The organism is Stutzerimonas stutzeri, from assembly GCF_002909485.1.
GTDB lineage: Bacteria > Pseudomonadota > Gammaproteobacteria > Pseudomonadales > Pseudomonadaceae > Stutzerimonas > Stutzerimonas stutzeri_AH.
Genome location: NZ_PPXG01000006.1, coordinates 230687 through 343880, shown reverse-complemented (window position 1 = coordinate 343880; position 113194 = coordinate 230687). Strand labels below are relative to the sequence as shown.

At 62.3% G+C, this 113194-nt stretch carries 103 protein-coding genes, 1 tRNA gene and 1 other RNA gene (2 of these 105 cut by a window edge); 50 read left to right on the top strand and 55 right to left on the bottom strand.

The window, feature by feature from the left end; all coding sequences use genetic code 11:
• The 19 genes from CXK91_RS16420 to CXK91_RS16325 all read right to left on the bottom strand — a co-directional run.
• Positions 1–514 carry the 5' portion of a DUF2931 family protein gene (locus tag CXK91_RS16420; protein ID WP_103457187.1) on the bottom strand. Its footprint begins 125 nt before the window's first position, so 514 of the gene's 639 nt are visible here — the first part of the coding sequence; it begins with the start codon at positions 512–514; the stop codon falls past the left edge of the window.
• A 56-nt stretch (positions 515–570) separates the two neighbouring features.
• Entirely contained in the window at positions 571–957 is a 387-nt protein-coding gene (locus CXK91_RS16415; protein ID WP_103457167.1) for a hypothetical protein, read from the bottom strand.
• Positions 950–2395: a PAAR domain-containing protein gene (locus tag CXK91_RS16410; protein WP_103457166.1), complete on the bottom strand. Its 1446-nt coding sequence runs from the start codon at positions 2393–2395 to the stop codon at positions 950–952. Before CXK91_RS16410 ends, CXK91_RS16415 begins: the two co-directional genes overlap by 8 nt.
• An 11-nt stretch (positions 2396–2406) precedes the next feature.
• Positions 2407–2814 (bottom strand): type VI secretion system baseplate subunit TssE, encoded by a 408-nt coding sequence (gene tssE / locus CXK91_RS16405; protein WP_103457165.1) that lies wholly within the window; start codon positions 2812–2814, stop codon positions 2407–2409.
• A 4-nt stretch (positions 2815–2818) separates the two neighbouring features.
• Entirely contained in the window at positions 2819–4297 is a 1479-nt protein-coding gene (gene tssC, locus CXK91_RS16400; protein WP_103457164.1) for a type VI secretion system contractile sheath large subunit, read from the bottom strand.
• 26 nt (positions 4298–4323) lie between these two features.
• Complete coding sequence (gene tssB / locus CXK91_RS16395; protein WP_008567243.1) at positions 4324–4830, bottom strand: type VI secretion system contractile sheath small subunit; 507 nt, start codon at positions 4828–4830, stop codon at positions 4324–4326.
• Positions 4831–4847: 17 nt separating this feature from the next.
• Positions 4848–6410 carry a type VI secretion system protein TssA gene (gene tssA, locus CXK91_RS16390; RefSeq protein ID WP_103457163.1) on the bottom strand — a complete coding sequence of 521 codons (1563 nt, stop codon included), beginning with the start codon at positions 6408–6410 and terminating at the stop codon, positions 4848–4850.
• 360 nt (positions 6411–6770) lie between these two features.
• Positions 6771–7673 (bottom strand): D-hexose-6-phosphate mutarotase, encoded by a 903-nt coding sequence (locus tag CXK91_RS16385; protein ID WP_103457162.1) that lies wholly within the window; start codon positions 7671–7673, stop codon positions 6771–6773.
• Between the two features lie 137 nt (positions 7674–7810).
• On the bottom strand, positions 7811–8500 hold the full coding sequence (locus tag CXK91_RS16380) for an ABC transporter permease (protein WP_058065372.1): 690 nt from the start codon (positions 8498–8500) through the stop codon (positions 7811–7813).
• Positions 8497–9192: an ABC transporter permease gene (locus tag CXK91_RS16375; protein WP_103457161.1), complete on the bottom strand. Its 696-nt coding sequence runs from the start codon at positions 9190–9192 to the stop codon at positions 8497–8499. The genes CXK91_RS16380 and CXK91_RS16375 overlap by 4 nt, the downstream gene beginning before the upstream one ends.
• Positions 9193–9256: 64 nt before the next feature.
• Positions 9257–10012, bottom strand: coding sequence for an ABC transporter substrate-binding protein (locus CXK91_RS16370; RefSeq protein WP_103457160.1), 756 nt, complete (start codon positions 10010–10012; stop codon positions 9257–9259).
• Positions 10013–10026: 14 nt separating this feature from the next.
• Complete coding sequence (locus CXK91_RS16365; protein WP_103457159.1) at positions 10027–10800, bottom strand: ABC transporter ATP-binding protein; 774 nt, start codon at positions 10798–10800, stop codon at positions 10027–10029.
• Positions 10801–11087: 287 nt separating this feature from the next.
• Positions 11088–13145: a BCCT family transporter gene (locus CXK91_RS16360; RefSeq protein WP_103457158.1), complete on the bottom strand. Its 2058-nt coding sequence runs from the start codon at positions 13143–13145 to the stop codon at positions 11088–11090.
• A 153-nt stretch (positions 13146–13298) separates the two neighbouring features.
• The gene (locus CXK91_RS16355) at positions 13299–14069 is read right to left on the bottom strand and encodes a substrate-binding periplasmic protein (protein ID WP_256055768.1); all 771 of its coding nucleotides are present in this window, start codon (positions 14067–14069) and stop codon (positions 13299–13301) included.
• Between the two features lie 208 nt (positions 14070–14277).
• Positions 14278–16413, bottom strand: a complete 2136-nt coding sequence (locus CXK91_RS16350) for a TonB-dependent receptor (protein WP_103457157.1) — start codon at positions 16411–16413, stop codon at positions 14278–14280.
• Between the two features lie 166 nt (positions 16414–16579).
• Complete coding sequence (locus CXK91_RS16345; protein WP_103457156.1) at positions 16580–17059, bottom strand: thermonuclease family protein; 480 nt, start codon at positions 17057–17059, stop codon at positions 16580–16582.
• 260 nt (positions 17060–17319) lie between these two features.
• Positions 17320–18099 (bottom strand): substrate-binding periplasmic protein, encoded by a 780-nt coding sequence (locus tag CXK91_RS16340; protein ID WP_103457155.1) that lies wholly within the window; start codon positions 18097–18099, stop codon positions 17320–17322.
• A 999-nt stretch (positions 18100–19098) separates the two neighbouring features.
• On the bottom strand, positions 19099–20136 hold the full coding sequence (locus CXK91_RS16330; protein WP_103457153.1) for a DUF262 domain-containing protein: 1038 nt from the start codon (positions 20134–20136) through the stop codon (positions 19099–19101).
• A complete protein-coding gene (locus tag CXK91_RS16325; RefSeq protein WP_103457152.1) occupies positions 20136–20711 on the bottom strand; it encodes a hypothetical protein in 576 nt (191 codons plus the stop codon). Before CXK91_RS16325 ends, CXK91_RS16330 begins: the two co-directional genes overlap by 1 nt.
• Positions 20712–21033: 322 nt before the next feature.
• Between CXK91_RS16325 and CXK91_RS16320 the strand changes: the two genes are divergently transcribed.
• The 6 genes from CXK91_RS16320 (at position 21034) to CXK91_RS16295 (ending at position 25278) form a co-directional block, all read left to right on the top strand.
• The gene (locus CXK91_RS16320; protein ID WP_146048133.1) at positions 21034–21570 is read left to right on the top strand and encodes a hypothetical protein; all 537 of its coding nucleotides are present in this window, start codon (positions 21034–21036) and stop codon (positions 21568–21570) included.
• A 142-nt stretch (positions 21571–21712) separates the two neighbouring features.
• Positions 21713–22291: a recombinase family protein gene (locus CXK91_RS16315; protein ID WP_103457150.1), complete on the top strand. Its 579-nt coding sequence runs from the start codon at positions 21713–21715 to the stop codon at positions 22289–22291.
• Positions 22292–22628: 337 nt separating this feature from the next.
• Positions 22629–23384: a Rha family transcriptional regulator gene (locus tag CXK91_RS16310; protein WP_181003964.1), complete on the top strand. Its 756-nt coding sequence runs from the start codon at positions 22629–22631 to the stop codon at positions 23382–23384.
• A gap of 250 nt (positions 23385–23634) precedes the next feature.
• Positions 23635–23922 (top strand): hypothetical protein, encoded by a 288-nt coding sequence (locus CXK91_RS16305; protein ID WP_103457148.1) that lies wholly within the window; start codon positions 23635–23637, stop codon positions 23920–23922.
• Between the two features lie 10 nt (positions 23923–23932).
• On the top strand, positions 23933–24640 hold the full coding sequence (locus tag CXK91_RS16300) for a ParB N-terminal domain-containing protein (protein ID WP_103457147.1): 708 nt from the start codon (positions 23933–23935) through the stop codon (positions 24638–24640).
• A 146-nt stretch (positions 24641–24786) separates the two neighbouring features.
• A complete protein-coding gene (locus tag CXK91_RS16295; protein WP_103457146.1) occupies positions 24787–25278 on the top strand; it encodes a ribonuclease H family protein in 492 nt (163 codons plus the stop codon).
• Here the strand turns inward: CXK91_RS16295 and CXK91_RS16290 are convergent.
• From CXK91_RS16290 to CXK91_RS16245, 10 genes are all read right to left on the bottom strand, one after another.
• The gene (locus CXK91_RS16290; RefSeq protein ID WP_103457145.1) at positions 25275–27059 is read right to left on the bottom strand and encodes a site-specific integrase; all 1785 of its coding nucleotides are present in this window, start codon (positions 27057–27059) and stop codon (positions 25275–25277) included. The genes CXK91_RS16295 and CXK91_RS16290 overlap by 4 nt on opposite strands.
• Positions 27060–27106: 47 nt before the next feature.
• Positions 27107–27182: transfer RNA gene (locus tag CXK91_RS16285), tRNA-Phe, on the bottom strand.
• Between the two features lie 92 nt (positions 27183–27274).
• A complete protein-coding gene (locus tag CXK91_RS16280) occupies positions 27275–27547 on the bottom strand; it encodes an oxidative damage protection protein (RefSeq protein WP_102823924.1) in 273 nt (90 codons plus the stop codon).
• Positions 27544–28611, bottom strand: coding sequence for an A/G-specific adenine glycosylase (gene mutY, locus CXK91_RS16275; protein ID WP_103457144.1), 1068 nt, complete (start codon positions 28609–28611; stop codon positions 27544–27546). Before mutY ends, CXK91_RS16280 begins: the two co-directional genes overlap by 4 nt.
• Positions 28608–30830, bottom strand: a complete 2223-nt coding sequence (locus CXK91_RS16270) for an AsmA family protein (protein ID WP_103457143.1) — start codon at positions 30828–30830, stop codon at positions 28608–28610. The genes mutY and CXK91_RS16270 overlap by 4 nt, the downstream gene beginning before the upstream one ends.
• A 192-nt stretch (positions 30831–31022) precedes the next feature.
• Positions 31023–31421 carry an aspartate 1-decarboxylase autocleavage activator PanM gene (gene panM / locus CXK91_RS16265; RefSeq protein WP_103457185.1) on the bottom strand — a complete coding sequence of 133 codons (399 nt, stop codon included), beginning with the start codon at positions 31419–31421 and terminating at the stop codon, positions 31023–31025.
• An 89-nt stretch (positions 31422–31510) separates the two neighbouring features.
• The gene (locus CXK91_RS16260; protein ID WP_103457142.1) at positions 31511–32293 is read right to left on the bottom strand and encodes an ABC transporter ATP-binding protein; all 783 of its coding nucleotides are present in this window, start codon (positions 32291–32293) and stop codon (positions 31511–31513) included.
• Between the two features lie 11 nt (positions 32294–32304).
• Positions 32305–33174: a nitrate ABC transporter permease gene (ntrB, locus tag CXK91_RS16255; RefSeq protein ID WP_103457141.1), complete on the bottom strand. Its 870-nt coding sequence runs from the start codon at positions 33172–33174 to the stop codon at positions 32305–32307.
• A gap of 26 nt (positions 33175–33200) precedes the next feature.
• Entirely contained in the window at positions 33201–34532 is a 1332-nt protein-coding gene (locus CXK91_RS16250) for a CmpA/NrtA family ABC transporter substrate-binding protein (protein WP_103457140.1), read from the bottom strand.
• Between the two features lie 358 nt (positions 34533–34890).
• Positions 34891–36204, bottom strand: a complete 1314-nt coding sequence (locus tag CXK91_RS16245) for a nitrate regulatory protein (RefSeq protein ID WP_103457139.1) — start codon at positions 36202–36204, stop codon at positions 34891–34893.
• Between the two features lie 129 nt (positions 36205–36333).
• Here CXK91_RS16245 and hisB point away from each other — a divergent pair, with 129 nt between their 5' ends.
• From hisB to CXK91_RS16210, 7 genes are all read left to right on the top strand, one after another.
• Positions 36334–36927, top strand: a complete 594-nt coding sequence (hisB, locus tag CXK91_RS16240; protein WP_003282885.1) for an imidazoleglycerol-phosphate dehydratase HisB — start codon at positions 36334–36336, stop codon at positions 36925–36927.
• A complete protein-coding gene (hisH, locus tag CXK91_RS16235; protein WP_003282884.1) occupies positions 36927–37565 on the top strand; it encodes an imidazole glycerol phosphate synthase subunit HisH in 639 nt (212 codons plus the stop codon). Before hisB ends, hisH begins: the two co-directional genes overlap by 1 nt.
• Entirely contained in the window at positions 37565–37825 is a 261-nt protein-coding gene (locus CXK91_RS16230; RefSeq protein WP_103457138.1) for a DUF2164 domain-containing protein, read from the top strand. The genes hisH and CXK91_RS16230 overlap by 1 nt, the downstream gene beginning before the upstream one ends.
• 36 nt (positions 37826–37861) lie before the next feature.
• Entirely contained in the window at positions 37862–38605 is a 744-nt protein-coding gene (hisA, locus tag CXK91_RS16225) for a 1-(5-phosphoribosyl)-5-[(5-phosphoribosylamino)methylideneamino]imidazole-4-carboxamide isomerase (RefSeq protein WP_103457137.1), read from the top strand.
• Positions 38606–38703: 98 nt separating this feature from the next.
• Positions 38704–39474 (top strand): imidazole glycerol phosphate synthase subunit HisF, encoded by a 771-nt coding sequence (gene hisF, locus CXK91_RS16220; RefSeq protein ID WP_103457184.1) that lies wholly within the window; start codon positions 38704–38706, stop codon positions 39472–39474.
• Positions 39475–39560: 86 nt separating this feature from the next.
• Positions 39561–40310: a substrate-binding periplasmic protein gene (locus CXK91_RS16215; protein WP_103457136.1), complete on the top strand. Its 750-nt coding sequence runs from the start codon at positions 39561–39563 to the stop codon at positions 40308–40310.
• A gap of 227 nt (positions 40311–40537) precedes the next feature.
• On the top strand, positions 40538–41284 hold the full coding sequence (locus CXK91_RS16210) for a substrate-binding periplasmic protein (RefSeq protein WP_103457135.1): 747 nt from the start codon (positions 40538–40540) through the stop codon (positions 41282–41284).
• 1 nt (position 41285) lies between these two features.
• Here the strand turns inward: CXK91_RS16210 and CXK91_RS16205 are convergent, their stop codons facing one another.
• The 4 genes from CXK91_RS16205 to gpmI form a co-directional block, all read right to left on the bottom strand.
• A complete protein-coding gene (locus CXK91_RS16205) occupies positions 41286–42077 on the bottom strand; it encodes a divergent polysaccharide deacetylase family protein (protein WP_103457134.1) in 792 nt (263 codons plus the stop codon).
• A 2-nt stretch (positions 42078–42079) separates the two neighbouring features.
• The gene (locus CXK91_RS16200; RefSeq protein WP_103457133.1) at positions 42080–43399 is read right to left on the bottom strand and encodes a S41 family peptidase; all 1320 of its coding nucleotides are present in this window, start codon (positions 43397–43399) and stop codon (positions 42080–42082) included.
• 71 nt (positions 43400–43470) lie between these two features.
• Positions 43471–44727 carry a murein hydrolase activator EnvC family protein gene (locus CXK91_RS16195; RefSeq protein ID WP_103457132.1) on the bottom strand — a complete coding sequence of 419 codons (1257 nt, stop codon included), beginning with the start codon at positions 44725–44727 and terminating at the stop codon, positions 43471–43473.
• 117 nt (positions 44728–44844) lie between these two features.
• Positions 44845–46392 (bottom strand): 2,3-bisphosphoglycerate-independent phosphoglycerate mutase, encoded by a 1548-nt coding sequence (gene gpmI / locus CXK91_RS16190; protein ID WP_103457131.1) that lies wholly within the window; start codon positions 46390–46392, stop codon positions 44845–44847.
• 139 nt (positions 46393–46531) lie between these two features.
• Between gpmI and CXK91_RS16185 the strand changes: the two genes are divergently transcribed.
• Genes CXK91_RS16185 through secB form a run of 3 tightly spaced genes read left to right on the top strand, consistent with a single transcriptional unit; the run spans position 46532 to position 47753 of the window.
• Positions 46532–46945 (top strand): rhodanese-like domain-containing protein, encoded by a 414-nt coding sequence (locus CXK91_RS16185; protein ID WP_003282873.1) that lies wholly within the window; start codon positions 46532–46534, stop codon positions 46943–46945.
• A 2-nt stretch (positions 46946–46947) separates the two neighbouring features.
• Positions 46948–47202, top strand: coding sequence for a glutaredoxin 3 (gene grxC / locus CXK91_RS16180; RefSeq protein WP_103457130.1), 255 nt, complete (start codon positions 46948–46950; stop codon positions 47200–47202).
• A 56-nt stretch (positions 47203–47258) separates the two neighbouring features.
• Positions 47259–47753 (top strand): protein-export chaperone SecB, encoded by a 495-nt coding sequence (gene secB / locus CXK91_RS16175; RefSeq protein ID WP_103457129.1) that lies wholly within the window; start codon positions 47259–47261, stop codon positions 47751–47753.
• Positions 47754–47810: 57 nt separating this feature from the next.
• Here the strand turns inward: secB and CXK91_RS16170 are convergent, their stop codons facing one another.
• On the bottom strand, positions 47811–48791 hold the full coding sequence (locus tag CXK91_RS16170) for an NADPH:quinone oxidoreductase family protein (RefSeq protein WP_103457128.1): 981 nt from the start codon (positions 48789–48791) through the stop codon (positions 47811–47813).
• A 212-nt stretch (positions 48792–49003) separates the two neighbouring features.
• Here CXK91_RS16170 and CXK91_RS16165 point away from each other — a divergent pair, with 212 nt between their 5' ends.
• Positions 49004–49405: a flagellar basal body-associated protein FliL gene (locus CXK91_RS16165; protein WP_256055769.1), complete on the top strand. Its 402-nt coding sequence runs from the start codon at positions 49004–49006 to the stop codon at positions 49403–49405.
• A 1-nt stretch (position 49406) separates the two neighbouring features.
• Here CXK91_RS16165 and CXK91_RS16160 read toward each other — a convergent pair whose 3' ends face one another.
• Entirely contained in the window at positions 49407–49856 is a 450-nt protein-coding gene (locus tag CXK91_RS16160) for an EVE domain-containing protein (RefSeq protein WP_103457182.1), read from the bottom strand.
• Between the two features lie 196 nt (positions 49857–50052).
• Between CXK91_RS16160 and CXK91_RS22755 the strand changes: the two genes are divergently transcribed.
• Positions 50053–50205: a hypothetical protein gene (locus CXK91_RS22755; RefSeq protein WP_181003962.1), complete on the top strand. Its 153-nt coding sequence runs from the start codon at positions 50053–50055 to the stop codon at positions 50203–50205.
• A 28-nt stretch (positions 50206–50233) separates the two neighbouring features.
• Here CXK91_RS22755 and CXK91_RS16155 read toward each other — a convergent pair whose 3' ends face one another.
• From CXK91_RS16155 to CXK91_RS16140, 4 genes are all read right to left on the bottom strand, one after another.
• Positions 50234–50836, bottom strand: coding sequence for a 5-formyltetrahydrofolate cyclo-ligase (locus CXK91_RS16155; protein ID WP_103457127.1), 603 nt, complete (start codon positions 50834–50836; stop codon positions 50234–50236).
• 6 nt (positions 50837–50842) lie between these two features.
• A non-coding RNA gene (gene ssrS / locus CXK91_RS16150) (6S RNA) lies at positions 50843–51021 on the bottom strand.
• 33 nt (positions 51022–51054) lie between these two features.
• The gene (locus tag CXK91_RS16145; RefSeq protein WP_103457126.1) at positions 51055–51369 is read right to left on the bottom strand and encodes a cell division protein ZapA; all 315 of its coding nucleotides are present in this window, start codon (positions 51367–51369) and stop codon (positions 51055–51057) included.
• Positions 51366–51575 (bottom strand): TIGR02449 family protein, encoded by a 210-nt coding sequence (locus CXK91_RS16140; RefSeq protein ID WP_003282863.1) that lies wholly within the window; start codon positions 51573–51575, stop codon positions 51366–51368. Before CXK91_RS16140 ends, CXK91_RS16145 begins: the two co-directional genes overlap by 4 nt.
• Before the next feature lie 128 nt (positions 51576–51703).
• On the opposite strand from CXK91_RS16140, the gene CXK91_RS16135 reads away from it, so the two are divergent.
• From CXK91_RS16135 to gcvP, 10 genes are all read left to right on the top strand, one after another.
• Complete coding sequence (locus CXK91_RS16135; protein ID WP_103457181.1) at positions 51704–52258, top strand: YecA family protein; 555 nt, start codon at positions 51704–51706, stop codon at positions 52256–52258.
• A 16-nt stretch (positions 52259–52274) separates the two neighbouring features.
• Entirely contained in the window at positions 52275–53609 is a 1335-nt protein-coding gene (pepP, locus tag CXK91_RS16130) for a Xaa-Pro aminopeptidase (RefSeq protein ID WP_103457125.1), read from the top strand.
• A 1-nt stretch (position 53610) separates the two neighbouring features.
• Positions 53611–54789, top strand: a complete 1179-nt coding sequence (ubiH, locus tag CXK91_RS16125) for a 2-octaprenyl-6-methoxyphenyl hydroxylase (protein WP_103457124.1) — start codon at positions 53611–53613, stop codon at positions 54787–54789.
• A gap of 24 nt (positions 54790–54813) precedes the next feature.
• Complete coding sequence (locus CXK91_RS16120) at positions 54814–55302, top strand: DUF4442 domain-containing protein (protein WP_103457123.1); 489 nt, start codon at positions 54814–54816, stop codon at positions 55300–55302.
• Complete coding sequence (locus CXK91_RS16115; RefSeq protein WP_103457122.1) at positions 55302–56522, top strand: 2-octaprenyl-3-methyl-6-methoxy-1,4-benzoquinol hydroxylase; 1221 nt, start codon at positions 55302–55304, stop codon at positions 56520–56522. Before CXK91_RS16120 ends, CXK91_RS16115 begins: the two co-directional genes overlap by 1 nt.
• Positions 56523–56631: 109 nt before the next feature.
• Positions 56632–57633, top strand: coding sequence for an extracellular solute-binding protein (locus CXK91_RS16110; RefSeq protein ID WP_103457121.1), 1002 nt, complete (start codon positions 56632–56634; stop codon positions 57631–57633).
• A 117-nt stretch (positions 57634–57750) separates the two neighbouring features.
• Positions 57751–59367 (top strand): ABC transporter permease, encoded by a 1617-nt coding sequence (locus CXK91_RS16105; protein WP_103457120.1) that lies wholly within the window; start codon positions 57751–57753, stop codon positions 59365–59367.
• Positions 59368–59580: 213 nt separating this feature from the next.
• Positions 59581–60663, top strand: a complete 1083-nt coding sequence (gene gcvT / locus CXK91_RS16100; RefSeq protein WP_103457119.1) for a glycine cleavage system aminomethyltransferase GcvT — start codon at positions 59581–59583, stop codon at positions 60661–60663.
• 52 nt (positions 60664–60715) lie between these two features.
• Entirely contained in the window at positions 60716–61105 is a 390-nt protein-coding gene (gcvH, locus tag CXK91_RS16095) for a glycine cleavage system protein GcvH (RefSeq protein WP_103457118.1), read from the top strand.
• Between the two features lie 59 nt (positions 61106–61164).
• On the top strand, positions 61165–64041 hold the full coding sequence (gene gcvP / locus CXK91_RS16090; RefSeq protein ID WP_103457117.1) for an aminomethyl-transferring glycine dehydrogenase: 2877 nt from the start codon (positions 61165–61167) through the stop codon (positions 64039–64041).
• Positions 64042–64224: 183 nt separating this feature from the next.
• Here the strand turns inward: gcvP and yihA are convergent, their stop codons facing one another.
• Entirely contained in the window at positions 64225–64878 is a 654-nt protein-coding gene (gene yihA / locus CXK91_RS16085; protein WP_103457116.1) for a ribosome biogenesis GTP-binding protein YihA/YsxC, read from the bottom strand.
• 266 nt (positions 64879–65144) lie between these two features.
• On the opposite strand from yihA, the gene CXK91_RS16080 reads away from it, so the two are divergent.
• The 5 genes from CXK91_RS16080 (at position 65145) to CXK91_RS16060 (ending at position 70237) form a co-directional block, all read left to right on the top strand.
• A complete protein-coding gene (locus tag CXK91_RS16080) occupies positions 65145–65777 on the top strand; it encodes a c-type cytochrome (RefSeq protein ID WP_103457115.1) in 633 nt (210 codons plus the stop codon).
• A 181-nt stretch (positions 65778–65958) separates the two neighbouring features.
• A complete protein-coding gene (locus tag CXK91_RS16075) occupies positions 65959–66588 on the top strand; it encodes a thiol:disulfide interchange protein DsbA/DsbL (RefSeq protein WP_103457114.1) in 630 nt (209 codons plus the stop codon).
• A 6-nt stretch (positions 66589–66594) separates the two neighbouring features.
• Positions 66595–67464: an endonuclease/exonuclease/phosphatase family protein gene (locus CXK91_RS16070; protein WP_103457113.1), complete on the top strand. Its 870-nt coding sequence runs from the start codon at positions 66595–66597 to the stop codon at positions 67462–67464.
• Positions 67461–69308: a GGDEF domain-containing protein gene (locus CXK91_RS16065; protein ID WP_103457112.1), complete on the top strand. Its 1848-nt coding sequence runs from the start codon at positions 67461–67463 to the stop codon at positions 69306–69308. The genes CXK91_RS16070 and CXK91_RS16065 overlap by 4 nt, the downstream gene beginning before the upstream one ends.
• A gap of 140 nt (positions 69309–69448) precedes the next feature.
• Positions 69449–70237, top strand: a complete 789-nt coding sequence (locus CXK91_RS16060) for an N-acetylmuramoyl-L-alanine amidase (RefSeq protein WP_103457111.1) — start codon at positions 69449–69451, stop codon at positions 70235–70237.
• A gap of 3 nt (positions 70238–70240) precedes the next feature.
• On the opposite strand, the gene CXK91_RS16055 is transcribed toward CXK91_RS16060, so the two are convergent.
• From CXK91_RS16055 to algB, 3 genes are read right to left on the bottom strand one after another with little or no spacing between them, the layout of a single operon-like run.
• Positions 70241–70645, bottom strand: coding sequence for a DUF1330 domain-containing protein (locus tag CXK91_RS16055; RefSeq protein ID WP_103457110.1), 405 nt, complete (start codon positions 70643–70645; stop codon positions 70241–70243).
• Between the two features lie 25 nt (positions 70646–70670).
• The gene (locus CXK91_RS16050; protein ID WP_103457109.1) at positions 70671–72458 is read right to left on the bottom strand and encodes a KinB sensor domain-containing domain; all 1788 of its coding nucleotides are present in this window, start codon (positions 72456–72458) and stop codon (positions 70671–70673) included.
• Positions 72455–73801, bottom strand: a complete 1347-nt coding sequence (algB, locus tag CXK91_RS16045) for a sigma-54-dependent response regulator transcription factor AlgB (RefSeq protein ID WP_103457108.1) — start codon at positions 73799–73801, stop codon at positions 72455–72457. The genes CXK91_RS16050 and algB overlap by 4 nt, the downstream gene beginning before the upstream one ends.
• A gap of 309 nt (positions 73802–74110) precedes the next feature.
• On the opposite strand from algB, the gene CXK91_RS16040 reads away from it, so the two are divergent.
• The 4 genes from CXK91_RS16040 (at position 74111) to CXK91_RS16025 (ending at position 76887) form a co-directional block, all read left to right on the top strand.
• Positions 74111–74542: a PA2169 family four-helix-bundle protein gene (locus tag CXK91_RS16040; RefSeq protein ID WP_103457107.1), complete on the top strand. Its 432-nt coding sequence runs from the start codon at positions 74111–74113 to the stop codon at positions 74540–74542.
• Positions 74543–74720: 178 nt separating this feature from the next.
• Positions 74721–74957: a hypothetical protein gene (locus tag CXK91_RS16035; protein ID WP_103457106.1), complete on the top strand. Its 237-nt coding sequence runs from the start codon at positions 74721–74723 to the stop codon at positions 74955–74957.
• Between the two features lie 112 nt (positions 74958–75069).
• Positions 75070–75240, top strand: coding sequence for a DUF1328 domain-containing protein (locus CXK91_RS16030; protein ID WP_003282841.1), 171 nt, complete (start codon positions 75070–75072; stop codon positions 75238–75240).
• 417 nt (positions 75241–75657) lie between these two features.
• Positions 75658–76887 (top strand): nucleoside recognition domain-containing protein, encoded by a 1230-nt coding sequence (locus CXK91_RS16025; protein WP_103457105.1) that lies wholly within the window; start codon positions 75658–75660, stop codon positions 76885–76887.
• A gap of 120 nt (positions 76888–77007) precedes the next feature.
• Here the strand turns inward: CXK91_RS16025 and CXK91_RS16020 are convergent, their stop codons facing one another.
• The 5 genes from CXK91_RS16020 to CXK91_RS16000 form a co-directional block, all read right to left on the bottom strand.
• The gene (locus CXK91_RS16020) at positions 77008–78030 is read right to left on the bottom strand and encodes an AbrB family transcriptional regulator (RefSeq protein ID WP_103457104.1); all 1023 of its coding nucleotides are present in this window, start codon (positions 78028–78030) and stop codon (positions 77008–77010) included.
• A 1-nt stretch (position 78031) separates the two neighbouring features.
• Positions 78032–79546 (bottom strand): tripartite tricarboxylate transporter permease, encoded by a 1515-nt coding sequence (locus CXK91_RS16015; RefSeq protein WP_103457103.1) that lies wholly within the window; start codon positions 79544–79546, stop codon positions 78032–78034.
• Position 79547: 1 nt separating this feature from the next.
• Entirely contained in the window at positions 79548–79991 is a 444-nt protein-coding gene (locus CXK91_RS16010; RefSeq protein WP_103457102.1) for a tripartite tricarboxylate transporter TctB family protein, read from the bottom strand.
• Between the two features lie 88 nt (positions 79992–80079).
• A complete protein-coding gene (locus CXK91_RS16005; protein ID WP_103457101.1) occupies positions 80080–81054 on the bottom strand; it encodes a Bug family tripartite tricarboxylate transporter substrate binding protein in 975 nt (324 codons plus the stop codon).
• Between the two features lie 34 nt (positions 81055–81088).
• A complete protein-coding gene (locus CXK91_RS16000) occupies positions 81089–82351 on the bottom strand; it encodes an OprD family porin (RefSeq protein WP_103457100.1) in 1263 nt (420 codons plus the stop codon).
• A gap of 181 nt (positions 82352–82532) precedes the next feature.
• Here CXK91_RS16000 and CXK91_RS15995 point away from each other — a divergent pair, with 181 nt between their 5' ends.
• From CXK91_RS15995 to CXK91_RS15985, 3 genes are all read left to right on the top strand, one after another.
• Complete coding sequence (locus CXK91_RS15995; RefSeq protein WP_103457099.1) at positions 82533–83204, top strand: response regulator; 672 nt, start codon at positions 82533–82535, stop codon at positions 83202–83204.
• Complete coding sequence (locus CXK91_RS15990) at positions 83197–84597, top strand: sensor histidine kinase (protein ID WP_103457098.1); 1401 nt, start codon at positions 83197–83199, stop codon at positions 84595–84597. Before CXK91_RS15995 ends, CXK91_RS15990 begins: the two co-directional genes overlap by 8 nt.
• Positions 84598–84883: 286 nt before the next feature.
• Complete coding sequence (locus CXK91_RS15985) at positions 84884–85843, top strand: cation diffusion facilitator family transporter (RefSeq protein WP_103457097.1); 960 nt, start codon at positions 84884–84886, stop codon at positions 85841–85843.
• 67 nt (positions 85844–85910) lie between these two features.
• Here CXK91_RS15985 and CXK91_RS15980 read toward each other — a convergent pair whose 3' ends face one another.
• The 3 genes from CXK91_RS15980 to CXK91_RS15975 all read right to left on the bottom strand — a co-directional run bounded on the left by CXK91_RS15980 (position 85911) and on the right by CXK91_RS15975 (position 89673).
• Positions 85911–87491, bottom strand: coding sequence for a methyl-accepting chemotaxis protein (locus tag CXK91_RS15980; RefSeq protein WP_103457096.1), 1581 nt, complete (start codon positions 87489–87491; stop codon positions 85911–85913).
• Positions 87492–87617: 126 nt separating this feature from the next.
• Positions 87618–87785 carry a hypothetical protein gene (locus tag CXK91_RS22750; protein ID WP_181003961.1) on the bottom strand — a complete coding sequence of 56 codons (168 nt, stop codon included), beginning with the start codon at positions 87783–87785 and terminating at the stop codon, positions 87618–87620.
• A gap of 301 nt (positions 87786–88086) precedes the next feature.
• The gene (locus tag CXK91_RS15975; protein ID WP_103457095.1) at positions 88087–89673 is read right to left on the bottom strand and encodes a methyl-accepting chemotaxis protein; all 1587 of its coding nucleotides are present in this window, start codon (positions 89671–89673) and stop codon (positions 88087–88089) included.
• 601 nt (positions 89674–90274) lie between these two features.
• On the opposite strand from CXK91_RS15975, the gene CXK91_RS15970 reads away from it, so the two are divergent.
• Positions 90275–91240, top strand: coding sequence for a TAXI family TRAP transporter solute-binding subunit (locus CXK91_RS15970; RefSeq protein WP_103457094.1), 966 nt, complete (start codon positions 90275–90277; stop codon positions 91238–91240).
• A gap of 121 nt (positions 91241–91361) precedes the next feature.
• Complete coding sequence (locus tag CXK91_RS15965) at positions 91362–93914, top strand: TRAP transporter permease (protein WP_103457093.1); 2553 nt, start codon at positions 91362–91364, stop codon at positions 93912–93914.
• 125 nt (positions 93915–94039) lie between these two features.
• Here CXK91_RS15965 and CXK91_RS15960 read toward each other — a convergent pair whose 3' ends face one another.
• The gene (locus CXK91_RS15960; protein WP_103457092.1) at positions 94040–95731 is read right to left on the bottom strand and encodes a Na/Pi cotransporter family protein; all 1692 of its coding nucleotides are present in this window, start codon (positions 95729–95731) and stop codon (positions 94040–94042) included.
• Positions 95732–95873: 142 nt separating this feature from the next.
• Positions 95874–96770: a cache domain-containing protein gene (locus tag CXK91_RS15955; protein WP_103457091.1), complete on the bottom strand. Its 897-nt coding sequence runs from the start codon at positions 96768–96770 to the stop codon at positions 95874–95876.
• Positions 96771–96996: 226 nt separating this feature from the next.
• Between CXK91_RS15955 and recC the strand changes: the two genes are divergently transcribed.
• The 4 genes from recC to CXK91_RS15935 all read left to right on the top strand — a co-directional run bounded on the left by recC (position 96997) and on the right by CXK91_RS15935 (position 106378).
• Positions 96997–100296 carry an exodeoxyribonuclease V subunit gamma gene (recC, locus tag CXK91_RS15950; protein ID WP_103457090.1) on the top strand — a complete coding sequence of 1100 codons (3300 nt, stop codon included), beginning with the start codon at positions 96997–96999 and terminating at the stop codon, positions 100294–100296.
• On the top strand, positions 100293–103841 hold the full coding sequence (recB, locus tag CXK91_RS15945) for an exodeoxyribonuclease V subunit beta (protein ID WP_103457089.1): 3549 nt from the start codon (positions 100293–100295) through the stop codon (positions 103839–103841). The genes recC and recB overlap by 4 nt, the downstream gene beginning before the upstream one ends.
• A gap of 112 nt (positions 103842–103953) precedes the next feature.
• Positions 103954–105804, top strand: a complete 1851-nt coding sequence (gene recD, locus CXK91_RS15940; protein WP_103457088.1) for an exodeoxyribonuclease V subunit alpha — start codon at positions 103954–103956, stop codon at positions 105802–105804.
• A gap of 130 nt (positions 105805–105934) precedes the next feature.
• The gene (locus CXK91_RS15935) at positions 105935–106378 is read left to right on the top strand and encodes a hypothetical protein (RefSeq protein WP_103457087.1); all 444 of its coding nucleotides are present in this window, start codon (positions 105935–105937) and stop codon (positions 106376–106378) included.
• Here the strand turns inward: CXK91_RS15935 and CXK91_RS15930 are convergent, their stop codons facing one another.
• On the bottom strand, positions 106379–107287 hold the full coding sequence (locus tag CXK91_RS15930; protein WP_103457086.1) for an AEC family transporter: 909 nt from the start codon (positions 107285–107287) through the stop codon (positions 106379–106381). It lies immediately after the preceding gene.
• A gap of 176 nt (positions 107288–107463) precedes the next feature.
• Here CXK91_RS15930 and CXK91_RS15925 point away from each other — a divergent pair, with 176 nt between their 5' ends.
• Positions 107464–108669 carry a GGDEF domain-containing protein gene (locus tag CXK91_RS15925; RefSeq protein ID WP_103457085.1) on the top strand — a complete coding sequence of 402 codons (1206 nt, stop codon included), beginning with the start codon at positions 107464–107466 and terminating at the stop codon, positions 108667–108669.
• 10 nt (positions 108670–108679) lie between these two features.
• On the opposite strand, the gene CXK91_RS15920 is transcribed toward CXK91_RS15925, so the two are convergent.
• The gene (locus tag CXK91_RS15920; protein WP_003282816.1) at positions 108680–109081 is read right to left on the bottom strand and encodes an acyl-CoA thioesterase; all 402 of its coding nucleotides are present in this window, start codon (positions 109079–109081) and stop codon (positions 108680–108682) included.
• Positions 109082–109304: 223 nt separating this feature from the next.
• Between CXK91_RS15920 and CXK91_RS15915 the strand changes: the two genes are divergently transcribed.
• The 3 genes from CXK91_RS15915 to pstA form a co-directional block, all read left to right on the top strand.
• On the top strand, positions 109305–110270 hold the full coding sequence (locus CXK91_RS15915; protein WP_103457084.1) for a PstS family phosphate ABC transporter substrate-binding protein: 966 nt from the start codon (positions 109305–109307) through the stop codon (positions 110268–110270).
• A gap of 163 nt (positions 110271–110433) precedes the next feature.
• On the top strand, positions 110434–112710 hold the full coding sequence (locus CXK91_RS15910) for an ABC transporter permease subunit (protein ID WP_103457083.1): 2277 nt from the start codon (positions 110434–110436) through the stop codon (positions 112708–112710).
• Positions 112711–112785: 75 nt separating this feature from the next.
• Positions 112786–113194: the beginning of a phosphate ABC transporter permease PstA gene (gene pstA / locus CXK91_RS15905; RefSeq protein ID WP_103457082.1), read on the top strand. The gene runs 1262 nt beyond the window's last position; 409 of the gene's 1671 nt are visible here — the first part of the coding sequence; its start codon is at positions 112786–112788; its stop codon lies off the right edge, out of view.

Genomic DNA, 113194 nt, shown 5'->3' with positions numbered 1-113194 from the left:
AGCGGCCAATCTCGATGGATTGCAGGCAAGGTCCGCCTAACCAGGCCTTGGCGATGCCGCCGGGAGCGAGGCCGATGGTGATGAATCGGCGATACATGCCTTCGACGACACGCTTCTCGCCACGGCAGTAAGGCGCCTTTGGCTTGAGCGTCTCCTCCCGTACCCACTCGGGAACGTTGATGCGCACGTTATAGGTCTGCGGCTCGACTAGCGATTGCCAGCGCACGAAGATAATTTCTGGCAGGTCAATGCCGCGCAGGCCTTTTCCTGCTCCTCCTGCCGGGTGTGAAGGCCAGCCCGCGGTCGTGCTGGCATAGGATGGCACTCCGCCGTTAACTCTTTCGTATGCGAGACCGCGGCGGTCGATCACGTCCACGCTTTCTACCCATACTTCCATATGGTCCGGCGCGAAAGTGCCGGCGTACCACGCGTCAAAAGGCAGCTTAGGTTGGGCTTGGCTGGCAGCGCAGCCGCTGAGCAGACCGAGCACGCAAGCGAGGAAAATTTTTTTCAGCTCGCTTTGGTCATAGCATTCAAGCGGCACGCTGTTGGTCGCCTCAGCATTTGAAGTCATGGGCATAGCGCCATGTCACGGACCCGCCAAATCGTTATGCCGCGGGCTTTACGCTCGATTGGCGACTGCGCTAACTGCGCTAGAAAACGCGCTTTATCGAGCACGATCGACTTGCCTTGAGCGACGATGTCCAAACGGTACCCAGGCGGAACACTCTGCTCGAGGCTATCGCTGAAAGTGACTTGGGACAGAACTTCGATGGATTCGCCTGAATCGAGTTTTTGACCCGGGCTAAAGGGTTCCTTGCCATTCGAATATTCGTGAACGGATATTTCGACGGGATAGACGCATGTGTTTTCGAAGTTGGCTACGAAAGCGATTTTCGGTTGCGCACTGCAGCCGGCGATAAAGAATGAGCAGAGCAGTAGGCTTCGCTTAAGCATTGAATTTCACCCTTGCTAACCAGAGCAGCCCCTTTACATCGTTCTCCGAAGCTACGGTGCGCGCCCAATAGTCCAACATGTTGCGTGGACCATCAGAGTGGTAGTGCATAAGGTCTATTTCCCCTCCGGCAGGGACCGGGTTGTTGTCCAAAGGCTTCTGGGTCAGGACTGTGGAGGTCGACTTGTGACTCCACGAATACTCAGGAATCATCCCGCCATCCCCATACTCGTTCAGTATGAGGTGGCCCAGCTCATGTGCCGCGGTATGCTCGAACTCCTGGTCAGCGAAATCGCCCAGATAGTTGGCCGCGGCCCACCAGCCTTGGTTGTGGTAGATCTTCTTGAATATCGCAAAGCTGGTGGAACGTCCGAAGTCATCACTAATCGACGCAATCAAGGGGAAGTCTTTGGCGCTAGGCTTTTCGTTTATCCGCGCCGACACCTTGACTCGGAAGACGCCCTTGTCAGTTTGGACGGCCGCTCCAATGGCGCCACGACTCCCATCACGCGACCAGTAGCGTTCAATACCGCTCTTCGCTAAACCTTTGAGTTCCTCGAAATTTCTGGCCGTCAGTTGTTCATTACGGCCCTTGATCCCGCCGTTTGAAAAGCTCGGACGGACAGTGAGCTCTACCGTATTCCCGTTGCGATTAACACGTGCATCGACCCAGGTGGCTTCCTCGGCAGAGTTGCTCAGGCGTAACGCTGTCACCTGCTCTTCGGCGCCGATGCGGGCTGTCAGCCTTACTACTAGCTGCTCACTCTTGAGCACCTGCGTATCTAGAACCCCGTGCAGGTCATAGCCGTCCCACTGCCAGAGGTGCTTGCCTGCGGGTAGTAATCGAGAGGTATCTGTTTCGCTATATATCAACGCTCCCCTATCGAAAACTTCGAGAGCCAAACTGTCAGGCTTCTGACTGCGGTTCTGTACTAGGAAGTCGATGGTTTCCCGGTTTTTCGTGGTGCCCGAAGGCAATTCTGCAAAGTCTGAAATCATAAGGGGCGTCAGCACTCGGTTGCCTCCATGCATAAGCCGGATGCTGTAGTTCAGCGCCGATTGTTCTGAGGCTTGCGCAGCAGGAACAATGGCATTGATGAGGGTGGCTGCGGCGGTTGCTGCAATGGAAAGCGAAGAAACCGGGCTGGCCGGCATTCCGCCGCCACTTGCGCCAATAATCACCGTCCCCGAACCCGCGATCACGACATTGCCATGACTCCCCACACTGCCTACCACCGCCGCCGGCTTGCCATCGATCAGCACGTTGGGGATCACTGCGCTGGCCATCGCACCGCCGCAGGCGGAGGCGTCGCCCATGCGTGCGGCCGGCAGGCCGTCGAATAGCACGTCGGGCGAGCCGGCGGCGATGGGGTTGGTGCCGTGGCCCGTCTTCGGGCAGGCGGTAGGGTCGCCGAGGCGGGCTGCGGGTTTGCCGGACATCCGTTGTCTCCTTACTGGACCTTGACCTGTCCGCTGCCATCCAGGCTGGCGGAGAAGCTGACTTGGCGCTTGAGGCCATCCACTTCCAGCAGGCCTTCGATGATGAAGGCGAGGGTCAGTGGATCGTGGGTGCGCGGCAGCGACAGCACGCGAACCTGGGTCAGCCTGGGTTCGTACGCTTCGATGAAGCGTTCGATGGCGATACGCGCCTGCTGCAGCGAGTCGTGCAGCGACAGGCGCATATCGTTCAAATCGGGCAACCCGTAGTCGGGCAGCGTCTGCACGCTGCCCGCTCGGGTGCTGAGCATCTTGGCCAGATGGGCAGCCACCGAGGCCATCGCCGCGACTTCGCCGCTCCAGCCAGAGCGCCGTGCGGCTTCGCCGCCGAGGCGTTCGAAGAGGCTGCCGTATCCGTTCAAGTGCTTACTCCTTGTCCAGCTTGCCGACCAGTGACAGGGTGAAATCCGCGCCCATGTACTTGAAGTGCGGACGCACGCTGAGGCTTACGCGGTACCAGCCCGGCTCGCCCTCGACGTCGCTGACGTTGACTTGGGCGGCGCGCAGCGGACGGCGGCTGCGAACTTCCGAGCTTGGGTTCTCTTGGTCGGCGACGAACTGGCGGATCCACTTGTTCAGTTCCAGTTCGAGGTCGGTGCGCTCCTTCCATGCACCGATCTGCTCGCGCTGCAGCACCTTCAGGTAGTGCGCCAGGCGGTTGACGATGAACAGGTAGGGCAGCTGGGTACCGAGCTTGTAGTTCAGCTCGGCGGTCTTGCCTTCCTCGCTGTTGCCGAAGAACTTCGGCTTCTGCGCCGAATTGGCAGAGAAGAACGCGGCGTTGTCGCTGCCTTTGCGCATGGTCAGTGCGATAAAGCCTTCTTCGGCCAGCTCGTACTCGCGACGGTCGGAAACCAGCACTTCGGTCGGGATTTTGGTTTCGATTTCGCCCATGCTTTCGAAGTGGTGCAGCGGCAGGTCTTCCACTGCGCCCCCGCTCTGCGGGCCGATGATGTTCGGGCACCAGCGGAACTTGGCGAAGCTGTCGGTCAGGCGGCTGGCGAAGGTGTAGGCCGTGTTGCCCCACAGGTAGTGCTCGTGGCTGCCGGCGACGTTTTCCTTGTAGACGAAGCTCTTCACCGGGTTGTCTTCTGGATCGTAGGGGTTGCGCAGCAGGAATCGCGGGACGGTCAGGCCGACGTAGCGGGCATCTTCCTGTTCGCGGAAGCTCTGCCACTTGGTGAACTGCGGGCCCTCGAAGTGATCCTTCAGGTCCTTCAGGTCCGGCAGACCGGTGAAGCTCTCCAGGCCGAAGAATTTAGGGCCGGCAGCAGCGATGAACGGCGCGTGGGACATGCTCGCGACACTGGCGACGTACTGCATGGTCTTCACGTCAGGCGCGCTGGGGTCGAAGAAGTAGTTGGCGATCAGCGCACCGACCGGTTGGCCACCGAACTGGCCGTATTCGGCGGTGTAGATGTGCTTGTACAGGCCGGACTGAACGATCTCCGGGCTGTCCTCGAAGTCGTCGAGCAGGTCCTGCTTGGAGGCGTTGAGCAGCTCGAGCTTGATGTTCTCGCGGAAGTTGGTGCGATCCACCAGCAGCTTGAGGCCGCGCCAGGAGGATTCCAGGGCCTGAAACTGCGGGTGGTGCAGGATCTCGTCCATCTGCTGGCTGAGCTTGGCGTCGATCTCCGCGATCATGCGGTCGACCATGGCCTTCTTCACCGGCTCGTTTTCGTTCTGCGGCTTGAGCAGTTCTTCGATGAAGGCCGAGACGCCGCGCTTGGCGATGTCGTAGGCCTCGTCGTCCGGGGTCAGGCGGGTTTCGGCGATGATGCGGTCGAGGATGCCGCCTTCGGCGTGGTGTTTGCCGTGCTCGACGGCGGCTGCGCTAGTGGTCATATGAATCTGCTTCCTTGTCGGTGATTTCAGGCGTCCAGCTTCTCTTTGGCCGCCAGGCCCAGCTCGCCGAGTACGCGGTCACGCGAATCGTCGTCGGCGAGCACGCTTTCGATGGCCTTGCGGAAAGCCGGGGCATTGCCCAGCGGGCCCTTCAGGGCGACCAGGGCGTCGCGCAGTTCCATCAGTTTCTTCAATTCGGGGACCTGCTCGACCAGATTGGCCGGGTTGAAGTCCTTCATCGAGTTGATGCGCAGCTGTACGGCCAGCTCGTCATCGGTCTGCTCGTCCTGCAGACGGTTCGGCACGCCGAAGGTCAGGTTCAGCTCCTGCTTGGCCAGGACCTCGTCGAAGCTGTTCTTGTCGATGGCGATGGGCTTGCGGTCCTCGATCTTGCGATCGTCGGCGCGCTGGGTGAAATCGCCCAGCACCATCAGCTTAAGGGGCAGCTCGACCTCTTCCTGAGCATTGCCGGTGGCCGGCTTGAACGTGACGTTGATGCGTTCCTTGGGTGCAACCGAGCCTTCTTTGGCCATGGTGTTCTCCTTTGCGGTTAATCCAGCACCACTTCGAGATCGAGGTGGCACAGCCTGCGGTAAATCTCATCCTTGCTTTCACGCACGGCGTGGTTCTGCGGCAGCAGCTCGCAACAGCTGTGCAGCAGGCGCAGTACCTCGAGGGCGAGATCGGGTTCCCAGCTGCCCAGGCCACTGGCCTCGAGCTGCTGGTCGAGTGCTTCGAGCTGGGTTTTGGCCAGCTCGTATTTCTTGGCCTGGTAGCACAGGCGGGCGAGGCTCAGCTGCCAGAAGAAGCGCTCGCGGCCGCCACGGGCGCGAGCCAAGCCCTGCTTGAGCTGCTGCACGGCCGGCTTGAGGCCTTCTTTGCGCAGCAGCGGCACGGCTTCTTGCAGAGCGAGTTCCCAGCTTGGCAGCGCGGTGCCGGCGGCAGGCGATTCTTCCTGTCTGGCGGCCGTGGCCGGCTGCACATGGGGCATGACCTGGCCGCTGATCCAGGCGCGGGTTTCGGCATCGGCGAACGGGGTGCCGTCGTGAAAGCACAGTTCCTCCAGACGCGGTACGCGTTGCAGGAACAGTGCAAGCTGGATCTCCACTTCGCGCATGGCCTGCGCGGCGTCCAGCTCCTGCAGGCACTCCCAGGCCAGGCGCTGACCGTCCAGCCAGAACGGCGCGCGCGCGGTGCTGTTTTCCAGATCCACCAGCAGGTCAGCGTACTGCCCCTGAGCGAAGCGTTCGCGATAGCTCGCCAGCTTGTCGGCGGGTACGCCACGTAGCGCGGTGATTTGCTCGCTGTTGTGTTCCGGCAAGCTGTCAATGCTCAGCCAGAGCAGGGTGCGCGCCAGGCGCAGGGGGCGCAGATCGCTGGTGCGCTGCTTGAGCCACCAGGCGGTCAGCGGGCGCGCCTGCTCCTGCAGGTTGCGCACCGCCTTGAGCGCTTCCTTGTCGTTCTCGATCGGTGAGCCTGGGGCGAAGACCTGGCTGGCGACCTGTTTCACCTGGGCGATGGCTGCGCCGACCGTCCCGGGTTGTGGTTGTCCCGAGCTGGCGCGCTTGACCATGCCGTCGAGCTGGCGACATAGCGGCAGCAGCAATGGCGCGTCTTCACCAAGATGGCTAGAAAAGCACTGCTCCAGTGCATGCAATTGCTCGGCGAGGCTGCGGAACAGGGGCAGTTGTTCGCCGACTGGCACGTCTTCGGAGAAGGTCTGTTCCAGGCGCGGCAGCAACCAGTTGATCGCGGCGGCGCGGGTGCGTGGCTTGCGTGGGTGCAGCTCGTCCCAGTGATTGCTGCACAGGTATTGCAGCAGGCTCAGGCCAGCCTGTAGCCCAGCGAAGGATTCGCGTTGGAACAGGCTCCATGTGAGCCAGGCTGCCGCTCGGAGGTCCTTGGACAGCGAGGCGAGCAGCATTTCGCTGCCCTCGCGGACCTTCTGCCAGTCGATACCGGTGGTCTGGTGCAGCGCTCCGGCTTTGGCCAGTTCGGTTTCCAGCAGTTCGAATTCACTGCTATAGCGAATATCGTCGCCAGCGAAATTGCTGTCATTGACCGGCTTTCTGGCAAGTTCCAGATAATGCTTGCTGAGTGCGCTGGCGTGCATTGGGTCTTCCGTGACGCTCAAGTTCGATCCGTGAACTTTGAAACATGTTTCCCATAGTTGGAGAGAGCATGTTTCCGAGAGGGGGTGCGCAACTTCTTGCACACTTGCTTTGCGCAACTACTTGCGCAAAGCCCTTATGGGATGGGCATCCTAGACGTGGGGTATGTGCCGTTCAAGGCAATAAGTGTGACCCGTGTTGCAACGAGAAATATTAGGTGGCGCTTTACGGAACTAATTGGAAAGAGGGGGGAAGAGCCTTTATCCAAAAGTAACTGAACGTGTAGGAGATAAGATGTTTGCCCGTAGGAGATAACTTACAGGCAAATGGCTATCCCTTCATGGAACCGAACTGGCTAATTGTTATAAGCCAGTGTCGCGAGTTTGGATCAACAGTGCAGTCTCGTGCCGCTGTCCCGGTTCGAGCACCACAACGTCTTCCATCACGTTCGCCGTTTCGATACACAGCATCCGCTGCCAGGCGTCGTCGGCAAAGCTGGACAGACGTCTTGCCTTGTCTATCCAGGGGTTCCACAGCACGGCGGACGTCGAGCCGCGGGTGGTCAGCTGGATACGCCGGTTCCAGCCCGGGTCGACGAGCGTGAGGACCGTGGGCAGGTTTTGATAGATACGGTCGGTCTCGCTGCCGAAGTGCAGGTCGCCCTGTTGCTGGTGTTCTTCCCAGTTCTGCAGGGTATCGATGTAGGGGCAACCGGCGAGGCCTTCCACCCGAACCTGATGGATGTCGCTGATGGCGAAGTAGGTGTGCAGCGCTTGGCTGATGCTGACATCTTCGCTGCCGTTGTTGCGGCTGCTGAGTGTCAGTTGGAGATCGTCGGCGAGGCGCACATGCAGAGCCAGTTCGACCTGATGAGGCCAGCCGGGTAGTTCGCCGAGCGCTTGGGGGCAATGGAATTCGAGAACGGCAACGTCGCCTTCGCTGCGCTGTTCGTGCAGTTGCCAGGGCAGGGTGCGCACCAGTCCGTGGAAGGGCGCTGGCTGTTCGCCCTGGTAGCTTGCCTGCACCGACTGCGGGTTGCGCGCCAGGTCGCCGAACCAGGGCCAGCAGATCGGCACCCCGCCGCGTACCGACTGGCCCTGCTGGAAGGTGGCCTCTTCGCTGAGCCAGATGATCGGCGGCGCGTCGCCCTGGCGGTAGCTTAGGATCTGCGCGCCTTGCTCGGTGATCAGTAGTTCATCTTCGCCGCGGCGGATTCGCCAGCAGGCGAGTTGATCCATTTCGATGCGTTGAATATCGACTGACATGGGCAATCTCATGGTGGGGTCGGGTTTGCGTCTGACCGCGGGGCTGCGGCGGGATTCAGCCGAGATGGCCGGCAGTGGATGATGTCGCTGCGTGTACTGAAAGCCTCCTCGCTGCGATCGAGAAGGCTTTCAGGCGGTTAGCGGCCCTGGCAGGCGTCGACCCGCAGCCAGCGTTCCAGCAGCTTGAAGCCCTGCATCAATACGAAGGCGATCAGCAGATAGATTAGGCCGGCGGTGAGGAACATCTCCTCATGCTGATAGGTGCGCGCAGCGATCTTGCGCGCCATGCCGGTCAGCTCCAACAGCGTGATCGTACTGGCCAGCGCGCTGGCCTTGAGCATCAGGATCACTTCGTTGCTGTATGCCGGCAGGCCGATGCGCGTGGCGCGCGGCAGGATGATGTGCAACAGCGCCTGCGCACGCGACATGCCCAGCGCCCGCGCGGCTTCGATTTCGCCGGGTGGTACGTTCTGGATCGCGCCGCGGATGATCTCGGCGATATAGGCGGCGGTGTGCAGCGTCATGGTGATGATGGCGCACCAGTAAGGGTCACGCAGGTAGACCCAGAGCGCACTCTGGCGCACGATTTCGAACTGCGCCATGCCGTAGTAGACGAGAAACAGCTGGACCAGCAGTGGCGTGCCGCGGAAGAAAAAGATGTAGCCGTAGGGCAGTACGCGAACGGCCAGATGCCTGGATGAACGGGCAATACCCAGTGGGACGGCGAGGATCAGGCCGGCGATTACCGAGACGCCAACCAGTTGCAGGGTCAGCCAGGCGCCATCGGCAAAGCTCGGCAGCCACTTGATTAAGGTTTCCCAGGTCATGCTGCGCTCCGCACGAAGCCGCGGCCGGCACGTTTTTCAAGGAAGTGCATGCCGACCATGGCAACGATGGTCAGGCACAGGTAGATGAAGGCGGCTACCAGGAAGAAAGTGAAAGGCTCCTTGCTGGCGGTGACGGCAATCTGCGAGCGACGCATGATTTCCTCAAGGCCGATCACCGAGACCAGCGCGGTGTCCTTCATCAGAATCATGAACAGGTTGCCCAGGCCTGGCAGTGCCAGGCGCCACATCTGCGGCAGGATCAGCCGCGTGAAGATTCGCCGCTTGCCCAGCCCCAATGCCAGGCCAGCCTCGCGGTGCCCCTTGGGAATGGCCAGCAGTGCGCCGCGAAAGACTTCGGTGGCATAAGCGCCAAAGCACAGGCCAAGGGCGATGGTGCCGGCGACGAATGGGCTGAGGGCCAGATTCGCGATGCCGAACAGCTCGCCGATGCCGCGAATCAGGCTGATGGTGCCGAAGTAGATCAGCAGCACCCAGAGCAACTCGGGGACGCCGCGCACGATGGTCGAATAGGTGCCGCCGAGCCAGCGCAGCGCGCTGTAGGGTGAGGTCTTGGCGAGTGCGCCGAGCAGACCGAGCACCAGCCCCAGCGCCAGGGAGGCGAGGGCCAGTTGGATGGTCATCCAGGTGCCGGCGATCAGGGCCGGACCGAATCCGTGAAGGTCAGGAATCATAGGAGCTCAAACACCGAAGCCCGGTCGGCCAGAAAGCTGGCGACCGGGCTTCGGCTCGGTTGGATCAGTAAATGCTGAACGGGAAGTACTTGTCGTTGATCTGCTTGTAGGTGCCGTCAGCGATGATGTCCGCCAGCGCCTTGTTCAACTTCTCGCGTAGCTGGTCGTTGCCCTTGCGCACGGCGATGGCGATCTTGTCGTCATCGAATACCGGCTCGCCCTTGAACTCGAAGTTCTTGCCGGCATCGCTCTTGAGCCATTCCCACTGCACGAAGGTGTCAGCGAGGATGCCATCGACACGACCGGAGGCCAGGTCCAGGTAAGCGTTTTCCTGGGTGTCGTAGAGCTTGATATCGACTACGCCGTCGAGGTTGTCTTCCAGCCAGGTGCCGGCAATGGTTGCGCGCTGGGCGCCGATGACCTTGCCGTCCAGGTAGCCCTTGTCCGTCTTGAAGTCAGTGGACTTGGGTGCCACGAACTGCAGCTTGTTGGTGTAGTAGTGGTCGGTGAAGTCGACGGCGTTCTTGCGCTCTTCGGTGACCGACATCGATGCGGCGAGGAAGTCGAACTTGCCGGCGTTCAGGGCCGGGATGATGCCGTCCCAGTCGGAAGTGACCACTTCGCACTCGGTCTGCATCTTGGCGCAGAGAGCGTGGGCGACGTCCAGATCGAAGCCAACCACCTGGCCACTGGCGTCAATCAGGTTGAAGGGCGGGTAGGCGCCTTCGGTACCGATCCGTAGTTTTTCCGCGGCAAATGCTTGGCTGCCGATGATCAGGGATGCAGCAGCGGTCAGCAGGATCTTCTTATAGCTCTTCATGCGGTGTTGCTCCATTAGCGATGGCTGGACATGAATTGTTTACAGCGCGCCGATTGAGGATTGTCAAATACCTGCTCGGGCGTTCCTTGCTCCTCGACCAGGCCCTGGTGGAGGAATACGACTTCGCTGGATACCTGCTTGGCGAAATTCATCTCATGGGTGACGAGCAGCATGGTGCGGCCTTCTTCGGCGAGCGACCGGATCACTGTAAGCACTTCTTGTACCATTTCCGGGTCCAGCGCCGAGGTGGGTTCGTCGAACAGAATCACCTTGGGCTGCATTGCCAGCGTACGGGCGATCGCCGCGCGTTGCTGTTGACCACCGGAAAGCTGGTTGGGATAGACGTGACGTTTGTCGGCGATGCCGACCTTGGCCAGCAATGCCTCGGCTACCTCGGTGGCTTCGGCCTTGCTCTGACCGAGCACGCGGCGCGGTGCCTCGATGATGTTGTCGAGGATGGTCATGTGCGGCCAGAGGTTGAAGTTCTGGAACACGAAACCCAGTTCGCTGCGAATCCGGTTGAGCTGCTTGCCGTCCGCGGCAACCAGGTCTCCCTGCTTGTCGCGCTTGAGCTTGAGCTGCTCGCCGGCCACCAGAATCTCGCCCTCATTGGGGTTTTCCAGCATGTTGATGCAGCGCAGGAACGTGGATTTGCCAGAGCCTGAAGAGCCGAGGATGGAAATCACATCGCCATCGCGGGCGGTCAGCGAAATGCCTTTTAGAACTTCCAGATCGCCGTAGCGCTTGTGCAGGTTGCGGATTTCCAGTGCAGGGATGGCCTCGGCCATGAGGGGTCCTCTTACAGACCGGCGAAGGCCGCCATGGTCTAGATATTCTGTTGGTGCGCTCCGCGCGAACTGCTCGCCATCCTGGCGAGGCGCAAACCTAGCATGCGATGCGGCATGCGCCAAGCGCGATGCGGCGTTGGGCTACGTGACCGGCTGGTCATATTTTGCCGGCTCGTCGCGTTGCCCCTATCTATATAGATGAAATTGGCATCGCCCGCGCGTAGCTGCCCCAGCGGCTGGGTTGGCGGCACAGCGACGGCGTTCTGCTGCCCGTCCTGCCGCCGGCTCTAGGACGGGTCGGGTTTGGGTTGTTCGGGATCGTCAGTCAGCATTTCGTCATGCTCGGCCATCTTCCACGGCAGGCTGCCCGGTGAAATGTGCAGGAAGTGCAGGTACTTCTCGAACTGGTCGAGTATGTCGCTGATGATGTCGGCCTGATCGTAACCGTAGATGTCGTAATGTTGGCCGCCGCGGCGCAGGAACACCTCGGCGCGGTAGTACTGCTCGTCAGCCTCCGGGCTTTCGGTCAGGGCGAAGGCCGGCATGGCGTACCCGACAGCGCGTATCTCGTAGATGAAATCCACCTGATCGTCCTTGATGACCTCCAGGTAGAGCCGCGAATGAGCTTCATCGGTGTGCACTTCGGCGGCCCATTCCTGGCCACTGAGTTCGCGCTGCACGCGGCGCATTGCCTTGAGTACGGTGGTGTTCATGAAGCCGTCGACATCCTCCCGGCTGGGAAAGCTGACCATGCCTGCCAGGCGCTTCTTCCACAGCCCGGGTCCGGCATTGCTCGCCAGCCGGCTGCCCTGCATGTGGCTTTGCAGACTGGTCTCGTGATGGCCCTCGATGACCAGTGCCCGCCACATGCCCAGCGCGGCGATCATCATGATGATTGCGAAGGGCAAAGCGCTGGCGATGGTCATGGTTTGCAGCGCGCTGAGGCCGCCGGCGAGGAGCAGGGCGGATGCCACCACACCCTCGATACTGGCCCAAAACACCCGCTGCCACACCGGCGTGTGCAGCGCGCCGCCTGCGGCCAGCGAGTCGATGACCAGCGAGCCGGAGTCCGACGACGTGACGAAGAAGGTGATGATCAGCACCACCGCCAGGAACGAGGCGATGGATGTCATCGGCAGCAGTTCGAACAGTTTGAACAGCGCGATGGCGTTGTCCGCCTGCACGTCGCCAATCAGTGATGTATAGCCCTCGACCATGATCATGTGCAGTGCGGTATCGCCGAACACCGAGAACCAGAGGAAGGTGAAGATGGTCGGCACGAACATCACGCCGAAGACGAACTGGCGAATGGTCCTGCCGCGGCTGATCTTGGCGATAAACAGGCCGACGAAAGGCGACCAGGCGATGGTCCAGCCAAAGATGAACAGGGTCCAGTTGCCGATCCAGTCGCTGCGGCTGTACGCCTGCAGGTTGAAAGTGCGTTCGATGATGTTGTTCAGGTAACTGCCGGTGTTCTGCAGAAAGGTCTCGAGGATGAAGATGGTCGGACCGACCACGAAGACGAACAGCATGAGGCCGATCGCCAGGATCATATTCAGCAGAGAAAGGTTTTTCACGCCCTTGTCGAGACCGGCGACCACCGAGCAGATCGCCAGGCCGGTGATGATCGCAATGGCGATGATCTGCACGTTGATGCTGATCGGTATCGACGGCCAGAGATAATTGATTCCGGCATTGATCTGGGTGACGGATAGACCCAGTGTGGTGGCGATGCCGAACAGCGTGCCGAGAATCGCGAAGACATCCACCACATGGCCGATCGGCCCGTAAATGCGCTCGCCGATGATCGGGTACAACGCCGAGCGCATCGACAGTGGCAGGCCATGGCGGAACGAAAAGTAGGCCAGCACCAACCCGGTCAGACCGTAGATCGCCCAGATGTGGAAGCCCCAGTGGAAGAAAGCGATCTGCATGGCTTGCTTGGCGGCGTCGACGGTTTCGCCGGCACCGGCCGGCGGCGAGGCGTAGTGCAGCACGGGTTCGGCCACACCGAAGAAGAGCAGGGCGATGCCGTAGCCGGCGGAGAACAGCATGGCAAACCAGGCAGGAAAGCTGTACTGCGGCTCGGCGTGATCCGGCCCCAGTTTGATGTTGCCCCAAGGCGTCATCGCGATACCGACGATGAATACCAGAAAGAAGGCCACCGAGAGCATGTAGAACCAGCCGAAGTTGGTCGTGATGAACGCCAGCGTCGAGCTGAACACCTCCCCGGCGAGCTCCGGGTTGCTGATCGTTCCGACTACCAGCAGCAGGGTAACGACCACGGCGGGAATGAACACGGGGAACAAAATGACGGCTTTGGGCAATTTTTTAGCGGCGTCCATGGGCGGTCAGCCTCCCTGATGACTGGATGATGAGCGGATGTACGCGGCGAAACTTCCGGAGTGGCCGAACGCTGCCTTCTGGATAGACGGCCCGGAGCACCGAATGATTCAGAGAAAATTGTCCTGATTGGTCAATTGGTTGCGCGGTAGCAGCTAAAAAGCTGGGTCCAACCCGTAGCGCCGTAGAATGCGCGCGACGCTGCCGTCGGCGATCAACGCCTCGAGCGCCTGGTTAAAGCGCAGAAACTCGGCTTCGCTCACGGCGTTACGAGAAAGCCCGATGGCGTAGGAAACCGCCTGCAGTTCACCCGCCTGATGGATATCAGTGAGCGCTTCCTGATCGATCAGATTCCAGGCGACGTCCTGATTGACCACGGCCACGCCGTACTCGCCGAAACGCCCGGCCTCCAGCATGCGTAGCAGGCGCCGGTTATCCGCTTTGAGGATCAGCTGTACGTCAGCGACCTTGGTCAGGTGGTTGCCGAGCACGAATGAGGTGCCGGATGGGCCGTATACGGCGACGGTACGGCCGGCAAGATCCTGCGGCCGGTGGAATACGAAGCGGCTAGCGGCGCGTGCGTATACGCCGTAGCGCGAGGTCACCAGCATGCGAGTGAGGTGGAACGCGCGCTCCCGTTCCGGTGAACGGATGACCGTGAAAATACCTTGCGCTTCGCCGGCCTCGGCCAACGCCAGCGCACGCCGCCATGGATGCAGTTGGACAGGGCAGTCGATGTGCAGCCGCGCGCAAACGGCCGTGACTATATCGACGAAGGGGCCGGCAGGGGCTTCGTTGCCCGCTGTATCGGTCTGCGCGTAGGTGAAGGGCGGAAAGTCTTCAGTCACGAAGCGCAACGCCCCGGCGTGACCTTCGCTCATGGCCAGGCTCAGCAGCATCGACATCGCAATCAAGCGTAGGGGCATGGCTATGGCTCCAGGCATTCGGCGATCGCAGTCGCGCTCTGGCCGTATCATGCAGGCTAGCGCGTGATTGGCAGCGGTGCGACTGCGACGTCACAGAACCGAGGCTGGCTCAGTCGACGCTGAGGTTCAGCTGAGCACGCGCGTAGCCCGGGTTGACCTCTAGCGTCTTAGTCACGTCTCGGCACAGCTCAAGCCCCGGATCGCGAGGTCAGAAGCTGACTTGGTAGCCGAGTGTGAACGTCCTTCCCCGACCATTGAATACTCGCCCGTTGCGGGTTTCTGGCGTGCCGGTATTGGCCGCCTGTGAGTAGTAGGTCAGATAGTCTTCGTTGAACAGATTCTCGATCCCAAGACTGGCCTCACCGACTGGAAGGCGATAGCCCAGAGAGGCATCGACCAAGGTATAGCCGTCGAATTCCAGGCCTGGTGTGTCGAAGTCTCGACTGGCGTAGTGATTGGCCTGCAGCAGGCTATGCAGCTTGTCGCTCCAGTTCGCCTGCCAGCTGATGCCGTAACGATCCGGTGAGATATTCGCGCCATCGAGGTCCGTGTCGACCTTGCCGTCGCCGTTGGTATCGGACTGGCCGTTGACCTGGGCGTACATCAGCTTCAGGCGATGCGCCTTGTTCACCTGCCAGCCGCCGGTGAGCTCGATACCGTCTATCTCGGTGCGCTCGCGGCGAACCTGATAGACCCCGCCGACGCTATCCAGGCGCGATCCGAGATCAGCGTTGGATTCGTAATAGCTGATCTCCGCATCGAATGGTCCGTGATTCAGGCGCAAGCCAATTTCGCGGTTCTTGGTTACGACCGGCTGCAGGTCGAGAAAACTGTCGACGCTGGTGTTTGGCTCGCTGATTCCGCGCAGCACACGACCGACATCCGGCATGCCGAAACCTTCGGAATAGTTGGCAAAAAGCTGTACCCAGTCGGCCATCTGCCATACCACGCCGGCGTTATAGAGCGTTTCCTCGAATGTCGGGTTGCCACCTTCCACGCTTACCCCGCCCAGCGCCGGGTTGGTGGACGCGATGGTCTTGAAGCTGTCCACATCAAGGTCGGCGAACTCGTGTCGCACGCCGGCATGGAGCGTAAGTTGATCAAGCACGCGGATCTCTGCCTGGAGAAACGGGGCGTAGTTGCGAAATACCGTTTCCGGCACCCATTCCCTGTCGGTGAGAATGAGCTGTTGGCTGGTGGTGTCCTGCAACACGTCGAGGCCGCCTGTGAGCATCAGGCGGTTGTCGAGCATGCCGTCGCGGCTGACCGTCAGCTTGCCACCAATCTTGTCCGACTCGTTTTGCGATTGATCGAAAAGAGTCCCCACTGGCGCGATGCTGGGGTCTTGGAAGCTGCCATTGGTACCGCCGCCGAAGCGCCCGCGAAATCGCTGCGTGTACAGTTGCAGCCCCAGCTCATTGCCGTACAGGTCGGCGTGCTTGTACGACAGGCTGGTGGCCAGAACCTCGTTCTGCGGTGCCTTTCCCTGCGGGCTGCCTTTGCGCGATGTCGCAGGTATCTCGGCATCGGCATTACCGGGAACGTTGACGTATTCGTGCTCGCCCTCAACCTGGTAGCGATTGACCATCAGGCCGATGTTCTGATCATCGTCTAGCCAATACCCGAGCTTGAGCAGCAGGTCGGTACTGGTCGAGTCCATTACGTCGCCCTGGGTGTCATCCACGCCGATCAGATCACCATTGGCGTCGTAGAACATGCCCTGAGTCTGCCAGCTTGCGGCGGCAAGGTAGTCGAGATCGCCCTGAGTGCCCTCGACGCGATAATCCAGCTTGTAGCCCAGCCCTTCGGATTCGTACCTGCCGGGCGCGGTGAAGCTGACTCCGGCGTGCTGGCGCAGCGCGCCGCTTTCGGGGCGGCGGGTGACGTAGTTGATAATGCCGCCGGTCGCTCCCAGGCCATGCTCGGCACTGGCGCCATGAATGACCTCGATACGTTCGACCATCGATAGGTCGATCACATAGCCGTCGCGCTGGCTGTCGCGCAGCGGTGTCGACTGCGGTACGCCGTCGATCAGAATCAGAGCGGAGCGACCACGGAACGTTTCGCCAGCGCTGCTCATCTTCTGCCTGCTCGGCGAATAGGATGGGATCAGATTGCTAAGGATCGCGCCTTGGTCCGCTGTGATAGCCAGTTGCTGTTCGATCTGCTTGCGGTCGATAACGGTGATCTTCTGCGGAGTCTTGCCCGCTTCGCTTCTGGCACGCGTTGCGCTGATGGTGACTGTTTCGAGCTTTGCCGCCTCATCTGCCGCTGCGGCTGGCAAAAGGGGGAGTGCGAGGGATGCAGCCGAGATGGATAGGCACAGACTGGTTTTGCGAAGCACGTGGAGCTCCCTGATTGGATTTATATAGGGAGCGTGAATCTAAACTAAATACAAATCACTTTCATTAATGTTTGGGAAGGAGACAAGGTCCCTGCTTGAAACTGCGGACTGCCTGTGGTCGATCTGGAATGGATGGTCCGAGTTCGGGTGACGGTGGTGCAACCAACTAGCGCCCGCTGCGCATTTCCTTACGCCACTCCCATGGCGGTTGTTGCTCGGACTTTTGTAACGACCACAGGCCGCGCTTGAACTCGCGCGCGACTGCCTCCAGGTCGAGCAGCTTGCGATCCTTCAGATTGCCGCGGTACGCCCAGGCTGCGCCCGTTCTGACCATCTCCGAGTTCACGTCGACATTGCCAACTTTGACCCGCGCCAGGCTCCTTCCAAGATCATCGCGGCCCTTCACGGTTAGCTCGACATTCTTGCTGAAAATATAGCCGGAGAGTGCTTGGCGAGCTTGGCCGCCGTAAGGCTGTTTGAGCTCTGGCGCGTCGACCTCGGCCAGTCGGACTCTGATCCGATCGCCTTCGACGGTCCGGCAGCTGAATGAGTTGCCGTCAGCGATGCCGATCACCCGACACTCGAGTGCTTCGGCAGAGGCAGGCAGGGCAGTAACGAGCAGGACGGCAAGTAGATAGCGCAGCATGGTGGCATTCGTGCGATTCGGGGCGGGCGAGGGTAACAGGCTGGTCGTGAACCGAATCTGAGCCAAGTCTCAGATGATCTGGCTTGCTTTGGCGATTTGTCTGCTGATCACAGGCGCTGGATGATCATAGCGAGCCGCAGCGCGGCTTATCTGCCGTTCTGTTTTCGGCTTGGAGAGTGGGCAGTGCCTGCGCCATGGCTGGTATCGACAGAAGCCGGCGTCCCGCCATGGGGTTGCAAAACCAGTGGCTGGGCGTTTGTTCAGTACGCGGCCTCAAGCTTATGGCGGCGCAGAATAGCCTGAACCGTGCCGTCGGCTATGGCTGCGTCCAGCGCCTGTTCGAAGGCTTCGAACTGCGCCGCGCTCACTGTCTTTCGGGAAAGGCCGATGCCGTAGCTGATCGGGCCCATCTCACCAGCTTCGCGTACATCCTCAAGACGCTCGTCGTCGATCAAGTGCCAGGCGACATCCTGATTGATCACCGCCACGCCTTCCGCGCCAAAGCGTCCCGACTGCAGCATGCGCAGGAGTCGGCGGTTGTCGGCCGTCAGGTGAAAACGCACGTCAGGCACCGACTTGAGGCGTTCGGACAGCACGTAGGAGGTCCCGGATGGCCCATAAACACCAACCCGCCGGCCGGTCATATCGTCGGGATGGTTGAAGACAAAGCTGCTGTCGGCCTGAGCGAACACGCTATAGCGGGAAGTGACCAGCATGCGGCTGATGTGGAATATCTGCTCGCGCTGCGGCGAGTGTGCCAGCGTGAAGATGCCATCTACCTGGCCCTGCTCGGCCAGTCGAAATGCTCGCTGCCAGGGGTACAGGGTGATCGTGCACTGGTGCTGCAAGCGCGCGCAGATCGCAGTCACCACTTCGACAAACGGGCCAGCCGCGCGAACGCCTGCGGTGGCGTTGACTGGGGTGTCAGCAGGGTAGGTGAACGGGGGGAAGTCTTCGGTTGCGAAGCGCCACTGCACAGTGCTGGCTGGCGCGGCGGTCGACAATAGCCATATCAGCAGAATCGAGAGAATCCTGTGCACAGCGTGGTTCCTTGCTATGTGTGCGGCATTCCTTGGCAATTCGTAGCAGTCGGCAACCTTGTTCCGGCCCGATCCGCTATCACAGCCTAGCCCAGAATCAAGGTCAGAGCGATGAAAGTGGCTGAGGCATGACCATGGTGGCCGTAGGTGCGGGGCGGCATGCCGTAGGTATGCAACTCAGGTGCTAACCCAAATTCGGCATTCATTCGTCGAGCAGGTCGGCAGAGTGACGCACGAAGCTCGCTACGCTTGAGCGATTGCTTTGTGCGCGATGAGGTTGGCAGCGTGCCTGCCACAGAATCGCGGTCAATAAAAAACCCCAAGGAGGTTAATTTCACTTGGGGTTTCTCGGTATTAGTGGTGCCCAGGGACGGAATCGAACCGCCGACACACAGGGCAACCCCGCAACCCCTTATGAATCAATATGTTGATGCACATGCTCAGGCATGTAGTGTACGCAGGAAGTGGACGCACTTGAAGATGGCATGCGACCACACCCGACACACCGCGCCGGGTGGCCTCCCTCGATTCCTTGACCTCGCACCAATTCATAGCGCAGAGAGGACGACGTTGTAGCAGAAACAATCATCCTGAAAATATTCGGAGCCCATCAATGACAAGCTCTTGGACATGCTCGCGGCGGTCGCTCGGAAGGACCGGTCGTCCAGGCTGCTCAAAGGAATTAGAAATGCGACAGTGTCGTGGGCTAGCTGAAGGACAAGCACATCCATTCGAGCTGTCTAGCCAGAAGCATGAAGTGTAAGGGATACAGCGGGACTACAGCTCAGCACCGCAACGTTCTAGCACCCTGCCCGTTGAAGCTTCCAATACGTAGCTGGAGAGATACGCACGTTAGTTACAGCGGCAGGGCTGCCAGCCTTCGGGCCTGATATAAAATGTGCCGTTGAGGCCCTAGCATATCCCATCTGGCTGGGCCGGGATTTATCCCGACTCAGCTCGCTGAGAAGACTTTTATAGGCAACGCTTCAATATCCCTAACTAGCTAAAGAGCTTGTTTTCGATTTCGCCAGCCTCAATGAGTAAATCACCAATAATCTGCTCGCGGCGATACCTTCTGACACGATCTGAGGAAGCGCGAGCAACAGCATCCTGGTATTCTTCTATTTTTGGCTGCTCATCTGTGAATGCTCTTTCCCTGACGGCGGCCAGAAATTCAGTTAAGATGCCCTTCACTCTTTCAGGATTCTGGAAAGTCCTTCTACCGGTCTTACGGTAGTACTCAACAAAGCATCCGAACAGGCTCGAGAAGTTTCCGCGACTCTTGAAAATAACCTTGTTGCTTTCATCATAGATGCTCCAAATCAGAGCCATCGCAGTGGTGAATTCTGCCTCATACGAACTCTCGTTGGGAAACTCTTCCTCGTTGGCAGCATAGACTTCCTCAAGCAAGTCTTTCTTGTTAGTTATGCCAGCGACAAGCCTCAATAGCAACTCAGAGACAAATTCTACGTCCAACATCCGGCGCATATCTCGCGCTGTAAACAGATTCATTTCTTCGAACAGAGGGTTGTCAGCGAGCCGTTCAGCCGCTTGCTTGAACCTTCCGGCATACCGCGCATTTCTTAGCTCTTGATCGTTCAAAATGATGTTATTCGTATTCAACCTCGCGAAAATATCTCGGATTTCCGCCTCATTAGTTTTTCGAAGGCTCCTGACGACTATTTTATAATCCCAAAACTTCTCTTTCACCTCAGCCGGTAAATCCTTGAAGTAGCTTCCCGACAACGAATGGCTAGCCGGAAGCGCAAACTCGTTATCAATAAACTTGATAATCGAAGTAGTCCTTTGCTGGCCGTCCACGACTACATGTCTTTGCTTTCCGCTATCTGCATCCGTGACGACGTGAATGTATATTTCTGGAAACGGCAAGCCCAACAAGACGGTAGCAATCAATTCAGAGCGCTCACGCTCAAGCCACACGGCCCGTCGTTGGAAGGCGGCACTGATTTCCAAAGCCTCTTCATTCCGCTGAGAATTTATCCAAGCTATGGTTTGCAAACTGACTTCATATTCCATTAAAGTTTTCCTTTAGCAAGACGAACGCCCCGCTCATAGTAATCGACGGTTTCTTCTCTGGACTTGAAGAACATCAAATTAACTTCACGATGGTCGATCAAGCTACTGGAGTAAGAGTTGCATTTTCTAAGAAAATCAAATCGGTATTTGTTGCTCTTGTCAGAAATAAATTTAGGAGAAACGAATCCACAATAGACGTTCTGCCCCGATCGCAGAATAGTATCGCGCTGCGCATTATTCCATTGAGACCAATTTGCACGATGATATGACCGCAACTCAACCCAAGTCCGCTCAAAATATGCGGGGCTTATAACAATAACATCGATGTCACTATGGGCGTCAAACTCGCGAAAGTTCTTGAATGGATTTAAGCTATATCGCCAGTTCCCCGTTCCAGCCAAGGCAATAGTCTCGCTTTCCGGCCAATCGTCTGCAATCACTTGCCAAAATTCGCTATAGGTTTCTTGATCGCTAAATGCGTGGGGCCAGTCAGATTCTAGCCATTTAGCGATAAGCTCCTTCGGCTCGACAGTTTTTATATCTTTTGAAAAATCTTTCAAACTGCCATAAAGCATTATTCAATCCCTGACCGTCGATTTAAGACAAAATTGCGATAAGGCACGGCGCAAGATTACATTAGTCGTGGAGTGGAGACAATTTCTTCGCGGAGGCCGATTTTGCTTAGGAATGAAGCGGAACGGGAACCTGCGTGCAGGGACAATGCTAGCAATGAGAAATTGGCGGCCGAATAAAGCCCGGGCTTTATTCGACGAAAAGTTCGAGCGGCTTTTCATCAATGAATACGAGACGATTTCCCCCCGTGGGGCCTGTCTACCGGAGCGTCATATGCCTCAGCCTCTTCGCAGAGCGACTGCGCCAATCGATTGGAGTATTGGAGTGGTAGCCAATCATCCGGTGCTGTCCTCAGGCGTAGGGGCCTGCATACTTGCGTACGCCCAGGTAGAAGCTCTTGTGGGTGTGTACTTGGCGCACATTCAATGGAAGAACCCAGACGAGGTGATATCTCAATGGGCGCGCCTGCGCAATGCGGCGGGCAAGCTGGCGCTAGTTCGGGAGCAGGCGGAAATCCGAGGGCCTGGCTTAGTCGTCACGACAAGTGCTTTGCTGGACTCCTACGTACAGGTCGGAAGGGACAGAGCAAAGCTCGCGCACGGTGTATTCGGCGTCATTACCGACAGAGAAAATGAGTTCGCTTGGCGACGTGGGGGCTCTCCGGCAAAGGCCCACGCGGTCGGCTTGGCGGAAAACCACTACGGTGTTGTCAAGCAGGAGACATTCGTTTACAGGCCCACTGATTTCGCCCGGCTGGCACAGCAGTGTGGCTCCATCTGTGGCGAGCTAGAACAGGCCATCAGAGGACTCACGATCCTCAACTGTTTTGAGGAAGCGTTTACCCCTTCGGCTAGCTCATAAGTTACACCTTGTGAGCTAGGCAAGAGAGCTTAGCGCAGCAGCGAAAGAATGCGGCCTGAGGTTGGCTCACAAATGTTGACTAGATACGAGCCATTCGCTAGATTTCTGCGCTAGGATTATGAGCCAAGCAGGAGTCGCCAACATGTCCGCCATCCTCGCCTATACCCGAGTCAGCACCGACGGCCAGAGCATCGAAGCCCAACGCCACACCATCGCCCAGCGCTACAACGTCAGCGAAGACGGATGGTTCACTGACGAGGCCACCAGCGGCACCACCAAAGCACTGCAGCGCAAGGGCTTTGCCTCGCTCTACAGCTACTCCAGGAAGGGGGACACAGTTGTAGTCGCAGCCATCGACCGCTTGGGGCGCAACACAATCGACGTCTTGGAAACCGTTGAGGCGCTAAAGGCCAAGGGCGTCACCGTCATATCCATGCGGGAAGGTTTCGACCTTTCAAGCCCGACCGGAAAGCTGATGCTCACCCTCTTGGCGGGGGTCGCTGAGCTGGAGAGGGAGAACATCAAGGCGCGGCAAATGGCGGGAATAGCTAAGGCCAAGGAAGACGGTCGTAAGCTGGGCGCTCCGAAGCAACACGACGACGTCGCCATTGCTGCTTGGCGCAGAGAGTCAGGCGCCAGCATTGCTGCCACTGCAGAACACTGGAAAGTCTCCCCGGCCACAGTAAAGCGTGCCTGTAGGGCGGTCCAGGCGAACGCCTGACGCCTTCACCATTCACGAAGACGAAGCTCCCAGTCACCCAGCGGGGCTTGGCGTATCTGGTGGTTGGTCAACGGAATACCAGTCCGCTTCACAACCATTGGATGGTCTGGTGCAACGGATTCCCCATCCGTAGCCCAACCATTGCCCCGTGTTGACTCCACCCCTGCTGTTTTGTCTGGCCACTCTTATATTCCCGTATGGAATAACCAGCGCTGTATAAATTCCTGAATGTTTTCCCCCAGTACTTGGCAAAACCAAATCTGGTGAGCCGCAAGTCCGTCGCATCGATTCAGGAGCTGAGTCAGTGCGATGCCCTAAGTACATGAAGGAAAACACAATGAAGAAGATCCAAACTGAAACGGCACTGAGCACCATCAACTCCAGCGCCCAATGCATCACCATGAGCAGCCGCGAGATTGCCGAGCTGACCGGGAAGCGCCACGACCATGTCATTCGCGACATCGAGCACATGCTGGAAGAGTTGGGTGAAACATCTCCCCAGATTAGGGGACATCTCCCCGACGCATACAATCGCCCACAGCGTGCTGCTTTCCTACCCAAAGATCTGACTATCACTCTGGTTTCTGGTTACAACGTTCAGATGCGATACGCCATCACCAAGCGTTGGCTGGAGCTGGAAGCCCATGCCGAAGGTACTCCGGTACCAGTCATCCCGACTGACCTCCCAGAAGCCTTGCGGCTCGCGGCAGATCTTGTCGAGCAGAAAGAGCAGCTGCGGATCGAGAACGAGGCCCTGAAGCCTGCGGCTACCATCGGCGCTGCCGTAGGTGCTCGAAAGGGCACTTCGGTCATGGAGTTCGTCCGAAAGCTCCCTGGAGTCAACACCAGGCAGGTCCATAAAAAGCTGGCTGAGCTTGGGTACATACGTAAGCGCAAGGGCACCTGGAGCGTCCCCGCGCGCTCGAAGAAGTACTTCGTCGAGGCCTTCGACCGCAGCGGCTTGTCGGTCATCACACTGACTGTGAACGGCATGGAACTGGTTTCCCGCCTTTACCTGGCTGGTCAGTTCCAGATGCTGAAGGGGGCCGCACCGGTCGGCGCCGAAAAGCTGGAGCAAGCCGCGTATGTGTGATTGACGACGCGCTGTAAGGTGCTGGCTGGAAGCACCGGAAGAGGCTAAAGCGTCCTCCGGGCGGTGTGACATGCGCCGTCCGAGAGGGCTGGCTTCTCTGTCTCTTTACCCCCAGTACTAGCCCCAAGCAAAACGGCTGAAGGCTACGTTTTCACTGCCTCCCACTACTCCTTGGCGATACCTCCCAACACCCTGCAGGTCACTCCTTGCGGGACTCTGGCGTTCGCCCGTCCAAAAGGAACACTACCCAATGAAGCACCATCAACTTCCTGCGCCACTTGTGCGCTTCCACATTCATATGCGGCGCGACCACGCCACGGAGTTGGTCAAATTGGCCAACGCTTTAGCCCAGCTGAAGGGGCGCGACACGCGGCTTGGAGAGGCCTTGGAGCTGGCGCTGGTCGCTGGTCTGAGCACTCCTTTCGGCGACCTCCTGGTACTCGCACAGGACGACAGGAGCGCCCCTCACTGGCTTCAGCTAGGTCCGGTCAATCGCATGGGTGGGAAAGCTCTCACTCCTGCTGAAATGAGCCGCTGAAGGGGGACGCATGGAACACCTACCGAGCGCCCCTAGCACCAGCGTCGTCGTCCTTGCGCAACTCTGTCGCTCCCCTGAGTTCCAGGTCAGGAGCAAGCTCTGTCAGTCCACAATCCACCGCTATGCCGCCGCAATGAAGGCGGGTCAGCTACTGCCACCGCTGAGCGTCGCTCTTGTCGATGGCGTCCCCTGCCTTATCGACGGATACCACCGGGCAGCGGCTATGGAGCTGCTGGGGCAGGACACCGCAGAGGCAGTAGTCATCACTACCAGTAAGCTGGATGCGCAGTGGATGGCTGCCAAAGCCAACATGCATCACGGGCTGCCTCTGAAATCCAAGGAGCTGCGGCAAGCCTTCGGGGTCTACATCCGCACCGGGCAGCACCGGAAGGGGCGGGGGAAACGGAAGAGCCTGAGAGAGATTGGCCAGGCGATTGGACGGTCTCACAACACCATCAGGAACTGGATGGCCCAGGACTTCCCGAAGCTGGCCAAGGAGTACGGCCAAGAGCATGGCAACGGCTTAGGCGATGAAGCCATCCCCCGTACACCCTCCCCACCTGCGGACGCCATGCCAGCTCTTGAGCGACTGGCCCAGGTCAGGCAGGTCTTTCAGACCACCTCCTGTCCTGATGCAAGAGAAGCCATCCGGCAGGCTCTGCATGAGCTGCACGGGGAACTCCTGAAGGACTGGCAGGAGCCGGAAAGCGACTTCTGAGCCTCCAGACTTCTTAGCGATAGACCCTGAAAGCCACGGCTGACGGGGTCTCTAGGCGCTGCTGTTAAATTTTAACAGTGCAAGCAACAAAACGAGGTCGCAGCCCAGTAACGGCGCGGCCTACAGCCAAGCGAACTCAAAACAGAATGAACACCTACACCATCTACACCGACGGCGCATGCCACAACAACGGAAGCCCCTTTGCCCAGGCTGGCTGGGGAGCAGTACTCACCAACCCCCAAGGCGACACCCTGGAGATTGCTGGGCCAGTTCCCGAGGGACAGCCTCAGACCAACAGCAGGGCCGAGCTGATGGCAGTTGCGGAAGCCCTGAAGCAATGCAAACAGCCTGCGCCTATCATCCTGCACACGGACAGCGAATACATAGCAAAGGCCTTGCAGGGCTGGCTGGCGAGCTGGAAGGCTAAGGGCTGGAAGAAGTCGGACAGGAAGCCCCCAGAGCACCTCGACCTATGGCAGCGGATTGACCAGCTACTGCAAGGGAAGAAGGTCACCACTCATTGGGTTAAGGCCCACAGCGGCATCCTTGGCAACGAACGGGCTGATGCCTTGGCGTCCCTAGGGGCGCGTGGGGAAAAGCTCAGCAAGCGCAGCCGTCGGCCCGTAGAAGCGGCCTAGCGAATCAGTCCCGCGTCTTTAGCGATGCTGGGGAACCGCTTCAGCTCCTCATGCAGACGGCGCATAGGGTAGGTCCCATAGGTAGCCCCCACGTTCGGCGCTGCATGGCCCGCGAGCCAATCAGTCAACGCTGTTTCAATGCCCACATCCCGACACAGTGTTTTGAAGGCGTGGCGGAAGCCGTGGGAAGGCGAGGCTTTGGATTCCAGCCGCAGCTCCTCCCTGAGGTACTTTTCCCAGGTTTTACCAACGGCATGGCTGTATCCGTCAATCCGATGGAACTTCAGTCGTGGGAAGAGTCGACCATCGGCGGGCAGGCTGTTGCGATAGTCAATGAAGCCCAAGGCTATGAGGTCAGGGTGCAGCGGAACCTTCCGGCGACTGCTGTGAGTCTTGAGCGTCTTCCCTTCGCCCGGACAGATGTCTATGAACCAGCAGCCAGCTTCGGCATCTTGGCGGATGTCGGCAACCAAGGCCTGCGCTAGCTCCTCGCGACGCGCTCCGGTATATGCCATCAGCAGCGGTAACCAGTAAAGGGCTTGCCCATAGTCAGCCCTGGGCGGAGACCACTCACCCCGAAACAATGGACTGCCGAAGATGAGAGCCAGCTCGCGGCGTGTGTAGCCCTTTTCATCTGCAGTTCGGGTCTCGGCATTCCTTGCGGACTTCGCAAGGCTGCGAAGCAGCCCAGAAGCTGAGACCGGGTCTTCGGGTATCAGGCCTAGGCGCTGGCTGGCGAAGTTCAACACCGTGGACAGCGCCTTGAGCTGCTTGCGAACTGTTGCAGGGCTGGCCAGTGGCAGGCCTTCGGCCTCTGCCTTGGCGATTGCTTGAGGCGCTGTGAGGGAGCGAACACCCTTGCCGCTGGTTGGCATCTTGGCAAGGGACGCCCGGAATGCTTGGCAGGTAGCACGGCTGATGCTGGCGACAGGCATATCTCCATGCAGCTCGACGAAGCGAGCTATCACAGTCGAGAACTCGGCAATGGTCTTCTGCGTGCTGCGGTCGTCGCCGTCGTCGAGGCGTTTGGCTTCGGCCCAAGCCTCCAGCGCCTTCGAGATGGGAAGCTGCGAGGCTGCGTCCTGCTCTGCCTGTCTCGCAGCTTCTACCGAAAGCGGGGCGCGAGGCTCCACGGGAGGAGGGGCTACGTAGCGCCCGTTAGCGTGGGTCTGTGAGTAGGCCCAATCCGAGAGCAGCAGTAGCTTCACCCGAAAGGCTTCCATGAGCTGACTCATGAGGGGCGAGCCGGCGGGGGGCATAGGCAAGTGATGAGTGGCTAGCGTCTCCTCGACAAAGGGATGCACCACGTCCGTCCACGTTTCAATGCTTACGTCATCAAGCAAGGGCCGAAGGCTGTCCCACACAGGGCCAAGGTCTTCGCCTGTTTCCGGGTCGATCTGCGGAGAGCCGGCAAGCAGGTAGGTGCTGCAGTCACCGCTGCTCAACATCTTGGCGTGCTCTTGGCTGAACCACCGAGCGGCGAGTTGTTGAACGTCAGCGGCGTTGAGCAATGAATGGCCAGCCAGCTGAGCGCGCGCCAGTGCAAAGCACTCTGCTGACTCTTGGTATGCAGCTGGGAATCGCCGCGCGGCCTCTTCGGGGTCGCGGGTGCGCAGGGAGCGCTTGTACTCAGTGCGCCCAAGAATGGGACGAAGATCGGCAGGTACTTTCCGCCGTAGCCAGTAAACGCCGCGAGAATCCTTGTGGGGTCTACTCATTGCCAAAACCATCAGGTGTACCCTCCCGGTGTACGCAAAACGGAAGGGGTGAAGGTCGTCCACATACGAAAAACCCCCGAATCCTTGCGGAATCAGGGGCTTAGGTATAATGGTGCCCAGGGACGGAATCGAACCGCCGACACGGGGATTTTCAATCCCCTGCTCTACCGACTGAGCTACCTGGGCAACGGGGCGCTATTAGACGGATTTGGCTTTTGCCTGTCAAGCGTGGTCCGGAAAAATATTTAATCCGGACGGGCGCTTAGCGCAATCCTGAGTCACTCGCTCGGCGGAACGTAGCCTTCGGCCTTGGCGTAATCCTCGCCGGAGAAGAACTTGTCCATCTCGCCCTGGAGGAACTTGCGGTCCTCAGCGTTCATCATGTTCAGTCGGCGTTCGTTGATCAGCATGGTCTGGTGCTTCTGCCAATCGTCCCAGGCCTGCTTGGAGATGTTGTTATAGATATCCTCACCTTTCGGCCCTGGAAACGGCGGGCGCTCGAGGCCGGGGAGTTCTTCGTTGTACTTGCGGCAGTTCACGGTGCGGGTCATGGGTTCTCTCCTGCATGCAATTCAGCGGCGGCGCGCTTGAGCAGTGTCTTTACCGGCGCGGCAAGGCCGAGGCGCGGCGGGGTGGCGAGGTTATACCAGAGCCAGTCGGCCTCGGCCACGGCGTCAGGTGCGGACTTGACCCTGATCAGCCAGGGCTCGATGGCCAGCTGGAAGTGGCTGAATGTGTGGGTCAGCCCCGGCAGCTCGCGGCGATCTTCCAGTTGCAGGGCATGCCGTTCGGCCAAAGGGTCGAGAGCTGCGAGGTCGTCCAGCTCCGGCAGGCTCCAGAGCCCGCCCCAGAGCCCGCTCGACGGGCGGCGGTAGAGCAAGATGGCACCGTCGCGATTGGCCAGCAGCGGCATCAGTGTGCGCTTCTGCGGCAGCGCCTTGCGTGGCTTGGGCACCGGGAAGTCGGTTTCGCGTCCGAGCAGGTGGGCGCGGCAGCCGTCCTTGAGCGGGCAGAGCAGGCAGCTCGGGCGGCTGCGGGTGCACAGCGTGGCACCGAGATCCATCATCGCCTGGGTGTAATGGTTGACCCGCTGCTGCGGGGTGAAGCGCTCGGCCACCTCCCACAGCTGGCGGGCCACCTTCGGCTCGCCGGGATAACCGTCCTGGGCGACGTAGCGGGCCAGCACGCGTTTGACGTTGCCGTCGAGGATCGGTGCGCGCAGGCCCAGGCTGATGCTGGCGATGGCGCCGGCCGTGGAGCGGCCGATGCCCGGAAGTTCGGCGAGCTGGTCGACGTCCGCAGGAAATATGCCGTCGTATTCGGCGACGATAACTTTCGCAGTCTTGTGCAGATTGCGTGCGCGACTGTAGTAACCCAGGCCGGTCCACAGGTGCAGCACTTCATCTTCCTCGGCCTTGGCGAGTGCCTCGACGCTGGGCAGCGCGTCCATGAAGCGGTCGAAGTAGCCGAGCACGGTGCTGACCTGGGTTTGCTGCAGCATGATTTCGGACACCCACACCCGGTACGGGGTGATGTCCTGCTGCCAGGGCAGGTCCTTGCGGCCGTGGCGGTCGAACCAGTCGAGGACCGCCGCGCCAAACTGCTCCGGGCTCATCGCTTGAACAGGCCCTTGAGCGCGTCCTTGAGTTCCGGGCTGACCTTGTCGCCGAGCTTCTCTTCGATCTTTTCGTTGAGCTTTTCACCGGCCAGCCGCGCTGCGACCTTGCCCAGGGCGTCATTGTCGAAGCGGCAGGCCTTGGCGCCCAGCTCCAGCGGGCCACGGCAACGCAACGGCCATTCGATGCCGACGTAGCGCTCGTTGACCTGGCAGGCCGGGTCCGGCATGGCACCCTTGTCGCCTTCGATGACGATGCCGACGCGATAGTCCATGCCCAGCACGCGCAGATCGACATCGCCATTGCCGTTGACCGTAAGCCCGGGGATGCTGGCCTTGAGGTCCGGGTTGCTGGCGACGCCGTTGCGCAGGGTCAGGTTGCCCTTGAGTTCGCGGAACGGCGTGTCCTTGCTGCGTGGGTCGCTGGCGAGCGGCTTGCGATTGAGGGTGGCGATGGCCCGGCACAGCTGTTGCTCGAGGTTGGCATCGACCAGCATGCCGTTATCGATGATGAAGCCGACCTTGCCGTTGAGGTTGTCGATCCAGGCCTTTTCACTGTTGCCCTGGGTACGCAGGTCGGCATCCAGGTTCAACAGGCCCTTGACCACCACTTCTTCGCCCTGGCTTTCCAGCAGACGCTCGACTGGCACGCCATTGAAGCGGTGCTGCACCGTCAACAGGGGTTGGGGTGGGCGCACGTCAAGGCTGGCAGAGCCATCCAGGCGACCGCCGTACAGCCCGGCGCGCATTTCCTGCAGCGTCAGTAGACCATTGCGGGTGCGTGCCTTGAAGTTGAATCCTTCCAGCGGGATTTTCATTGCGGTCAGGCTGCCGATGGCGAGATTGACCTCGGTGTCGAGCTTGCGCAGCTGAGCCAGTGGCAAAACTGCTGCATCGCTCCAGGCCTGTTGGGTCGGCGCGTTGGGCAGGGGGGTGGTGCCGCTGCCGATTGCACTGGCCTGGGTGCTCTTGACCTCGCTCTTGCGCGCCGCCTCGGCCGACTGCTCCTTGCTCGGTGGCGGCAGGTAGCGGTCGAGGTTGAGGCGATCGCCTTTGAGGTCGACGCGCAGTGCCTGGCGGGTGAAGTCGCTGATGGCGAGGCGGCCAGTGAAGGTGCTGTCGTCGAGCTTCAGGGTCAGCTCTTCAAACGCCAGGCTGTTGGCCGTGCCGCTCAGACGGCTGACCAGCTCGGCCTTGCTCAGCGTTGCGCCATCTGCCATTGCCGGCAGTTTCTGGCCGGTGCCCTGGAGGAATTCGCGCAGGTTGAACTGCGCAACGGTAAGTGCGCCGCTGATCTTCGCTTCCTTGTCCAGATCGCGCGCCTTCAGCTCACCAAGCCCGCGCAGCTGGTTGGCGGTGAACTTGAGGCTGTTCCATTCGGCGATCTGCGCGGCGAGGTCGACCAGCAGCTGGCCCTGGGCGCTGAAGGTCAGCGTCTGGCCTTGCAGCGGTTCGCCGGAAGCCTCGCCCGACAGGCGCATGTCCTCGAACTGGTAGCGCTTGAGCTGGTTGTCGAAACGCAGCGCGCCCTGCAGTTCGGTGCGTGCACGCATGACCGGTTGATTGCTGCCAAAGAAGGCATTGAGCTTGACCGGGATCGAGCTGCCTTCGCGGATGGCGCCGGTAGTCAGCTCGATACTCTCTGCGCTGTACTGCTGGCCGGTCTTGGCGTCGTGATAAGTGACGCGGGCGTCGCTGATGGTGAGGCTGTCGATATCCAGCGTGAGTGGCTTGTTGCGCGATGCCGTGGCTGCTTCAGGTTCGGGCTGCGGTTCGCTGGCGCTCGGGGTTTGCGCAGGCCGTTCGGGCTGCTTGGCCGGCTGGCCGACGCCTTCCCAGTTGCCGCGTCCCTGGTCATCACGGTTCAGCGTCAGGTTGAGGCCGTTCACCTTGATGTCGCTCATCTGCACTTCGCGGCTCAGCAGCGGCATGACGCGCACGGACAGGCCGAGCATGCGCAGGTCGGCGAATGGCTGCTCGGGGGTCTGTGCACTGGCCAGGGTGGTTTCGTGCAGCTCCAGACCGAGCCAGGGAAACAGGCTCCAGCCGATGTCGCCTTTGATGTCCAGTTCAAGGCCGGCCTTGCTGCGTGCCAGGTCGCGGATTTCGTCCTTGTAGTCGTTGGGATCGAATAGGTGGGTCAGGGCGAAGCCTGCCGCCACCAGGATCAGCAACAGCCCGAGAAAGACCAGACCCAGGATTTTGCCGAGCGATTTCATGGACGAGTCCTTGTAGATGAGCAATCTGAAAAGTGCCGAGTATAGCCCCGTGCCTGCTCTTGTCGGGAACGCGGTCGGCTTTGGAGTGGAGCAGGGGGAGCTGGTTCCGGCCGCAGCGCAGGACATATACGCCCTGTTGCAGCGAATCAGGCGTTACCTTGAGTGGAGTGGGCTTTAGCCCACAATCGAAATCTACAGTGGATCCAGCGGCAGATGGGTTCGCGCCGCCAGGGCGCTGGCTTCCAGGTGACCTGCGGGGGCGGCCAGGCGCAGCGGCTTGCCGGCTTGGCTGGCCTGACGCTGGGTTTCCTCCAGCAGCCGGCGGCCGACGCCGCGCTTGCGGGTGAGTTTGCGTACGCACAGGTGCGACAGGCGCCAGGCATCGTCGCTGCGCTGCAGCAGGGCGGCGCCGAGCAGGCGGTCATTGAAGCGACCGGCGATCAGGCGACCATCGGCCAGCGCTGCCTCTATCAACGCTTCGGCGCTGGCATAGGGCGCCAGCAGCCATTCGGGCGCATCAGCATAGATTTTCGCCAGGTCGCTGAGGTCCTGCGAGCTGGGCTGGGTAACGGATTCGACGTAGACGGGCATGGCGACCTTGCGACGGCTGAGCAGAAGTGCCGGCAAGGATACGCCGAACCGCCGCCAGCGCACGAGACGGCGGCGGTTGGCGCGTTCGCTTAGTGCAGGCGATGGCGTTCGTGGAGAAAGCTCAGCACTGCACGGCGGTAGTGGTTGTACTCCGGGTCGTCGGCCAGGGCGATGCGGCCGCGCGGGCGCGGCAGCTTCACCTCGAGGATTTCGCCGATGGTTGCCGAGGGGCCGTTGGTCATCATCACGATACGGTCGGAGAGCAGCACGGCTTCATCGACGTCGTGGGTGATCATCATCATGGTGTTGCCCAGGTCTTTCTGGATCTTCATCACCTCGTCCTGCAGGTGCGCACGGGTGAGCGCATCGAGGGCGCCGAACGGCTCGTCGAGCAGCAGCACCTTGGGCTTCATCGCCAGTGCACGGGCGATGCCGACGCGCTGCTTCATGCCGCCGGAAATTTCCTGCGGATACTTGTTCAGCGCGTGGCTCATGTTTACCAGCGCCAGGTTGTGCTCGATCCACTCGCGCCGTTCGCGCTTGTTCATACTGCGCTTGAACAGCTTGTTCACCGCCACCTCGACGTTCTCGTAGACGGTCAGCCAGGGCAGCAGCGAGTGGTTCTGGAACACCATGCTGCGATCCGGGCCCGGCCCGCGGACTTCCTTCCCGTCGAGGATCACGCCGCCAAGGCTGGGGTCGAGCAGGCCGGCGACGATGTTCAGCACCGTCGACTTGCCGCAACCGGAGTGACCGATGATGGAGATGAACTCGCCCTTGGCGATGTTCAGGTTGATGTCCTTGAGCACCTGCGAGGCGAGGTTGCCGCGCACGAAACTCTTGTCCAGGTGTTCGATGGAGAGATAGCTCATGGCGTTGCTCCTCAGTTGGCCGGAATGCCGCGGGTGATGCGCTGGCCAACGAAGGCCACCAGACGATCGAGCACGAAGCCGATCACGCCGATGTAGACGAGCGCGAGGATGATGTCGCTGATGCGCGAGGCGTTCCACGCATCCCAGATGAAGAAGCCGATGCCGACGCCGCCGATGAGCATTTCCGCGGCGATGATCGCCAGCCACGACAGGCCGACGCCGATGCGTAGGCCGGTGAAGATGTACGGCGCGGCGGCCGGCAGCATGATGGTTTTGAAGTACTCGAAACCGTTGAGCTGCAGCACCTGGGCGACGTTGCGGTAGTCCTGCGGAATGTTGCGGATGCCCACCGCGGTATTGATGATAATCGGCCAGATGGCGGTGATGAAGATGACGAACAGCGCTGAGGGGTGGCTGTCCTGAAAGCCCGCCAGCGATAGCGGCAGCCAGGCCAGCGGCGGCACGGTTCGCAGCACCTGGAAGATCGGATCGAGACCGCGCATGGCCCAGTCCGACTGGCCGATCAGCACGCCGAGGCCGACGCCGGCGACCACCGCTAGCAGGTAGCCGACCGCAACCCGCTGCAGGCTGGCCAGCAGTTGCCAGGCCAGGCCCACGTCATTACCGCCGTTGTCGTAGAACGGATCGATGATCAGCTCCCAGGTTTCGGCGACCACCTGCGAGGGCGGCGGCAGCGCGGCGTCAGCGCCGGAGCAGAGCATTTCCCAGATAACGCCGAGTACCAGCAAAATCACCAGGGGTGGCACCAGCTGCTGCACCGCATAGCGGCCGCTACGCCGAGCCAGTGCGGCGAGCCGGGAAGGGCGGACGATGGATACCGGCTCGGCGGTGGCGGGCTGCAGTTTGACGTTGGCATTCATGGGCTTTTCCTCGCGGGTTGCGGTCTTCAGGCCATGGCCTTGATGGTCAGGCTGTCCAGATAGGCTTGCGGGTTCTCGGGGTCGAACACCTTGCCGTCGAAGAACTTCTCCACGCCGCGGGAGGTGGAGGTCGGGATCAGCTCGGCGGGTAGGTTCAGCTCGCCGGCGGCGGCACGCCAGATGTCTTCGCGGTTGACCTTGGCGATCAACGCCTGGCTGTCGAAGTCGGCCGGCAGATAGCCCCAGCGCTTGTTCTCGGTGAGGAACCAGAGGTCGTGGCTCTGGAACGGGTAGGACGCGTGGTCGTCCCAGTAGCGCATCTGCTCGGGATGGTTCTCGATGACCTTGCCGGTGCCGTAGGCGAAATTGCCCTTCATGCGGTCGACGATGTCCTTGTAGGGCGCGCCGATCCACTTGCGTTGCGAGCAGATCTTTGCCACTTCCTCCTTGTTCTCGGCCTTCTCGCAGAACTGCTGGGCTTCCATGATCGCCATGGTCAGCGCCTTGGCCGCGTTGGGGTTGGCCGCCACGTAGTCGCTGCGCAGGGCGAAGGCCTTTTCCGGGTGGTTGTGCCACAGCTCGCCGGTGGTGTTGGCGGTGTAGCCGATCTTCTGGTTGATCAGCTGGGCGTTCCACGGCTCGCAGACGCAGAAGGTGTCCATGCTGCCGACCTTCATGTTGGCAACCATCTGCGCCGGCGGCACGACGATGGTGTTGATATCGGCATTCGGGTCGATGCCACCTGCCGCCAGCCAGTAGCGCATCCACAGGTCATGGGTGCCGCCGGGGAAGGTCATCGCTGCGCTGACTTTCTTGCCGCTGGCCTTCTTCGCTTCCAGTGCGGCCTTGAACGGTGTGCTATCGAGGCCGATCTTCAGGTCGCGATATTCCTCGCCGACCGAAATGCACTGCCCGGACAGATTCAGTCGCGCCAGGATCGACATGGCCACCGGCTGGTTGTTCGGCGTGACGGTGCCGGCGCTGATCAGGTACGGCATGGGCGTGAGGATATGCGCGCCGTCGATGCCGTTCTTCGCCGAACCGAGCACCAGGTTGTCGCGGGTGGTGCCCCAGGAGGATTGCTTGAGCACCTCGACTTCGGTCATCCCGTACTTGGCGAAAAAGCCCTTCTCGGCGGCAACGAACAGCGGTGCGGCGTCGGTCAGGGCAATGAAGCCGAGCTTGGCCTTGCTGGTCTCCACATCCCCGCCCGCCGCCCAGGCGGCCGAACGCATGCCCAGGGACATGCCGCCGAACAAGGCAACGCCGCTGGCGGCAATGATCGAATGCTTGAGAAAGCTGCGGCGCGAGGCCAGCGTGACGCTGCTGGGCTGGTCGTTGTTCGGCTTGTCGGTCATGGTCGGGTTTTCCTTTGGGCGAAAAAAAACGGCGCCACACCGCCCGGCTTGAGCCGGAGAGCGTGGACACCGTTGTCCTGATGAGGAGTTGTGAAAGCCGAAAGATCCGGCCTTGCCTGAGCATTGCGAAAGCTGTGCCAGAACTGCTCGTGCGACCAGTGGAGTGGCGTGCCGCGGTTTCGAATTGGTTGAAGGCTGCCGTCAAATCAAGCACTTGCATCGGGCATCCAATTAGCGCCCGTGCATCATCGCGACCGACTTCGGCGATATTTACAGCGGTTGGCGACCTGCCAATCGTGAAGCCGGATGCACATCTGCGGGGCAGGCCAGATGCTCAGATGGAGAAGCGTGCCTGTTTTCAGTGCCTGCAACGCTGGCCCAAGGTGCCGGCCGGGGCGCGCTCGGCCGCAGGCTGTGCCTGTGCCAACAAGCGCTGAGCGACCTCTTCCAGGCGCAGGCCTTGGTTCATTGCCGCCTGGCGCAGCCAGCTGTAGGCCTCGCCCTCGGAGAAGCCCTGCTGGCGCATCAGCTGCTGCTTGGCGCGCTCCACCTGCTTGCGCTCATCCAGCGCCTGGCGTGCCTCGCGCAATTCTTCATTGAGGCCCTGCAGACGCACGCTCTGGGTCAGCAGCAGTTCCAGGGTCGAGCGAGCCACCATTGCGGTCATGCCGTCCGGCGGTGGCGTGTCGAGATCACTGGTCTGCACGCTGAACAGCTTCGCCTGCTCGGCCGCGGCGTGCATGTCGGCGATGCCGTCGAGCAATTTACGGTGGCTCTGCAGGCCCTTGCGGATGCGCTCGATGCTATATCGGCACTGCAGCAGCAGATCCTGCTCAAGACGCGTCTCGACCTGCTTCATCGCGTCGATGCGCTGCGTGTGCAGTTCGAACCAGAGTTCGCACAGCGGCGGTTCGACCACCGCGCCCGGGCTGGTTCGGCGGGCGATGTCGCGTAGTCGGCAAGCCTGGGTGTTGGCCTCGCTTGCACACAGCGACCGCCATAGTCCCTGTGCGGCAGCGCTGGCGAAGCGCTCGAAGGTCGCAAAGCAGCGCTCCTGGCCTTCGAGCAGATGTTCCAGACGTTCCAGCATGTCCGCACGGAAATAGCCGCTTGCGAAGCCGACCACCCCGAGCGCGCGCTCCTGCCCGGCCAGTTCCTTGCCCTGCATGAAATTGAACAGCGCCACCAGGCAACGGGTGATATCCGGATCGGCAGCGGTGTCGGCCGCCTCGAACACCACAGCCAACAAACCACCGATCAGCCGCACCAGCGTCGCGGTGGCGTCCTGCATGCTGATGGCGTGCTCGCGGATGCGCCGGCGCAGCGCGGGCAGCTCATCGAGGCTGTGCAGCGCGTAGGCAATGCGGGTGAACAGCCGGGTCTTGTCCGCCGTACTGACGGCATCCAGTTCGATGCGGTCCAGATCCAGGCGTACGTCGCGCTCCAGCGCCTCGGCTTCAAGGCTGAGCACGTCCAGCTGCTGACGCTGATGCGGCGCGTTACCGCTGAGGTAGATGTTCGAGTAGCCGCGCTCTTTCTGCAGCGCGTGCACCAGCTGGCTGATGCGGGTGACCAGTTCGCAGGTGCGCGCCAAGTCTTCCAGGCCGAGCAGTTCGCTGCGCCGGGACGCCAGCATGAAGCGCAGGGTCGCAGGCATTTTCCGTCCGTGCATGGGCGGCACCTCCGCGGGTTGACGCGCAGGTTCCTGCAAGATGCAGTCCAGTAAGCCCGGCGCGTATCCGTGCTGCGGCGTTTGCGCCTATAATGTGCCCCTTTTCGCCCACGATCAGCGGAGCTGTTGATGTCCGAACGTACGGCTTACGTAGAGCGCAACACCCTGGAAACCCAGGTCAAGGTCACCATCAATCTGGATGGCACCGGCAAGGCGCGCTTCGCCATCGGCGTGCCCTTCCTGGAGCACATGCTCGACCAGATCGCCCGTCACGGGCTGATCGACCTGGATATCGAGTGCAACGGCGACCTGCACATCGATGACCACCACACCGTGGAGGACGTCGGCATCACCCTCGGCCAGGCCTTCACCAAAGCCATCGGCGACAAGAAGGGCATGACCCGCTACGGGCATTCCTACGTGCCGCTGGACGAGGCGCTGTCGCGGGTGGTGATCGACTTCTCCGGGCGCCCGGGACTGACCATGAACGTGCCCTACACTCGCGCGGTGGTCGGCAAGTTCGACGTCGACCTGTTCCAGGAATTCTTCCAGGGCTTCGTCAATCACGCCCTGGTGACTCTGCACATCGACAACCTGCGCGGTATCAACACCCACCACCAGATCGAAACCGTGTTCAAGGCCTTCGGCCGCGCGCTGCGCATGGCTGTCGAACTCGATCCGCGCATGGCCGGGCAGATGCCGTCCACCAAAGGGTGCCTGTAATGCAGACCGTTGCCGTCATCGACTACGGCATGGGCAATCTGCATTCGGTAGCCAAGGCGCTGGAGCACGTCGGCGCTGGCCGCGTGCTGATCACCAGCGATGCGCAGGTCATCCGTGAGGCCGACCGCGTGGTGTTTCCCGGCGTCGGCGCGATTCGCGACTGCATGGCCGAGATCCGCCGGCTGGGCTTCGACGAGCTGGTTCGCGAAGTCAGTCAGGATCGCCCGTTCCTCGGTATCTGCGTCGGCATGCAGGCGCTGATGGAGCGCAGCGAGGAGAACGATGGCGTCGATTGCATCGGCCTGTTCCCCGGCCAGGTGCGCTTCTTCGGCAAGGACCTGCACGAGGACGGCGAGCACCTGAAGGTGCCGCACATGGGCTGGAACGAGGTCAAGCAGGTGGTCGACCACCCGCTCTGGCACGCGATTCCGGACAATGGGCGCTTCTACTTCGTGCACAGCTACTACATCGAGGCCGGCAATCCGCGGCAGGTGGTCGGTCGCGGCCATTACGGCAACGACTTCGCCGCCGCGCTGGCCGATGGCTCGCGCTTCGCCGTGCAGTTCCACCCGGAAAAGAGCCACACCCACGGCCTGCAGCTGCTGCAGAACTTCGCCGCCTGGGATGGTCGCTGGTAATGAGCAGGGCCAAGTTCAAGCCGCCGGTCCTGACGCTGGATGCCGCTCAGGAGCAGGCGGCGCAACAGATCATCAAGCGCTTTCTGGAAGAGCGGTTCGAACTCGAGCTGGGCTCGTTCGAGGCGCAGGAAGTGCTCGATCTGTTCGCCCGGGAAATCGCACCGCTGTATTACAACAAGGCGATCTTCGACGTGCAGAGCCACCTTAAGGAACGGTTCGAGAGCATCGAAAGCGACTTGTGGGCGCTCGAGAAGAGCTGACCCTTAACCGACACTTGATTTGAACAGGTTCAAGCCATGCTGATTATCCCCGCTATCGATCTCAAGGACGGCGCCTGCGTGCGTCTGCGCCAGGGCCTGATGGACGATGCTACGGTGTTTTCCGACGACCCGGTGGCCATGGCCGCCAAGTGGGTCGAGGCCGGTTGCCGTCGTCTGCACCTGGTCGACCTCAACGGCGCCTTCGAAGGCCAGCCGGTCAACGGCGAGGTGGTCACTGCCATCGCCAAGCGCTACCCGGACCTGCCGATCCAGATCGGTGGCGGCATCCGCACCCTGGAAACCATCGAGCACTACGTGCGCGCCGGCGTCAGCTACGTGATCATCGGCACCAAGGCGGTCAAAGAGCCGGAGTTCGTTACCGAGGCCTGCCGCGCCTTCCCGGGCAAGGTCATCGTCGGCCTGGATGCGAAGGACGGCTTTGTCGCCACCGATGGCTGGGCGGAAGTCTCCAGCGTGCAGGCGGTCGATCTGGCTCGCCGCTTCGAGGCCGATGGCGTCTCGGCGATCGTCTACACCGACATCGCCAAGGACGGCATGATGCAGGGCTGCAACGTCGAGGCCACCGTGGCCCTGGCCAATGCCAGCCGCATCCCGGTGATCGCTTCTGGTGGCATTCACAACATCGGCGATATCCAGAAGTTGCTCGACACCAACACCCGCGGGATCGTCGGCGCCATCACCGGCCGGGCAATCTACGAAGGCACGCTGGATGTGGCCGAGGCGCAGGCGCTCTGCGACCTGAAGTACAAGGACGAGTGATTCGCTGATCTGCGGTGGATCGGTGCAGCGTGATCCACCCTACACGCTACTTGCAGCTTGAAGCCTGCGGCTTGAAGAAGCTGCTTTCGGAGAAAGCCATGGCCCTGGCCAAACGCATCATTCCCTGCCTCGACGTGGACAACGGCCGCGTGGTCAAGGGCGTCCAGTTCGAGAACATCCGCGATGCCGGCGACCCGGTGGAAATCGCCCGCCGCTACGACGAGCAGGGCGCCGACGAGATCACCTTCCTAGACATCACCGCCAGTGTCGACAACCGCGATACCACGCTGCACACCGTCGAGCGCATGGCCAGCCAGGTATTCATCCCGCTGACCGTCGGTGGTGGGGTCAGGACCGTGCAGGACATCCGCAACCTGCTCAATGCCGGCGCCGACAAGGTCTCGATCAACACCGCCGCGGTGTTCAACCCGGAGTTCGTCGGCGAGGCCGCCGATCGCTTCGGCTCGCAATGCATCGTCGTCGCCATAGATGCGAAGAAGGTTTCCGCTCCGGGCGAGCCGGACCGCTGGGAAATATTCACCCATGGCGGGCGCAAGCCCACTGGGCTGGATGCGGTGGCCTGGGCGAAGAAGATGGAAGACCTGGGCGCTGGCGAGATCCTGCTGACCAGCATGGACCAGGACGGCGTGAAGAGCGGCTACGATCTCGGCGTCACACGCGCCATCAGCGAAGCGCTGTGCATCCCGGTGATCGCCTCCGGTGGCGTCGGCAATCTGCAGCACCTGGCCGATGGCATCCTCGAAGGCAAGGCCGATGCAGTGCTGGCCGCGAGCATCTTCCACTTCGGCGAATACACCATTCCGGAAGCCAAGGCCTACCTGGCCGCCCGCGGCATCGTGATGCGTTGATCTCAACGTGCAGCTGAACAAGGCTTAATGCCCATATAAGGACATGTCCGCGGCTGTTGCGGACAAACAATCAGGAGATTTCACACATGCTCAAGACCATCGCTTCCCTCGCCGCTGCGGCGCTGCTGTTCGGCGCCACGCTGGCCCATGCGCAAGCGCCGGTGAAGATCGACCTGCTGACAGAGAACTTCCCGCCTTACAACATGGCGGACGATGGCAAGAACTTCGCCCGCGACGAGCACATCACCGGTATTGCGGTGGATATCGTGCGCGAGATGTTCAAGCGCGCCGGCATCGATTACAGCCTGACGCTGCGCTTTCCCTGGGAGCGCATCTACGGCATGGCGCTGGAGCAAGCCAACTACGGTGTATTCGTCACGGCACGCCTGCCTGAGCGTGAAGAGCTGTTCAAGTGGGTTGGCCCGATCGGTCCGGATGATTGGGTATTGCTGGCTCGCGGCGACAGCCCGATCAACCTGACCAGCCTGGAACAGGCCAGCCAGTACAGCGTGGGCGCCTACAAGGGCGACGCCATCGCTGAGCATCTGGACGGTCAGGGCCTGAAGCCGGTGCTTGCCCTGCGCGATCAGGAGAACGTAAAGAAGCTGATCGACGGCAAGATCGACCTGTGGGCCACCGGCGACCCCGCCGGCCGTTACCTGGCGCGTCTGGAAGGCGTAACAGGGCTCAAGCGCGTGTTGCGCTTCGACAATGCGGAGCTGTATCTGGCGCTGAACAAGCAGGTCACCGACGAAACCGTGCAGAAGCTGCAAAAGGCGCTCGACCAGATGCGCAGCGAAGGCGTCATCGACGCGATCAACGCACGCTACCTCTGACCCCTTCGCTCAGCGCGCCTTGCGTTGAGCGTAATGTAATGGCGGCGCGCCAGTAGGGTGCGCCGGCCATCCCTCCCGCGCCGTTCTGGCGCGTCCATCGTTCCCTCTGTATCGCGCTTTCTGGGCTACGCTGCTGCAGCGCTGTGCTGGTTCGCATCTTGCTTTCGACCGGTTCGGCCATGATCCGCGGAGGGCGGGTCGAGGAATCCAGAACGAAGGGACGAGCCATGCTTAGAAGAATCCTTGCCACCATCGCACTGCTGCTTTGCGCCCAGGCGCACGCCGAGCTGGCTGACGACTACCGCGTCGTGCTGCTGACCGAAAACTTTCCACCATTCAACATGGCCGAGGACGGCAAGAACTACGCAGCCGATGCGAAGATCCACGGCATCAATGCCGACATCGTGCGTGAGATGTTTCGCCGCGCGAAGATCCGTTATGAGCTGAGCCTGCGTTTTCCCTGGGATCGCATCTATAAACAGGTACTTGAGCAGCCTGACCAGGGACTCTTTTCCACTACCTTCACCGCCGAGCGTGAGCCCCAGTTCAAGTGGGTCGGCCCGCTGGCGAGCATCAGCTGGGTTCTGCTCGCGCCAGCTGACAGCCCGTTGCGCCTGTCCGGACTGGACGAAGCGCGCAACCTGCGCATCGGTGCCTACAAGAACGATGCGGTGAGCCAGCATCTGGAGAGCAAGGGCCTGGCGCCGATCAACTCGCTGCGCGACCAGGAGAACGTCGGCAAACTGCTCAAGGGACAGATCGACGTCTGGGCGACAGCCGATCCGGTGGGACCCTATCTGGCCAAGCAGGAAGGCGTGACTGGCCTGAAGCCGGTGCTGCGTTTCAATGAAGCGCGATTGTTCCTAGCGCTCAACCGCGCGACGCCGGACGAAGTGGTCGAGCGCCTGCAGGGAGCGTTGGATGCGATGCGTGCTGACGGCACGGTGGATGCGATGTTGCGCCGCTATCTCTGACTCATCGATAGATGCCGCCGCGCCCATGTGCGGCCATTGCGCGGTTGCTGCGCGTGGCGATCATCTGCCCGATATCGACCCATTCGATGCCCTGCGCTGCCAGGCGTGGCAGTTCACGCTCCAGCACGGTAAGGGTGCTTTCATGGGGATGGCCGATGATGACGACCGAGCCCTGCTTGCGGGCCAGCGCGATCGCGGCGCGGAAGCGTTCCGCCACGGCCGCTGGCGATGGGTCGTCATCCAGAAAGATATCCCGGGACAGGCTGGCCAGCGCCGTGCGCTGGGCACTGGCGGCGGCTACGGTGCGTGGGCTGGTGCGGCTGTCGAGGAAGAACAGGTGGCGGCGCTGCAGCTCACCCATCAGCCAGGTCATGGGCTGCGGCTGATCGGTCATCGCACTACCCATGTGGTTGTTCAGCCCGCTGACATGCGGAACGGCTGCCAAGGCTGCATCGAGGCGGCGTGCCAGTTCGTCATGGGGAAGCTGTGGATGCCAAGCGAAGCGCCCTTGGGCAGGTGCCATCGGCATGTGCAGCATGACGGTCTTGCCCGCGCGATGGGCCTGCTCGGCCAGCGCGGCTGCGTGGCGGGTGTCCGGCAGGATCGCCAATGCCACCGGGCCCGGCAGCTGCAGCACGCGTTGATCGCGTGCCGGGTTCTGCCCGAGGTCATCGATGATTAGGGTAAGCCTGGGCCGCGGCGCATGCTCCGCTGTGGCTGCGGGCTCGTCGGCATAAAGCGCCTGGCTGGCGAGTATCACCAGCAGCGCCAGGCCTGCCGCCCAGCCGGCCATTTTCACTGGCCGCGGGTGAGGTTCAGCCCTTTGAGCAGGTTCAGCGCCTGGCCGAGTTGGTAGTCGTCGTCCTGCGGGCGAGGCGAGTCGCTGGCGATCTGCGTCGCGGTGGGACGGTCCGGCCCACCGTTGCCGTTGCCCAAGTGCCCGGCCAGGTCCGCTTCACGAAAGCCATCGGCGGCCTGTTCGCGGGTCAGCTTGGCGCGCTCGACCTTGATGTCCGGCTCGATGCCCTGCGCCTGGATCGAACGCCCACTGGGGGTGTAATAGAGCGCGGTGGTGAGCTTGAGGGCGCGATCATTGTTAAGCGGCAGCACGGTTTGTACCGAACCTTTGCCGAAGCTGTCGGTGCCCATTACCACGCCGCGTTTGTGGTCCTGCAGTGCACCGGCAACGATCTCGGATGCCGAAGCGCTACCGCCGTTGATCAGCACAACCAGTGGCACGCCTTCGCTTGCATCGCCCGGGTCGGCATTGAAGCGCAGCTCGGAATTGGCGATACGCCCTTTGGTGTAAACGATCAGGCCCTTGGTGAGGAAGTGGTCGGAAATTTCCACCGCGGCCTGCAGAACCCCGCCGGGATTGTTGCGCAGGTCGAGGACCAGGCCGTTCAGCTTCTTGCCCTCGTTATCCTTCTTCAGCTTGGCCAGGGCCTTGCCCACTTCCTCGCCGGAGTTGACCTGAAACTGGGTGACACGCAGATAGCCGTAACCCGGCTCCAGCAGTTGGCTGCGCACGCTGCGTACCTTGATGATCGCGCGGGTCAGCTTCACGTCGAACGGCTGGCCGCCCTCGCGCACCAGGGTCAGATTGATGCTGCTGCCCGGTTTGCCGCGCATCTTGGCGATGGCGTCCATCATCGACAGGCCCTTGGTCGGCTGGCCGTCGATTTTGACGATCAGGTCGCCGGCTTCGATGCCGGCCTTGGAGGCCGGGGTATCGTCGATCGGCGAGACGACCTTGATGAAGCCGTCCTCCATACCCACCTCGATGCCCAGGCCGCCGAATTCGCCGCTGGTGCTTTCCTGCAGTTCGGCGAATGCCTCGGGTTCCAGGTACGCGGAGTGGGGATCGAGGTTGCTGAGCATGCCCTTGATGGCATTCTCAAGCAGCGTCTTGTCATCCACTGGCTCGACATAGGCGGCCTTGATGCGATCCAGTACCTCGGCAAAGGTGCGCAGCTCTTCCAGTGGCAGGGGAGCCTTAGCGCTTGGCGCCGCCGTCTCCGCCGGTGGCTGCTGGGCCCAGGCGCCGCCTTGCATGCCTAGCAGGACGGCCAGGGCGAGCATGGATGGGCGGGCAAAACGGCGCAGGTGCAACATGTCGAACTCCAGTTATGAGAGGGCGCGCTTGGCGACACGGGCGGCTCGGTATGACCGAACGCCGCTGCTCGCTAGCCTTGCGCGCGACACCATTGGGCAGGGTCGCTGGGGCGGCCCTGCTGCCGAATGGCGAAATACAGTGCGGCAGTTTCCTGGCCGCCGCTGGTGCCTACCGTGGCAATCGGGTCGCCGGCCTTGACGATGTCGCCGGCGTCACGCAGCAAGCTCTGGTTGTGACCATACAGGCTCAGATAGCCATTGCCATGGTCGAGAATCACAAGCAGGCCGGCGCCACGTAGCCAGTCGGCGAATACTACCCGTCCACCATGGACGGCGCGGACCTGAGTGCCGACGCTGGCGCCGATCAGAACGCCGTCCCACTTGGTTCGAGCGTCGCCGCCGCGCGGAGTGCCGTAGCGGGCGACGAGACGTCCGTCGACTGGCCAGGGCAACTTGCCCTTGGCCTGGGAGAACGGCCCGCCGAAGTTGCCGCCGGCGCTGGACACCGTAGGTCCGCTTGGTGCCGGTGCTGCGCCCGCTGCCTGGCGTTGCTGCTCTCGCTGGCGCTCGGCTAGCAGCGCGCGTTGTCGCGCTTCCTCGGCTTCACGGGCCTGGCGGGCCAGGGTTTCCTCGATGGTTTTGAGCACGCGCTCGAACTGGGCCTGCTCCTGGCGGCGTGCCTGCAGCTTCTGCTCGCGGCTGGACAGGTCGCTGTTGAGCTTGGCGAGCGCCTGTTGACGTTCCTTGCGCACCTCGGCGAGCTGGTCGCGACGCTCGAGCAAGCCATTCTTCTTTTCTGCCAGAACGGTTTGCTCGGTCTCGATATCGGCCTCGACATTGGCCAGCTGCCGCAACGTTTCGTTGAAGCTGTCTAGCTGCTCGAGCCGTGCCTTGTTCAGGTAGTCGTAATAGGTGATGGTGCGGCTGAATTTTTCTGGATTCTGCTGGTTGAGCAGCAGTTTGAGGTACTCCTGGCGACCGTTCTGGTAGGCGGCTCTGGCCTGCAGGCCGATCAGGCGCTGCTGTTCCAGGCGTGCGCCTTCGAGGGTGGTCTTCTCCTCGTTGAGGCGTTCCAGTTCCGCCTCGCTGCGGTCGATTTCCTGCTGCAGGGTGTCGACCTGTTTCTCCAGCTGCCCCATCTCGCTTTCAGTGGTTTGCAGCTGCTTTTGAACGCCGGATTTCTGTTGCTCGATCTGCTTGAGCAGCTTCTGTAGTTCATTGATGTCCTGGCGGGCAGCTTCGATCTGCTGCCGCGTTGCGGCACGATCGTCCGCCACTGCAGGACCGAGCAGGCAGAGGAAGGCGAGGGCAAGAAAAGTACGAGGCATTGGAGGGCGTCAACCGAGCGTTATGACCGGCGTAGTATGCCTAAAAAGCAAGCTGGAAGCTTGAAGCCTGTAGCGGGAAACGGAGGCTGGCGCCATCCGCTTCCCCCCTTGGAGCAATCAGTTCAGCTCGATGATCGAGCGGCCGGTCATCTCTGCCGGCACCGGCATGCCAAGCAGAGTCAGCATGGTCGGTGCGACATCCGCCAGCACGCCGCCCTGGCGGATAGAGACGTGGCGCTTGCCGATATAGATGAACGGCACCGGCTCGCAGGTATGTGCGGTGTGCGCCTGACCGGTCATGGCGTCTTCCATCTGCTCGACGTTGCCGTGGTCGGCGGTCAGCAGCGCCTCGCCACCGACCTTGTCCAATGCCTCGACGATACGTCCGACGCAGCTGTCCAGGCACTCCACGGCCTTGACCGCGGCATCGAACACACCGGTATGGCCGACCATGTCGCCGTTGGCGTAGTTGACGATGATGACGTCATAACGCTGGTTTTCGATGGCATCGACGATGCGGTCGGTGACCTCGGGAGCGCTCATCTCCGGTTTCAGGTCGTAAGTCGCGACCTGTGGAGACGGAATCAGAATGCGTTCCTCGCCGGGGAAGGGCTCTTCGCGACCGCCGGAGAAGAAGAAGGTGACGTGGGCATACTTCTCCGTTTCGGCGATACGCAGCTGGGTCTTGCCGTTGTTCGCCAGGTATTCGCCAAGCACGTTGGTCAGCGCTTCCGGGGCGAAGGCTGCTGGTGCGGGAATGCTCGCTGCGTACTGAGTGAGCATGACGAACTCAGCCAATTGCGGTACACGGGCACGCTGGAACTCGCTGAAGCCGGGTTCGACGAAGCAACGAGTCAACTCGCGAGCACGGTCGGCGCGGAAATTCATGAATACCACCGCATCGCCATCTTCGACGCGCACCGGCTCGCCGATGGTGGTGGCTTTGACGAATTCGTCGCTTTCACCGCGCTCATAGGCTGCTATCAGGCCGTCTACGGCGTAGTCGGAGCGGTACTGGGCCTTGCCCTCGGCGATCAACTCATAGGCCTGCTGCACGCGGTCCCAGCGATTGTCACGGTCCATGGCGAAGTAACGGCCGATCAGGCTGGCGATACGGCCCTTGCCAAGGCGGGTGAAGGTGGCCTGGAGCAGCTCGATAGAGTGCTGTGCGCTCTTCGGCGGGGTGTCGCGACCATCGAGGAAGGCATGCAGGTAGATTTTCTCGGCGCCGCGCTGGGCGGCCAGTTCGGCCATGGCGACCAGGTGGTCCTGATGGCTATGCACGCCGCCATCGGAGAGCAGGCCGAGGATATGCACTGCCTTGCCGGCAGTTGCGGCCTTGTCGACGGCGGCGCAGATGGTGGGGTTGGCGAAGAAGTCGCCGTCGCGAATCGCCTTGGTCACACGGGTGAAGTCCTGATACACCACCCGGCCGGCACCCAGGTTCATGTGGCCGACCTCGGAGTTGCCCATCTGCCCGTCCGGCAGGCCGACGTCCATGCCGCTGCCGGAGATCAGTCCGTGCGGCTGGCTGGCCAGCAGACGATCATAGACCGGCTTGCGGGCGGCGTGAATGGCGTTGAACTCGGGATTGTCGCTGTGCCCGAAGCCATCGAGAATGATCAGTACCAGGGGTTTGGGCACGGCATTAGGTGCGACGGGCATGCTTTCAGGCTCCTTGCGCAGGGCGGAAAAGGGCGGCCAGTCTACTGGCTGACCAGGACGAGGTCACGATTCATCAGGGTTCAGCCGGTAGGAGGGCGTGTGTATACTGGCCCGCATTTTATCGTCCGGGTACCCGTTGATGCTCGCTAACCTGATTGAATTTGTCTCTAACCACTATGTACTCAGCAGCCTGTTCGTGGTGCTGTTGATCCTTCTGTTCATCACCGAGACACGCAAGGGTGGTAAGAGCCTGAGCAACCGCGAACTGACGGCACTGGTCAACAGTGACGAGGGCGTGGTGTTGGACGTGCGCGCCAAGAAGGAGTTCGATGCCGGTCATATCGTTGATGCATTGAACATTCCCTACGAGAAGCTGGTCAGCCGCACAGGCGAGCTGGAAAAGCACAAGGCCAAGACCATTATCGTGGTCGATGCCATGGGGCAGCACGCCGGAACGGCCTGCCGTGAGCTGCAGAAGGCAGGCTTCACCGCCGCCAAGCTGTCGGGAGGGATTTCCAGCTGGCGCGGCGACAATCTGCCAGTGGTCAAGTAATCATGCCCAACGTCGTCATCTATACCACCGCCTGGTGTCCTTTCTGCATTCGCGCCAAGGCGCTGCTCGATCGCAAGGGCGTCGTCTACGAGGAAATTCCCGTGGATGGCAATTCATCCCTGCGCGCCGAGATGGCCAGCAAGGCCGGGCGCACGTCCGTACCCCAGATATGGATTGGCGATCAGCACGTCGGCGGTTGTGATGAGCTGCATGCTCTGGAGCGCAGTGGACGTCTCGATCCGATGCTGCAGGCCTGAGTGCCGGCGCGGGGCCGCTAACAAATCAAACGACACGCACAAAGAAGGTTGCAGAAATGACCGAACAAGCTAACAACGGCGGCGCAGCATCGCAGACCGAGCAGGGCGCGCAATTCTCCCTGCAGCGCATCTACGTCCGCGACCTGTCCTTCGAAGCGCCGAAGAGCCCGGAAATTTTCCGTCAGGAATGGAATCCGAGTGTCGCGCTGGACCTGAATACCAAGCAAAAGGCGCTGGAGGGTGACTTCCACGAGGTGGTGCTGACCTTGTCAGTTACCGTGAAGACCGGCGAAGAAGTTGCCTTCATCGCAGAAGTCCAGCAAGCCGGGATCTTCTTGATCAAAGGCCTCGAAGCCGCCGCCATGAGCCACACCCTTGGCGCGTTCTGCCCGAACATCCTCTTCCCCTACGCCCGTGAAGCGCTGGACAGCCTGGTGACCCGCGGCTCGTTCCCGGCGCTGATGCTGGCTCCGGTGAATTTCGACGCACTCTACGCTCAGGAAATGACGCGTATGCAGAGCGCCGGCGAAGCACCCAGCACCGCTCACTGATCCGGCTGCTGACTGCACAGGAAGCGGCCTACCGTTTCCTGCGCATCCTTCGGTGCGTCAGCGCACCTGCACGACCAGCTTGCCTACCGCCTTGCGCTGTCCCAGCGTAGCGATGGCTTTGCCTGTGTCTTGCAAAGCGAAACGTTGCGAAACCAGCGGCTTGAGCTTGCCTTCGGCATGCCAGGCGAACAGCTGGCGGAAGTTCGCGGCGTTGTCCTGCGGTTGGCGCTGAGCAAAGGCGCCCCAGAACACGCCTATCAGCGCGGCGCCCTTGAGCAGGGGTAAATTTGCCGGCAGCGCCGGAATATCCCCGCCCGCGGCAAATCCCACCACCAGCATGCGGCCGTTCCAGGCGATGCTGCGGAAGGCTTCTTCGAAAAACTTGCCGCCTACCGGATCGTAGATCACATCCACGCCCTGGCCACCGGTGAGTTCCTTCAGGCGCTCTCGCAGGCTGCCTTCGTTGTAGTTGATCAGCTCGTCAGCGCCGGCATTTCTCGCCACATCCAGCTTCTCGGCGCTGGAGGCTGCGGCGATGACGCGCGCGCCCATGGCCTTGCCGATCTCTACCGCAGCCAGGCCGACACCGCCGGATGCACCTAGCACCAGCAGAGTTTCTCCTGGCTGCAGGTTGGCGCGCTGCTTCAGTGCATGCATGGAGGTGCCGTAGGTCATGCTGAAGGCTGCTGCAGTGTCGAAGTCCATGCTCGGTGGCATCGGCAGGGCATTGCTGCCGGCGACGGCGACCTGCTCGGCGAAGCTGCCCCAGCCAGTCAGTGCCATGACTCGGTCACCCACCTTGATGTGGCTGACCTTCTCGCCGACTGCGGCGACTACGCCGGCCGCCTCGCCACCGGGCGAAAATGGGAACGGTGGCTTGAACTGATATTTTCCCTCGATCATTAGGGTGTCTGGGAAATTAACCCCGGCGGCATGCACATCGAGCAAGATTTCGCTCGGCTTGAGCTGCGGGGAAGGGGCATCTTCGATAACCAGGCTTTCCGGCGGACCGAAGCTTTTGCACAGAACGGCTTTCATCGCTTTTCCTTGTTCGACTGGTCGGGCGTTTGGTGCCCGACGATGGATGGCTCGACTGCTCGGGACTATCCAGTCTAGAAGCGCTGCGCAGCGAGGCAATCAGCATCGTTCGCTGTAATGGCAGCGTATAAGTGGCGGGCGGTTGCGTGATTGGCTTGGGTGCGCTGCAGCTACTGGTTATGCTGACGCAGGTTTCTCTTGGAGCAGTGCCCGTGAAGTATTTGATCGCCCTGTTTTTTGGCTTCGTCGTTGCTGGGCCGGCCGTCGCGCAAGACTCGCCCGGCGAGACGGTACCTCAGGCGCTTTATTACACCTTGGTCCCGGCCATGGTCGGTAACTATGGTTCCGGCGAGCGGCTGAAGTACTACAAGGCCGACGTCGCGCTGCGCATCTCCAGCAAGGAAGTGGAGGACAGGGTCAAGCACCACGAGCCGCTGATTCGCCATCAGCTGGTGATGCTCTTTTCCGAACAGACCGATGAGACGCTGGGTGGCCCGGAAGCCAAGGAACAGCTACGCCAAGAAGCGTTGAGGCAGGTGCGCGAAGTGCTCGAGCAGGAAGAAGGCGCGCCGCTGATCGATGATCTGTTGTTCAACAACCTGATTATCCAGTAGCTCACCGCATTGCCAGAATCGACTGCCATTCCTCGTCGCTCACCGGCATTACCGATAGGCGGCTGCCTTTCTTCACCAGCGCCAGCCCTTCCAGTGCTGGTTCTGCTTTCAGGCGTGCTAGTTTCACTGGCGTCGGGAAGGCTTCCACGAATTCGACATCTACCGCGCTCCACGGATTGGCCTCGCTGTTGGCCTTGGCATCGTGATAAGGGCTGGCAGGGTCGAGCGCAGTTGAATCGGGATAGGCGCTACGGATGATACGACCGATTCCGGCAATGCCGGGCTCGGCGCAACTGGAGTGATAGAAGTAGAAATGATCGCCCTGTTGCATCTGTCGCATGAAGTTTCGCGCCTGATAGTTGCGTACGCCGTCCCAGCGTCCTTGCCCCAGTTTTTTCAGATGCTGGATGGAAAATTCATCCGGTTCAGACTTCATAAGCCAGTAAGGCATGAACATTGCTCTCTGTCAGGCGGTTCGATCAGACCATGATGGCAAAATCTCCGACAGTCGGCTGCAATACCTGTTTGCGCGGTGCCGATGCTTCACGGAAAATGCCGCGGCTGTAAGGTGGCCTATCGAGTCCTAGAACGATAAATCACACTGACTCGACGCAAGCATTTCGCCTGGTAGGGGGAGGCGAACACAAATGAAACGTAAGCCCGATATTCTGTGGATTTTGGTCTTCATCTTTGGTCTGGGTGTAGTCACTACTGGCTATACGCAGAGCCTGTGGGAGCAAGCTGACGGCGCCGCCGGCATGGCTCCGATCATTCAGGTGCAGCAGGCCCAGCAACGATGAGCAGGTGCCGCAAGGACGCGGCCTTCAATTATCCGATGTTCCAGCCTCGGTCCGTAACCGTACCCTGAAGCGGTACATCCCAGCTTTCCAGCGGCAGTCGATCAACTCTCTGACACTCGTGAGCCAGTCCCAATAGTGTCGGTTTGTGACTTTTTTTGCGCATGGCGCGATACGCCAGGCTGCGATCATAGAAGCCGCCGCCCATGCCCAGCCGCCCCCCATTGCCATCGAAGCCCACCAGCGGCATCAGCAGCAGATCGAGCGTCCAGACCTGGCGTTGCCGGGCGCTACGGATGACTGGTTCGAAAATGCCGAACCGGTTTCGGCGCAGTTTTTCTCCCGGCTCAATGCGCTGGAATACCATGCGCGTGCGCGGCCAGGGGTTCAGTACTGGAAGATAAGTCGCTTTACCGCAGCGCTGAGCAGCACGCAGGAGCGGGCGCGGATCTATTTCGCCATCGTTGGGCAGATACAGAGCGATATGCCGAGCACGACGAAACACGGGGTGATGAGCCAGATGCCGATAAAGATGGCGCGCCGCCAGGCGTTGCTGGGCGGGGGTGAGCTGGCGCCTGGCTTGGCGCAGCTTGCGACGTAGCGCTGGCCGTGTCAGGCCCTCGGCTACGATCATCTGAAATGGCTCCCCAGCATGCCGCTGCCAGCGTAGGCCCTTGAACCCGAGAGTTCAAGGTGGCGACTACAGAGTACCTTAAGGCTTTCCGTCAGGCGGACATGCACACCGGCACCACGTGTAGCCTCCATTGTGTTGCTTATCGGGAGAGGGTCATCGCCGACTGGCGAACATGCCAGGGAGTTGGGCGGATTATACCTCAATATGCGAACCGTTCATCAGTTGCTGGATGGGTTTGGATCGGTGGCCAGGGCACTGTCGACTCGCTCAAGCAGCATGCGCACGTGTTCGCGGGCGCTATTTGCCTCGGCATCCAGGCGATCATGCTTGTGCAGCAGTTCGTGGGTGATGTTCAGCGCTGCCATCACCGCAACACGATCGGCACCGATGACTTTTCCGCTGCTGCGGATCTCGCGCATCTTGCGGTCCAGGTAGCGGGCCGCGCCTTCCAGATTGCTGCGTTCCTCTGACGGACAGGCGATGCAATATTCCTTGTCCATGATGTGTACGGTAACGGTGTTCGGCTGGGTCATGAGTCCTGCTCCAGGGCTTTCAGGCGCGAAATCATCGATTCGACCTTCAAACGGGCCATTTCGTTCTTTTCGATCAGATGAGCGCGCTCTTCACGCCAGCTTCGCTCGTTGGCCAGCAGCAAATGGTTCTGCGCCTTGAGCTGCTCGATACGCTGAATCAGCTGCTCCAGTTTGGTGGTCAGCGCTTTCAGATCGGCGTCTTCCATGGGATTCCTGTTGAGGCACTGTGAAGACGGAGGCGATGCCCGGGGGCTTCGATGGTCTTGTCGCGGCCGCCGGTGCTAGGATACGAAGCCTTCATTCTAGTCATTGCGCCACCGTGCGCCTAGCCGCCATGTCCATTCAGAATTCCCCGTATGCCGCTTTTGCCACACTTCTGGCAGGCACCCCGCAAACCGTTTCCCCCGCCGAGTTGCACGGCCTGCTGCTCGGGCGCAGTTGCGCCGGCGCCGGCTTCGATGTTGAGCCTTGGCTGATCGACGCTTCAGACCTGCTCGGCGAACCGCCGCAGGACAATATACGTCAGGCATTGATTGGCCTGCAGGAGATGGTCAAAGGCGAGCTCGCCGGGGACGACATTGCCGTCGTCCTGTTGCTACCCAGCGACGACGCGCCATTGAGCGAGCGCGCCATTGCGCTGGGCCAATGGTGCCAGGGCTTTCTCGCCGGCTTCGGCCTGACCGCCGGTGACCGCGCACTGAGCAGCGAATCCATGGAAGTGTTGCAGGATCTCTCCGCCATCGCGCTGATTCAGGATTCGCTGGAAGAGTCTGAGGACGGCGAGACCGATTACATGGAGGTGATGGAATATCTGCGTGTAGCGCCACTGTTGCTGTTCACCGAGTGCGCCAAGCCGATACCTGCCGCGCCTAAACCCTCCCTGCATTGAGGAAAGCTCTCCGCCCATGACTCGCATCCCGAAATCGGAATACGCCCGTCGGCGCAAGGCGCTGATGGAGCAGATGGAACCCAACAGCATCGCCATTCTGCCGGCCGCGCCGATGTACATCCGCAACCGCGATGTCGAGCATGTCTACCGTCAGGACAGTGACTTCCAGTACCTCTGCGGCTTTCCCGAGCCGGAGGCGGTGATCGCGCTGATTCCCGGTCGCGAGCACGGCGAATACGTCCTGTTCTGCCGTGAGCGTGACCCTGAGCGCGAACTTTGGGATGGCCTGCGCGCCGGGCAGGATGGCGCCATCAAGGAATACGGTGCCGACGATGCGTTTCCCATCGGAGACATCGACGACATTCTCCCTGGGCTGATCGAGGGCCGGGATCGTGTGTACTACGCCATTGGTACTAACGAAGCTTTCGATCATCGACTGATGGAGTGGATCAAGACCATCCGCGCCAAGGCCCGCCAGGGCGCACAGCCGCCCAGCGAATTCGTCGCGCTCGATCACCTGCTGCACGACATGCGCCTGTTCAAGTCGGGCAACGAGGTGAAGGTGATGAAGCACGCGGCAGAGATTTCCGCCCGTGCGCACATTCGCGCCATGCAGGCCAGCCGTTCCGGCCTGTTCGAATACCACCTGGAAGCCGAACTGGATTACGAGTTCCGCAAGGGCGGCGCGAAAATGCCGGCTTACGGCTCGATCGTCGCCGCGGGGCGCAACGCCTGCATCCTGCACTACCGTGAAAACGATGCGCCGTTGAAAGATGGCGATCTGGTGCTGATCGATGCCGGTTGCGAGATCGATTGCTACGCCAGCGACATCACCCGCACCTTCCCGGTCAACGGACGCTTCTCACCCGAGCAGAAGGCCATTTACGAACTGGTGCTGGCCGCCAATGAAGAGGCCTTCAAGCACATCGCACCTGGCAGGCACTGGAACGAGGCGCACGAGGCCACGGTCCGGGTTATCACCGCAGGGCTGGTGGAGCTGGGGCTGTTGCAAGGTGAAGTCGACGAGCTGATCGCCAGCGAAGCCTACAAGGCGTTCTACATGCACCGCGCCGGCCACTGGCTTGGCATGGATGTGCACGACGTCGGGGATTACAAGATCGGTGGCGAGTGGCGCGTGCTCGAGCCGGGCATGGCGATGACCGTCGAGCCGGGCATCTATATCGCCGTGGACAATCAGAACGTGGCGAAGAAGTGGCGCGGCATTGGCGTGCGCATCGAGGACGATGTAGTGGTCACCCGTACCGGTTGCGAAATTCTTACCGGCGGTGTGCCGAAAAGCGTCGCCGAGATCGAGGCCCTGATGGCCGCCACTCGCGAGCAGGTCGCCTGACATGCAAAGCCTGGCGATCATCGGTGGTGGGTTGGTCGGCGCCAGTCTTGCGTTGGCCCTGCAGGATGGCGCGCGTGCGCGTGGCTGGCAGATTCACCTGATCGAGCCGTTTGAGCCGGGCCACGAATACCAGCCAAGCTATGATGCGCGCTCAACGGCGTTATCCTACGGCACCCGGCTGATCTATCAGCGTCTTGGCTTGTGGGAACGGATTGCCGAGCGTGCAGAGCCGATCCTGCGCATCCATGTATCCGAGCGTGGCCGCTTCGGTGCTGCGCGGCTCGATTGCACTGCCGAAGGCGTCGAGGCGCTGGGCTATGTCGTAGAGAACGCCTGGATCGGGCATTGCCTGTGGCAGGCGCTGGATGACGAGGTGGTGATTCGCCACTGCCCAGCCGAGGTCGAGCGACTGGAACCCTGCGCTACCGGCTATCGGCTGAGCTTCACTGACGGTCAGCGCCTGGAGTGCGACCTGACCGTGCTGGCCGATGGTGGCCGCTCCGGTTTGCGTGAGCAACTCGGAATCCACGTGTCGCGACGGCCCTATGACCAAACCGCGCTGATCGCCAATATCACCCCGGGTAAGCCGCACAACGGGCTGGCCTTCGAACGCTTCACCGAAGATGGTCCGATGGCGCTGCTGCCGCTGAAGGATGATCGTTGTGCGTTGGTCTGGACGCGCTCCCAGGCCGACGCTGCACATCTGGCGCAGGCGCATGAGGCGGTCTTTCTTGCCGAGCTGCAGGAAGCCTTTGGCTACCGCCTGGGCGCTTTGCAACAGGTTGGTGCCCGCCATCTGTATCCGTTGACGCTGATCGAGGCCGAGGAGCAAGTCCGCTCCGGTCTGGTGGTGCTGGGCAACGCGGCGCACAGCCTGCACCCGATCGCTGGCCAGGGCTACAACCTGTCGCTGCGCGATGTGGATGCGCTTAGCGTCGCCTTACTGAGCAACGATGCAATGCTGGGCGACCTGGCGGTGTTGCAGGAGTACGCTCGCCGGCAGCGCTTTGATCAGCGCATGACTGTCGGCTTCTCCGATCAGGTCACCCGACTGTTTGGTGACTCCGGTCGACTAGTCGCGGCCGGACGCAATCTTGGATTGCTTGGCCTGGACGTGACGCCCGTCGCCAAGCGCTGGTTCGCGCGCCAGGCCATGGGCCTTGGCACTCGTGCTGGCTGAAAGGCCGCCGCCAAAGGACCCTGCATGAGTGGCTCGCGATTGGCGCGCAAGGCGTGGTTTCTTCGCTGGGCGTTGAATTTCTATCCGCCGTACATCGGCGCGGGTGTGCGGGTGCGGCACCTCAGCGCCGATCTGCGCCTGATTCGGGTCAAGATGGTGTTGCGCTGGTACAACCGCAACTATGTCGGTACTCAGTTCGGTGGTTCGCTGTATTCCATGGTCGACCCGTTCTTCGTACTGATGCTGATGGAGAATCTTGGGCGCGACTACATCGTCTGGGATAAAGCGGCCAACATAGAATTCATCCGCCCTGGGCGTGGCGCGGTCTATGCCGAATTCACCATCAGCGACAAACTGCTAGATGAGATCCGCGCGCGCACGGCCGACGGCGGCAAGTATCTGCCCAGAATGCATGTCGAAGTGCGGGACGGCGAAGGGACGCTGGTGGCTCGGGTGCAGAAGACTCTATATATACGACTCAAGCCGCGGGCGCGGCAGCCAGGAGAGAAGTGATGCAAGCGGATCTGATCATCGTTGGCGCCGGTATGGTTGGCAGTACGCTGGCCTTAGCCCTCGAAGGTTGCGGACTGAATATCGTCGTGCTCGATGCGAGCTCGCTCGACGTCGCTGCCTTTGACCCACAGGGCAGCTTCGAGCCGCGGGTAAGTGCACTGTCCGCTGCCAGCGAGCGAATCCTGCAACGTGTCGGCGCCTGGTCGGGCATTGCCGAGCGGCGCGCGAGCCCATACACCGACATGCGTGTATGGGATGGCTCGGGCACCGGGCAGATTCATTTTTCCGCTGAAACGGTGCATGCCGAGGTGCTCGGGCACATCGTCGAAAACCGCGTGGTGCAGGATGCGCTGCTGGAGGCGATGCAGCGCCGTGGCGGGCTGCAGCTGATCGGTGAGGCGCGCGTCGAGCAGCTGGCCCACACGCCCGAGGGCTGGCAGCTAACGCTGGTCGACGGCCGGGAGCTGCATACGCCCTTGCTGATTGCGGCAGATGGCGCCAATTCAGCGATACGCCGCCTGGCGGGCTGTGAAACCCGCGAGTGGGATTATCTGCACCAGGCCATCGTCACCAGCGTGCGTTGCAGCGAGCCGCACCAGCGCACAGCCTGGCAGCGCTTCACCGATGATGGCCCGCTGGCGTTCTTGCCGCTCGAGCGCGATGGCGACCAACACTGGTGCTCGATCGTCTGGTCGGTCACCGAGGCTGAAGCCAAGCGGCTAATGGCGTTGGATGACGCGGCGTTCCGTGCGGCGCTTGGGCGCGCCTTCGAGCAGCGCCTGGGCGAGGTGCTCGAAGCCGATCCGCGACTGTGCATCCCGCTGCGGCAACGCCACGCCAAGCGTTACGTACAGCCAGGGCTGGCGCTGATTGGCGATGCGGCGCACACCATTCATCCTTTGGCGGGGCAGGGCGTGAACCTCGGGCTGCTGGACGCCGCCGTGCTCGCGGAAGTGCTCAAGGCTGCGATCGCTCGCGGCGAGCGGGTGGCCGATGTGCAGGTGCTGAGCCGCTTCGAGCGCCGGCGTATGCCACATAATCTGGCGATGATGGCTGCCATGGAAGGCTTCGAACGGCTGTTCCAGGCCGACCCACTGCCACTGCGCTGGTTGCGCAACACCGGCTTGAAGGCAGTTCAGGCGCTGCCCGAAGCGAAGGCACTTTTCGTGCGTCAGGCCTTGGGCTTGAGCGGTGATTTGCCGGAGCTGGCCAAGCCCTGATATCAGTTTGATATTTACAAAAGGTTACCTGCACGAATTGTCGCATTGAGAAGGTAAATAACATTCACTACTATTCAGCCTCTGTTTCAACTCACCAAGAGGCTGTTCCATGCAGGCAAGCAAAGGTTTACTCGCCGCTCTGGCGCTCACGGCGCTGTCGGGTGCTGTCCAGGCTGCCAACGAAGTAGTGGTTTACTCCTCGCGCATCGACGAGCTGATCAAGCCGGTATTCGACGCCTACACCAAGAAAACCGGTGTGGCGATCAAGTTCATCACCGATAAAGAAGCACCGCTGATGGCCCGCATCAAGGCCGAGGGCGCGAACACCCCAGCGGACCTGCTGTTGACGGTCGATGGCGGCAATCTTTGGCAAGCTGAAGAAATGGGCATCCTGCAGCCGCTGAATTCCCAGTTGGTCAAGGACAACATCCCGGCGCAGTACCGCTCTTCCAGCGACGCTTGGACCGGCCTGTCGCTGCGGGCCCGGACCATCGTCTATTCGCCGGAGCGGGTCAAGGATGGTGAGCTGACTACTTATGAGGCTCTGGCTGACAAGAACTGGGAAGGCCGCCTGTGCCTGCGCACCAGCAAGAAGGTCTACAACCAGTCGCTGACTGCGACGATGATCGAGACCCATGGCGCCGAGAAGACCGAGCAGATTCTCAAGGGCTGGGTAAACAACCTCGCCACCGATGTGTTTGCCGATGACAATTCCGTGGTCATGGCAGTCGACGCCGGCCAGTGTGATGTCGGCATCGTCAACACCTACTACTACGGTCGTCTGCACGCGCAGAATCCGCAGCTCAAGCCCAAGCTGTTCTGGCCGAACCAGCAAGACCGCGGCGTGCATGTGAACCTGTCCGGTATCGGCTTGACCAAGCACGCGCCGAACCCGGATGCCGCACGCAAACTAGTGGAGTGGATGACCAGCGCCGAGGCGCAGAACATCTTCGCTGATGCGAACATGGAGTTCCCGGCCAATCCGAGCGTGAAGCCTTCTGCCGAAGTGGCGACCTGGGGCGAGTTCAAGGCCGATACCATTCCCGTGGAAGTGGCTGGCAAGCGCCAGGCCGAAGCCATCAAGATGATGGATCGCGTCGGCTGGAACTGATCCGTCCGCGCGCGCTTCAGCGGTAGCGTACGGCTCAGCCGGGACGTTCGCCGCTGCGGTTATACTCGGCGCCCCGGCCTGGTCCGGGGCGTTGTCTTTTTTGCTGTCGAGGCTTGAGTGTCCCATCCTGTCGAGCGCCGCTGGTATCCCATCACCTTCGCTGTTGCCGCACTGGTGTTGTTGCCGCTGAGTATTCTGCTGTTCAGCTGGGGCACCATCGACCACGAAATCTGGGCACATCTGTGGGATACGCAGATGCCTCGGCTGCTCGGCAATACGTTGACGCTGGTGCTGGGCGTGGGCACCGGAGTGGTCGTGCTCGGTGTCAGTCTTGCCTGGCTGACGGCGCTGTGTGAGTTTCCCGGCCGTCGATGGCTGGACTGGGCGCTGATGCTGCCTTTTGCAATTCCCGCCTACGTGCTGGCGTTCGTTTTCATCGGTTTGCTGGATTTCTCGGGGCCGGTGCAGAGTCTGGCGCGCGAGTGGTTCGGCAGCGGTGTCCGCTTTCCACGGGTGCGTTCGACCGGTGGCGTCATCGCGGTGCTGGTGCTGGTGTTCTATCCCTATGTCTATTTGCTGGCGCGCTCGGCGTTTCTCGCTCAGGGCAAAGGGCTAATGGAGGCGGCGCGGGTGCTCGGGCAGTCGCCGTGGCAGGCGTTCTGGCGGGTGGCGTTGCCAATGGCTCGCCCGGCCATCGGCGCCGGCCTGGCCTTGGCGATGATGGAAACCTTGGCTGATTTCGGTGCGGTGTCGGTGTTCAACTTCGATACCTTCACCACCGCCATCTACAAAACCTGGTACGGCTTCTTCAGTCTCACCAGTGCTACCCAGCTGGCCAGTCTGCTGCTGCTTGCCGTGATGCTGGTGCTCTACGGCGAGCGCCGTGCACGCGGTGCGGCGCGGCCCGCGAACGAGCGTGCACGATCCGCAGCGCTCTACCGGCTGACGGGTATGAAGGCCTTTGCGGCGAGTGCCTGGTGCGGACTGGTGTTCATTTGCGCGTTCGTCATTCCGGTACTGCAGTTGCTCGCCTGGCTCTGGCAACGCGGTCGCTTCGACCTCGACGATCGGTACGCAGGGTTGATCCTGCACACCCTATATCTCGGCGGCATGGCTGCGCTGATCACCGTGACGGTAGCGCTGTTGCTGGCATTCGCCCGACGGCAGGCTCCGGTCCGTTCGATCCGCAGTGCGGTGGCCCTGGCCAACGTCGGTTACGCCCTGCCTGGGTCAGTGCTGGCAGTGTCGATCATGCTGGCGTTCAGCTATCTCGATCGGCACATGGTGATGCCGCTGTCCAGCTGGCTTGGCGGTGCCGGCAAGCCGATCCTGCTCGGTAGCCTCGGGGCCTTGCTGCTGGCTTATCTGATCCGTTTCATGGCCGTCGCTTTCGGCCCGTTGGAGAACGCTCTGGCGCGGATCCGCCCATCGCTACCGCAGGCGTCACGCAGCCTGGGTGTCGGTGGCCCGGCGCTGTTCTTTCGTGTCTACCTGCCGTTGCTGCTGCCGGGCACCTTGAGCGCCGCGCTTTTGGTGTTCGTCGATGTTCTCAAGGAGATGCCGGCTACCCTGCTGATGCGTCCTTTCGGTTGGGACACCCTGGCGGTGCGCATTTTCGAGATGACGAGCGAGGGGGAATGGGCCCGCGCCTCGCTACCGGCGCTGACTCTGGTGCTGGTGGGGCTGTTGCCCGTCGTGCTGCTGATTCGCCGCTCGGCAAGGCGGCTTGGCTAGCGACCGCAGGCGATTCCGGCAGGGCTCTGAGCGAGGCGGGCTGGCGGCAGTTGGTGCCCGCGCAACCTCCAGTCTCCTCCCACCTGATGCGCCGTGACCTGTCGCCACCTTGGGGCTACAATGCGCGCCATTCGAAAGTCGCTGGTCCTACGTGGATCAGTTTTACTGGCTTTTCCAATGCCGATTCGGCGACCTGCCCAGAAGGAGACACCCATGGGTCAGCGTACTCCCCTATACGATCAGCACCTTGCGCTCGGCGCTAAAATGGTCGATTTCGGTGGCTGGGACATGCCGCTTCATTACGGCTCCCAGGTAGAAGAACATCACCAGGTGAGACGTGACTGCGGAGTGTTCGACGTCTCACACATGACTGTCGTCGATGTGGCAGGCGAGCAAGCTACCGCCTATCTGCAGCACCTGCTGGCCAACGATGTGGCGCGCCTGAAGAGCACGGGCCGGGCGCTCTATAGCGCGATGCTCAACGAGCGCGGCGGCGTCATCGATGATCTGATCGTTTACCTCACCGACTGGGGATATCGCCTGGTGGTCAATGCCAGCACCCGGGAGAAAGACCTGGCGTGGATGCAAACCCAGGCGGATGGGTTCGCGGTTGAAGTGAGGGAGCGGCCAGAGCTGGCCATGCTGGCTATCCAGGGTCCTCACGCACGGGCTCGTACGGCCGAATTGCTCAACCAGACCCGTGCGGCATTGGTCCGTGAGCTCAAGCCGTTCCAAGGCATGCCCGATGGCGACTGGTTCATCGGCCGTACCGGTTACACCGGCGAGGATGGTTTGGAAATTATCCTGCCCGCTGACCAAGCGCCAGATTTTCTCAGTGAGCTTGTCGGCGCCGGTATCTCGCCTATCGGTCTCGGGGCACGCGACACGCTGCGGCTGGAGGCCGGCCTGAACCTGTATGGCCAGGATATGACCGAAGAGGTGTCGCCATTGGCCGCAAACATGGGCTGGACCGTGGCCTGGGAACCGGCCGAGCGCGGCTTCGTTGGTCGTGCCGCTCTGGAGCAGGAGCGGGCGCGTGACGACCTGCCGAAGCTGGTCGGGCTGGTGCTGGAAGAGCGCGGTGTGTTGCGCGCCCACCAAGTGGTGCGGGTGAATGGCATCGGTGACGGCGAAATCACCAGCGGCAGTTTTTCTCCTACGCTTGGCAAATCCATCGCGTTGGCCCGCGTGCCGGCCGGGACCGCCGAGCGCGCGGAAGTGGAGATTCGTGGCAAGTGGTATCCGGTGCGGGTGGTGCAGCCGACATTCGTGCGGCACGGCAAGGTACTGGTGTAAATTCGACCGACTGTTTTGCGCGACTGCTGTCAACAGCCTTGAGGACACAATAATGAGCGATATCCCCAGCGATCTGCGTTACGCCGCCAGCCACGAGTGGGCCCGTCTCGAAGCGGACGGCAGCATCACCGTCGGTATCTCCGATCACGCCCAGGAGGCGCTGGGAGATGTGGTCTATGTCGAGCTGCCCGAAGTCGGGCGACAGCTCAATGCCGGCCAGGAAGCCGGCGTGGTCGAATCGGTGAAAGCCGCATCCGACATCTATGCGCCGGTGTCCGGCGAGGTGATCGCGATCAACGAGGCGCTGGCCGATTCGCCCGAACTGGTCAATAGCGATCCCTACGGCAGTTGGTTCTTCCGCCTGCAGCCGAGCGACAAATCGGAACTGGACAAGCTGCTCGACGCAGCCGGTTACCAGGCCGCCTGCGACGCCGACGCCTAAGCATCATCTGCAAAAGCCCCGCTCTGTCGGGGCTTTTGTTTTTTCCGAGAGTAGCGACCATGCCGTATATGCCGAGCCTTTCCCAACTCCAGCAATCCGATGCCTTCCTGCGCCGCCACCTTGGGCCGGATCAGGGTGAACAGCAGGCCATGCTCGACGCCCTGGGCCTGACCAGTCGTGAGCAGTTGGTCGAGCAAACCGTGCCGCCGGCGATCCGTCTGCAGGGCGAGCTGAGCCTGCCGCCTGCGCTGGACGAGCAGGCCGCGCTGGGCAAGCTGCGTGGCTACGCGGAGCAGAATCAGCTCTGGACCAGCCTGATCGGCATGGGCTACCACGGCACCATCACCCCGCCGGTAATCCTGCGCAACGTGCTGGAGAACCCAGGCTGGTACACCGCCTACACCCCCTATCAGCCCGAAATCGCCCAGGGCCGACTGGAAGCGCTGCTCAACTATCAGCAGATGATCATCGACCTCACCGGTCTTGACCTGGCCAACGCCTCGTTGCTCGATGAGGCGACCGCAGCGGCCGAGGCCATGACCCTGGCCCGACGCATGGCCAAGAGCAAGAGCAATCGCTTCTTCGTCGACGAGAATTGCCACCCGCAGACACTTTCGGTTGTGCAGACCCGCGCCGAAGCGTTCGGCTTCGAGCTGGTGGTCGGCACGCTGGACGAGCTGGCCGGGCACGAGGTATTCGGCGCGCTGCTGCAGTACCCGGACACCCATGGCGAGATTCGCGATCTGCGTCCGGCCATCGAACAGCTGCACGCCCAGCAGGCGCTGGCCTGCGTCGCCGCCGATCTGCTCAGCCTTCTGCTGCTGACCCCGCCGGGCGAGCTGGGAGCCGACGTGGTACTCGGCTCGACCCAGCGCTTCGGCGTGCCGATGGGTTACGGTGGCCCGCATGCGGCCTATTTCGCCAGTCGCGACGAGTTCAAGCGCGGCATGCCGGGACGCATCATCGGTGTCTCCAAGGACGCCCGCGGCAACACCGCACTGCGCATGGCGCTGCAGACCCGCGAACAGCACATTCGCCGCGAGAAGGCCAATTCCAACATCTGTACCGCGCAGGTGCTGTTAGCCAATATCGCCGGTTTCTACGCCGTGTACCACGGCCCGCAGGGCCTCAAGCGCATTGCTCAGCGTGTGCACCGGCTGACCGCCATCCTCGCTGCCGGCCTGGAGCAGAAGGGCATCGTTCGCCTCAATCAGCATTTCTTCGACACGCTGACTCTCGAAGTCGGTGGCGCGCAGACCGCGATCATCGAAAGCGCCGAAGCGGCGCAGATCAATCTGCGCATTCTCGGTCGCGGCATGCTGGGTGTCAGCCTCGATGAGACCTGCGACGAGCGCACCGTTGAGCAGCTGCTGGCGATCTTCCTCGGCGCTGATCACGGCCTCGACATCGCCGCGCTGGATGCCAGCGAGGTACCGGGTGGAATCCCCGAGGCGTTGCTGCGCCAGAGCAACTACCTCAGCCATCCGGTGTTCAACACACACCACAGCGAAACCGAGATGCTGCGCTACCTCAAGCAGCTGGAAAACAAGGATCTGGCGCTGAACCAGGCGATGATCCCGCTCGGCTCCTGCACCATGAAGCTCAACGCAACCAGCGAGATGATCCCGATCACCTGGGCCGAGTTCGCCAATCTGCATCCGTTCGTTCCGCGCGGTCAGGCGCTGGGCTACAAGCTGATGATCGAAGAGCTGGAATCCTGGCTCTGCGCGATCACCGGCTTCGACGCGATCAGCATGCAGCCCAACTCTGGGGCGCAGGGCGAGTACGCCGGCCTGGTCGCAATCCGCAAGTACCACGAGAGCCGTGGCGAAGGGCAGCGCGACATCTGCCTGATTCCGTCCTCGGCGCATGGCACCAACCCGGCGTCGGCGCAGATGGTCAGCATGCGTGTGGTCATCGTCGAATGCGACAAGGGCGGCAACGTCGACTTGGAAGACCTCAAGCGCAAGGCCGCCGAGGCCGGTGACCGACTGTCCTGTCTGATGATCACCTATCCGTCGACCCATGGCGTCTACGAGGAAGGCGTGCGTGAGATATGCGCTGCGATTCACGCACAAGGTGGCCAGGTGTACATGGATGGCGCCAACCTCAACGCCCAGGTCGGTCTGGCGCGGCCGGCGGACATCGGTGCCGACGTCTCGCACATGAACTTGCACAAGACTTTCTGCATCCCCCACGGCGGTGGCGGTCCGGGCATGGGGCCGATCGGCGTCAAGGCACACCTGGCGCCGTTCGTGGCCAACCACCCGGTGGTCGAGCTGGAAGGCCCGCAGCCTGGCAACGGCGCCGTCAGCGCCGCGCCTTGGGGCAGCGCCAGCATTCTGCCGATCAGCTGGATGTACATCGCCATGATGGGGCCGCAGCTGCGCGACGCCACCGAAGTGGCGATTCTCGGTGCCAACTACCTGGCCAAGCGCCTGGGCGACGCCTTCCCGGTGCTCTACGCCGGGCGCAATGGCCGCGTTGCCCACGAGTGCATCCTGGACCTGCGCCCGCTTAAGGCCGAAACGGGTGTAAGCGAGGAGGACGTTGCCAAGCGCCTGATGGATTACGGCTTCCACGCGCCGACCATGTCTTTCCCGGTGCCCGGTACGCTGATGATCGAGCCCACTGAGAGCGAGTCGAAAGCCGAGCTGGATCGCTTCGTCGAAGCGATGCTGAGCATCCGCGCGGAGATCGCCAAGGTGCAGGGTGGTGAGTGGCCGGCGGACAACAATCCACTGGTGCGCGCACCGCATACCCTGGCTGACGTGATCGGCGAGTGGGATCGGCCGTACAGCATCGCCGAAGCGGTGACGCCGAGCGCGCATGCCCGCGCGCACAAGTATTGGCCGGCGGTAAATCGCGTGGACAATGTCTACGGCGACCGCAACCTGTTCTGCGCCTGCGTACCGGTTGATGCCTATCGCGATTGAAAATGCGTTGAGGCTAGGTGGGCGCCGTTCTCGGCGTCCCCGGCTCCTGTCGGTGATCGATGGGGCGTGATGCGGAGTGTCTCTAGCGGTTGGTTCTGACTTTCATCGTAGGGCGGATGTCGTTTTCACATCCGCCGGAGGTTCGGCGCAGTGTTGCGGCGGATCGGCGACGCCTGACCCACCCTATGCCTCAGGCGCTTGTTCTTCTTCGGCCGCCTCGTCCAGCATCCCCAGCCAGCTCGCCAGCACCAATTGGGCTTCCTCGATCCCCTGGCGCTTGGGTGCGGAGAACAGTTGCACGCTGACCTCGTCACCCCATCTCTGGCGAATATCTCGCTGAATGGTCAACAGGGCAGTCTTGGCTGCTCCAAACGCCAATTTGTCTGACTTGGTCAGAAGGATATGTAACGGCATCTGACTGGCGTTGGACCAGTCGAGCATCATGCGGTCGAACTCGGTCAACGGATGGCGAATGTCCATCATCAGGAACACGCCGGCCAGGCTCTCGCGGCTGCCCAGATAGGCTTCCAGGTGGCGTTGCCAGTGCTGTTTGAGCGGAATAGGCACTTTCGCGTAGCCGTAACCGGGCAGGTCGACCAGCCGACGCTCGTCGTCGAGCCGGAAGAAGTTGAGCAACTGCGTACGACCCGGCGTCTTGGAGGTACGCGCCAGGTTGGCGTGGGTCAGGGTATTCAGTGCGCTGGACTTGCCCGCGTTAGAGCGGCCGGCGAAGGCTACTTCGAGACCTTCATCGGCCGGGCACTGATCGACCTTGGCGGCGCTGATCAAGAAGGTGGCCTGTTGGCAAAGGCCGAGAATCGGGTTTTTCGGTAGCATGGTCGTTCCGGTGAGTGCGCGCAGGTGCGGCAATGGTTCGTTTCCGTTTCAGAAACGGGAGTATATAATGCCGCAGTTTTTATGTGCGCTTTGGCCTGATATTGGGCCGCGTGTGGTATCCAGTCTTGAGTCGGGTGCTGTGCGGTGGTGGTCGCCGCCTGATGCGGGTGCCCAGCGTGCCACTATAACGAGCGTCGCCCCGGCCGATGGCTGTGCGCGGCCCATGAGTTTCCCTTTAAAACCCTTAGCCGTAGTTGGATTAGCTGATGAACAAAGTACTCGTGAGTCTGCTGTTGACCCTTGGCATCACCGGTATGGCCCACGCGGCTGGAGACGCCGAAGCTGGTCAGGGCAAAGTTGTAGTGTGTGGCGCCTGCCATGGTGCGGACGGCAACAGCCCTGCACCGAACTTCCCGAAACTTGCTGGCCAGGGCGAGCGTTATCTGCTCAAGCAACTGCAGGACATTAAAGCCGGAAGCACCCCAGGTGCGCCGGAAGGCGTCGGTCGCAAGGTGCTTGAAATGACCGGCATGCTCGATCCGCTGAGCGATCAGGATCTGCAAGATATCGCCGCTTATTATGCCAGCCAGAAGGGAAGCGTCGGCTACGCCGATCCTGCTCTGGCGGCCCAGGGCGAGAAGCTGTTCCGTGGCGGCAAGCTCGATCAGGGCATGCCTGCCTGTACCGGTTGCCATGCTCCCGATGGTGTCGGCAATGATCTGGCCGGTTTCCCCAAGCTGGGTGGTCAACATGCCGCTTACACGGCCAAGCAGTTGACCGATTTCCGCGAAGGAGATCGCACCAACGACGGCGACTCAATGATCATGCGTGGCGTTGCCGCCAAGCTGAGCAACAAGGACATCGAAGCGCTGTCCAGCTACATCCAGGGCCTGCACTGACACCGTCGGCGGTCTGAGCACAAGGGCGTCGGGGCCAAAGCCTCGACGCCTTTTTGCGTTTTTGCAGCTGGCTACACTATCTTCGTCAGGCTCTGGCGCAGATGCATGAAAAACGCTGGCGAGTCCGGCCGTTTTACTGCAGCCTGTTGCGCCACTGGTCCGTCGTCAACAGGAGTATTTCATGCGCAATTTCCTACTCACTGCCGTTTTTACCGCTGCGAGCCTGCTCGGCCTGTCAGCCCAGGCAGCAGAGTTCCAGGCCGGCAAGGAATATGTCGAGCTGAGCAGCCCGGTACCGGTTGCCGAGCCAAGCAAGATCGAGGTGGTCGAGCTTTTCTGGTACGGCTGCCCGCATTGCTTTCAGTTCGAGCCGATCATCAAGCCGTGGGCTGAGAAGCTCCCCGACGATGTTGTGTTCAAGCGGCTTCCTGCCATGTTCGGCGGTATCTGGAATGCTCACGGGCAGTTGTTCATTACGCTGGAGTCGATGGGCGTAGAACCGAAGGTGCATGACGCCGTGTTCGCCGCCTACCATCAGGAGCGCAAGAAGCTCGCTACTCCTGAGGAAATGGGTGATTTTCTCGCGGGGCAGGGCATCGACAAGCAAACCTTCCTCAAAGCCTACAACTCCTTCGGCGTGCGCAGCCGCGTGGAGCAGGTGAAGAAGCTCGGCATGGCGTATCAGATTACCGGCGTGCCGGTGATGATCGTCAATGGCAAGTACCGCTTCGACCTCGGCTCGTCCGGTGGTCCTGAGCGTACGTTGCAAGTTGCCGACTTCCTCATCGAAAAAGAACGCGCAGCGCGGTAAGCGAAAATGTTGCGGCGTTGGAGCGCGCCTCGCCTTGCCGGGCCGGGGAAGGCTCGCGTCAATCCGCACTGCCTGGCCAGCAGCGGCCTGCCGGCGGACGGTCGGCTGCGACTGCTCAGTTTCAATATCCAGGTGGGCATCAGTACCGAGCGCTACCACCACTACCTGACGCGAAGTTGGCAGCACCTGCTGCCGCACCCTGGGCGCGCTGGGAATCTGAAGCGCATCGGCGAGGTGCTAGGCAACTATGACCTGGTGGCGTTGCAGGAAGCCGATGGTGGCAGCATGCGCTCCGGCTACGTCAATCAGGTCGAGCATCTGGCCCATCTGGGCGAATTCCCGTACTGGTATCAGCAGCTCAACCGCAATCTTGGGCGTTTCGCTCAGCATAGCAATGGTGTGCTCAGCCGGCTGGAGCCGCAGGGCCTGGAGGATCATCCACTGCCGGGCCCCTCGGGGCGCGGTGCGATTCTGCTACGTTTTGGCGAAGGTCCGGATGCACTGGTCGTGGTGATGATGCATCTGGCCTTGGGTGGTGGAGCCCGGGCGCGTCAGCTGGCCTATATCCGCGAACTGATCGGCGGCTACCGTCATCAAGTGCTGATGGGCGATATGAATACCCATGCCAACGATCTGCTGGAAAACTCGCCGCTACGCGATCTCGGGCTGCTTGCGCCACAAGTCGAGGCAACCTTTCCAAGCTGGCGGCCTCAGCGCTGCCTGGATCACATCCTGCTGAGTCCGAGTCTGACGCTTGAGCGCGTCGATGTGTTGGCGTTGCCGATTTCCGACCACCTGCCGGTAGCCGTTGAGATCAGACTGCCCGATTCACTTCAAGGTGATTGCTTGCCGGTACAGGTGCTGGAAACCAAATGAGCGAAGAAGCCGAGCGTTGGAAGGAAAAATACCTTCAGTTGGCTGAGCGGCAGGAGCAGCAGGAGGTTCGCTGGGAGCAGCGCGTCGACCTGCTGCGTCGCAGCCTGGTACGCAGCAGTCTGGCGGTGGAAGGCGCCGACCCGGCGGTCGAGCGCTGTCTGCACGAGATGCGTGAAATTCTGCGAGAGGGGGATCTGGATGAGGGGCTCAGCCAGCTTGTGCCGCGCCTGGAAAAGGCCGTGCTGGAGTCTGAACGTCATCGCCAGGAAAGAGCCGCTCATCTGACCGACGCGTTGCATCGGCTGGTTTCTCAGTTGCTGGGAATGCCGCTTCCGGCAGAGCTACGCAAGCCGCTCAAGCGCTTCGCCAAAGAGCTGAATCAACGTGCGGCCCGGTTGCGCGAGCTGCCCGTACTGCTCGGCGAATTGGGAGTTCTGCAGGAGCAAGTGCTGAGTCTGCAGAGCGCAACCGCGCCTCAGCAGAGTGGGTTCCTTAAGCGCTTTTTCGGCGGCCGCGACGACACGGCGGCGGTGGCGGTGGCGGGCGAGCCGCTGCTGGCGACTATTCCGACAGTCAGTCCAGCCGCCAGGGAGGATATCGCGCTGATGCAATTGGCGAGGATCGAGCCGGCAGCGGCTGATCCCGAGGTTGCACCGCCGAATGTAGTGCCTTTGATCCCTGCGCAATTCGATCTGATCGAGCAAGAGGTCGGGCGAGAGATCGAGGCAGAAGCCGAGCCAGAGCCCGAGCATTTGCAGGGCACCGAGTCTTACGCCTTGCCGGATTCTCCGGAGCCTGCGTACAGCGTCGTCGCCGAGCGCATTGAAGCAACGTTGGGCAACCTACTTGATAGCTTGCACCTGCCCGAGCAGCATCAGGCTCAGCAGCAGACTCTGCGTGCACGTGTTGAGCAGGGCTTGAACTGGTACGAGCTGGTGCCCTTGCTGGATGACCTCTCCATGCTTATGGTCGCGTTCGGCGACCAGGGGCAGCGGGAGTTCGAGAGCTACCTGCAGTCGCTGAACGAGCGCCTTACTGCGATGCAGGAAAATCTGCTCGCAGCGCATCAGGGCCATAGCGAAGGCCGTGATGCCGCCCAGGCGCTGGATGCCGAGCTGCGTGAGCAGGTCGGTGGTCTGCAAGACAGCATGCGCCAGGCCACCGACCTCAAGAGTCTGAAACAAGTGGTCGAGGCGCGTCTGGACGGCCTGTTGGGTACGGTCGACACCTATCGACAGCAGCGCAGTGAGCAGGAACAGAAGCTTGGCGAGCGACTGCAGCAGCTGGTCAGTCGAGTTGGCAGTCTGGAACAGGCGGCGCGTGGACTGCGCGGGCATCTCGAGGAGCAGCGGCAAAAGGCGTTGCAGGATCCGTTGACCGGGCTACCCAATCGCGCCGCCTGGAACGAGCGTCTGGATATCGAGTTTGCCCGTTGGCAACGCTACGGTGGCGATCTGCTGCTGGCCGTACTGGACGTCGATCATTTCAAGCGGGTCAACGATGGCTACGGTCATCTGGCCGGCGATCGAGTGCTCAAGATCATCGGCACCGAGTTGCACAAGCGGCTGCGCAAGACCGATTTCATTGCTCGCTTCGGTGGCGAGGAATTCGTTGTGCTGCTGCCAAATACTCCTTATGACGCGGGGCGGCAGTTGATGGAATCCTTGCGTGATTCCATTGGTAGCTGTCCTTTCCACTTCAAGGGGCAGCGCGTCGCTATCACCGTATCCGCCGGGCTCACTGCATTCACCGATGGCGATACCACGGAGCGTGCCTTCGAGCGTGCCGACGGAGCGCTTTACCGTGCCAAGGATGCGGGGCGTAACCGCGTCGAGCTGGCCTGACCGAGCGGCGTGGATCACGCCGGCTCGCCGGGTATAATCCCGTCTCATTTGCGCTGAGTGCTGCTGCATCGCGGGCGTGGCAGAGCTCGCATGGCATTGCCCATCTGCGTCATTTCGTCGTCGACACAGAGGTCTTCCTGATGAAACTCATCACCACCACCCTGCTGCTTCTACTGCTGGCCGGTTGCGCCAGCGGTCCGCGCATCGATACCAGCTACAGCTCGATCGGCCATGACAGCCGTGCTCAGTTCATCGTGCTGCATTACACCTCGACCGACCTGCCGCGCTCACTGGAGCTGCTCAGTGGCCGTGATGTCAGCAGTCACTATCTGATCGGCGAATCGCCCGCGACCATCTATAGGCTGGTAGATGAGAACCGCCGCGCCTGGCACGCGGGGGAAAGCGAGTGGAATGGCCGTACCTGGCTGAATGCCACTTCGATCGGCATCGAACTAGTCAACCGGGGTTATGTGGAAAGCGCGGACGGGCGCAGGCTTTGGTACCCCTATTCCGATGCGCAGATCGACGCGTTGGTGGTGCTGCTCAAGGACATCATGGCGCGGCACGACCTCAAACCGGGCGCCATCATCGGCCACAGCGATATCGCCCCACAGCGCAAAGTCGATCCGGGGCCTTTGTTCCCGTGGAAGCGCCTCGCCGACGAGGGGCTGGTGCCCTGGCCTGATGCCGATGCAGTCACCGCGCAGCGGATGCGCTATGCGTCTGCTGGCCTGCCGACCATCGCCTGGTTCCAGGATGCGTTGGCCGCGCAGGGCTATCGGGTGCCGCGCCATGGCCATCTGGACGACGAGACGCGCAACGTGATCGCTGCGTTCCAGATGAAGTACCGCCCGGCCCGTTTCGATGGGGAGCCCGATGCCGAGACCGCTGCGATGCTGCAGGTGCTCGCCAGCCAGGCCAAGCGCTAAAGGTCAGTAGCGGGTGGTACCAATCAGCCTCGAGTCAGCCAGGGCTGCGGTGCGATGTTCCGCAGCGAGCTGATATTCGCTGTCGCTGACCATTGCCAGGAAGGCTTCCTTGGATGAGTAACTGACCAGCAGCAGCTCGTCCCAATGCTCATCCGGTGGCGCAATCAGCGCGGCATGGGCCTTGGCGCGAATCTCTACGGCGCCGCCGCTTGCCTGAACCTTGGCCAGCGCCACGCGGCTGTAACGGGCGTAGGCTTCACGGCCGCTGCACGGGCTGTGATGGCTTCCGGGTGGATAGGTCGCCTGGTCGTTGTAGCGCAGCAGATTGAGCATCAGAATCGGCACGCCGGAAGGCATCGCCTCAACATAATCGGCAAGCTGCTCTGGGCTTGGGTTCAGGCTCGGCATCGGGGGCTTCCTCGAGGTGGCGCCGTCAGATCGGCAGTGCAACGTAGAAGATGGTGCCGTGGCCGATCCGCGAATGCACGCCAATGCGGCCACCATGCAGTTGAGCGATTTCCTTGCATAAGGCAAGTCCCAGTCCGGCACCGCCGCGACGACGGCCGATCTGCACGAACGGTTCGAAGATGCGTGCCTGCTGGCTATAGGGAATGCCCTCGCCGTTGTCTTCCACGCTGAGGATCATCCGCTCGCCATGGTGACGCGCCAGCAGACGGACTTCGCCACCCTTGGGCGTGTGCCGCAAAGCATTGCTCAGCAGGTTATCCATAACCCGTTCGATCTGCTGACGGTCAAGCATCAGGGTCGGCAGCGGCTGCTGCAGTTCCAGTTTTAGCTGCACATCCTGGTCGGCGGCGGCCACCTCGAAACGTTGGCGCGCGGCCTCGAGCAGTTCGGGAATACTGCACTGCTCGACCTCGAGCTTTTGCTGGCCACTTTGGTAGCGCGAGAAATTGAGCAGATCGTTGATCAGTCGGACCAGACGTTGCATTTCTTCGTGCACGGTGTCGAACAGGTCCGACTCGCGACTATCCGGCGGGTAGCGCAGGCGCTCGCGCAGCAGACTGAATGCCATCTGCATACCGGTGACGGGTGTGCGCAGCTCGTGAGATGCGCGCAGTACGAACTCGTTGCGTACGCGCTCGAAGGTGCGTTGATCGGTGACATCGTGCAGCACCATGACCGCTCCACTGATGCTGCCGTCGTGGTGGCTGACGGGGCTGATGCGCCAGGCTAGCAGGCGGCGTTCGCCGTCGGCCTCGATGATCAGGTCCTCGGGTGGATCGGACAGCGGTTTGTCGTCAAGCACCTGCCGCGCCGCTTTGTCCAGGTCCGGATAGCCCAGTGCTTCGCCCAGCGTCGAGCCGAGGTGTTCGTTCTCCCAGGCAAGCTGGCGCTGCGCCACCGGGTTGGCGTGCTCCAGGCGGCCGTCACGGTCGATGATCAACAGGCCGTCGTCGATGCTGTCGAGCAGGGCCTGCAGACGCTGCTGGCCGTTGACCAGGGCCTCGACATTGGTTTGCTTGAACTCGTGCAGCGCCTGGGCCATGAGCCCGAAGCGACGGCTCAGGGAGGACAGTTCGGCAATCGGCGGAGTTGGCAGGGAAATGTTGAAGTCGCCGCGTCCGATCTGGTCTGCCGCTGCGGAAAGTCGTTCGATCGGCTCGCCGAAGCGGCGCGCGAAACTGTGCGCGGTGATGAAGCCGATCAACAGCACGGCGATTGCCGTGAGGCCCAGCAGCCCCGCCAGCAGCGAAGCACGATCGCGACTGCGCAGCTCCGTATCGCGGATCTTGTCGTATGCCGTGCGCTGCATATCGGACATCAGGCTGCGAACTTGATTGAAGGCCTGGCTCAAGGGGTTGTCTTCCAGCAGCGAAAGGCGCTGATGCCTGGACGCGTCGGCCTGCTGAAGGAAGTTGGCATAGGCGCTGGCGATGGCCTGGAACGCTTGCCGATCGGCGTCATCCTTGGCTTCGGCGATGCCACGTTCGAGGGTTTGCTGGAAGCTCTGGCGCAGTGAATCCAGTGCTTCGCCTTGGCTATCATCGGTCAGCATGACGATCAGGTGGTTTCCCAGCGCCTGACGCAATTGCTGGTTGACCTCAATGATGGCGAAGTTATTGCGAATCAGCTGTTCCTGGCTCTTGGCCATCTGCATCACGCTGACCAGCGCCAGGAGCAGGCCGAGTAGGGCTACCGTCATCAGTGCTGAAAACCCGAGGAATAGCCGGGTTCGCAGCTTCATCTGGAGTTTCATAGGCCGTACTGCTTACGCTTTCTGTAGAGGGTCGAGGCATCGATCCCGAGGATGCGCGCCGCTTGTTCCAGAGTGTCACTGGTGCTCAGCACCCCGGCGATATGGGCTTTTTCCAGTGCTTCGAGGCTGAGCGGTTCACCAATGCGCGGTGCGTTGCTGCCGACCTGCTCACCAAGCCCGAGATGACTGACGTCGATCATTTGCTGCGGGCAGATGATGCTCGCTCGCTCGACCACGTTGCGTAGTTCACGGACGTTGCCCGGCCAGCGGTAGGTTTTCAGTGCAGCGGTTGCCGCGTCGCTGAAACCGCGCGCCGGACGGCCGTAGTTCTTCACAAAGAAGGCCAGAAAGCGTTCGGCCAGCGTCAAGACATCCTCGGGGCGCTCGCGCATCGGCGGCAGGTTGAGGGTGATGACGTTGAGACGATAGAGCAGATCCTCGCGAAACTTGCCCTCGCGAACCATCTCCTCGAGGTTCAGATTGGTTGCTGCAAGGATACGCACGTCAGCGCGGCGGGTGACCGGATCGCCTACCCGCTCGTACTCCTTGTCCTGAATGAAGCGCAGCAGCTTGGGTTGCAGGGCCAGCGGGAAGTCGCCGATCTCATCCAGAAACAGCGTGCCGCCGTCGGCCTGATTGACGCGGCCCAGGGTGCTCTCGGTCGCTCCAGTGAACGCGCCGCGGTTATGACCGAACAGTTCGCTTTCCATCAGATCGGATGACAGCGAAGGACAGTTGATGGTGACGAAGGCCTTCTTAGAGCGGCGGCTCCAGGTGTGAATGGCGCGCGCCAGCTCACCCTTGCCGGTACCGGACTCACCGAGAATAAGGATGTTGGCGTCGGTGTCTGCTACTTGCCGCGCTGTTTCCAGCACAGCCATCATCGCCGGGCTGTGCGAACCCAACGCATCACTGCGTTGCTTGACTTCACCTTCCAGCGCTTCCAGGCGCGCCGCCATCTGGCGTACTTCCAACTGCTTGGCCGCGGAGAGACGAAGCTGTTCCGGGCTGCACGGTTTGAGCAGGTAATCGGCCGCGCCGGCTTGCATGGCATCTACGGCGGTATCCACTGCCGAATGCGCGGTGACGATCACTACCCGCATCCAGGGCGCGAGCAAGCGCATCTGCTGCAACACATCCAAGCCGTTGTCTTCGCCCAGACGCAAATCGAGGAAGCACAGATCGAACACCTGCCGTTGCAGTATCGCTTCTGCTTGCGCTGCACTGGCTGCGGTCATGACCGTATAGCCGCGGTCCTCCAGGCAATAGCGGAAAGTACGCAGGATCGCCGCTTCATCATCCACAAGGAGGATGCGTCCGCCGTTGTCCGTCGTTTGGTCCATGGATGCTCCCCGTCAAAGGCGAATTCGGTCGCTGAAAAATATTTGATTATGGCGTGTCGAGCGCCCGGCGGCGCCGTTGCGTTGCTGGCGAGTGCTTAGTCTATGAAAAGTCTTGCAAGTTGCACGGTGCAGACAAGGCTTTCCTGCATGCTGCACACCATGGCGATCAACGACTTCTTCCAAGTGGCTGATTTGCCAGGGGCAGCCTCGGCGGGCCTGCTGGCATGCGGCTTGCGACGATTATCAGAAGGCGCCGCATCCCGGCACGCGGTATCCGGCGCGATCTGTCGCAAATCCACAGGAGGTTGTATGAACCAGTCCATGAACCAGCTCAACGAGCTGATCGAGATCACGCGCGACGGGCAGCGTTTCTACCAGCATGCTGCCGACGAAGTAAAGGACGTCGAGCTGCAGCATCTGTTCCGCGACCTTGCCCAGGCAAAGACTCAGGTCATCCAGGCACTGACCGTGAAAGTAGCCGCCAGTCACGAACAGCCTTCACAAGGCGGAACGCTGACTGGACGCATGCGAGAACTCTACGCCGATGCCCGATCGCGCATCGGCGATCACGACACCGCCTATGTCGACCAGCTTGAACATACCGAGGCGGACATCTTGCGGGCTTTCGAGGATGCCATTGGCGATGCCGAACCGGATGTCAGGGCATTGCTCGCCATCGAGCTACCAAAGTTGCGTGCGTGCCATGGGCGGATTCGGCAGCTCAAGGAGGCGCGTCACTAAGCGGTCGTGCAAAACGCCCGGCATAAAAGGGGTGCTCATGCAATTTGAGTTGACGCACCCCGAGTTGGCATCCGTAAGTTATTGATTTAAAACGGTTTAGCTGTGCCGTCTCGCCTGGCACGACACCTGCAATAACTTGGTCAACGAAACGAGTTGCCACGCTTAGAAGGAGTTGAGAATGGATCGCCAAGCCCGCGTGTCATTGGCCAGCAAGGGATTCCTCTCTGCTGCGGTTGTTGTACTGATCATGGGCGCCGAACGCCCCATGTCGCAACCGCTCAGCCAGGTGCAACAGAATTCAGCGGAACGAATCGGTATGTATGACGCTCAACCTATTGAGCTTGTGCGGACCGGTCAGAAACCGCAAACGATCGATTATCGCCAGGCGCCTGCTGAGCAGCGCTGGGTGTTTTGAGCAACGAAGGGGACGTGCAAGCGAACCAGCAAGGATGCGAAAAAAACATCGATGCCGATCGGGCTGATCTGATCCGCTGAGAACCGTTCCTGAACCAAAGAGGAGTCACACCATGCTGAGTTGGGCAATTACTTTCCTGATCATCGCCATCATCGCTGCTGTACTGGGCTTCGGTGGCATCGCAGGTACCGCTACGGGTATCGCCAAGATCCTGTTCGTGGTTTTCCTGGTGCTGTTCGTAGCATCGCTGATCTTCGGCCGTGGTCGCGGGCCGCGCGTTTGATGCGTCATAGCCGCCCGCAAGGGCGGCTGCATTTTGGAGTTGCAGCGGCATAGGAAGCCAAATTTGCCGGATCATGTTCGGCTTCGAAGATGATCCAAAGCGCGCGTCGAGTGTAACGGCTCTGCGCGCTCGACCCCTCAGCGGGGTGAACCAGGGGGTCGGGTTGTTCTGCCACGCGGAGCGACCTAGGGGTACATGGAGTGCCTCCTTTATCGGACCGGGTTCTGCGAGGCTGCTGCCGGTGGTGGCGCAACTGCCATCGCCGGCGTGCAGCAATAAACGCTACACGCGCAATACTGTCTAACCTCCCGCCTCGATGTCCCATTTCTCCCATCTTCTGTCTCGTATGCCGATCGGCGGATGACCCCTGCGCGCTCGCACCGCTATCATCGCCGCCAGCTTTGACGGGAGAACAACATGCTCAACGGCCTCTGGCTGGGCTTTTTTCTGATTGCCGCGATTGCCGCCCTCGCGCGCTGGCTGATCGGTGGCGACCCTGCGGTTTTTGCCGCGCTGGTGGAGAGCCTTTTTGCCATGGCCAAATTGGCCGTGGAAGTGATGATCGTGCTATTCGGCACGCTGACGTTGTGGCTGGGTTTTTTGCGCATCGCCGAAAAAGCCGGGCTGATCGAACTGCTTGCGCGCCTGCTGGGTCCGTTGTTCCGCCGTCTGATGCCTGAAGTGCCGGCCGGCCATCCGGCGCTGGGGTTGATCACGTTGAACTTCGCCGCCAATGGTTTAGGGCTGGACAATGCCGCCACACCCATCGGGCTTAAGGCCATGCGGGCCCTGCAGGAGCTCAACCCGCTGCCGAGTGTGGCGAGCAATGCGCAGATCCTCTTTCTGGTGCTCAACACTTCGTCGCTGACGTTATTGCCGGTGTCGATCTTCATGTATCGCGTGCAGCAGGGCGCGGAAGATCCGACGCTGGTGTTCCTGCCGATCCTGCTGGCGACCAGCGCCTCGTCCCTGGCTGGCTTGCTGGCGGTGGCGCTGATGCAGCGTTTGCGCCTGTGGGATCCGGTGGTGCTCGCCTATTTCATTCCCGGTGCCCTGTTGCTCGGGGGCTTCATGGCGCTGCTGGCCGAGTTATCGGTCACGGCGCTGGGCTCGTTGTCATCGCTGCTCGGTAACTTGACGCTGTTCGGGCTGATCATCGCCTTTCTGATCGTTGGTGCGCTGCGAAAAGTGCCGGTGTACGAAGCCTTCGTCGAAGGGGCGAAGGAAGGCTTTGATGTCGCGAAAAGCCTGCTGCCCTATCTGATCGCCATGCTCTGTGCGATCGGTGCGTTGCGTGCATCCGGTGCGCTGGATTTCGGCCTGGAGGGCATTCGCTGGCTGGTGGAGGCGTTCGGTTGGGACACGCGCTTCGTCGATGCATTGCCGACTGCGCTGGTCAAGCCGTTCTCCGGTAGCGCCGCGAGGGCGATGCTGATCGAGACCATGCAGAGCCAAGGCGTGGACAGCTTTCCGGCACTGGTGGCGGCGACGGTGCAGGGCAGTACCGAAACTACCTTCTATGTGCTGGCGGTGTACTTCGGAGCGGTGGGCATTCAGCGTGCGCGGCACGCCGTGGGCTGTGCGCTGGTGGCGGATTTTGTCGGGATCGTGGCAGCTATTGGCGTGTGCTACTGGTTCTTTGGCTGAGTTTGCTGCGGCGGCTGGAACAGAGCGGAGCGCTCGGCAAGGTGCCCCGCGCGCCACGTGCTGCCGATGATGCGCAGAGTGCTGATCAGCGGCTTGAAAGCCAGGTGCTCCGCAAACCGCTCAGCTCCAGCGGCGTTGCCAGAATCGAAACAGCGGCTCGGCCAGGAACATCACGAGAAACAACCTCAGCACCTGCACTGCTGTGACCAATGCTACCGAGAGCTGCAAGGCCTCGGCCGTCAGGCACAACTCGGTGATCCCGCCGGGCATCATGCCGAGCATCAGCGATACCTTATCCAGTGTGGTCATCCATCCCAGAGCGCCACCCAGCGCGGCGGCGACGAGCATCGCCAGCAGCGTGAATAGCAAAATGCGCAAGAGGAACGTTGGCGCACTGCGAAAGAACGGGCGGTCGAAATGGCAGGCCAGCGAACAGCCGATCAACCACTGGCCCAGGGCCCCGGCCCAGCCGGGCAGGCCGATGTGCAGGTCGAACACCACGCTGGCCACAGCGCAGGCAGTCAGCGGCCCGAGCATCCACGGGTTGGGTTGGCCTAGCCGACGCCAGAGCAGCGCCAGTAAGCCACCAGCCGGAAGCAGCAGCGCCAGCCAGGCCCAGCTCACCGGTGCGGGCGGCGGGGCATCCATCGATGGCAAGCCCCAGGTAAACAGCGCCGGCACGATCAGTACTACCAGCAGCAAGCGCAGGCTGTGTGCCGCCGCGACACGCGCAGGTTCGGCCTGGTGCCGATTGGCCAATACCACCATCTCGCTGGCGCCGCCCGGCATGCTGGCGAAGAACGCGGTGGCGCGGTCGCAGCCGGCGCGCAGCAGAATGGCAATGCCGATCAGGCCGAGCAGCAGGGTCCCGACCGCACCGGCGAGGATAACGCCGAAATGCGCAAGCACCTGTTGCATCACCTCGCTGGTGAAGTGCAGGCCTATGGCACTGGCGACGATCCATTGGCCGGTCTGGCGGCCGCGGGGAATTTCACCCACCAGCCAGCCACTGCAGCGCACCGCAATCACTGCCAATAGCGAACCGACCATCCATGGCAGCGGCCAGTTGGCCAGAGTCGCCATCCAGCCGCCGAGCGCGCCGATCAGTGGCGTCGCCCACCAGGCTGGCAACGTGCCCCGCATCTCAGGCCTGCGCCTCGACGACGTTGCCGCGACGACGCTTGAGATACCAGCGCAACCCCGGCATGGCCAGCATCGCCACGGTCAGCCCCCACAGCGCAAGGGTAATCGGGCTGCCCCAGAGGATGCCCAGTTCGCCAGCGGAGATCGACAGAGCGCGGCGCAGGTTGTCCTCCATCAGTTCACCGAGAACGAAGCCGAGAATCACGGCCGACAAGGGGAAGTCCAGCTTGCGCAGGATATAGCCGAACACGCCCAGCCCGACCATCAGTACCAGGTCGAATACCGTGCTGTGCACCGAATACACGCCGACCATGCTGATCACCGTGATGGTCGGCACCAGTACCCAGTTCGGCACGCTGAGCATGCGCGAGAACAGACCCACCAGCGGGATGTTCATGATCAGCAGGATCACATTACCGATGAACAGCGAGGCGATCAGGCCCCAAACCACATCGGGTTGCTGTTCGAACAGCAAAGGCCCCGGGGTGATGTTGTACAGCGTCAGCGCGCCGATCATCACCGCCGTGGTGCCGGAGCCGGGCACGCCCAGGGTCAGCATGGGGATCAGTGAGCCGCACGCCGAGGCGTTGTTGGCGGCTTCCGGGGCGGCCAGGCCGCGCAGGTCGCCGTCGCCGAAGCGGCCCTTGTCGCCGGCCATACGCTTCTCGCTCATGTAGGTCATGGCGCTAGCGATGGTCGCCCCGGCCCCCGGCAGCGTGCCGATGACGAAGCCGGCCACGGCGCTGCGCACCATGGTCCAGAACGTGAAGCAGAATTCCTTGAAGTTGAACAGCAGCCGGCCGCTGGCCTTGACCGCCTTCTGCCCGCTGTGGGTTTTCTCCAGCATCAACAGGACTTCGCTGACGCTGAAGAAGCCGATCACCACGATGACGAACTGGATGCCGTCCGACAGGCTGACGCTGCCGAAGGTGAAGCGGTACACCCCGGTGGTCGAGTCCACGCCCACCGTCGCCAGGGCCAGGCCCATCAGTGCGGCCATCAGTGTTTTCACCGGCTTGTCTCCCACCATGCCGCCGAGGCAGGCGATGGCGAAGATCATCAGCACGAAGTACTCGGCCGGGCCGAAGGCCACTGCCCACTTGGCCAGTAGCGGGGCGAACAGCACCACGCCACAGGTGGCGATGATGCTGCCGATGAACGAGCTGACTGCCGACAGTGACAGCGCGATGCCTGCTTTGCCCTGACGTGCCAGCGGGTAGCCGTCGAGAGTGGTCATCACCGCGGCGGCGTCGCCGGGGACGTTGAGCAGGATCGCCGAGATGCGCCCGCCGTATTCGCAGCCCAGGTACACCGCGGCGAGCAGGATCAGCGCGGTTTCCGGTGGCAGACCGAGGGCGAAGGCCAGTGGCAATAGCAGCGCCACGCCGTTGATCGGGCCGAGGCCCGGCAGCAGCCCAACGACGGTGCCGACGAAGGCGCCGAACAGCGCCACCAGCAGGTTGGTCGGTCGCGTGGCGACATCGAAGCCCTGCATCAAGAAATTCAGTGTTTCCATTTCAGCTCTCCAGCAGACGTAGCAGGCCAAGCGGCAGCGGTACGTCCAGCAGGTAATCGAACAACCCGTAGAGCAGCGCGCCAAGCAGCGCACCACTGATCACGCAGGGCCACAGGCGACCGTTGAACAGCAGACCGAGGGCGAAACCGGCCAGGGCGGTGCTGATCACGAAACCGAGAATTTCGAACAGCAGCGAGTAGGTCAGCAGAACCAGCACGCACAGCACGGCTCGTTTGGCCCTGCCTCGGTCGAACGCGGGCGTCGGCTCGCCGTGCGGCTTGAGCAGCAGCCACAGTGCGCCGCACGTCATCAGAAACAGCAGCAACAGCGGGTAGGCGCGCGGCCCAACCGGGTCGTAGGCAAAGGGCGCCTCGAAGCCCCAGGCGAGCAGGGCGAGGCCGGCGCAGGCGAGCAGCCACGCCGCGGCGAAGACACGTACGTACATGAAGGGATACCTCAGGATTCGACGGCCTGGCGCGGCAGCGCCCGAGCGTCAACTGCCCGGCCCGACAGAACGCGGGCCGGGCGTTCGGTTACTTGATCAGGCCGAACTCGCCGGCGAGGGCCTTGTACTCCTGCACCTGCTTGCTGACGAACGCTTCGAGCTCATCGCCCGTCATCGACAGCGGGAACAGGTCGCGCTGCTCGCGCAGCTTGGCGAAGTCCTCGTCGGCGAGCAGGGTGTCGAACTGGGTCTTCCACCAGTTGAAGTCCTCATCAGACACCTCCGGCCCCATGTAGAAGCCGCGGATCACTGGCCAGCTGATGTCGTAACCCTGTTCCTTGGCGGTGGGAATGTCGTTTAGCCGACCCGGCAGACGTTCATCGGAGAGCACCGCGAGCACCCGGACCTTGCCGGCCGCCAGTTGTGGAGTGACCTCGCCCAGGCCGCTGGAGGTGACTTGGACGTGGCCGCCGAGCATGGCGGTGAGTGTTTCGCCACCGCCTTCGAAGGCTACATAGCGCAGCTTCTGCGGTTCGATGCCTGCTTGACGTGCGATCAGAGCGGTCTGCATCCAGTCCTGGCCGCCGATGGTGGCGCCTGCGCCGAACACCACACTGGTCGGGTCCTTCTTCACCGCGGCGATCAGCTCATCGAGGTTCTGGTAGGGCGCATCGGCGCGTACCGTGATGGCGCCATAGTCGGTGCCCACGCCCGCCAGCCAGCGCACGGCATTCTCGTCGTAGCGACCAAATTTGCCCTGGGCAAGGTTGAGCAGTGAACCGCTGGAAAAAGCCGTGATGGTTGCGGGGTCCGCCGCGCGCTGGGCGACCACCGCGTTGTAGGCCACTGCGCCGACCCCACCTGGCATGTAGGTGACGCGCATCGGCGCTTTGAGCAGGCCGCTGTCCTTCAGGCCGCTTTGCGCGAGCTTGCAGGTCAGGTCGAAACCGCCGCCGGGCTTGGCTGGAGCGATGCATTCGGGGCGCTTGGGTTCGGCGAGCAACTGGCTGGAGAGCAGCAGGCAGGAGCCGAGCAGGGCGAAACGACTGAGAGCGGTTTTCATGGGAGTCTCCTGGAGTTCTTATTGTGGCCCGGGTTTACCAGATTGGCAGGCTGTAGCTGACGATCAGGCGATTCTCATCGGCGTCGCGGGCGAAGTCGGAGCGGAACATGGCGTTGCGCATACGGACCGCGACATTCTTCAGCGGGCCGCTCTGCACCACGTACTTCAGCTCAATGTCGCGTTCCCACTCGCTGCCGTTGTTGCCACCGTTGTATTCGGCGTTGTCGCCGGAAACGTAACGGGTCAGGAAGCTCAGGCCGGGAATACCCATGGCAGCGAAGTTATAGTCGTAGCGTGCCTGCCAGGAGCGCTCGTCGGCGTTGGCGAAGTCGTTGATCTGCACGAAGTTGACCAGAAACGGATCGCTGCCATCGAGGTAGGCGTAGCCGGTGTCGCCGCGCATCTGCTGGTAGCCGAGGCTGACCTTGTGCCCGCCCAGGCTGTAGCCAAACATGCCATTCCAGGCCTGGTTGTCGATCTTGCCGGCATTGGCTGCACCGGTGTCATCGCTGATCATTACGCGCAGATCCGCGCTCAGCGCCGAGTTGTCGGTCAGCGGCTTGACGGCCAGCAGGCCGAAGAAATGCTGGCGATACACATCGTCCAGTTCGCCATAGTAGTAACGACCGGTGAGGTTCTTGTTGAAGGCGTACTCGGCCCCGGCGAACGTCAGGTGGTCGGCCTCGGCGGCACTGGCGAAGCGGCTGTTCTTGTTGTTCAGCTGCAGGTCCTGGGAGTTGGTCGAGGCGCGGTCGATCACCTTGTCCAGGCGGCCACCGGTCAGCGTTAGGCCTTCGATGTCCGTCGAGGTGACGGTGGCGCCCTCGAACACTTGCGGCAGCGTGCGGCTGTCGCTGGCCTTGACCACCGGCATCTCCGGAATGTGCGAGCCATAGCGCAGCTCGGTATCGGCGATCTTCGCCTTGGCGGTCAGGCCCAGGCGGCTGAATTCGTCCGGCGTGCTGCCGTCGTCGTGCACCGGCAAGAGATCGGTGCCGGCGCGGCCGCCACCGGAATCCAGCTTGATGCCAAGCATGCCCATGGCGTCGAGGCCGAGGCCTACAGTGCCTTCGGTGAAACCGGACTGGACATCGAGAATGAAGCCCTGGGTCCACTCTTCGCGCTTGGACTGGCCGGAGCCTTCGCGAAAGTCGCGGTTCAGGTAGATGTTCTGCGTGTGCAGGGTCGCACTGCTGTCTTCGATAAAGGCGGCCTGAGTCGCTGGGGCCAGCGAGGCGGCGGCAACGGCGAGAGCGAGACGTGCAGGAACGGGTGAGCGTCTGACGGCAGTCAGCATCGTGTATCTCCACTATTGTTTTTGTTGTGACGGCGATATGCGCCGCGCGGGGTGGTTCGAGCCACCTATGAGCGATCCTAGATGGTCAAGCTTTCGCCAGCCTTTCAGTGCTCAAAGCCAGCGGCGGGGTGGATGATCTACCGCTACACTGGCGCCCCGTCGCCATGGCAGAGGACAGGCAATGCGAATTCTTCTGGTCGAGGACCACCCCCAGCTCGCCGAAAGCGTGGCGCAGGCATTGCGCGCCGCCGGCTGGACCGTGGACCTGTTGCAAGACGGCGTCGCCGCCGATCTGGCGCTGGCCAGCGAGGATTACGCACTGGCGATTCTCGACGTTGGCCTGCCGCGCCTGGATGGCTTTCAGGTGCTGGCTCGTCTGCGCGAGCGCGGCAAGACGCTGCCGGTGCTGATGCTCACCGCCCGCGGTGAGGTCAGCGACCGCGTGCACGGACTGAACCTTGGGGCCGACGATTACCTGGCCAAGCCGTTCGAACTGTCCGAGCTGGAAGCGCGGGTCAAGGCACTGCTGCGGCGCAGCGTCGGTGGGGGTGAACGCCAGCAGCGCTGCGGCGCGCTGGTCTACGACCTGGATGCACGGCGCTTCAGTCTGGCCGACGAGCCGTTAACGCTGACGTCCCGCGAGCAGGGTGTGCTTGAGGCGCTGATCGCCCGTCCCGGACGGGTGATGAGCAAGGACCAGCTCGCCGCCCAGGTGTTCGGCCTGGACGAGGACGCCAGCGCCGATGCCATCGAAATCTACATCCACCGTTTGCGCAAAAAGCTGGAAGGCCAGCCGGTACGCATCGTCACCTTCCGCGGCCTGGGCTATCTGCTCGAGGCGCTCGATGGCTGAGCCGGTGGTCGCCGGCAGTCTGCGGGCGCGGCTGCTGCGCCGTCTGGCAGTCCTGCTCGCCCTGCTGTTGCTCTTCAGTGGCTGGAGCGCCTACTGGAACGGGCGTGCCGCCGCCGACACCGCCTACGACCGCACACTATTGGCCTCGGCCAGGGCGATTGCCGATGGTCTGGTGGCGAACGATGGCAAGCTGCGGGCGAACGTGCCCTACGTGGCGCTGGACACGTTCGCCTACGACAGTGCCGGACGCATCTATTACCAGGTGCTGGATATCGAGGGCCGTCTGGTCAGCGGATACGATCACCTGCCGGCGCCCGGTGCCGATGTCCCGCGCACCGATGACTACCCGGCGCTGGCGCGCTTCTACGACGGCGAGTTCCAGGGCCAGGGCGTGCGTCTTGTGAGCCTGCTGCAACCGGTCAGCGAACCGGAGCTCAACGGCATCGCCGAGATCCGCGTGGCAGAGACCCTTGGCGCACGCGAGCGTATGGCGCGTGGCCTGCTCACCGATACCCTGTGGCGGGTCGGCTTGATGGCGATTGCCGCGCTGGTGCTGGTATGGCTGGCGGTCAGCGCCGCACTGCGGCCGTTGGGCCGGCTCAGCGAGGCGGTGCAGGAGCGCGCCCCGGACGATCTGCGACCGCTGCCGCTGGTCAGCGTGCAACGTGAATTGAAGCCACTGGTGGCGGCCCTCAATGGGTTCACCGAGCGTCTGCGCGGACAGTTCGAGCGCCAGGCGCGCTTCATCGCCGATGCCTCCCATGAGCTGCGCACGCCATTGGCGGCGCTGAAGGCGCGGATCGAACTGGGCCTGCGCGAAGCGGAACCTGCGGTCTGGCGAAGCACTCTGGAAGATGCCGGGCAGAGCACCGACAAGGTCATCCATCTGGCCAACCAGCTGCTCTCACTGGCGCGTATCGAAAGCGGCGCGCAATCCATTGCCGAGGGCGGTGCGCAGCGTCTTGATCTGTCGCAGCTGGCCCGCGAGCTGGGGCTGGCAATGGCGGCATTGGCCCACAAGCGCGGTGTCGCCCTGGCCCTGGAGGCCGACGCGCCGGTGTGGATCGACGGCGAGCCGACGCTGATCAGCGAGCTGCTGAGCAACCTGCTGGACAATGCGCTGGCGCACACGCTGACCGGCGGCAACGTGGTGCTACGGGTGCTCGACGGCGCCGTGCTGGAGGTGGAGGACGACGGCCCCGGCATTCCTGCTGCCGAGCATGACCGCGTTTTCGCGCGCTTCTACCGCCGTGACACTGGCGGGCATGGCGCCGGGTTGGGATTGGCCATCGTCGGCGAGATCGTCCGCGCCCATCGGGCCGAGATCAGCCTGGATCAGGGCGAGCTCGGTGGCCTTCTGGTGAGGGTGCGTTTCATGCCGCAGGGGGGCTGAACGCGGCGGAGGATTGCTGAGAGCCTGAACGATATTCGACACGATCGTCTATTAAAACGAACATGCGCGTCGCAGGATGTTAGGCTGCACGCCTGCGTCAGCATCGGGGCAAGCCCTCGTCACGCGAGCACAGCCGAGCCTCCGACTTTTCGTCTCTCCCTGCCGCTCAGGCAGCGGCCGGCCCTGAAGCAGGCTTATCGGGCTGCCCAGACCTGCCGTCCGGCAACCCTTTCAGTGCAACTCATCGACAGGCTGGCTGCACGCAGCCAGCGTAAGGAGTATCCACATGGGAGAAGCCAAGCAGCATGCCTTCTTCAACCTCACGAGCGAACAGGGTGTCCTGCGCACGTCCATCGCTGCCACGTTGTTCATTGCTGCGATCGGTATCGGTTTCGGTTTGGCCTCCGGGTCATTCTCGATAGCCTTCGATGGCGTCTATTCGCTAGTCGACGCCAGCATGAGCGGCCTGTCGCTGATGGTGGTCCGACTGATCACCTCTTACGCGACCGCAACCAACGTGTCGCGCAAGATGCGCGAGCGTTTCACCATGGGGTTCTGGCACCTCGAACCTATGGTCTTGGCGTTGAACGGTATCCTGTTGACGAGCGTCGCGATCTACGCGCTTATCAACGCCGTCAGCAGTTTGCTGGAAGGCGGCCGCACACTGGCCTTCGACTTGGCGCTGGTCTACGCCGTGCTCACCGTATCGGTCTGCGCCGCCATCGCCGCGGTCGAAAACCGCGCCAACCGCAGAATCGGCTCGGATTTCCTGCGCATGGACATAAACGGCTGGATCATGTCCGCGGGCATCACCACCGCCCTACTGGTGGCGTTCTGTATCGGCTTCTTCGTGCAGGGCACCACTTGGGAGTGGATATCGCCATATATCGATCCAGCCGTGCTGGCACTGGTCTGCCTGGTCATCATTCCTATGCCGATGGCGGTGATACGTCAGGCTATGGCGGACATATTCCTGGTCACGCCGGGCGACTTCAAAAGGCACGTTGACCGCGTTGCCCAGGCGTTCGTCGAGAAACACGGTTTCTTGTCCTACCGCGCTTATGTCGCCAAGGTGGGCCGCTCTCGCGAAGTTGAACTGTACTTCATCGTGCCGGAGACAGACGAGGCCAGGACGATCCGGCAATGGGACGCCCTGCGCGAGGAGATCGGCAACGCAGTGGGTGGCGCGGGGCCTGATCGCTGGATAACCGTTGTATTCACCGCCGACACCGAATGGGCCGACTGACAGCAGCCGGCTCCATTCACCCCGTGCCAGAGCGGCTGGTCGCTGCCGCCCGTCGCACTCCTTACCATCAGCCGCGGCGCCGCGCCCAGAACTGCTGCACCAGTTCCAGCATGCCGTCCGCCAGGTGGGCCACGCCTGAGGCACTGCACTGGCTGTGCCGTCCAGTCGCGACGTGATCTTCCGAGCTGGCGCGGATGCTGACGATGCTCTGGGTGATTTCTTCGCTGGCTGCGCTCTGCTGGTCGACGGCGGCGGCAATCTGAGTACTCATCGCGCTGATTTCGTTCACCCGTCTGTTGATGCCACCCAGCGAATGTTCGGCCTGGTCGGCATGGCTGACACTGTGCTGCGCCTGCTCACGGCTACGCTGCATGACCTCCACGGCTTGCCGCGCACCGGCCTGCAGTGACCCGATCATGCTCTGGATATCGGTGGTCGCGCTGGATGTCCGCGATGCCAGCTGGCGCACTTCGTCGGCCACTACGGCGAAGCCGCGGCCCTGATCGCCTGCACGCGCCGCTTCGATGGCTGCATTCAGCGCGAGCAGGTTGGTCTGTTCGGCGATGCCATGAATGACATCGAGTACCCGGCTGATTTCCTGGCTGTGGCTCTCGAGCTGGTGAATCACCTCGGCGGCCTTCTGAATGTCGCCGGCCAGCCGGGTGATGCTGCTGCCGGTCAGGCCGACGATCTCCCGGCCGCTAGCTGCTTCGCTGTCGGCCCGGGCCGCGACTTCGGCGGTGCGTTGTGCATTGAGTGCGACGTCCTGCACGCTGGCACTCATTTGCTGGATCGCCGTAGCGATCAGGTCGGTTTCCTGCTGCTGGCGTGAGGCGCTCTGGGTGCTGCCATGCATGGCGCCGAGCAGGTCGCGCGCATGATCACTGAGCTGCCGGCTGCAGTCGGCGATGCGCCCAACCATGGCTCCGGCTTCGGTTTCCAGCATCTTCATGGCGAAGGCGATCTCGCCGACTTCGTCCTTACGTCCGGTGTAGATCAGCTGGCTGACCGGATTGTGGCCGATCCGCCGGGCTTGCTGCGCCAGGCGTGAGAGCGGTGCCAGCGACATTGTTACTGCCACAGCCATCGCCCCGCCAAGCGCGAGGCCGGCTACCGTTGCTGCCACCGGGGTTGCGACGAGCAGGCTGCCGAGGGCAACACCGAAAGCCCCGCCGGCAGCGGCAAGCAGCGCCGTGCGCTCGCGCAGCCCCAGCGCGCAGCTCAGCGACTTACCCCCGCGACCGGCACGCAGCTGGGCGTAAAGCGCTTCAGCTGCCTGGATCTGCTCAGGCTGCGGGCGAGTGCGCACCGACTGGTATTCCACCACCTTGCCGTCCCGGCAGACTGGCGTGGCGAAGGCGCTTACCCAGTAGTGGTCACCGTTCTTGCAGCGGTTCTTCACGACGCCCATCCACGACTTGTTCGCCTGTAGCGTCTGCCAGAGATCGGCAAATGCCGCCTCCGGCATGTCCGGGTGCCGCACCGTGTTGTGGTGCTCACCCAGCAGTTCGTCTTCGGCGAATCCGGAAATCGCGACGAAATCCGGGTTGGCGTAGGTGATGGTGCCTTTCAGGTCGGTGGTAGACAGTATGTTCGCCGTTTCACCAACCGTTACTTCGCGGCCGCTGACGGGCATGTTGAGGCGCATAGACAGATCTTCCTTGGAGTATGGGTCTGAATACGCAAGGCAGTTGGCGGCGCCGCTTCTATTGGCGGTGCTCTCATCGGATGGGTCGGTGCATCCGTATACATCGGGTGTGTTACCAGGCGGCGATCAATCGCCCTCTTTGTTGCTCCCCGCATCCATTTCCAGCTGTTCGAGCAGGTCGATCAGGCGCTGGCGCAGCTGGCCGAGCTCGCGGGACTTGAACGAGCGGCGGGTGCGTTCCAGCACCTCAATGGTTTCTTCCAGCGCGGTGCGCAGGGTTTCTTCGGTCAGCATTGCTTCTTCTTCATACGATCACATGCAGGTTGGGTGCCGGTTCTGCCGGGGCGTACGTCGCGTGCCAGCTTGTTCGAACCCAAAAATAAAGGCGCCAGTCGTGGTGCATCCCTGTGGAATGTCACGGCTGGCGCCTTAGCTATCAGGTCCGGTTGTCCTGAGCGGTAAAGCAGCTTTCGCATCTGGCGAAACTAATGGCATTTTGCCTTCACCTGCGTGCCGTAACAAGTCTGCGATGCGGCTGAACGGGCGCCCATCAGCTGTGGTTCTCATGCACCATTCGGAGTCGCCGTCGGCACGTTCAGGTGCGCCTGCGGGTCCAGAATTGCTGGACCAGCATTTCCATGCTGTCTGCCAGTTGAGCAACGCCCGACGCGCTCTGCCGGCTGCGTAAGCCGCTCGCCACGTGTTGGTCGGAGCCGCTACGAATGCTCACGATGTTCTGGTTGATGTGCTCGCTGACCGCGCTTTGCTGCTCGACTGCCGCGGCGATCTGAATGCTCATCTCGCTGATCTCGTTGACCCGGCTATTGATGCCCTGCAACGAACAAGCTGCCTGCGCGGCCTGTTCGACGCTCTGCATGGCCTGCTCGCGACTGCGCTGCATGACGTCCACCGCCTGGCGGGCGCCGCCTTGTAGCGCGCTGATCATGCTGTTGATCTCTTGCGTTGACTTCTGGGTGCGCGAGGCCAGGTTGCGCACCTCATCGGCGACCACGGCGAATCCGCGTCCCTGTTCGCCAGCGCGGGCGGCCTCGATGGCCGCGTTCAACGCCAGCAGGTTGGTCTGCTCGGCGATACCGCGAATGACGTCCAGCACCTTGGTGATGTCATTGCTGTGCCCCTCCAGCTCGTGGATCACCTCGCCGGCTCGCTGAATATCCTGAGCCAGCTGACCAATGGCGGCGCCGGTACGGTTGACCACCTCGGTGCCGGTTGCTGCTTCGCTGTTGGCGCGGCTGGCCGCCTCCGCGGTGCGTTGGGCATTGTTTGCCACTTCCTGCACGCTGGCTGCCATCTGGTTGATCGCCGTTGCCACTTGGTCGGTTTCGCTCTGCTGGCGCGAAGCGCTCTTACTGCTGCTCTCCATGGCACCGAGCAGTTCCTGGGCGTGTTCGCTTAGCTGACGCGAGGTGTCGCCGATGCGGCCGACCATTGCGCCAGCTTCGGTTTCCAGCATCTTCATGGCGAAGGCGATCTGGCCGTACTCGTCGCGGCGCCCGGCATAGATCAGCTGCCCCACCGCGTTGTCGCCCACCTGACGGGCCTGCTCGGCGAGCCGCTGCAGCGGAGCCAGGGCCATATAGGCCAGGCCGCTCGCGCCAATCGCCGCTGCTGCTGCGGTGGCTAAGGCGGCGGCAAGGTCGACGCCGCTCAACAGCATGCCCACGACAACACATGGCGCAGCGCCCAATGCGGCGAGCATGGTGACACGGCCTCGGGCGCTGAGCGGTGCACGGCGCAGTGCCGCCGGTGGGCGCTTGCCGCGCAGCTGCGCATATAGCTGCTCGGCTGCGGCAACCTGAGCCGGCAGAGGTTTGGTCCGTACCGACTGGTACTCCATGACCCGACCGTTGCGGCTGATCGGCGTGACGAACGCGCTGACCCAGTAGTGATCGCCGTTCTTGCATCGATTCTTCACCATGCCCATCCACGACGTGCCGGCGCGTACGCAGCCCCACAGGTCGCCGAATGCTTCGGTGGGCATATCCGGATGGCGGACGATGTTGTGGTGTTGACCGATCAGCTCGCTTTCTTCAAAACCGCTGATCTTGATGAAATCCGGATTTACATAGGTGATGTCACCATTGAGATCCGTGGTGGACAGGATGTTGGCGGTGTCGCTGATGGAAACGTCGCGGCCAGTGACCGGGAGGTTCATGCGCATGGTGGTGAACTCGTGTGATTCGTGTTGCTCTGTTCCGCCACGGACGTCTCGGTCGATGCACGTTCAAGGTGCTTCGCGCGCTTCCTGCGATTTTGTCACCCAGTGGTGATCGGTTCCTTGCTTCGGACGGCCCTACGGGTCGTTTTGTATCGGTTTTGTTTCGCCGAAAACGGGCACGAAAAAAGCGCCAGCATTGATCCATCCCCTGGATGGTCCCTGTGGCGCTTCAGTCGGCGGCCCGCGGTCCTGTCCGATCAGCATGCCTCCTCATCTAGAGGCCGATGGCATATTGATATCGCTGGTTGCGCCGCACAATGCTACTGAAGTCCTACTCCGCTGGTCGGGTTTGCCTGCAGCTGGCTAGGCGCCATCAATCTTGTACAGATAGTACGTTATGTATAGGTGATGTACAGAAAAATATGCACCGCCTCTCGCAACCCTTTTTCCGCCATCCGGTCCTAGCAATGGTCACGAGCATTGCTGGATCGGCATGGCGGGGTTCGTAGGCTGTCCCCAAAGCGGCCGCCTGCTAGACTCAAGTTCCGCGCAGACTCACAAGGGATGCCCGGGAATCCGAAAACAACCAAAAAGGAGTGCATCCATGAAAGGCAAATCCTTGGCATGGATCTTTACCGCCGCTCTGGCGGGAACCGGCCTGAGCGCAGTGGCACAGGCGCAAGAGAAGTTCGTTACCATCGGCACAGGCGGTCAGACCGGCGTTTATTACGTTGCCGGGCAATCGATCTGCCGCTTCGTCAATCGCAATGCGGAAAACATCAAGTGCAACGCGCCGGCTAGCGGCGGCGGCGTGGCTAACGTCAACGGCCTGCGCAGTGGCGAATTCAACTTCGGCATCATGCAGTCCGATCACCAGTACAAGGCAATGGAAGGCGTCACCCCCTTCGAGAAAGAAGGGAAGATGGACGACATCCGGGCTGTGTTCTCTCTGCAGAGCGAAGTATTCACCGTACTCGCGCGCCGCAGCGCCAACATCAAGGGTCTCGATGACCTCAAGGGCAAGCGTGTCAACATCGGTAACCCCGGTTCCGGGCAGCGCGATACCCTCGAAGAAATCATGGCCGTCAAAGGCTGGGACAAGTCGGTCTTCTCCCTCGCTGCCGAGCTCAAGCCGGCCGAGCAGGCCAGTGCTCTGGGCGACAACAACATCGATGCCATGACCTACTTCGTCGGTCACCCCAATGGTGCGATCCAGGAAGCGACCACCACTACAGACGCGGTGCTGGTACCGATCACGGGTCCCGAGATCGACAAGCTGCTGGAGGAGAAGAGCTACTACACCAAGGCCGAGATCCCGGGCGGCCTGTACAAGGGCAACGACAAGGCGACCCAGTCCATCGGTGGCAAGGCCGTACTGTCCACCACCGCCAAGGTCGATGCCGAAGTGGTCTATCAGCTGGTCAAGTCGGTGTTCGAGAACATCGAGCGCTTCCAGCGTCTGCATCCGGCGTTCAAAGACCTCAAGCCGGAAGAGATGATCGAAGTCGGCCTGAGCGCACCGCTGCATGAAGGCGCCGAGCGTTACTACAAGGAACGCGGCTGGTTGTAAGGCTCGCCAGGGCCGCGTCACTGGCGCGACCCTGATCGTTGCGATGCCTCGCTGAGAACCCGTGCGCCGGATGGCCACGGGTTTTCGCGGTTCCGTTACCTGAAAAAACAGGCCTCAATTCATGCAAGACAAACAACTGTCCACCGAGGAACTGATCGCCCAGGATGTTGGTGCGCGCACGCCCATTGGGCCGATCGCCGTGGTGATCGCCGGGCTCGCGCTGCTCTGGTCATTGTTCCAGCTGTGGATCGCCTCGCCATTGCCGTTCGTGCTTGGTTTCGGCGTACTGAACGACACCGAGACACGCTCCATCCACCTGGCGTTTGCACTATTACTGGCGTTTCTGGCCTACCCAGCATTCAAGAAGTCGCCCAGAGATCGGGTCCCTCTTGTCGATATCGCCCTGGGCCTGGTTGCCGCCTCCACGGCTGCCTACCTGTTCATCGCTTACGAGCAGCTGGCACAGCGTCCCGGCAACCTGACCACCATGGATCTGGTCACCGCCTGCATCGGGATTCCGCTGTTGCTGGAGGCCACCCGCCGCGCCCTCGGTCCACCGTTGGCGATCATCGCTCTTGTGTTTCTCGTCTATAGCGTCGCTGGTCCCTGGATGCCCGGCCTGCTGGCCCACCGCGGAGTCAGTTTCACCGCGCTGGCCAACCACCAGTGGATCACCACTGAAGGCGTATTCGGCATTGCGCTGGGCGTATCCACCAGCTTTGTCTTTCTTTTCGTGCTGTTCGGCGCCCTGCTCGAGCGGGCCGGGGCGGGGCATTACTTCATCCAGCTGGCCTTCAGCATGCTTGGGCATTTCCGTGGCGGTCCGGCGAAGGCTGCGGTCGTCGCCTCCGGGATGACCGGGCTGATCTCCGGTTCGTCCATTGCCAACGTGGTGACCACTGGTACTTTCACCATTCCGATGATGAAGCGCACCGGTTTCTCGGCAGAGAAGGCTGGCGCGGTTGAGGTGGCCTCTTCGGTCAACGGCCAGATCATGCCGCCGGTGATGGGTGCCGCGGCGTTCCTGATGGTGGAGTACGTCGGCATCCCCTATGTGGAGGTGATCAAGCATGCCTTCCTGCCGGCACTGATCTCCTACATCGCGCTGATCTATATCGTCCATCTGGAATCGCTCAAGCTGGGTTTGCAAGCGCTGCCGCGAGCCAGTGTGGCCAAGCCCTGGATGCAGCGGCTGATCGGCTTCGCCTTTGGCGCCGCGCTGATTTCCGGCCTGTCCCTGGGTGTTTATTACGGCCTTGGCTGGCTCAAGCCGATGCTCGGCGATTCCGCTTTATGGGTGATTGGCGTGCTGCTGGCGCTGGTTTACCTCGGCCTGCTGAAGATTGCCGCGAGCAATCCACCGCTGCCCCATGAAGACCCGAACATGCCGTTGGAGAAGTTGCCGGAAACCCGGCCGGTGCTGCTCTCGGGCCTGCACTTCCTGCTGCCGGTGGTGGTGTTGGTCTGGTGCCTGATGATCGAGCGCCTGTCACCCGGTCTATCGGCGTTCTGGGGCTCGGTGATGCTGGTGTTCATTTTGCTCACCCAGCGCCCGCTGCTGTCGTTGCTGCGCAAGGACGGTGGCCATGAGCACGGCACCTTCAGCGATGGCGTCGTCGATCTGCGCGAAGGCCTGATTGCCGGTGCGCGCAACATGATCGGTATCGGCATCGCCACGGCGGCCGCGGGCATCATCGTCGGGGCCGTTTCGCAGACGGGCGTCGGGCTGGTGCTGGCCGATCTGGTCGAGCTGCTGTCGATGGGCAACCTGCTGCTGATGCTGCTGCTCACCGCCTTCCTTAGCCTGATCCTCGGCATGGGCCTGCCGACGACCGCCAACTACATCGTGGTGTCCAGCCTGCTGGCGCCGGTAATCGTTTCGCTAGGCCAGCAGAACGGGCTGATCGTGCCGCTGATTGCCGTGCATCTGTTCGTCTTCTACTTCGGCATCATGGCCGACGTCACGCCGCCGGTGGGGCTGGCCTCGTTCGCGGCAGCGGCCGTGTCCAAGGGCGACCCCATCAGAACGGGTATCACGGCGTTCTACTACAGCCTGCGCACCGCAGCGCTGCCGTTCCTGTTCATCTTCAATACCGATCTGCTGCTGATCGGCGTGGATTTCTGGCACGGCGTGCTGATCTTCATCGTGGCGACCATCGCCATGCTTGTATTCGCCGCAGGCACGCAGGGCTACTTCCTGGTGCGCAGCCGCTGGTACGAAAGCGTACTGCTGTTGCTGGTTGCCTTTACGCTGTTCCGCCCGGGGTTCTGGATGGACATCATCCACGACCCCTATCAGGAAATCCCTCCGGCGCAGCTGGTGGAGGCGTTGGGCAGCGTCGATGAAGACAGCCAGCTACGCATGCGCGTACGCGGCGAGGATGCTGTTGGTGATTCCCGCGAATTCGTCTTGCTGCTGGCGATTCCGGACGGCGCCTCCGGCGAGGAGAAGCTGGCGAAGATCGGCCTGATGACCTACGAGGATGATGGCAAGTTGCTGGTCGACAGCGTCACCTTCGGCAGCCCGGCTGCTGAAGCGGGGCTGGAATTCGATCAGCAGATCCTCTCGGTACGTGCACCGGTCGATCGCTGGCCGAAGGAGCTGATGTGGGCTCCAGGCTTCCTGCTGTTCGGGCTCATCGTCTGGCTGCAGCGGCGACGCAAGCAGCGTTGATCGGCAGCAGTCGCTAGCAATCGGAAACCCCGGCCATGGATCCATGGCCGGGGTTTTTTATTGGTGGTGAGGAGCCGGGCGTTCGTCTAACTCAGTGTTGCGGCGTTCGCCGCCCCGACAGCCCACTAAGCGGGTCGCCCTGGCAGCGGTTGCTCCTTTATTTGCCTGTCGCGCGCAGCCCGGGGCTCGCTCGGGTGGCGTGCCTTGCTCCCACCGGGGCCTTCCAGCGCTGGATAGGCCGCACTGCAGAACAACGAGTTCAGGCGTTTCATGTCGGCGATCAGTTCCAGGTGTGCGGCGCTGGTTTCGATGCTTTCCACCACCTGCTGACGCAGGCGTTGCACATGGGAATGCGCCAGCTCGCGCTCCAGCTTGCGGAACTGACGTTTCTGCTGCAGCAGCTGCCGAGCGCCGTGGGAATCGCCGGAGATGAACACTGAAAGGCCCAAGCGCAGATTGGCGCTGAGTAGCGCATGCAATTGTCCGAGTTCTTCCAGCCCACTGTCGGAGAACGAGCGACGCTTGGACGTCTTGAGGTGCTGCACCTTGCTCGCCATATGTTCGACGATATCGCCGGCCTGTTCGAGGTTGATCGCCAGCTCGATGATTTCTGCCCAGCGTCGACCTTCCTGGTCGGCCAGGTCTTCGCGGGGCATTTGTGCCAGGTAGAGCTTGACGCCGCTATAGAGCGCATCGACGTCGTCGTCCAACCGGCGGATCTCCTCGCCGGCGTCGGGCCGGTCTTCGCGCAGCACCTCAAGCAATCGCGCCAGCATCAGCTCCACCGTGTCGCCGATGCGCAGGGTTTCACGAACGGCGTTGGCCAACGCCAAGCTCGGTGTGTCCAGCGCGGCGGGGTCGAGGTGTCGCGGTTGCGCCACGCCGTTGTCCAACGCGCGTTCCGGTAACAGGTATTCGCACAGGCTCGCCATCGGTTTAACGGTCGGCAGCAGGACCAGGCAACGCAGGCTGTTGTAGACCAGATGGAAACCAATCACCTGGGTCTGCGCGCTGTAGCCCAGGCCGTCCATCCAGGCCACAAGCGGGACGAGGAAAGGCAGCACGATGAGGCCGGCCAGTTTGTACAGCAGGTTGCCCAGCGCCACCCGCCGCGCCGAGGCCGGCTGCAGGCTGGCGTTGAACCAGGCGAGCAGACCGCTGCCGATGTTGGCGCCGATCACTAGGCCGAGCGCCACCGGCAGGCTGATCAGGCCGGCGCCGGCCAGCGTCGAGGTCAGCAGTACGGCAGCGAGGCTGGAATACGAAAGCACGGCGAATAGCGCACCCACCAGCACGGCGAGCAGGGTGTCGCCGGCCAGGGAAGAGAAGAGCACCTGCATGCCGCGCGCCTCGGTGATCGGCTCGGCGGCGTGCACGATCAGCTGCAGGGCAAGAATGATCAGGCCGAGGCCGATCAGCACGCGGCCGATCTGGCCGGCGCGAGTCTGTTTGCGCGAGAGGAACAGGCAGACGCCAAGCAGCGTCAGCAGCGGCGATAGCCAGGAAAGATCGAGGGTCAGCACGCGGGCCATCAGCGCCGTGCCGACATCCGCCCCGAGCATGATCGCCAGCGCCGTGGGCAGCGCCATCAGGCCTTGGGCGACGAAGGATATGGCCAGCAGCGCGGTGGCGTTGCTGCTCTGTACCAGCGCCGTGACGCCGATACCGGCGCCGAAGGCCAGCGGCGCATTGCCCATGCTCTGGCCGAGCGCCCGTCGTAGGTGCGAGCCATACACCCGCATGATCCCGGTACGCACGATATGCGTACCCCAGACCAGCAGGGCGATAGACGACAACAGGTGCAACAGGGTCAGCATCGGTCGGGCTCCTGCCTCATCGAGCAGCAACGACGAAAGCCTGCGTCACAAGGACGCAGATCTTCACCGGGGATACTCGATTGACCCTGGCCCGTCGGCCCCGTTCACCGAAACGTCATAAAGCGCCTGTCTGGCGCGCCGTTCAGGGACGGGTGTAGTAACCCACGCCGAGCAGCACGTCGTCGACCCGCCGGATCAGCGTGTGCTTCTGCTCGACCGCATTGGTCGCCGGGTTGCGCCAGACATAGTCGACGCTGCCGGAGCCCTGCTTGCGCGCCAGTTCGATCATCTCCTTGAACAGCGGCTTGCCGGCGGCGTCGTTGACGTTGCGCACATCGACACCCACCAGGTTCGGCGAGCTGCCGCTGGCGCGGTAGCGACCATCGTCGAGGCCGATGACGAAGACGTACTCGTCGTTGAAGACGAAGCCGCCACGCGGGTCGTTGAAGTTGCGGAAGGCCGCCTCGGCACCCTTGTCCTTGACCTGCTGCACGGCGCGGTCGAGCAGCGCCTTGGCGTGCTCGGCGGTGGCGCGCGGAATGTAGTAACCGACGCAGAGCACATGGTCGCCGACCTTGCGGAACTGGCTGATCTTGTTCTCGACCTTGTTGTCGGCCGGGTTGAGCCACTGGTACTCGACCTCGCCACTGTCCTGCTTGGCCGATTTGTCGAGGATTTCTCGGATGAACGACTTGCCGGCAGCATCCTTGAGCTCGCCGACGTTCAGCCCCACTAGGGCGGCCGAAGGACCACTACTGGCCTGCATGGTGCCGTCCTCGCCGAGCACGAAGATGTAGTACTGGCCGTTCACGTATTCGCCGTTACGGTCGTTGAAGACGGCCAGTGCCTGCTCCGGGCCCTTGGCCTGGAAGGTCAGCACGGCATTGTCGAGCAGGGCGCGGGCCTGGCTGGCGTGGCTGCGCTCCACCGAGCCGAGCGTCCGCTGCTGGGCTGGCTCCTGTGCGTGCAGCAGCAGCGGCACTGCGCCCAGCGTGGCAGATAGAGAAAGGGCGAGCAGCTTATTGCGGTTCCGGTTCATGAACGACTCCTGACCTGATGGCGGGCGACTGAGCGGCCGCCCCGTAGTCCCATGCTAGGCAGCGGCGGCGCAATTGATATTGGTCGAGAGAAGCAAAAGGGCAGGGCGAAAGGAGGAGATGCGCCACGACATGAGCTGTCGCATGGCCGATGCAAGCTGAAATCGCCGGCTCGCTCCCGTTGGGGACGGGCTGTAACCTAGCGGTTCTCGTTCAAGCGGTGCGCCCATGCTCAGCCTCTACCACGCTCCCGATCTGGAAACCCTCGGCGAACTGGCCACGCGCCTGCTCGCCCAGCCACTCGCCGATCCCTTCGCCCCGGCGCTGGTGGTGGTACCGAGCCAGGGCATGGGTCGCTGGCTGACGTTGGAACTGGCGCGCAAGCAGGGCATCGCCATGCAGCTGGAGATTCAGCTGCCGGCCAAGTTCGTCTGGGACCTGAGCCGTACCGTATTGGGCAGCCTACCGGAGCAATCGGCGTTCTCCCCGACCACGCTGACCTGGCGCCTCTACGGCTGGCTCTGCGAGTCGGCCAATCTCGAACTTGCGCCGCGCTTGGCGCAGTACCTTGACGGTGGCGACGAGCGCCGTCGGTTGTCGCTTGCCGCGAAGATCGCAGACGTCTTCGACCAGTACCTGCTCTATCGCGACGACTGGCTGGCGGCGTGGGAGCGGGGCGAAATGCAGGAACTGGGTCCTGACGAAGCCTGGCAGGCGCTGCTCTGGCGCGAGCTGACCAAGGACGGCCACCCGCACCGTGCGCGGCTGCTCGGCGATCTGCTGCAGCGCCTCTACAGCGACGAAGCATTGCCCGGTCTGCCCGAGCGCTTGCTGGTGTTCGGCATCAGCAGCCTGCCGCCGCACCATTTGCGCGTGCTCGACGGCCTGGCGCGGCATATCGATGTGGTGGTGTGCGCACTCAACCCTAGCCGCGAGGCCTGGGGCGAGATTCGTGATATCCGCGAGCTGGCGCGCCAGCCCGAGAGCGGCGCTGATGACTGGTATCTCGATGTCGGCCATCCGTTGTTAGCGAGCTTGGGCAAGCAGGGCCGGGACTTCTTCGATTCCCTGTTCAGCCTGACCGCCAGCGAAGGCAGCCAGGAGTTCGGCCTGTATTCCGAGGACGAAGACCTGCGCGACGACAGCCTGCTGCACGCGCTGCAGAACGACATCCTGCGCCTGCGTACCCGGCAGCCCGATGAGCGCATCACGCTCGCCGAGAACGACCGCTCGCTGGAAGTGCATATCGCCCATTCGCCGCTGCGCGAGGTGGAAATCCTGCATGACCAGCTGCTGGCGCGCTTCGCCGCCAACCCTGCTCTGACGCCCGATCAGGTGGTGGTGCTGACCCCGGATATCGAGCGCTACGCACCCTTTATCGAAGCCGTGTTCGCCCCACGCGAGGGCAGCCCGCGAATTCCCTACAGCCTGGCCGACCGCAGCCTGCGCGCCGAGATGCCGCTGATCGAGGCGTTCCTTGAATTGCTGATGCTGGCGCAGAGTCGTTTTGCCGCCGAGGAAATCCTCGCCTGGCTGGAGCAGCCGGCCGTTGCCCGGCGCGCCGGGATCGAAAGCGAAGACCTGCCGCTGCTGCGCGACTGGTTGCGGGAAGCCGGTGTGCGCTGGGGCCGCGACGGCTGCCAGCGTGTTCGCCTGGGGTTGCCCGACGAATCAGCCTTTACCTGGCGCCAGGGGCTCGACCGGCTGCTGCTGGGCTTCGCCGCGCCCCCACAACTGGCCGGCGACAACGCGCCACTGCTCGGCGAGCATTGGCCATTGGATGCCCTGGAAGGGGCACGCGGGCAGTTGCTGGGGCGGCTGGTGGAATTCGTCGATCGGCTCGGCACGCTGGCCGACCAGCTCGCCCGGCCGCGCCCGCTGGCCGAATGGGCCGATGACCTGCAAGTGCTGATCGACACCCTGTTCGACGAGCGTGAAGCCGGCGACACACTGCTCTTGTTATCCCAAGCTTGCGCGGCGTTGCGCGATCAGGCCCAGGCCGCGGACCTGACGCGCCCCATCGAGCTGGAACTGGTGCACCAGCAGCTCAGCACCGCCTTGCAGCAGGGTGGTGGCGCCTCGGGCTTTCTTACCGGCGCGGTGACCTTCTGCACCATGGTGCCGATGCGCAGCTTGCCGTTCCGCGTGGTCTGCCTGCTTGGGCTGGACGATGGGGCCTTTCCCCGGCGTACGCCGCCCTCGGGCTTCGATTTGATCGGCCGGCATCCACGCCGCGGCGACCGTGCCCGGCGGCTGGATGATCGCTACCTGCTGCTGGAAACCCTGCTTTCGGCGCGCGAAGCGTTGTACCTGTCCTATGTCGGCCGCGACCCGCGCGACAACGCCGTGCTGCCGCCTTCGGTGCTGCTCAGCGAAGTGCTCGAAGCGGTGGACATGACCGCGATGCTGCCCGTTGTTGAGGCTTCTGAGTGTGCCGGCCAGTCCGCGCCCAAGACGGCCAGCCAGAAGATCCTCGTTGCCCATCCATTGCAGCCGTTCTCACCGCGTAATTTCGGAGATGGGCTCTGCGCCGGTTTCTCGCTGCCCTGGTTTCGCGCCGCCGGGCGTCTGGCCGAGCCACCGCAGACCCAGCCGCAGCCGTTCGCCAGTCTGCTCGCCGAGCCCGATGACGCCTGGCTGACTATCGAGCCGTCGCAGCTGTTGCAGTGTTTCCGCCATCCGGCGCGCTTCCTGCTCGAACAGCGCCTCGGTTTGCGCCTGGCTGACGATCAGGAATCGCTCGCCAGTGATGAGCCGTTCGATCTGGAGATGCCGGCCTGGAACGGCCTGCGGCGGCTGTCACTGCAGGCGATGGAGCACGGCTGGAGTGACGAAGATGAACGGCGCATGGCTTGTGCGGCCGGCTGGCTGCCGACGGGCGAGCTGGGCCAGGCGCTGTGGGGCAAGCTGCGCGGGCCGGTGCGTGCCTTCGCGCCGCGCCTGTTCGAACTGCGCCCAGAAGCAGTGCCCGAGCCGCTGCCGGTGGACATCACCCTGGCTGGCGTGCGCATACATGGTTGGCTCGACGGCGTAACCCCGGCCGGGCTGTTTGGCTGGAAGCTCGGTCGCCTCGGTGAGTGGGATCTGCCGCCGTTCTGGCTGCGCCATCTGCTGCTCAACCTGTCCGCCACGCCCGGTATCGAGCGCCACAGCCTGATGCTGTCGCCCGCCGGTGATTGGCAGCTGGGGCCGCTGGCCAACGCTGCCGAGCTGCTCGAACCCTGGCTCGACGCCTATCGCTGCGCCATCCGCGAACCGCTGCCGTTGTTGCCCCGCAGCAGCCATGCCTTCGCCAAGGGCTACCGCAAGCCGGCCCGCGGCAGTGAACCAATCGACTGCGCTCGCAAGCGCGCCCGCGAAGCGTGGCTCGGCGCCGAGTTCAGCCCCATTGCCGCCGAAGCCGAAGACCCCTGGAACGCCTTGGCCTTCCGCGACCGCGATCCGCTGGACGAGCGCTTCGAAACACTGGCTCAGGAATTGATCGGCCCTGCGCTCGATGCGCTGGCTGAAGACGAGGAGGAAGCATGAAACTCGACCTGCTCGATTCGCCCTTCGACGGCCGCTCGCTGATCGAGGCCAGTGCCGGCACCGGCAAGACCTGGACGCTTACCGCGCTGTATGCCCGGCTGCTGCTGGAGCGACAGCTGTCGGTGGGGCAGATTCTGGTGGTCACCTACACCACCGCGGCCACCGCCGAGCTGCGCGAGCGCATCCGCGCGCGGCTGGCTGACCTGCTGGCGGTCTACGACGGCACGCCCAGCGACGACGACTTTCTCAACCGCCTCCACGCCCGCTACCCGGACGAAGCCTCGCGCCGTCGCCTATTGTTGGCCGTACACGGTTTTGACGAGGCGGCTATCTTCACCATCCACGGCTTCTGCCAGCGCGCCCTGCAGGATGCCGCGTTCGAGGCCGGTGGCGATTTCGATAGCGAGCTGACCGCCGATGACCGCGAGATCATCGACGCGCTGCTCGCCGACGCCTGGCGCAGCGAGCTGGCCGCCGCCGATCCGGCCTGGGCGCGCTTCCTGGCGAAGAGCCGCATCACCCCGCTGTGGTTGCGCCAGCGGCTGCGTAGTCATCTGGGCAAGCCCTATCTACGGGTCGAGCCGCAGGGGGCGCCGGTTGCCGCCGACCTGCGCCCGGTTGAAGCCGCCTGGCAGCGCGCCGCTGCTCTGTGGGAGGAAGCGGGCACCGCCTGGGTCGCCGAACTGCTAGCCCACGGCGGGCTGAACCAGAGCACTCACAAGGGCATCAAGTTCGCGCCATGGCGGAGCGAACTCGACGCCTATTTTGCCGACCCGGCCGTGATGTTCGATCTACCCGATGGCGCGGCCAAGTTCGGCGTGCGCGCCTTGAGCAAGGCCTGCAAGAAGGGCTTCGACGCGCCGGTGTGCGAGCTGGCCCATGCGCTGGACGAGCTGGCCGATCAGGTGGCCGAGGCACTGCCAGCGGGCAAGCAGAGGCTGATCGCATTGCAGGTCGCGCTGCTGGAACGGCTCAATCGCGAGTTGCCGGAGCGCAAGGCGGCGCAGCGGCTGTTGGCCTTCGATGATCTGCTCAATCGCTTGGATTTGGCCCTGCAAGGCCCTGTCGGCGAGGACCTGGCGGCCTCGCTGCGCGCCACCTATCCGCTGGCGCTGATCGATGAGTTCCAGGATACCGACCCGATCCAGTACGCCATCTTCAATCGCATCTATGCCAAGGCCAGCGAGGCGTCGCTGTGTTTTGTCGGCGATCCCAAGCAGGCGATCTACGCCTTCCGCGGGGCGGACCTTGCAACCTATATGACGGCCAAGCAGCAGGCCGATCGCGAGCCCTTCAACCTGCCGACCAATTATCGCTCGACGCCCGAGCTGATCGCCGCGTTGAACCAGCTGTTCGATCATCCGCAGCCGTTCGCCCAACCTGATCTGCGCTACCCACCGGTGGGTGCCGCCGACAAGCCGCGTGCGAGCTTGCGGCTGGTGGAGGAGGGCGAAGCTGCGCCGCTGGCGTTGGTCTGGCTTGGCGACGATCCGCTGGGCAAGGGCGAGGCCGCGCAGCTGGCGGCAAGTGACACCGCACGGCGTATCGCCCTGCAACTGGCGGGCGCCGCCGAGGGCCGCGCCGGTTTCGACAAGGACGGCGTGTTCGCGCCGCTCAAGGGTGGTGACATTGCCGTGCTGGTGGCCAACCATCGACAGGCCGGGATGATCGCCGAGGAGCTGGCGGCGCGCGGTGTGCCCAGCGTGCGCCGTGGGCGCGACAGCGTCTGGCGCAGCGAGGAGGCTGGTGAGCTGGCTGCCGTGCTGGCCGCCTACGCCGAGCCCGGCCGCGAAGGGCTGCTGCGCTATGCACTGGCCACGCGCCTACTGGGCCGCAGCGCCGCCGATCTTGCCCGCTGTCAGGACGATCAGCAGCAGTGGGATGCCGAGCGCGAAGCCGCAGAGCGTTATCACCAGCTCTGGCAGCAGCAGGGCTTCATGCGTGTATTCCGTGCCTGGCTAGACGAGCAGGCCGTAGCCGAGCGGCTGCTGGCGCGTGTCGACGGGGAGCGTCGGCTGACCAATCTGCTGCACCTTGGCGAATTGCTGCAGGCCGAAAGTCTTTTGCGTCCGGGGTTGGAGCCGCTGCTCGCCTGGTTCAACCAGCAACGTGGTAGCGAAGGCGCCGGTGAAGAAGCGCTGCTGCGCCTTGAAAGCGATGCCGAGCGGGTGCAGATCGTCACCATCCACACCAGCAAGGGCTTGGAATACCCACTGGTGTTCTGCCCCTTCCTCTGGGACGGCAAGCTGCTGGGCAAGAACCGCGACAGCGCCCGCTGCCACGACGCCAGCGGCCAGCCGCTGCTCGATCTGGGCAGCGGCGAGCTGGAGGAAAATCTCGAACGCGCCCGTCAGGAAGTCTTCGCCGAGCAGCTGCGCCTGGCCTACGTGGCCCTGACCCGTGCCCGTGATCGTCTCTGGCTGCATTGGGGGCCGGTCAACCTGTGCAAGCCGAAGAAGGATGGCAGCCTGGCCGAAGAGGGCCTGCACAGCAGTGCCCTGGCCTGGCTGCTGCACGGCCGTGAACTGCCTGGCGAGCAGCCGCTGACCGAACTGGGCAATCATCTGGCCGACCTTAACGACGGCAGCCTGCGCCTGGCCATCGAGCGGCTGGTACAGGGGAGCGACGGTCATATGGCCTGCGTGCCGCTGGAGCTGCGTGAAGCCAGTGCCCAAGGGCCCGGCCGTGCGGCGGCGCCTCAGCAGTTGTCGCAGCTCAATCGCAGCCTGCACAGCGCCTGGCGGATCGGCAGCTTTTCCGGCCTTGCGGCCGGCATGCACATGGAAGCACCCGACCGCGACGCCCTGGCCATCCCCGATGCCGGCGAGCCGGGCAGCGGCTTCTTCGCTTTTCCCCGCGGTGCGCGGGCCGGTACCTGTCTGCACGCCATCCTCGAAGACTGGGCGCGGGGCAAAGGCGAGCTGGAGACGCTGGTCGAACCCGCCTTGCAAGCCTACGGTTTGCCGCTGGAGTGGAAGGAAATCGCCATCAGCCATCTGCAAAAGGTGCTCGACACCGATATGAATGGCGCCGGCCTGACCCTCGCCGCGTTGCAGTCGGCCAGACGCCTGCCTGAACTAGGCTTCACCTTTCCGGTGCGGGACCTGGATGTGACGCAGCTGCGCAGCCTATTGATCGATCCGGCCAACGGCCTCGCTGCTCCACTGCGCGAAGCGGCGGCGCGGCTGGAGTTCGACAGCCTCAAAGGCTTTCTCAAAGGCTTTATCGACCTGACTTTCGAGCACGACGGCCGTTGGTACATCGCCGACTACAAGTCCAACTGGCTCGGACCTGACGCGAGTTACTATGGCGGCGAACGGCTGTTGCAGGCGCTGGCGGGCGAGCACTACTACCTGCAATACCTGATCTATCTGGTCGCCCTGCGCCGCTTTCTCCGTCAGCGCCTGGCTGATTTCCACAGCGAACAGCTCGGTGGCGCCTTCTATCTGTTCCTGCGCGGCATGCCCGAGGCCGGCGTCTATTTCGCGCGGCCGGACGATGCGCTGCTCGATGCGCTGGATCGGTTGTTCGAGGAGGGCAAGTGATGCACGTGGAGTTTGTAGAAATTGTCGGGTGGCAGCTTGCGTCCGTTGAACGCGCTGATCCTGCCCACCGTTGGGACCGTCGTCTGGCACCTTCTGTATCGAGGCCTACCCGATGACGCTTCGTTCAGAGTTACCCCTCGGTCCCCTGGAGCGCGCCTTCGTCGCCAGCCTGCAACGCCTCGAACCGGATGCGCCCGAGCCGGTGCTGCTCGCCGCTGCGCTGTGTTGCGAAGCCCTTTCGTCGGGGGATGTCTGCCTGCCGCTCCAACGATTAGCCGGCAAGCGACCCTGGCCTGAAGTCGACCTAGCTTTGCCTTCGCTGGCGCAATGGCGTGCGCAACTTGAGGCCTCGCTACTGATCGGCGGACCGGACGATTACGCGCCGCTGACGCTCGTGGGCGATCGGCTTTACCTCGCCCGTTACCAGGCTTATGAACTGCAGCTGGCGGAACAGCTGTTGGCTCGCGCGGCGGACGCACCCGATGTCGATGAAGCTCGGCTGAGCGACAGCTTGGCGCGCTTGTTCGCCTTCAACCAACAGAGCCCCGACTGGCAGCGGTTAGCCGCGGCCCAGGCGGTACGTCGCCGCTTGGCAGTGATCTCCGGCGGCCCCGGCACCGGCAAGACCACCACCGTGGTTCGTTTACTGGCGGCATTGCTGGAGCAGCCCGGCGGCGAACGCCTGGCCATCGGCCTCGCGGCCCCCACCGGCAAGGCGGCGGCGCGCATGGCCGAAGCGATCCGCAACGCCAAGGCCGAGCTGCCGGTCAGCGATGCCGTCAAGGACGCCCTGCCGGACGAGGCGCGCACCCTGCATCGTCTGCTCGGCAGCCGCGGTGATAGCCCGAAGGTGCGCCATGACGCGGTCAACCCGCTGGCGCTGGACGTGCTGGTGGTGGACGAAGCCTCGATGGTCGACCTGGCGCTGATGGCCAAGCTGGTCGCCGCTCTGCCGCCCAAGGCGAGGTTGATTCTGCTAGGCGACAAGGACCAGTTGGCGGCGGTGGAAGCCGGCGCGGTCTTCGCCGAGCTTTGTGAGGGTCGCGGTTTCGATACCCAGGCCGCGGTCGATCTGCAACACATTACCGGGCAGAATGTAGCGGTCGAGACGCCGCGCTCACGCCTCGGCGATGCGGTGGTCCTGCTCACCCACAGCCATCGCTTCGCCGGCGATAGCGGCATCGGCGAGCTGGCGCGGCGAATCAATGGCGGCGACGCCAAGGGCACGGTCGCGCTGCTGCAGGAGAACCGCGCCGATCTCGCCTGGAATGAGACGCCCAGCCCCGCGGCGCTGATCGAGCGACTGGAGCAGGGCTATTCGCCCTATCTGCAGGCCGCACGCCAGGCCGATCCATCCGCCGCGTTCGAGGCCTTCAACGGCTTTCGCGCGCTGACTGCCCAGCGCGAGGGCGCCTTTGGCGTCACCGGCATCAACGAGGCGCTGGAAGCGCGCTTCAAACGCCGCCTCGGTGTGCCGGCCCGCGAACGCTGGTACCCCAGCCGCGCGGTGATGGTCCGGCAGAACGACTACGCGCTGGGCCTGTTCAACGGCGATATCGGCCTGTGTCTGAGAACCGAGCAGGGGCTGCGGGTGTTCTTCGAGGGCGACGAGGGCTATCGCGGCTTCGCCCCGGCGCGCCTGCCGAGCCACGACAGCGCCTTCGCCATGACCGTGCACAAGAGCCAGGGCTCGGAGTTCACCGAAGTGCTGCTGGCGCTGCCAGAACAGCCCAGTCCATTGCTGACGCGCTCGCTGTTTTACACCGGCATCACTCGGGCCAAACGCAAGGTGGATATCTGGGCACTGCCGGCGCGTCTGGCCGAGGCAGTCAACACCCGCGCCGAGCGCGCCGCAGGATTGGCCGAGCGGCTGGCGCTCCCCTGCGTCCCGACCAGAGCCACAGAGGTAGTGCCGGCGACCAAGCCCGATGAGCCTAAAGGCGATCAGCTCAGTCTGTTCTAAACCGTGCGCGGCTGCTCGAAGCCGGCACGATCGCTGCTCATCGCCGCCTGTTTCGTGAAGCGGTTGTGCGTATGGCGCTCGGAATTCTGGTCCGATGCGCTTTCGCCAAAAGCCGACACCGGGACTTGCGATGAGAACGTTCTTCCTTCTGCTATGGGGCCTGCTCAGTCTGCTGATCAGCACTGCCGCCCTGCGTGAACTCTGGCTCGCGCCCTCCGCGGCAAGCGGTTTCGCGCTGCTGCTGGTGGTCTATTACATCGTCTGCTTCTTCCAGCTGATTCGTGCCGCCTACCTGCCGTGGGGGCTGATGGGGGCGTACCGGCGCAGCGGCTACTGGCTGTGCCTGATCCTGCTGCCGCTGACGCTTATCCCCCTGCACGCGGCCTATCAGATCTGGGAGCAGGGCGGCTACGTCGCGGTCGAAATATCCCGGCGTGCCGAATGGCTGCACCAGCTGCTCGGTTGGCTGCAGGATGCTCTCGGCTATCTCGGCCCGTTGCTGGTGCTCAGTGCCCTGGGTGTCGGCATGGCGTTGATGCTGCTGCGTCTGCTGCGGGGGCAGGTGGCACGCTGATCATCCATTCAGCAGCGTCAGCACCAGCGGCAGGCTCGCAGCAGCGAGCAGCGTCTGCAAGGTAATGATGCCGGCCATCAGGTGGCTGTCACCGCCGAGCTGGCGGGTCAGTACATACGCTGTGGGCGCGGTGGGCAGAGCGAAGAACAGCACCAGAATCGTGGTTTCCATGGCGGGCAAGCCAAGTGCCCGTGCCACGCCATAAGCCAGCAGCGGGACGGCCAGCAGGCGTATCGCGCTGTTCCAGCCCAGCGCCGGAATTTCTCCACTCAATTCCTGCGGTTTTAGCGCCGCGCCGACACAGAGCAGGCCCAGCGGCAGACTGGCGGCGGCCAGCAGGCTCAGCAGCCTGTCGGTCCCGCCGGGTAAACCCAGGCCTGAAAAGTTAACCAGCGCACCGGCAACACAGGCGAGGATCAGCGGATTCTTGGCGATGGGTAGCAGCAGCCCGCGCGCGCTGACGCCACGCTCGGCGGTCAGTGCCCAGACCGACATGACATTCACCGTTGGCACCATCAAGGCCAGCATCAACGCGGCCAGCGCCAATCCTTCCTTTCCGAACAGGCTACCCACCGCCGCAAGTCCGAGATAGGTATTGAAACGCAGCACGCCCTGGGTAATGGCCCCGAAGCGCCCGGCAGACCAGCCGCGCAGTCGCTTCATTAGCAGCAAGGCAATCCAGGCCAGCCCTAGCGCGAGCATCACCGCAGCGGCCAGGCGGGGCAACGCCGGGTTATCCAGGGGTGCCGTGGCCAGACTGCTGAACAGCAAGGCAGGAAAGAGGATGAAGTAGTTGATGCGCTCGGCCCCAGGCCAGAATTCGGCGCTAGGGAAGTCACGCAGGCGCAGAAAATAGCCAGCGACGATGAGGGCGAACAAAGGCCAGAGGGCAAGCAGGAGGGCGGTCACGGATACATCCAGCAGTGCATGTTCAGCGATATTCGATGCTGCAAACGCTCAGTGCAAGTGTTGCATCCAACCGGTACATCCGGAGTCGATGCATACGTCGGTCGGACCACGCTCAACTTGGTAGTGGCTCGGTGATATCATTCGGCTGCCGATACTGCGAGCCTCCAATGCGACACATGACTGATAACCCTTCCGTCGAGGACTTTCGCGATACGCCCTATGGCCAGCAGCTGCATGGCGGTTTCCGGCTGCTGCGCTTCGCGCCAGAACTGGAGAGGGAGTTCCGCCACTATCTGGATCGTCATGCACGCACCTCGCAACGCCTTGCCGCGCTGCTACTGATCCTCGCCGTGTCCGGTTACCTATATTGCGAGCATCGGTTTTTCAATCTCGTCGATACCGGCTGGCTGACGACCCTGACGCTGCTGCGCGTGCTGCAGATTCTTCCGGGCGTTGTCGTGCTGGTGCTGACGTTCCACAGCCGGAGGTTTCGCGCCCAGGCCAATCGCGTATTTCCGGTATTGCTGGTGACGGTTGGTATTCTCGCCGCGCTGATCGACATCCGTTTCGAAGCACTCGAGACCGAGCTGAACTTCCGCTACGGCGCCGGCCTGCTGATCGTCAGTTCGTTCTTCTTCCTCGGCGTGACCTTCTGGTGGGCGCTGCTGTGCGCCGTGTTGATCGTACTGGCGGATGTGTCCATTGCCAGCCTGATCTTGCCGGCCGAGCAGATGCCGGAGCACTGGATCGCCGTCAGCTACTACCTGCTGCTGCTGATCATCGGGGCCATCAGCCGTTACGTTCACGAGTACTCGCAGCGCGACCAGTTCCTGATGCGGCAGCTGCTGGGGTGGGTTGCCGAGCATGATGCGCTAAGTGGGCTGGCCAATCGGCGCAGTCATGACCGCGCACTGCCCCAGCGTATTGCCCAGGCCCGTCGAGACCGTTTGCCGTTGAGCTTGCTGTTGCTCGATCTGGATGACTTCAAGGCCTATAACGACACCTTCGGTCATCCAGCCGGAGATGCGTTGATCCGCACTTTCAGTGAGCTGCTCGGCACATTCGCGCGGCGGCCGCTGGATCACGTGGCTCGGGTCGGTGGTGAGGAGTTTGCATTGCTGCTGTACAACTGCGACAACGCCGCTGCGCAGCGGATTGCCCGACAGCTGATCACGGCGCTGGCAGCACTGGGTATCAAGCATCCCCATGATGCGGAGGCTCGGGTCGGAGTCAGTATCGGTATCGCGACGTTGCAGGACGCTCAGCCGGCCGAGCAGCTCTATCATTGCGCCGACACTGCACTGTATCGGGCCAAGGCGACCGGCAAGAACCGCTTCGCTGTTGCGCCCAGCCCCGCGTGCCGCGATCTGTCGCGCTACTAGCCGGCAGGGTTCAGCGGCGTGGCGGGACCGTACGCGTGCGACCGCTGCCGTCGATGGCGACGAAGACGAAAACGGCCTCGGTCACCTTGCGCCATTCGCTGGACAGCGGGTCGTCACTCCACACCTCGACCAGCATGCGGATCGAGCTGCGGCCGACCTCCAGCGTCTGGGTATAGAACGACAGCTGCGCGCCGACTGCCACCGGGACCATGAATGCCATGCGATCGATGGACACCGTAGCGACTCGCCCGGCGGCCACTCGGCTGGCCATCGCGGTGCCGGCCAGATCCATCTGGGAAACCAGCCAACCGCCGTATATATCACCGAAACCATTGGTTTCCCGCGGCAGCGCGGTGAGCTGCAGGGCCAGGTCGCCCTGTGGGATCGGATCTTCCTGTTCGTATTCTTTCATCGGTCGGACTCGCGGCTCGATTGTTGTTCTGGCGCGAAATGCCCGCGCTAGTGCGGGCGACGGCGCCGAGTATAGCGGCTGTACAGGCCGGCAGCGACCGCGGCAGGTCAATGGGTGGGTTCGTAATCAGATTGTCACACTTGCTTCATAGAGTGTTCACACGGCCTGCAGATACTGGCCCCCGTTCCAACACACTCGAGCACACACCTGCTAGGAGCAAGGTATGAAACTGAATCGTTTGATGGCGGCCCTGACCTTTGTAGCCGCTGGCGTGGGCGCCGCAAGCGCGGTCGCAGCTGTAGACCCGGCTCTGCCGAGCTACCAGAAGACCTCCGGCGTTTCCGGCAACCTGTCCAGCGTCGGTTCCGACTCCCTGGCCAACCTGATGACGCTGTGGGCTGAAGAGTTCAAGCGCAGCTACCCGAACGTCAACATTCAGATCCAGGCAGCCGGTTCCTCCACCGCGCCGCCCGCTCTGACCGAAGGCACCTCCAACATGGGCCCGATGAGCCGCCCGATGAAGGACAACGAGATTCAGGCCTTCGAAGAGAAGTATGGCTACAAGCCGACTGCCGTGCCGGTGGCCATCGACGCCCTGGCGGTGTTCGTGCACAAGGACAACCCGATCAAATCGCTGGATATCGAACAGGTCGACGCCATCTTCTCCAGCACCCGCCTGTGCGGTGGCGAGAAAGACATCAAGACCTGGGGTGATCTGGGCATGACCGGCGAGTGGGCAAGCAAGCCGATTCAGCTGTTCGGCCGTAACTCGGTATCCGGCACCTACGGCTACTTCAAGGAAGAAGCCCTGTGTAAAGGTGACTTCAAGTCCAACGTCAACGAGCAGCCGGGTTCGGCCTCGGTTGTGCAGTCGATCTCCAGCACCCTGAACGCCATCGGCTACTCAGGTATCGGCTACAAGACCTCCAGCGTCCGCGCCGTGCCCCTGTCCAAGGGTGGCGAGGCCTTCGAGGCGAATGAAGATAACGCCCTGGCCGGCAAGTTCCCGCTGGCGCGCTTCTTCTATGTCTACGTCAACAAGGCGCCGAACAAGCCGCTGAGCCCGCTGGATGCCGAGTTCCTCAAGCAGGTGCTTTCCAAGCAGGGTCAGGAAGTTGTGGTCAAGGATGGTTACATCCCGCTGCCGAAGAAGGTAGTCGACAAGACCATGCAGGAACTGGGTCTGTAAGACCCGGTTAAGGGCTAGCGACCTCAGCGCCGGCCCTGCGCCGATGCCCACCACGCGTTTCGCGCTGGTGGGCATCGGCGCGTCACCTGACTGTAATTTTTCTGTCACACAGCTTCATTAGATTAGGCGCCCCGAAGGGCCGCTCAGGCCCAGGAGCTCTGGCATGAACGACATGGAAAACATGACCGCGAATTCCGATGTGCAACGGCTGGACTTCAATACGCCAGCACTGCAGCGCAAGCGCCGTATCCGAGCGCTGAAAGACCATATGGCGCGTTGGTACGTGTCCATCGGTGGACTGGCGGTGTTGGGTGCTATCACCCTTATTTTCTTCTACCTGGCGCAAGTCGTAATGCCGATGTTCCAAGGCGCCGAGCTGGAAAGCCGTGCGCTTCAGCAGCCGGCCTGGTTGGCCGAAGCGGGTGAACCTCTGCTCTTGGCCATAGAGGAGCAGAACCAGGTTGTGCTTCGGCTGGGCAAAGACGGCCAGGTACGTTTCTTCGGACTTCGCGACGGCACGCTGCTGTCCAGCAAAGTCCTGCCGCTGCCGGAAGGCAGCCAGATTGCCTCGGTGGGCCAGGACACGCCTGGTACCCGTCGGTTGGTGCTGGGCCTGGACAACGGCCAGGCGCTGGTGGTGGAGCACAACTACAAGCTCACCTACCCGAATAACAAGAAGACCATCACTCCTGAACTGGCCTTCCCATTTGGTGAGGAGCCGCTACAGCTCGATCCGGAAGGGCGTGCCATCGACCGTGCGGCGATCAGCCTGAACGGCAAGACCCTGCTCGTTGCCGGCGCTACCGGCACTGCGCTGCATGCCCAGCGCATCGCCAGCAGCGAGAACCTGCTGACTGGTGAAGTGACACTCGAGCAGGAGCGCCTCAACCTGCCGCAGATGGCTGAACCGATTCGCCAGCTGTTGATCGACCCGCGCCACATGTGGCTCTACGCGATCAGTGGCAAGGCCAGTGCGGACGTCTTCGATCTGCGCCGCAAGCAGCTAAACGGCCGCTATAAGCTGGTCGGCGACGGCAGCGAGATCACCAGTGTGAGCCCGTTGCTGGGCGGTATCTCGCTGTTGATCGGCGACTCCAAAGGCACCATTGGCCAGTGGTTCATGGTGCGTGGTGCCGACGGAGAGGCCGAGCTGAAGAACGTGCGCAGCTTCAAGCTGGGCAGCAGTCCGATTCGCCAGCTTTTGCCGGAGGAGCGTCGCAAGGGATTCCTCGCGCTGGATGACAGCGGCACCCTAGGCATCTTCCACAGCACTGCACATCGCACGCTGGTCAAGGAACAGGTCGCCGACGGCGCCGCACTGGCCGCCATGTCGCCGCGGGCAACTCGTCTGCTGATCGAATCGAGCCAGGGCCTGCAGCGGTTCGTGATCGACAATCCACATCCGGAAATCTCCTGGAGCGCCCTGTGGGGCAAGGTCTGGTACGAGAGCTATCCGGAACCTGACTACGTCTGGCAGTCCACCTCGGCCAACAGCGACTTCGAGCCCAAGCTGAGCCTCGCGCCGCTGGCCTTCGGTACGCTCAAGGCAGCCTTCTACGCGATGCTACTGGCAGCACCACTGGCCATCTGCGCGGCGTTCTACACCGCTTATTTCATGGCACCCAGGCTGCGCAGCAAGGTCAAGCCGATAATCGAGTTGATGGAAGCCCTGCCGACGGTGATTCTCGGCTTCTTCGCCGGCCTGTTCCTCGCCCCATTTCTGGAGAATCACCTGCCGGGCATCTTCAGCCTGCTATTGCTGATGCCGGTGGGCATTCTCTTCGCCGCCTGGACCTGGAGCCGCCTGCCGCAGGGTGTACGCCTGGCCGTGCCGGATGGCTGGGAAGCTGTACTGCTGATCCCGGTGATCCTGCTGATCGGCTACGGCTCGCTGGAAATCAGCGGCCATCTGGAGAACTGGTTCTTCGGCGGTGACATGCGCATGTGGCTGTCCAACGACATGGGCATCCCGTTCGATCAGCGCAACGCCCTGGTTATCGGCCTGGCGATGGGATTCGCGGTGATCCCGACGATCTACTCGATCGCCGAAGATGCCGTGTTCAGCGTACCGCGTAGCCTCACCCTGGGCTCCCTGGCGCTTGGCGCAACGCCCTGGCAGACGCTGACCCGCGTCGTGCTGCTGACTGCCAGTCCGGGCATTTTCTCGGCGCTGATGATCGGCATGGGCCGCGCCGTAGGCGAAACCATGATCGTGCTGATGGCCACCGGCAACACGCCGATCATGGAAGCGAACATCTTCGAAGGCATGCGCACCCTGGCGGCCAACGTTGCAGTGGAAATGCCCGAGTCCGAGGTAGGTGGCACCCATTACCGCGTGCTGTTCCTCGCCGCGTTGGTGCTGCTGATGTTCACGTTCGTGATGAACACCCTGGCCGAACTGATTCGCCAGCGCCTGCGCGGCAAGTACGCCAGCCTGTAAACAAGGTCCGCCTGCGGGCGGGCGATAACGCGGTCGTTAGCGGCCGCGACGAGACTTCGGAAAAGGTATCGATCCGTGAAAAAGGATTCGCTGAACACCTGGGTCAAGAGCGGCACACCCTGGATATGGATGAACGCCGGCGCGGTGTCCATCGCAGTGATCATGACCCTGGGTCTGCTGGCGATAATCGCCGTACGCGGTCTGGCGCATTTCTGGCCAGCCGACGTGATCGTTGCCGACTACAGCATGCCCGGCGCCGAGATGCGTGTGCTGGCCGGCGAGGTGGTGCAGGCCGAGGAAGTGCCGCGCGCACGTCTGGCTGCCAGTGGGCTGCCGGTTAACGTCGAGGGTGGCGAGTTCATGACTCGCGAGTTGCTCAAGGTGGGCAACCGCGACGTCTATGGGGCGGACTTCTCTTGGGTCGTCGGTGAGTGGCTGAGCAATCAGCGGCGGCCTGCCGACCTGATGGTGCTAGAGCGTCGTG

What these genes read in the sequence shown, in the direction of transcription:
- CXK91_RS16415 (WP_103457167.1), bottom strand. Translation starts at nt 957, where the DNA reads ATGCTTAAGCGAAGCCTACTGCTCTGCTCATTCTTTATCGCCGGCTGC.
- CXK91_RS16410 (WP_103457166.1), bottom strand. Translation starts at nt 2,395, where the DNA reads ATGTCCGGCAAACCCGCAGCCCGCCTCGGCGACCCTACCGCCTGCCCG.
- tssC (WP_103457164.1), bottom strand. Translation starts at nt 4,297, where the DNA reads ATGACCACTAGCGCAGCCGCCGTCGAGCACGGCAAACACCACGCCGAA.
- tssB (WP_008567243.1), bottom strand. Translation starts at nt 4,830, where the DNA reads ATGGCCAAAGAAGGCTCGGTTGCACCCAAGGAACGCATCAACGTCACG.
- tssA (WP_103457163.1), bottom strand. Translation starts at nt 6,410, where the DNA reads ATGCACGCCAGCGCACTCAGCAAGCATTATCTGGAACTTGCCAGAAAG.
- CXK91_RS16385 (WP_103457162.1), bottom strand. Translation starts at nt 7,673, where the DNA reads ATGTCAGTCGATATTCAACGCATCGAAATGGATCAACTCGCCTGCTGG.
- CXK91_RS16380 (WP_058065372.1), bottom strand. Translation starts at nt 8,500, where the DNA reads ATGACCTGGGAAACCTTAATCAAGTGGCTGCCGAGCTTTGCCGATGGC.
- CXK91_RS16375 (WP_103457161.1), bottom strand. Translation starts at nt 9,192, where the DNA reads ATGATTCCTGACCTTCACGGATTCGGTCCGGCCCTGATCGCCGGCACC.
- CXK91_RS16370 (WP_103457160.1), bottom strand. Translation starts at nt 10,012, where the DNA reads ATGAAGAGCTATAAGAAGATCCTGCTGACCGCTGCTGCATCCCTGATC.
- CXK91_RS16365 (WP_103457159.1), bottom strand. Translation starts at nt 10,800, where the DNA reads ATGGCCGAGGCCATCCCTGCACTGGAAATCCGCAACCTGCACAAGCGC.
- CXK91_RS16360 (WP_103457158.1), bottom strand. Translation starts at nt 13,145, where the DNA reads ATGGACGCCGCTAAAAAATTGCCCAAAGCCGTCATTTTGTTCCCCGTG.
- CXK91_RS16355 (WP_256055768.1), bottom strand. Translation starts at nt 14,069, where the DNA reads ATGCCCCTACGCTTGATTGCGATGTCGATGCTGCTGAGCCTGGCCATG.
- CXK91_RS16345 (WP_103457156.1), bottom strand. Translation starts at nt 17,059, where the DNA reads ATGCTGCGCTATCTACTTGCCGTCCTGCTCGTTACTGCCCTGCCTGCC.
- CXK91_RS16330 (WP_103457153.1), bottom strand. Translation starts at nt 20,136, where the DNA reads ATGGAATATGAAGTCAGTTTGCAAACCATAGCTTGGATAAATTCTCAG.
- CXK91_RS16325 (WP_103457152.1), bottom strand. Translation starts at nt 20,711, where the DNA reads ATGCTTTATGGCAGTTTGAAAGATTTTTCAAAAGATATAAAAACTGTC.
- CXK91_RS16315 (WP_103457150.1), top strand. Translation starts at nt 21,713, where the DNA reads ATGTCCGCCATCCTCGCCTATACCCGAGTCAGCACCGACGGCCAGAGC.
- CXK91_RS16310 (WP_181003964.1), top strand. Translation starts at nt 22,629, where the DNA reads ATGAAGAAGATCCAAACTGAAACGGCACTGAGCACCATCAACTCCAGC.
- CXK91_RS16305 (WP_103457148.1), top strand. Translation starts at nt 23,635, where the DNA reads ATGAAGCACCATCAACTTCCTGCGCCACTTGTGCGCTTCCACATTCAT.
- CXK91_RS16300 (WP_103457147.1), top strand. Translation starts at nt 23,933, where the DNA reads ATGGAACACCTACCGAGCGCCCCTAGCACCAGCGTCGTCGTCCTTGCG.
- CXK91_RS16295 (WP_103457146.1), top strand. Translation starts at nt 24,787, where the DNA reads ATGAACACCTACACCATCTACACCGACGGCGCATGCCACAACAACGGA.
- CXK91_RS16280 (WP_102823924.1), bottom strand. Translation starts at nt 27,547, where the DNA reads ATGACCCGCACCGTGAACTGCCGCAAGTACAACGAAGAACTCCCCGGC.
- mutY (WP_103457144.1), bottom strand. Translation starts at nt 28,611, where the DNA reads ATGAGCCCGGAGCAGTTTGGCGCGGCGGTCCTCGACTGGTTCGACCGC.
- CXK91_RS16270 (WP_103457143.1), bottom strand. Translation starts at nt 30,830, where the DNA reads ATGAAATCGCTCGGCAAAATCCTGGGTCTGGTCTTTCTCGGGCTGTTG.
- panM (WP_103457185.1), bottom strand. Translation starts at nt 31,421, where the DNA reads ATGCCCGTCTACGTCGAATCCGTTACCCAGCCCAGCTCGCAGGACCTC.
- CXK91_RS16260 (WP_103457142.1), bottom strand. Translation starts at nt 32,293, where the DNA reads ATGAGCTATCTCTCCATCGAACACCTGGACAAGAGTTTCGTGCGCGGC.
- ntrB (WP_103457141.1), bottom strand. Translation starts at nt 33,174, where the DNA reads ATGAATGCCAACGTCAAACTGCAGCCCGCCACCGCCGAGCCGGTATCC.
- CXK91_RS16250 (WP_103457140.1), bottom strand. Translation starts at nt 34,532, where the DNA reads ATGACCGACAAGCCGAACAACGACCAGCCCAGCAGCGTCACGCTGGCC.
- CXK91_RS16245 (WP_103457139.1), bottom strand. Translation starts at nt 36,204, where the DNA reads ATGCACGGACGGAAAATGCCTGCGACCCTGCGCTTCATGCTGGCGTCC.
- hisB (WP_003282885.1), top strand. Translation starts at nt 36,334, where the DNA reads ATGTCCGAACGTACGGCTTACGTAGAGCGCAACACCCTGGAAACCCAG.
- hisH (WP_003282884.1), top strand. Translation starts at nt 36,927, where the DNA reads ATGCAGACCGTTGCCGTCATCGACTACGGCATGGGCAATCTGCATTCG.
- CXK91_RS16230 (WP_103457138.1), top strand. Translation starts at nt 37,565, where the DNA reads ATGAGCAGGGCCAAGTTCAAGCCGCCGGTCCTGACGCTGGATGCCGCT.
- hisA (WP_103457137.1), top strand. Translation starts at nt 37,862, where the DNA reads ATGCTGATTATCCCCGCTATCGATCTCAAGGACGGCGCCTGCGTGCGT.
- hisF (WP_103457184.1), top strand. Translation starts at nt 38,704, where the DNA reads ATGGCCCTGGCCAAACGCATCATTCCCTGCCTCGACGTGGACAACGGC.
- CXK91_RS16215 (WP_103457136.1), top strand. Translation starts at nt 39,561, where the DNA reads ATGCTCAAGACCATCGCTTCCCTCGCCGCTGCGGCGCTGCTGTTCGGC.
- CXK91_RS16210 (WP_103457135.1), top strand. Translation starts at nt 40,538, where the DNA reads ATGCTTAGAAGAATCCTTGCCACCATCGCACTGCTGCTTTGCGCCCAG.
- CXK91_RS16205 (WP_103457134.1), bottom strand. Translation starts at nt 42,077, where the DNA reads ATGGCCGGCTGGGCGGCAGGCCTGGCGCTGCTGGTGATACTCGCCAGC.
- CXK91_RS16200 (WP_103457133.1), bottom strand. Translation starts at nt 43,399, where the DNA reads ATGTTGCACCTGCGCCGTTTTGCCCGCCCATCCATGCTCGCCCTGGCC.
- CXK91_RS16195 (WP_103457132.1), bottom strand. Translation starts at nt 44,727, where the DNA reads ATGCCTCGTACTTTTCTTGCCCTCGCCTTCCTCTGCCTGCTCGGTCCT.
- gpmI (WP_103457131.1), bottom strand. Translation starts at nt 46,392, where the DNA reads ATGCCCGTCGCACCTAATGCCGTGCCCAAACCCCTGGTACTGATCATT.
- CXK91_RS16185 (WP_003282873.1), top strand. Translation starts at nt 46,532, where the DNA reads ATGCTCGCTAACCTGATTGAATTTGTCTCTAACCACTATGTACTCAGC.
- grxC (WP_103457130.1), top strand. Translation starts at nt 46,948, where the DNA reads ATGCCCAACGTCGTCATCTATACCACCGCCTGGTGTCCTTTCTGCATT.
- secB (WP_103457129.1), top strand. Translation starts at nt 47,259, where the DNA reads ATGACCGAACAAGCTAACAACGGCGGCGCAGCATCGCAGACCGAGCAG.
- CXK91_RS16170 (WP_103457128.1), bottom strand. Translation starts at nt 48,791, where the DNA reads ATGAAAGCCGTTCTGTGCAAAAGCTTCGGTCCGCCGGAAAGCCTGGTT.
- CXK91_RS16160 (WP_103457182.1), bottom strand. Translation starts at nt 49,856, where the DNA reads ATGCCTTACTGGCTTATGAAGTCTGAACCGGATGAATTTTCCATCCAG.
- CXK91_RS22755 (WP_181003962.1), top strand. Translation starts at nt 50,053, where the DNA reads ATGAAACGTAAGCCCGATATTCTGTGGATTTTGGTCTTCATCTTTGGT.
- CXK91_RS16155 (WP_103457127.1), bottom strand. Translation starts at nt 50,836, where the DNA reads ATGATCGTAGCCGAGGGCCTGACACGGCCAGCGCTACGTCGCAAGCTG.
- CXK91_RS16145 (WP_103457126.1), bottom strand. Translation starts at nt 51,369, where the DNA reads ATGACCCAGCCGAACACCGTTACCGTACACATCATGGACAAGGAATAT.
- CXK91_RS16140 (WP_003282863.1), bottom strand. Translation starts at nt 51,575, where the DNA reads ATGGAAGACGCCGATCTGAAAGCGCTGACCACCAAACTGGAGCAGCTG.
- CXK91_RS16135 (WP_103457181.1), top strand. Translation starts at nt 51,704, where the DNA reads ATGTCCATTCAGAATTCCCCGTATGCCGCTTTTGCCACACTTCTGGCA.
- pepP (WP_103457125.1), top strand. Translation starts at nt 52,275, where the DNA reads ATGACTCGCATCCCGAAATCGGAATACGCCCGTCGGCGCAAGGCGCTG.
- ubiH (WP_103457124.1), top strand. Translation starts at nt 53,611, where the DNA reads ATGCAAAGCCTGGCGATCATCGGTGGTGGGTTGGTCGGCGCCAGTCTT.
- CXK91_RS16120 (WP_103457123.1), top strand. Translation starts at nt 54,814, where the DNA reads ATGAGTGGCTCGCGATTGGCGCGCAAGGCGTGGTTTCTTCGCTGGGCG.
- CXK91_RS16115 (WP_103457122.1), top strand. Translation starts at nt 55,302, where the DNA reads ATGCAAGCGGATCTGATCATCGTTGGCGCCGGTATGGTTGGCAGTACG.
- CXK91_RS16110 (WP_103457121.1), top strand. Translation starts at nt 56,632, where the DNA reads ATGCAGGCAAGCAAAGGTTTACTCGCCGCTCTGGCGCTCACGGCGCTG.
- gcvT (WP_103457119.1), top strand. Translation starts at nt 59,581, where the DNA reads ATGGGTCAGCGTACTCCCCTATACGATCAGCACCTTGCGCTCGGCGCT.
- gcvH (WP_103457118.1), top strand. Translation starts at nt 60,716, where the DNA reads ATGAGCGATATCCCCAGCGATCTGCGTTACGCCGCCAGCCACGAGTGG.
- gcvP (WP_103457117.1), top strand. Translation starts at nt 61,165, where the DNA reads ATGCCGTATATGCCGAGCCTTTCCCAACTCCAGCAATCCGATGCCTTC.
- yihA (WP_103457116.1), bottom strand. Translation starts at nt 64,878, where the DNA reads ATGCTACCGAAAAACCCGATTCTCGGCCTTTGCCAACAGGCCACCTTC.
- CXK91_RS16080 (WP_103457115.1), top strand. Translation starts at nt 65,145, where the DNA reads ATGAACAAAGTACTCGTGAGTCTGCTGTTGACCCTTGGCATCACCGGT.
- CXK91_RS16075 (WP_103457114.1), top strand. Translation starts at nt 65,959, where the DNA reads ATGCGCAATTTCCTACTCACTGCCGTTTTTACCGCTGCGAGCCTGCTC.
- CXK91_RS16070 (WP_103457113.1), top strand. Translation starts at nt 66,595, where the DNA reads ATGTTGCGGCGTTGGAGCGCGCCTCGCCTTGCCGGGCCGGGGAAGGCT.
- CXK91_RS16065 (WP_103457112.1), top strand. Translation starts at nt 67,461, where the DNA reads ATGAGCGAAGAAGCCGAGCGTTGGAAGGAAAAATACCTTCAGTTGGCT.
- CXK91_RS16060 (WP_103457111.1), top strand. Translation starts at nt 69,449, where the DNA reads ATGAAACTCATCACCACCACCCTGCTGCTTCTACTGCTGGCCGGTTGC.
- CXK91_RS16055 (WP_103457110.1), bottom strand. Translation starts at nt 70,645, where the DNA reads ATGCCGAGCCTGAACCCAAGCCCAGAGCAGCTTGCCGATTATGTTGAG.
- CXK91_RS16050 (WP_103457109.1), bottom strand. Translation starts at nt 72,458, where the DNA reads ATGAAACTCCAGATGAAGCTGCGAACCCGGCTATTCCTCGGGTTTTCA.
- algB (WP_103457108.1), bottom strand. Translation starts at nt 73,801, where the DNA reads ATGGACCAAACGACGGACAACGGCGGACGCATCCTCCTTGTGGATGAT.
- CXK91_RS16040 (WP_103457107.1), top strand. Translation starts at nt 74,111, where the DNA reads ATGAACCAGTCCATGAACCAGCTCAACGAGCTGATCGAGATCACGCGC.
- CXK91_RS16035 (WP_103457106.1), top strand. Translation starts at nt 74,721, where the DNA reads ATGGATCGCCAAGCCCGCGTGTCATTGGCCAGCAAGGGATTCCTCTCT.
- CXK91_RS16030 (WP_003282841.1), top strand. Translation starts at nt 75,070, where the DNA reads ATGCTGAGTTGGGCAATTACTTTCCTGATCATCGCCATCATCGCTGCT.
- CXK91_RS16025 (WP_103457105.1), top strand. Translation starts at nt 75,658, where the DNA reads ATGCTCAACGGCCTCTGGCTGGGCTTTTTTCTGATTGCCGCGATTGCC.
- CXK91_RS16020 (WP_103457104.1), bottom strand. Translation starts at nt 78,030, where the DNA reads ATGCGGGGCACGTTGCCAGCCTGGTGGGCGACGCCACTGATCGGCGCG.
- CXK91_RS16015 (WP_103457103.1), bottom strand. Translation starts at nt 79,546, where the DNA reads ATGGAAACACTGAATTTCTTGATGCAGGGCTTCGATGTCGCCACGCGA.
- CXK91_RS16010 (WP_103457102.1), bottom strand. Translation starts at nt 79,991, where the DNA reads ATGTACGTACGTGTCTTCGCCGCGGCGTGGCTGCTCGCCTGCGCCGGC.
- CXK91_RS16005 (WP_103457101.1), bottom strand. Translation starts at nt 81,054, where the DNA reads ATGAAAACCGCTCTCAGTCGTTTCGCCCTGCTCGGCTCCTGCCTGCTG.
- CXK91_RS16000 (WP_103457100.1), bottom strand. Translation starts at nt 82,351, where the DNA reads ATGCTGACTGCCGTCAGACGCTCACCCGTTCCTGCACGTCTCGCTCTC.
- CXK91_RS15995 (WP_103457099.1), top strand. Translation starts at nt 82,533, where the DNA reads ATGCGAATTCTTCTGGTCGAGGACCACCCCCAGCTCGCCGAAAGCGTG.
- CXK91_RS15990 (WP_103457098.1), top strand. Translation starts at nt 83,197, where the DNA reads ATGGCTGAGCCGGTGGTCGCCGGCAGTCTGCGGGCGCGGCTGCTGCGC.
- CXK91_RS15985 (WP_103457097.1), top strand. Translation starts at nt 84,884, where the DNA reads ATGGGAGAAGCCAAGCAGCATGCCTTCTTCAACCTCACGAGCGAACAG.
- CXK91_RS15980 (WP_103457096.1), bottom strand. Translation starts at nt 87,491, where the DNA reads ATGCGCCTCAACATGCCCGTCAGCGGCCGCGAAGTAACGGTTGGTGAA.
- CXK91_RS22750 (WP_181003961.1), bottom strand. Translation starts at nt 87,785, where the DNA reads ATGCTGACCGAAGAAACCCTGCGCACCGCGCTGGAAGAAACCATTGAG.
- CXK91_RS15975 (WP_103457095.1), bottom strand. Translation starts at nt 89,673, where the DNA reads ATGCGCATGAACCTCCCGGTCACTGGCCGCGACGTTTCCATCAGCGAC.
- CXK91_RS15970 (WP_103457094.1), top strand. Translation starts at nt 90,275, where the DNA reads ATGAAAGGCAAATCCTTGGCATGGATCTTTACCGCCGCTCTGGCGGGA.
- CXK91_RS15965 (WP_103457093.1), top strand. Translation starts at nt 91,362, where the DNA reads ATGCAAGACAAACAACTGTCCACCGAGGAACTGATCGCCCAGGATGTT.
- CXK91_RS15960 (WP_103457092.1), bottom strand. Translation starts at nt 95,731, where the DNA reads ATGCTGACCCTGTTGCACCTGTTGTCGTCTATCGCCCTGCTGGTCTGG.
- CXK91_RS15955 (WP_103457091.1), bottom strand. Translation starts at nt 96,770, where the DNA reads ATGAACCGGAACCGCAATAAGCTGCTCGCCCTTTCTCTATCTGCCACG.
- recC (WP_103457090.1), top strand. Translation starts at nt 96,997, where the DNA reads ATGCTCAGCCTCTACCACGCTCCCGATCTGGAAACCCTCGGCGAACTG.
- recB (WP_103457089.1), top strand. Translation starts at nt 100,293, where the DNA reads ATGAAACTCGACCTGCTCGATTCGCCCTTCGACGGCCGCTCGCTGATC.
- recD (WP_103457088.1), top strand. Translation starts at nt 103,954, where the DNA reads ATGACGCTTCGTTCAGAGTTACCCCTCGGTCCCCTGGAGCGCGCCTTC.
- CXK91_RS15935 (WP_103457087.1), top strand. Translation starts at nt 105,935, where the DNA reads ATGAGAACGTTCTTCCTTCTGCTATGGGGCCTGCTCAGTCTGCTGATC.
- CXK91_RS15925 (WP_103457085.1), top strand. Translation starts at nt 107,464, where the DNA reads ATGACTGATAACCCTTCCGTCGAGGACTTTCGCGATACGCCCTATGGC.
- CXK91_RS15920 (WP_003282816.1), bottom strand. Translation starts at nt 109,081, where the DNA reads ATGAAAGAATACGAACAGGAAGATCCGATCCCACAGGGCGACCTGGCC.
- CXK91_RS15915 (WP_103457084.1), top strand. Translation starts at nt 109,305, where the DNA reads ATGAAACTGAATCGTTTGATGGCGGCCCTGACCTTTGTAGCCGCTGGC.
- CXK91_RS15910 (WP_103457083.1), top strand. Translation starts at nt 110,434, where the DNA reads ATGAACGACATGGAAAACATGACCGCGAATTCCGATGTGCAACGGCTG.